Raw genomic sequence first — 113,138 nt, forward strand, 5'->3', positions numbered from 1 at the left:
GAAGCGCTACTTCCCCGACCGGATCGGCCTGGTGACGGCGCTGTATGCGACCGTGATGTCGCTGAGCACCCTGATTCCGCCTCTGGTCGCCGTGCCGGTGGCGGACGCCGCGGGCTGGCACGTCTCGGTGGGGATGTGGGCGCTGATGAGCGTGCTCGCCATCCTCCCGTGGTTGCGCATCGTCGTCACCCACCGGCCGGCGCATCCCGCTCATGACGTGGAGGTCGAGGAGGCCGACCATTCGATGGTGGCCCGGGTCTGGCGCTCGGGACTCGCCTGGGCGATGGCGGTGGTGTTCGCGGTCTCGAGCCTCAACGCCTACGCGATGTTCGCGTGGCTGCCGGAGATCGTCCACGACATCGCAGGGACTCCGCCCGCCGAGGCGGGCGCCCTCCTGTCGATCTACGCCGGCATGGGGATCCCCGCCGGGCTGCTGGTGCCGCTGCTCGCCGCTCGGATGCGCAACGTGGCCGTGCTCGTCTACGCCGGCGTCGCGTTCTTCCTCGCCGGCTACGCCGGACTGATCCTGGCTCCGGGCACGGCGACGTGGCTGTGGGTGTCGTTCGCGGGCCTCGGGCCGCTGCTCTTCCCGTTGACGCTCGTGCTGATCAACGTGCGCACCCGCACGCACGCGGGGTCGGTGGCGCTGAGCGGCTTCACCCAGGGGCTCGGCTACACGCTCGGGGCGCTGGGCCCGCTCGCGGTGGGCGTGCTGCACGAGCTGACCGGAGGCTGGACCGTGCCGCTGGTGGTACTGGCCGCGACCGCGCTCGCCGCCGCAGCGGCCGGGGCCGTGGTAGCGCGTCCGGTGCCGCTCGAAGACCGCTGAATCACTGGGTCTGCTCATTTGAGCGAACCATGCGCAAGCGTTGCACGCCGCCCTAAGCTGGTCGGGTGGCCCTGAACGATACTGACGAGATCCTCGCCGTCAAAGCCGCAGAGCTCTATTACGAGGCCGGCAAGACCCAGGACGAGATCGGCGTCGCCCTCAACGTCTCGCGCTGGAAGGTCGGGCGGTTGCTCGTAGCGGCGCGCGAGCACGGCTTCGTGCGCATCGAGATCGTGCACCCGAGTGCGCGCCGGTTCTCGCTGGAGCGCGAGCTGTGCGGGTTCTACGGGCTCGACGACGCCGTCGTCGTGCCGGCCGCCGAGTCCGACTCCGACGTGCAGGCGCGCGTCGCGCAGGCCGCAGCCGACTATCTGACCACGCTGCGGCCGGTGCCGCGCACGCTCGGTGTGAGCTGGGGACGCACGTTGCACGCCGTCGCCGCCCGGCTCCGCCCGGGCTGGGCCGTCGGTGTCAACCCGGTGCAGATCAACGGGAGCGTCTCCAGCACCCGCCAGGCGACCGCCGCTGCCGACACCGCCGTGGTGATCGCCCGCAAGGCGCAGGGCACCGCGACGCTCCTCCCGAGCCCGGCGATCTTCGAGCACGCGGCGACCCGTCGCGCCATCGAGGCCGACCGGTCGGTGCAGTCGGTCCTCGAACTGGCGCGCAGCGCCAACGCCTACCTCTTCAGCGCGGGAGTCGTCGACACCAGCTCGGTGCACGTCGACTCGGGCTACCTGTCGTCGGACGACGTCAGGGCGCTGGCCGACAAGGGCGCCGTGGGCGACGTCGTGGGCCGCTTCATCGACGGCGACGGCCAGGTCGCCGATCCCGAGCTCGACGGCCGCACACTCGGGCTCAGCCTCGACGAGCTCCGCAACGCCCGCACCTCCATCGCGGTCATCGCGGGGGAGGCCAAGCACCGCGTGGCCCACGCCGTGGTCGCCAGCGGGCTGTGCACGACGATCATCACCGACGAGTCGACGGCGAACGACCTCCTCGGCCGCACCGTGCCGAGTGAAAGGAACGAACTCACATGACCATCGAGACCACACCGCCCGTGCGCACGCTCGCGCCGGCGGCCCGCGCCGTGGAGGTGCTGGGCGGCGACCTCACCGAGGGGTCGCTCCGGCGCTACCTCGGCGGCATCCCCGGAGTCGACGCCGTCGGGCTGGAGCAGCGCGCCGCCGGGCTGGGCACCCGCTCCATCAAGACCACCAGCAAGGCCTGGGCGCTCGACAAGGTGATCGAGCTCATCGACCTCACGACGCTCGAGGGCGCCGACACCCCCGGCAAGGTCCGCTCGCTCGTCGCCAAGGCGCTCACGCCCGACCCGAGCGACCTCACCGCGCCGCGTCCTGCCGCCGTCTGCGTCTACGGCGACATGGTGCCGTACGCCGTGGAGGCGCTCGGCGCCGCGCACGCCGGCCGCGTCATGCGCGAGACAGGTCAGGCCGGCGGCATCAACGTCGCCGCCGTCGCGACCGCGTTCCCGAGCGGCCGTGCCTCCCTGCCGGTCAAGCTCGCCGACACGGCCGACGCTGTCGCAGCGGGTGCGGACGAGATCGACATGGTCATCGACCGCGGCGCGTTCCTCTCCGGGCGCTTCGGGCTCGTCTTCGACGAGATCGTCGCCGTCAAGGAGGCCTGCCGTCGCGACGACGGCAGCTACGCCCACCTCAAGGTGATCCTCGAGACCGGCGAGCTGAACACCTACGACAACGTCCGCCGGGCCTCCTGGCTGAGCATCCTCGCCGGCGCCGACTTCATCAAGACGTCCACCGGCAAGGTCTCGCCTGCCGCGACGCTGCCGGTCACCCTCCTGATGCTGGAGGTCGTTCGCGACTGGCACCGCCTCACCGGTGAGGAGATCGGAGTGAAGCCCGCCGGCGGCATCCGCTCCTCCAAGGACGCCATCAAGTACCTCGTCACCGTCGCCGAGACGGTCGGCGAGCGCTGGCTACAGCCGCACCTGTTCCGGTTCGGCGCGTCCAGCCTCCTGAACGACGTGCTGCTGCAGCGCCAGAAGCTGCGCACCGGCCACTACTCCGGCGCCGACTACGTGACGATCGACTGAGACGGACGACAACACCATGAGCTTTCTCGAGTACGCACCGGCCCCCGAGTCGCGCGCGATCCTGAACCTGCGCGACCAGTACGGCCTCTTCATCGACGGCGAGTTCGTCGACGGCCACGGCACGCCGTTCCAGACCATCTCCCCGGCGACGGAGGAGCGCATCGCGACCATCGCGACCGCCGACTCCGCCGACGTCGACCGTGCCGTCGCCGCCGCGCGCCGTGCCTACGACCGCGTCTGGTCGCGCATGAGCGGCAGCGACCGCGGCAAGTACCTGTTCCGCATCGCCCGGATCATCCAGGAGCGCGCTCGTGAGCTCGCCGTCGCCGAGAGCCTCGACAACGGCAAGCCGATCAAAGAGAGCCGCGACGTCGACGTGCCGCTCGTCGCCGCCTGGTTCTTCTACTATGCGGGCTGGGCCGACAAGCTCGAGCACGCCGGCCTCGGCCCCGCGCCGCGCGCCCTGGGCGTCGCCGCGCAGGTCATCCCGTGGAACTTCCCGCTGCTCATGCTGGCGTGGAAGATCGCCCCCGCACTCGCTGCGGGCAACACCGTCGTGCTCAAGCCGGCCGAGACCACGCCGCTGACAGCGCTGCTGTTCGCGGAGATCGTGCAGCAGGCCGACCTCCCCGCCGGCGTGGTCAACATCGTCACGGGCGCGGGCGAGACCGGGCGCGACCTGGTCGCGCACCCGGACGTGAACAAGGTCGCCTTCACCGGCTCGACCGCAGTGGGCCGCGAGATCGCACGCTCGGTCGCGGGCACCGAGAAGAAGCTGACACTGGAGCTCGGCGGCAAGGCGGCGAACATCGTCTTCGACGACGCCCCGATCGACCAGGCCGTCGAAGGCATCGTCAACGGCATCTTCTTCAACCAGGGTCACGTCTGCTGCGCCGGCAGCCGCCTGCTGGTGCAGGAGAGCATCCACGACGAGGTCGTCGACCGTCTCAAGCGCCGGCTCTCCACGCTGCGCCTCGGCGACCCCCTCGACAAGAACACCGACATCGGCGCGATCAACAGCGCCGAGCAGCTGCAGCGCATCCGCGAGCTCTCCGACATCGGAGAGGCGGAGGGCGCGGAGCGCTGGACCGCCGAGTGCGCCATCCCCGAGAACGGCTTCTGGTTCGCTCCGACGATCTTCGACAACGTGTCGACGAGCCACCGCATCGCGCGCGAGGAGATCTTCGGCCCCGTGCTCTCGGTGCTCACGTTCCGGACGCCCGCCGAGGCGATCGCGAAGGCGAACAACACGCCGTACGGCCTCTCGGCCGGCATCTGGACCGACAAGGGCAGCCGCATCCTGGCGGTGGCCGACAAGCTGCGGGCCGGCGTCGTCTGGGCCAACACGTTCAACCGCTTCGACCCGGCAAGCCCCTTCGGCGGCTACAAGGAGTCGGGCTACGGCCGCGAGGGCGGTCGCCACGGTCTGGGCGCCTACCTGGTGCCGGGCCGGTCGGTCCCCGCCGCGATCACCTCGGCGCGCACCTCCGCCGCTCGCACCTCCACCCGCACCTCCACCCGCAAGGGAGTCACGAAATGAGCCGACTGGCCGTGCCGAAGACCTACAAGCTCTACATCGGCGGCAAGTTCCCCCGCTCCGAGTCGGGTCGCACCTACGAGGTCGTCTCGACGAAGGGCGCGTTCCTGGCGAACGCCGCGAAGGCCTCCCGCAAGGACGCCCGCGACGCTGTCGTCTCCGCGCGCGCCGCGCTCTCCGGCTGGGCCGGCGCGACCGCGTACAACCGCGGTCAGGTGCTCTACCGCATCGCCGAGCTGATGGAGGGCCGCAGGGCTCAGTTCGTCGACGAGATCCAGAAGGCGGAGGGCGCTTCGGCCGCCACTGCCGGCGCGCAGGTGGACGAGGCGATCGATCGCTGGGTCTGGTACGCGGGCTGGGCCGACAAGTTCGCGCAGGTCGCCGGCAACGCCAACCCGGTTGCCGGTCCGTACTTCAACATCTCGGTTCCGGAGCCGACCGGCGTCGTCGCGATCGTCGCCCCGCAGGACTCCAGCCTCCTCGGCTTCGTGAGCGCGGTCGCGCCGGCCCTTGTCGCGGGCAACACGGTGGTCGTCGTGGCGAGCGAGCGCTTCCCGCTCTCGGCGATCAGCCTGAGCGAGGTGCTCGCGACGAGCGACGTGCCGGGAGGTGTCGTCAACATCCTCACCGGCTCGCCGGCCGAGATCGCTCCGTGGCTGGCCTCCCACGCCGACGTGAACGCACTCGACCTGGTCGGCGCGGGCGCCCTCGAGTGGGTCGACCTGCAGATCGCCGCAGCGGACACCCTCAAGCGCGTGCTCACCCCGGAGAACGGTCCGGACGCCGCGGCTCCGTCGCTCGACCGGATCGCGTTCTTCACCGAGATCAAGACCGTCTGGCACACCAAGTCGCTGCTTTAGAGTCACCTGTGGCTCCCTTCCCGCACCCCCTCATCTGAGGGAGGATGGGAAGATGAGCGACGGGTGGGGATCGGAACACGGGGTGCTCGCCCTGGTGGGCGACAGTCTGACGCAGGGCGGCGATTGGGCGGCGTGGCTGCCGGGTGAGGACGTCCGCAACCACGGAGTCGCCGGCGACACGACGGACGACGTCATCGCCCGGCTGAACGCCGTGATCGACGAGCAGCCCGCCACGGTCGCGCTGTTGATCGGCACCAACGACCTCGCCTGGCGGCGGTCGGCCGAGCACGTCGTGCGCAACATCGAGACGATCCTGGTGACCCTGCGCAAAGAGCTGCCGGAGGCGCGCATCCTCGTGCAGTCGGTGATGCCGCGCGGCCACGAGTTCGCCGACCAGATCCGCGACATCAACCGTCACCTCTGGCAGTTCGCCCCGACCGTGCACGCGGCGTGGCTCGACCTCTGGCCGGCGACTGCTTTGGAGGACGGCGAGTTGAACCCGGCGTTCACCGACGACCGCCTCCACCTGAACGACGAGGGGTACCGGGCGTGGCTGAACGAGCTCATCCCCGGCCTCGAACGCGCCAGGCAGCTGCCGCCGAACAGCCGGGCGATCCAGCTGCCCGACCTCGGCGGGGCGGCCTGACCTCCGGCCGCCGCGATCAGAGCGACCGCAGCAGCGCCTCGTAGAACCGGATGCCTCGCAGCCAGGTGGCGACGCGGATGCGTTCGTTCCTGGCGTGGAGGGTGCCGCGTTCCTCCGAGCTCATCTCGAAGGGCGTGAACCGGTAGACGGCGTCGCTGATCGTCGTGAAGTGCCGGCCGTCGCTGGCGCCGAGCATGATGTACGGCGTCACCACGGCGTCCGGGTGCACGGCTGCGACCGCCGCGGCGACGTGCTCCCACTGCGCGCCGGAGGTCGGCGACACGGGTGACGGCTCGTTGGCGTCGACGGCCTCGATCCGCACGCGCGGGTCGTGGACGGCGTTCTTCAGGTGCTCGAGGGTCTCCGCCACGCTCGAGCCGACGGCGATCCTTACGTTGACGACGGCCTCCGCCGTCTCGGGCAGAGCGTTCGCGGCCAGGCTGCCGCGCAACTGCGTGACGGCGGTGGTGGTGCGCACGATGGCGCGGGTCTCGTCGCTCAGCCGGGCGAACACCGCGCGCAGCACCGGCTGGAGGCGGCGCGCCCGTGAGAACACGAAGTGCAGGGGACCGTTCGCGTGCGCCCCGAGGGTCTCGACCATCCGCAGATTCGTCTCGGTCAGCCGGGCCGGGAACGGGTGCGCGTTCACCCGGGTGATGGCCCTGGCCAGGCGGACGGTGGCCGTCATCCGCGGGGGAGTCGACGCATGTCCGCCCTGCTGCTCGACCGTGAGCCGGATCGTGGTGATGCCCTTCTCGCTCACGTCGACGACCGCGATGGGCTTGTGGACGCCGGGGAACACCTTCTCGACGACCGCCCCGCCCTCGTCGACCACGATCGCCGGGCGGATGCCGCGGTCGTCGAGAGCGGCGACGATGGCGCGCGCGCCGGAGCCGACCGTCTCCTCGTCGTGGCCGAAAGACAGGTACACGTCGTTCTCGGGAGTGAAGCCGTCGGCGAGGAGGGCCTCCACGGCCTCCAGGATGGCGACGACCGCGCCCTTGTCGTCGAGCGTGCCGCGGGACCAGAGCAGGCGTTCGTCGCCGTGCCCGGTCAGCTCGGCGGCGAACGGCGGATGCTCCCAGCCCTCCGCGGTGGCGGGGACGACGTCGTAATGGGCGAGGAGGACCGCGGGGGCCGCGGCGGCGTCCCGACCACGCCACCGGTAGAGGAGGGCGTGCCCGCCGTCGCCGTGCTGCTCGCGCTCGAGCGCGGCGTGCAGCAGCGGATACAGGGTCGGGAGCGCGGACACGAAGTCGTCGAACGCGGCCCAGTCGGTCTCCTCGACCGCAGTGCGCGACATCGTGGGGAGGCGGAGCAGCGTGCGGAAGCGCTCGAGGGCGGCGGCGTCGGCGGCCTCCTCGGCGGCCGTCACTCTCCGGCCGCCCGGCGGAACGCGGACAGCGCGTCGTCGGTGAAGAGCACGAAGCGAACGAGCTCGACGGAGCCGACACCCGAGGACAGCACGGCGCGCACGGTGCTGACCGCGATGCGTGCGGCGTCGTCCATCGGCCAGCCGTAGACCCCGGCCGAGACCGCGGGGAACGCGACGGTGACTGCGCCGAGCTCGCGGGCGACCCGCAGGGACGAACGATAGGCGTTCTGGAGGTCGGGCGTGCGGTCCTCGTTCCGCGCCCAGACCGGCCCGACGGTGTGGATCACCCACCGGGCGGGGAGGTCGCCCGCGGTGGTCGCGACCGCCTGGCCGGTCGGGAGGCCGTCAGGCAGCGTCGTGGCGCGCAGCTCGCGGCAGGCGGCGAGGATCGTCGGACCGCCGCGCCGGTGGATGGCGCCGTCCACGCCGCCACCGCCGAGCAGCGAGCTGTTCGCCGCGTTGACGACGGCGTCGACGGCCTGTTCGGTGATGTCGCCTCGGACGATCTCGATCGGGTCCGACACGTCAGCCGCGGTTGTTCGAGAGCTCGTAGACCTTGAGGAGCTCGAGGATGGCGTCGTCGCGCTGGTCGCCGCCCTCCTCGAACATCGCCGAGACGTGGGTCTTGAGATGGTTCTCGACCAGGAGCTTGTTGAGCGAGCCGAGCGACTTCTGGATGGCGAGGGACTGGGTGATGATGTCCACGCAGTAGTCCTCGTTCTCGATCATCTTCTCGAGGCCGCGGAGCTGCCCCTCGAGGATGCGCGTGCGGTGGAGGGCCCGCTTCTTGATGTCTGCGATCACGGCACCAGGATACCGCTGCCCGACGATACCCCGGCGAGGTATCGGGAGACCTCCGTGTATTCACGACGATGCATAATGAGCGAACGTCATATACCGCGAAGTTCATGCAGACGTATCAGATCGGAGGGATCCGCGTCAGGATGCGCCACGGCGCGCCGCGAATACACCCCCTAACGGGGGGTGTGGGAGGACATACCGGCTGGTCTATCCTCCCTATAGGGGTTGAGAAATATTCGTTTTACAGGAAAGGCCCGACTTTGCTGAAGAACCTCAGCCCGCTGCTGTCTGGTGCGCTCTTGAGTGCGCTCGACTCTCTGAAAGATGGCGACACTCTTACCCTTGTCGGCAGCGGCTATCCCGAAGAATCACTGCAAGCGCCCATCGTCCTCCTGGGGGAGGACGTCACCACTGAAGCAGCCGCAGAGGCCATCCTCAGTGTGTTCCCGCTCGACACCGCTGACCCGTCGCCGATCGTCTTCCTGGACCTCGCCGGCGAGCCGTACGACGTCCCCGACGTCGCGTTCGCGGTCAACGGCATCGCCTCGGACGCGGAGCTCCGCCGAATCCCGATGGCACGGCTCGACCTCGAGCCGTTCGTCGAGCTGGCGTCTCACTCCGCCGTCATCGTCCGCGTGGGATCGGACGCGCCACCGTGCGCGTTCCTGTTCCGCCGGGGGATCCTCTGAGCCGTATCGCACGAACAGCCGTCCGCGCCCCCGGGAGAGCTCTCGTCCCGGGGGCGCGGACCGTTCACCTAGAGTTGTGAGGTGCCATACACCCCGCAGCCGCCCGCCTACAATCGCGCCGCCCTCGCGCCCGGACTCCTCGGCGCGCTCGCGCTGCTGTTCGGCCTGGGGTTCGCGGCCTGGTACGTGTGGGTGCAGTACGCGGTCTGCGTCCTCGCGCTGATCCTCTGCGTGTTCGCCTGGCAGGCCAAGCGGAGGTGGTGGCTGGTCGGGCTGATCCCGATCGCCGTGCTCTGGAACCCGATCTGGCCGATCCCCGGACTCGCTCCGGCACTCGCCGTGCTGAGCCTCGCCGCGGCCGCCGTCTTCGTCGTCGCGGGACTCACCATCAAGATTCCCGCCGACACACGCCGCTGAGGCGTCCGCATACGGTAAAATGACACCTGCACGGCCGTTCTGCGTCGTGCGCCCGGCGTTCGTCGATGCTCGGCCCGGACCACTCGGTTCCGTTCCCTGCCGCACCGCCGGCCCTCACGCTCTACGGCGTCGCGTCCTCTGCCAGCGCGCGGCGCCTCCACTGGAGGACCATGTCTCGATCGGGTCAGCGGACGTCGAATCAGCGCACGGCGAGTCGCCCGCAGCAGCGGCGCAACCGCCACGCCAACAACGACGGGCTCATCCCCGTGCTCGCGCGCAAGGTGCGCGAGGTGGAGGCCAAGGCGGCGGACGGCAAGAAGCTCGGTCCGACCAACCGCACCAAGTTCCAGGTGATCGCGTTCCTCATGCGCGAGGAGCGCGCTCGCGCCAAGGCCGACCCCGAGCTGAGCGATGCCTCCCGGGCCGAGCAGCTCAAGCGGCTCGACGGCATCGCGACGATCCTCGCCAAGACAGCGGCTCGTGACACCTCCCTCATCTCGCTGCTCGAGAGCGAGGCGCCCCCCACGGCCACCGCGCAGAAGATCCGGCGCGACTGGCTGCTGGAGTCGGGAACGGAGCTCAGCCCCGATGACCTCATCATCACGGTGGAGCGGCCTGCGGCGCCCGACAGCGTCATCCCGCCCGAGCTGGCCGAGAAGCAGGTCGTTCCCGCCTCGGTGAAGGCCCGGCAGCTCTCCAATCCCTTCCTCGCGCCCGACTTCAGCCGCGCCGCCACGGCCGCGCCGGCGCCGCGCCGGCGCCTCGACTCGTGGGAGCTGCTCGGACCGCTGTTCAAGTCGTTCGAGTACGGGGCGGGCGGCCAGGCCGCCAGCATGGAGCTGCCGCCCGCACCGCTGATCGACCGCTACTCGCCTCCGGGCCTCGAGCTCATGCACCACCAGTCCCGGTTCATCGAGAGCGTCCGGCAGGGACACCGCCGGTTCCTCCTCGCCGACGAGCCCGGTCTCGGCAAGACGGCGCAGTCGGTGCTCGGCGCGTCCGTCGCGAACGCTTATCCGCTGCTCGCCGTCGTGCCCAACGTCGTCAAGATGAACTGGGCGCGGGAGGTCGAGCGCTGGACCCCGCACCGCCGTGCGACCGTCATCCACGGCGACGGCGAAGGGCTCGACGCATTCGCCGATGTGGTCATCGTCAACTATGAGGTGCTCGACCGACACCTCTCCTGGCTCCGCACGCTCGGCTTCCAGGGCATGGTGGTCGACGAGGCGCACTTCATCAAGAACCTGCACTCGCAGCGCTCCCGCCTCGTGCTCGGGTTGGCGGAGGCGATCCGTGAGAAGGCGGCGGACCCGCTGCTCGTCGCGCTCACCGGTACGCCGCTCATCAACGACATCGACGACTTCAAGGCGATCTGGCAGTTCCTCGGCTGGATCGACGGCAACAAGCCGACCGCCGAGCTGATGGAGAGTCTGGAGGAGACCGGGCTCACTCCGGCCGACTTCGGCTTCTACGCCGCGGCCCGCGAGTCCGTCATCGACCTGGGCATCGTCCGCCGGCGCAAGGTCGACGTGGCCGCAGACCTCCCGAGCCGCCGGGTCGTCGACCTCCCCGTCGAGCTCGACGACGACCTCGGCCGCTCGATCAAGCAGGCCGAGAAGGAGCTGGCGGCCCGTCTGGTGGCCCGCTTCCACCGTGCGGCTGCCGCCGGCCGGCCCGACTCGTTCGACGGTGACGACGAGGCCCACCGCAAGCACCTCATCCGCCTGGTCGCCCAGTCGGAGCTCGAGGAGTCGAAGTCGGCCAGGACCGGCGACAACGTCTTCACCATGGTCCGCAAGATCGGTCAGGCGAAGGCCGGACTGGCCTCCGACTACGCCGCGCAGCTGGCGCGCTCGGTCGGCAAGGTGGTCTTCTTCGCGAAGCACATCGACGTGATGGATGCCGCGGAGGAGGCCTTCGCCGCCCGCGACCTCAAGACGATCTCGATCCGCGGCGACCAGTCGGCGCTGGCTCGGCAGAAGGAGATCGACGCGTTCAACAACGACCCGGAGGTCGCGGTCGCGGTGTGCTCGCTCACCGCGGCGGGCGTCGGGCTCAACCTCCAAGCGGCCTCCAACGTCGTGCTGGCGGAGCTGTCGTGGACGGCCGCCGAGCAGACGCAGGCGATCGACCGCGTGCATCGCATCGGCCAGGACGAGCCGGTCACGGCGTGGCGGATCATCGCGGCTCAGACGATCGACTCCAAGATCGCCGAGCTGATCGACTCCAAGCAGGGCCTGGCGGCCCGCGCGCTCGACGGCAGCGACGTCGAGATCGGCTCCGCCGACTCGGTGCAGCTGGAGGCCCTCATCAACCTGCTGGAGGACGCGCTCGACGCGTAAGCCGACGACTCAGGCGATCTCGGCGTCGTCGGGGTCGAGCGGGACGGGACGGTCGTCGTCCGGGACGATGCGGTCGTCCTCCTCGTCGTCGTCGACGGGGAGGTCGTCCGGGTCGTGGATGACGGGCTCCGGCTCGTAGTCGCCCTCCTGCGCCTCGACGAAGTCGTCGTCCTCCGGCGTGCGCTCGGTGTCGCTCATGCACAGAGGGTACCGCGCGCACCGCGGCCGCACGAGAGTGCAGGCGGCGCCCGATCGGGCGGGCGGTCAGTCCAGTTCGAACACGAAGTAGGCGCCGCGATCGTCGTGCCGGATGCGCGCGGATCCCGAGAATCCCTCGAAGCCGCCCGTGCCGGTCCCCGGCACGATGTACCCGAACGCCGACGGGTCGTCAGGATGCTGCAGTGCGCCGTGGTGCACCGTGAACGACCCGGAGCGCCCGTCGGTCAGCGTGCCCGTGATGCGCTCGGCGGCCAGGTAACCGCGCCCCGACTCCTCGGTGCCCGACGAGACGAAGTGCGCGATCGATTCGCCCACCAGGCCTTCGGTGTAGGCCTTGCGCATGACGACTGCTCCGAGCCAGTCGCCGGGGATGCCGGTCAACTCCTCAGGATCCCAGCCCGTGACGTCGAAACGGGCGGTGATGGTGGTCTCGTTCTCCATGCCAGGAGCCTACTGACCGTGCGACCGCGGCCTTCGTGATTTCGTGACTCGGCGGAAGTGGACTAGACAGGGGACATGGCGAAGCACCGTTCCCAGCTCGAGATCGAGCGCAAGTACGACGTCGACGCCGACCTTCCCACCCCTCCTCTCGTCGGCGTCGGGGCGGTGGCCGTCGAGAGCGAGCCGCACACCGCCGAGCTGGTAGCGACCTACCACGACACCGAGGACCTCCTGCTCGCCCGGCAGCGCATCGCGGTGCGCGCCCGGCGCGGAGGGTCCGACGAGGGCTGGCACGTCAAGCTGCCACCGGGGGAGGAGGGCAGGCCCGAACTGCACTGGCCGCTCGGCGACGGCGTGCATCCGCCCGCCGACCTGCTGGAGGTCATCGCCGACGAACTCGCCGGCAGCCGGCTGGTGCCCGTCGCCCGCGTGACGAACGTGCGCGACACGAGGGTGCTCACCGATGCGGCCGGGTTCGAGCTCGCCGAGCTGTGCGATGATCACGTCCGCAGCGAGAACCTCCGCACCGGCGCCACCGACGCCTGGCGCGAGTGGGAGGTCGAGCTGCTGAGCGGAGCGCCCGACTCGCGCGAACGGCGCACCGCCCTGCTCGACGGCATCGAGGCCGAGCTGCTGGCGGCCGGCGCGCGTTCGTCGGCGAGCAGTTCCAAGCTGCAGCGCGCCCTCGGCCTCTGACGGAGCTGTCTACTGGATTTTGGTGCTCCGGTATGCGTCGGGCATGATGCTCAGGGGTGCAATGCAGCACAGGGGCGTCAAACACGAGCAGACGGCGCGCACTGACAGGCACAGCAGCGCACCGAGGAACGGAGCAGCATGAAGATCGGCATCCTCACGAGCGGTGGCGACTGTCCCGGGCTGAACGCGGTCATCCGCGGGGCCGTCCTCAAGGGCGACCGCGTGTACGGCTCCGAATTCGCCGGGTTCCGGTACGGCTGGCGCGGTGTCGTCAACGGCGACATCATGCCGCTCGACCGGCACAGCGTCCGCGGGCTCTCGCGCCAGGGCGGCACGATCCTCGGCTCCAGCCGTACCAACCCCTTCGAGGGCGATAAGGGCGGCCCCGAGAACATCCAGCGGATGATGGACGAGAACGGCATCGACGCGATCATCGCGATCGGCGGCGAAGGCACGCTCACCGCGGCTCGCCGGCTTACCGACGCCGGCCTGAAGATCGTCGGCGTGCCGAAGACGATCGACAACGACCTCGCAGCGACCGACTACTCGTTCGGCTTCGACACCGCGGTCGAGATCGCCACCGAGGCGATCGACCGCCTGCGCACGACGGCCGAGTCGCACCAGCGCTGCATGGTCGTGGAGGTCATGGGCCGCCACGTCGGCTGGATCGCCCTGCACTCGGGCATGGCCGGCGGCGCCCACGCCATCCTCATCCCGGAGCAGCCGCAGTCGATCGAGCAGATCTGCGAGTGGGTCGAGTCGGTCCGCGACCGCGGCCGCGCCCCGGTCATCGTCGTCTCCGAGGGCTTCCACCTCGACACCATGGAGGAGGCGCACTCGCACAAGGGCCTCGACGCGTTCAACCGTCCGCGCCTCGGCGGCATCGGCGAGATGCTCGCCCCGATGATCGAGGAGCGCACCGGGATCGAGTCACGCGCATCCGTCCTCGGCCACATGCAGCGCGGCGGCGTGCCGAGCGCCTACGATCGCGTGCTCGCCACGCGCCTCGGCATGGCCGCAGTCGACGCCGCGTACGAGGGCCGCTGGGGCTCGATGGTGTCGCTGCGCGGCACCGACGTCGTCAACGTGTCGATCGCGGATGCGACCGGGGGCCTCAAGACGGTCCCGCCGGCGCGCTACGAGGAGGCCGCACTGCTCTTCGGCTGATCGTGCGGCATGGCAGCCCTTCGCTGAGAGGTCGGCCAGTGTCCCTGCCGTCGCCGACGCGGCAGGTCTAGGCTCCTGCGTACCAGTGGAAGGGAGCGGCCGTGCCCAGATTCATCCAGCTCGAGGAGTTCGGATCCCGGGACTACCTCCACCTCGTGGAGCGTGAGCGGCCCTGGCCCGGTCCCGGTCAGGTCCTCGTGCGGGTGATGGCGGCCGGCCTGAACCCCATGGACTACAAGGCCTATCGCAGCGAGAAGGCCGCCGCCCGCATGGGCGTCACGCTGCCGAGCGGGATGGGGCAGGACTTCGCCGGCTTCGTCGAGGAGGTCGGCGAGGGCGCCAGGCGCTTCCAGCCGGGTCAGGCCGTGCTCGGGACGGCCCCGTTCGCGTCGATCGCGGACTTCGTCGTCGTTCCGGAGGACGGCCAGATCATCGAGAAGCCCGACCCGCTGACCTTCGAGGTCGCCGGCTCGCTCGGCGTCGTCGGCCGCACGGCGATGGCCAGCGAGGCCTCCCTCGACCTGAACGAGAACGACACCGTGCTGGTGAGCGCAGCGGCCGGCGGCGTCGGTGTGCTGGCCGCGCAGCTGGCGGTGCACTGCGGCGCGACCGTCATCGGCACCGCAAGCGAGGACAACCACGAGTTCCTCGAGACGCTCGGCATCACGCCGGTGGCCTACGGCGAGGGGCTCGCCGAACGGGTGAGGGAGCTCCTCGACGACGGAGAGAGGGTGACGGCCGTGCTCGACAACCACGGCGCCGACACGATCGATGTGGCGATCGAACTGGGCGTCCCTCCCGAGCGGATCAACACGATCGCGGCGTTCGGCCCGTCCGCCCGGGGCGCCCGCACCGTGGGCGGCCGCACGGCCGGCAACGCCGAGCTCGCGGAGCTGGCCGACCTCCTCGCCCGCAACGAGATCATGCTGCCGATCGACTCCATCTTCCCGATCGAGCGCACTGCCGAAGCCTATGGGCGTCTGGAGGCCGGGCACGTGCGGGGCAAGATCGTGATCGTCACCGAGTGAGAGGATCCACCATGATCGACGAGGACATCGCACGCCTGCTCCGCGCGGCGGGGCTGCGCTGGCAGCCGGTGTCGGGCGACACCTTCGCCATCGACCGGCCGGGGATGACGGGCGAACGGTTCACCGTCAGCGAGATGACGATCGAGCCGCACCACTTCGACACCGGGACGATCCTCGGCTTCAACGGCACGACCGAGTGGGCGCTCGACTCCCTCGCGGTCGAGGACGCCCTGTGGATCCCGCGGGAGGATCAGCTGCGCGAACTGCTCGGCGGGTCGTTCCGTCACCTCGCCCGCACGCCGGACGGGTACCGGGTGACGCTGGAGCTCGACGGTGCCGAGCGATTCTTCGAGGAGGATGACGCGGCGACGGCGTACGCGCAGGCGCTGCTGTCGTTGATCGCTGCGGCGGTGGCGTAGCGGCTACAGGCTCCGCGTCAGCACGGACTCGTCGAGGTCCGCGACACGTCGGACCCCGGCGAGGCCCAGCGTGATGTCGAGCTCCGCGAGGACGTTCCTGAGCAGCTCGCGCACGCCCCGTTCGCCGGCGACCGCGAGCGCGTAGGCGTACGGCCGGCCGATCGCCACGGCGCGGGCGCCGAGCGCGAGCGCGATGAGCGCGTCGGCCCCGCCGCGGATCCCGCTGTCGAAGAGTACAGGGAGGCGGCCGGCGACCGCCTCCACGACTCCGGGCAGCGCATCGAGCGCCGCGACCTCGCCGTCGATCTGACGGCCGCCGTGCGTCGAGACCTGCACGGCGTTCACGCCCGCGTCGACCGCGCGCCGCGCGTCGTCGGGATGAAGCACGCCCTTCAGCACGATCGGCAGGCGCGTGCGCTCACGCAGGAAGGCCAGGTCGCTCCAGCCGAGGGAGGGGTCGGCGAAGACGTCAAGGAAGGTCTCGACGGCGGCGAGCGGCTCTCCCGAGCGGAGGTTCTCGCGCAGCTCGCCGGGGTGGTGGCGCAGGATGCTCGCGAACGACGCGACAGCGGCGGGCGTGATCGGCGTGCGCTCGCGGGGGGCGGCGGTGGAGATCCGCTCGCGCACGAGGCGGCCGAACACCGGGTCGCTGGTGTATTGGGCGATGCCGAGCCCGCGGCTGAAAGGGAGGTAGCCGAGGGCGAGGTCACGGGGCCTCCACCCCAGCACGTGGGTGTCGAGAGTCACCACGACCGCCTCGCAGCCGCTGGCCTCCGCCCGCGCCACCAGGCTGGCGACCAGGTCGCGCGACGAGCTCCAGTACAGCTGGAACCAGCGTGGGGCGCCGGGGCGGACGGCATCCATCGCGGCGGCGACGGCCTCCATCGGCGCAGAGGCCTGGTTGGAGATCGTGAACGGCACGCCCTGCGCCGCAGCGGCCCGCGCGGCCGCGAGGTCGCCGCCGCGGCGGGCGAGCTCGAGCACACCGATCGGTGCCAACAGCAGAGGAGAGGACAGGGTGCGGCCGAACAGTGTGGTCGAGAGGTCGCGCTCGGCGACGTCGCGCAGCACCCGGGGGACGATGCGTCGCCGGCCGAAGGCGGCCGTGTCGGCTGCGTCGGTGCGCTCCAGCCCGGCGGACCCGGCGATATACGCGTACGCGGCCCGCGACAGACGCCGGCGCGCAGCCCGCTCCAATTCGGGGAACGCGACAGGGAGGGTGGGGCGCCTGCCGGCCACTCCCGCACGGTAGACGGCGCTCTGCGCCGCGCGCCCGATGCTGGTTCCGATGCTCGTCGTGAGCGTGGTCGCGCTGCCGTCGTCAGCCGTCATGTGCCCATTCTGGTGGATGCCGGTGCGGTCGGCGGTCAGCGCTTCGGGCGTGGGCGCTTGCCCGACGACCTCTTCGCGGCCGCCGCCCGCCTGGCCTGCTTCGCGGCCCGCGCGGACTGCGTGGCCGCCAGCTTCGCGGCCTTGGCCGCTTTGGCGTCCTGCGCCGACTGCGCGGCCTGCGTGGCCGCGATCTCGGGGTTGCGGGAGCTGTGCGCCTTGCGGCCGCGCACGATGCCGATGAACTCGTCGACGAGGGGATGCTGGTCGTGGCGTGGCCAGGCGAGGCCCACCTGCGAGACCGGACCGTCCTCCAGCCGGATCGCCTCCACGTCCTTGCGGCGCAGCGCTTTGGCCACCGAGGCCGGCATCAGGGCGATGCCGTCACCCTCTGCCACGCTGCGCATGAGCGCCTCGGACGGCTCGCCCTCCACCCGGGGCTGGCCCTCCAGGTCGGCCAGTTGCAGCTTCTCCTCGAGCGTCAGGAGGTGCTCGTGGTTCATGACCACCACGACGTCCTCGGAGTAGAGCGGGATGAGGTGCCGGTCGTCGTCCGCCGGCGCGTCGCGGGCGAACACCATGTCGGCCTCCCCGGCCTCCAGCAGCGCGAGCGGGTCGGCGGACGGCCGCACCACCAGCTCGACGGTCGGCTGCCGTTCGGCGAAGACGCGCGTCCACTTGCCGATCGTGACGCCGAACGGGAACGCGAGGGTGAAGCGGGAGGCCATGCAGGCCAGGCTACCGAACGGCCGGATGGCCCGGCGGACGATACCCTTGAACCCATGAAGGACCAGACCATGAAGGCGGCCTCCGCGGCCAAGAAGCTCGGCATCCTGCTGTCGGCGGCTCCGGAGGAGTTCCGCGACCGTGAGATCAGCCGCAGCGAGTTCGACGAGCTGAACGCCAACCCGCCCGAGTGGCTGGTCACTCTGCGTGCTGACGGCCCCCACCCGCGCGACGTCGTCTCGCGCAAGCTGGGCGTGAGCAACTCCGGCCTGGCCCGTGGCGGGGTGACCGAGCCGTTGACGACGGCCGAGATCAAGGCGCTCCTCGCCGACCCGCCCGCGTGGCTGGTGGCCGAGCGGGCGACCCAGGCGCAGGTGCGCGCCGAGAACGCCCGCGTCAAGCAGCGCAACGCGGAGCGCGCGGCGCGCGGCTGAGCCCGCGGCTCAGGTCTCCGGCGCGCCCGTCGGTGCTCCGGATGCCGAGCCGGCGCCCCCGGCCTTCTTCACCGCCCGCGCCAGCACCTCCGGCCCGGTGACGAATGCGCGGCGCCACGGTGCGACCCCGTCGATCTCGACCTGCAGCGAGAAGCTGAGGATGGTGCGGATGAGCACGATGATCCCCAGCACGACCGCGTCGGTCAGGGTGGGGTTCGATGTGACCGTCTTGACCAGGTCGGCCGCGACCAGCAGCTCCAGCCCGAGCAGGATCACGCCGCCGAAGCTCTCCCGCAGCGTGCGGAAGGCCTCCTTGCCGCTGCGCCGGCGCACCCAGACGGTCAGCGAGATCGCGAGCGCCACGACGAAGCCGATCGCCAGCGCCGCGACGCCGGCGAACTCGAAGGCGACGCCGACCGCCTCGAAGATCGCGCGCGTGTCCATGCGGTCATGCTGCCACAGAGCGGGCCGAGCGGTGAGAGGGCGTGCCGGTCAGGCCACGTGCACGGCGGGCCGCCGCTTGACGTCCCTCTCGGCCTCCCGCAGCACCTCGCGCGTCACCGGCGCGACTTCGCCGACGCCCGTGATCAGGTAGCGGAACATGTTCGAGATCGGATTGCCCTCCGTCCACTCGAAGTAGACGGTCGGCACGACACCGGTGATGTCGCGGATCTCGAGCAGGACCGCGGCGATCGTGTTCGGCACGTTGCCGCTCTTCACCTGCAGCACCCGGTAGCCGTACTTGACGACGCCGTGCACGACCAGGTCCTCCTCGAAATCGGACGAGTCGGACCGCAGGACCTCCAGGAAGATGGTGCGCGAGCGCTGCGGGATGTGGCTGTACTTGCGCTCGTCCTTGTTCTTCTCCTCGTACTCCTTCGTCGAGTCGACGTCGGGCTCGTGCGAGATGATCCGGATCTCGCCCTCCTCGGCGTCCTCCAGGATGAAGTCCAGAGCCGTCACGTCGAAGGTCACGCTGGTGGCGCGCAGCTGGAACGACCGGCCGATGCGCGACACGATCGACACGACGAGGATGCCCAGGATGAACAGCGTCGCGATGCGGAGGCCGTCGGGGCGCTCGATGATGTTGTCGATCGTCGTGTAGACGAAGATCGCGGTGATGATCGCGAAGACCACCGTGCGCTTGGGCTGCTTCTTGCGCCAAGCGGAGAGGCTCACCGCCAGCGACGCCGAGGTGATCAGCACCAGCACGCCGGTCGCGTACGCGCCGCCCTGGGCGTCGACGTTGGCGTCGAACACCAGCGTGATGACGAAGGCGATCGCGGTGAAGACCAGCACGAGCGGACGCACGGCGCGCGCCCACTGCGGCGCCATCCCGTAGCGGGGGAGGTAGCGCGGCACCAGGTTGAGGAGGCCGGCCATCGCCGACGCCCCGGCGAACCACAGGATCAGGATGGTGCTGATGTCGTAGACCGTGCCGAACCCGTTGCCCAGGTACTCGTGCGCCAGGTAGGCGAGCGCGCGGCCGTTGGCGGCGCCTCCGGGCTGGAACTCCTTCTGCGGGATGAGGAGCGTCGTCGTGAAGCTCGACGTGATGAGGAAGACGCTCATGATGATCGCGGCGGTGGTCAGCAGCCGCCCCGCGCCGCGGATGCGCCCGACCGGGTAGTTCGGGTCGTCGTCGGGCTTGCCCTTGATCTGCGGCATGACCGCCACGCCGGTCTCGAAGCCGGAGAGGCCGAGCGCGAGCTTGGGGAACACCAGGAGGGCGACGCCGACGATGATCAGCGGGCTGCCGTTCTGCTGGAACAGCGCAGTCCACCAGTCGTCGATGGCGGTGGGGTGCTCGAAGACCTGCACGATGGAGGTCGTGACCACGACGACGTTCAGCGCCAGGTACACGGCCACGAGCACCACCGCGATGCCGATAGCCTCGCGGAAGCCCTTGAGGAACACCGCGCCCAGCGCCGTCAGCAGCACGAGCGTGATGATGACGTTGTTGCCGTGGAACCAGGACGGCGCGAACGGATTCTCGATCGCGTGCGCGGAGGCGTCGGCGGCCGAGAGCGTGATCGTGATCATGAAGTCGGTCGCGGCGAAGCCGAGGAGCACCAGGACGAAGAGCTTGCCGGCCCACCACGGCAGGAAGCGCTCCAGCATCGCGATCGAGCCGGAGCCCCGGAAGCTCTCCCTGGCGACCCTGCGGTACACCGGGAGGGCGCCGAGCAGGGTCAGCGCCACCAGCACCAGCGTCGCGAACGGGGAGATCAGGCCGGCGGCGAGCGCTGCGATCGCCGGCTGATAGCCGAGGGTCGAGAAGTAGTCGACTCCTGTGAGGCACATGACCTGCCACCACGAGTGCGTCCGCTCCGGATTGCGGCCGTGGGGACCCTGCTGGGTGCCCTTCTCGTCGATCATGCCGCGCAGCAGCCAGTGCTTGAAGCGGCTGCCGTGCAGGCTCGAGGGCTCGACCGGATGCGCCTGCCCGGGGATCGGGACGGGCTCCTTCGGCCGCACGCGCGAAGCGACGGGCCCGTCCTGAGCTGCAGGACCTCCGCCCTGCGCCTTGTCGCCAGAGGGGGAACTGCTCGACATCGGCTGCCCTTCGTTTGCCTTCGTGCTCACTGTACGTTCTGCACGCAGGCGCCCGGAAGACCTTCGGGAAGGTCCCCAGCGGCCTCCCCGCGATGCCTCGGTCAGTCTAGCGACACCGTCACCACGCCGACGGTTTGTAGTCCTTCAAGAAGACCCCCTGGAGGTCGTCGCCGGCCTCGCCGCGGACGATCGGGTCGTAGACGCGGGCGGCGCCGTCGACGAGGTCGAGCGGGGCGTGGAAACCCTCCTCGGCCAGTCGGACCTTCGTGTAGTGCGGGCGCTCGTCGGTGATCCAGCCGGTGTCGACGCTGGTCATCAGGATGTTGTCGGTTTCGAACAGCTCCTGCGCGCTCGTGCGGGTGAGCATGTTCAGCGCGGCCTTGGCCATGTTGGTGTGCGGGTGACCTGCGCCCTTGTAGCGGCGGCCGAAGACGCCCTCCATCGCCGACACGTTCACCACGTACGAGCGGTCGGCGGCGGCAAGGGAGGGGCGGAGCCGGTCGATGAGGATGAACGGCGCGGTCGTGTTGCAGAGCTGCACCTCCAGCAGCTCGAGCGGGTCGATGCTGCCGACTGCCTGCGTCCAGGTGTTGACGCGCTGCACATCGGGCACCAGTCCGCCTGCGTCGATCGCGGTGCCGTCGTGGTGGCGCTCCAGCGACGACGAGCCGGCGGCCATCGCGGCCGAGGCCAGGTCGTCGGCCGTCAGCGCGGCAGCGCCGACGAGCTCGGCGACCGTGCCGCGCACGTTCGCCGACGACAGCAGCGGGTGCGCGGCGACCGACGCCTGCAGCGCCTGCGGGTGCGGGTCGGCGGTGTGGCCGAACGTCTCGAGAGCGGGAAGCGGGCCGTCGGGCAGCGGGTGCGACTCGGCCTCGGCCAGCAGCGAGTACGCGCCGGGGGACCGGCGGACCGTCTGGGCGGCGTTGTTGATGAGCACGTGCAGCGGGCCGTGCGAAGCGACGGAGTCGGCCAGGCCGATCACCTGCGCCGGGTCGCGAAGGTCGATGCCGACGACGCGCAGCCGGTGCAGCCACTCGGAGGCGTCGGGCAGCTGCGAGAAGCGGCGCACCGCGTCGCGCGGGAAGCGCGTGGTGATGGTGAGGTCGGCCCCGTCGCGGAGCAGTCGCAGCGCGATGTGCATGCCGATCTTGGCGCGGCCTCCGGTGAGGAGCGCGCGCTTGCCGGTCAGGTCGGTGCGGGCGTTGCGCTTGGCGTGGCTGAACGCGGCGCAGGACGGGCAGAGCTGGTGGTAGAACCAGTCGACCTGCGTGTAGTGCTGCTTGCAGATGTAGCAGGCCTGCGAGTTGACGAGGGTGCCGGCCGTGGTCGCGCCCGTGGTGGGGGAGGTCAGGTCGCGGCCGCGCGTCTCGTCGTCGATGCGGTCGGGGGCGCCGGTGGCGGTGGCGGCGATCACGGCGCGGTCGGCGGCGAGCTCGGCCTCCCGCAGCTCGCGCCGCCTGGCCTGCTTCACGGCCTTGAACATGTGCGCGGTCGCCCGGCGCACCGAGACGAAGTCCGGGTGCTCCTGGTCGAGCTCGTGGAGCTGGGCGAGGACGCGGAGAGTCGTCGCGAGATCGTCGGGGTCGAGACTCGTGGAGGTTTCGGCTGGCACCGGATGATTGTACGGGCAGCGGATGACCGCCTGCTGAGGGGCTCAGACCTCCAGTTCGAGCCAGTCGAGGCCGCGGAGATCGAGGCACAGCCTGCTCGAGCGCTCGGTCGCCATGGCGATGACGTCGCCGCACACGGCGCAGCGGAGCACCATCCCGTGGTCGTCGGTGTACAGGTGCGCCTTGGCGATCACCGACACATCCCCGCAATGGGCGCACTTGCCGCGTGCCGAGGTGACGTCGACCGCGAACACCTCGGAGAGGAGCCCGGCGGCCGCGTTGCCGTCGAGGTAGTCCATGTCGGTCACTGTGCCCCTCCGATCCCGCCGTAGCGTTCCGTGCGGATGCGGTCCGGATCGTGCCCGGCGTCGACGAGCCACCCGGACACAGCCTCCACGAACGGGGTCGATCCGCACAGGTAGAACGTCGGGGGATCCGTGGCCGGCAGTACGAGCGAGCCTACGGCTTCGGCCGTCAGCCGGCCGGCGGCCACCGGCCAGTCCGGCGGCGCCTCCCGCGTGTACACGTAGTCGACGCGCAGCGGAGCGGTGCCCTCGCCGAGCGCCATCAGCTCGTCGCGGTAGTAGACCGACATCGGCGTGCGCGCCGAGTAGAGCAGTCGGAACGGCGCTGCGCTCCCGGCGGCCGCGTGCGCCCGCGCCATCGACATCAGCGGCACCACGCCCGAGCCGCCCGCGATCAGCTGCACGGGGCCAGTGTCTGCGGTGCGCCAGACGAACCAGCCTCCGACCGGACCGCGGACCTCCAGCTGGTCGCCCACCGCGAGCCCGTGCACGAGGTACGGCGACACCTCGCCGTCGGGCAGCTCCTCCACGGTCAGCTCGAACTCGTCCGGCGCCAGTCCTCCCGCGCCGGAGGCCGACGCGATCGAGTAGGAGCGCACGGCCTGGTACCCGTCGGGCGCGGTGAGGCGGATGTCCACGTGCTGGCCCGCCAGATGGCCCGCCAGCCCCGGGATGCGCAGCCGGATGGTGCGCGCCGTCGCCGTCTCTTCGTGCGCGGCCACGACATCGGCCACCCGCCACGCCGTCGTCACCAGTAGCGCTCTTCCTTCCAGGGGTCCCCGTACATGTTGTAGCCGTTCTGCTCCCAGAAGCCGGGCTGATCCTGCGGCAGCATCTCGAGACCGCTGACCCACTTGGCGCTCTTCCAGAAGTACAGGTGCGGCACGAGCAGGCGCGCGGGACCACCGTGCTCGGGCGGGAGGTCGGTGCCGTCGAAGGTGTGCGCCACCCAGGCCTTGCCGTCGAGCAGGTCTTTCAGCGGCACGTTCGTCGTGTAGCCGCCGTACGAGTGCGCCATCGTGTACTCGTAATCGGTGTCGACCTTCTCGAACAGTGTGTCGAGCGCGACGCCGCGCCACGACGTCCCGAGCTTCGACCAGCTGGTGACGCAGTGGATGTCGGTGCCGACGTCGTCCTGCGGCAGAGCGAGGAACTCGTCCCAGCTCCAGCGGTGCACGACGCCCTTCTCGGTCGTGATCGTGAACGCCCAGTCGTCTTTCGCGATGCGCGGCGTCGGCCCGGCGGACAGCACGGGGAAGCCCTCCGTGACGTACTGACCGGGTGGGAGGCGAGGGTCCTCGGAGCGTCGCCGGCCGAGGAAGCCGGACGAGATGATTCCCATGCGCGCAGCTTATTCCGGGGACCGACCGCTGGTCTACGGCCTCCGTCGGTCTACGCTGAAGTCATGACCGCCGTCAACCTCGGACTCCCGCGCAGCGCCCGCGCCGGCGCGGAGCCGCAGGTGGACGGCCGACCCGACGTGCCGGGCCTCGTCGACCGCTTCGGCCGGGTGGCTCGCGACCTGCGGGTGTCGGTCACCGAGAAGTGCTCGCTGCGCTGCACGTACTGCATGCCGGCCGAAGGCCTCCCGGCCATCCCGCGCGACGACCTCCTGACGCCGGCGGAGATCGCGCGTCTGGTCGGCATCGGCGTGCGCGACCTCGGCATCCGGGAGGTGCGCTTCACCGGAGGCGAGCCGCTGATGCGCGCGGACCTCGCCGAGATCATCGGGCTGTCGCACGCCGCGGCCCCTGGGATCGACATCAGCATCACCACCAACGGCATCGGGCTCGACCATCGGCTGCCCGCTCTGGTGGCCGCCGGGCTGAACCGCGTCAACATCTCGCTCGATACGGTGGACCGGGAGCACTTCGCCGCGCTCACCCGGCGCGACCGGCTTCCCGCCGTGTTCGCCGGGATCGCCGCGGCCCACGCTGCGGGACTCACTCCGCTCAAGCTGAACGCCGTGATGATGCGCCAGACCCTCGCCGGCGCCCCCGACCTCCTGGCCTGGGCGCTCGAGCACGGCTGCCGGCTGCGGTTCATCGAGCAGATGCCGCTGGACGCGGACCACACCTGGATGCGCGACAACATGGTCTCCGCGGAGGAACTGCTCGGCGTCCTCCGCACCCGCTTCGAGCTGCGGGAGGTCGGCCGCGACGATCCGTCGGCGCCCGCGGAGGAGTGGCTCGTCGACGGCGGCCCCGAGACGGTCGGCATCATCGCATCGGTGACGCGCTCGTTCTGCGCGGCCTGCGACCGCACCAGGATCACAGCGGAGGGCACGGTGCGCTCGTGCCTTTTCGGCGACGACGAGACGGACCTCCGGGGTCTGCTGCGCGCCGGCGCCGACGACGCCGAGATCGCGCGCTGGTGGCGCGGCGCGATGTGGAACAAGCAGTCGGGGCACGGGATGGAGCGCGCCGGGTTCGTGCCTCCCGTGCGGAGCATGGGAGCGATCGGTGGCTGAGACCGCTGTGCTGGTGCGCTACTTCGCGGCGGCCGAGGAGGCTGCAGGACGCGAGGAGGAGCGCCTGGCGTTGAGCGAGCCCACAGTGGCCGCGCTGCGCGAGGAGCTCGCGAACCGCTACGGCGACGCGATGCGGCTGGTGCTGCGGAACGGGTCGTTCCTGGTCGACGGCGTGGTCTCGCGCGATCCTGCCGCCGTGATCGGCGAACGGGTGGACGTGCTGCCGCCCTTCGCGGGAGGCTGATCCCCGGCGGTTCCCGTGCGCTAGGCTCCGGGTCAACAGGCTTCGGCGTGATCGGGGGAGGTCGCCATGAGCGCACACATGCAGGAGTTCGAGCGGGTCGATCGGCGGAGGGCTCGAGCGCGGCTGCTGACCGTGGCGGCGGTTCTCGCGGGGATCGCTGCGTGGGCGGTACTGCCGTTCGGGATCGTGCTGCTGACCCGCGGCGAGGCGGCGGGCTGGGCTCTCGTGGTCACGGGCGTGGTGCTGGTCGCGGCGTGCGCCGCCGCGATCGTGGCGGCGGTGCGGTCACGGGTGGTGCCGCAGAGCCTCCCGGGCAAAGCCAACCCGGTGTTCGACGAGCCGCAGCCGTCGAAGAATCCGGTCGGAGGCTACTCGACAGCGGGCATGCACCTCGGCTCCCATTGACCAGCGCGCTGCACCTTCGTCACGAATCCACGGTTTCGTGGCACGAATGTCGGGATTCGTGACGAATGTGGGCGGCGTCGCAGGCGTCACGCGGGGGAGATGCGCACCTCGGCGGGCGGCACGGTCAGCGTGACGCGCGCGCCGATCGTGAGGCGCAGCTCCGCGACGACGGCGGCGGGCACGAGCGCGGTGAGGCGGTCGGTGCGCACGCGCACGAGGTCGTCGCGCGGCTCGAGGGCTGTCACGACGGCGGCGATCCCCGCCGAGCCATCGACGGGCGTGCCCGCCTGCAGCGTCACCGATGACGGCCGCACCACTGCGGTGACGGCTCGGCCCTCCGGGATGGGAGCGGTCGGCGTCCCGCCGAGGGCGAGACCGGTGGGCGTCACCAGGCCGGTCGCCGTCCGCTCCCCGGTGAGGAGGCTGAGGCCGGTGAGCTCGGCCGTGAACGGGTGCCGCGGGTGCGTGAGGACCTCCCGCGCGGGGCCCTGCTCGACGACGCGCCCGCCATGCAGCACCGCGACGCGGTCGGCGAGCAGGTAGGCGTCGAGCGCGTCGTGCGTGACGACGATGGCGGTGCGCGCGGCGAGCACCTCGGCGAGCATCCCGCGGAGTTCTCCGGCGACGGCGACGTCGACGGACGCGAGCGGCTCGTCGAGGAGGATCAGGTCGGGTTCGGCGGCCAGTGCGCGGGCGATCGCCACCCGCTGGGCCTGGCCTCCCGAGAGGGCGTTCGGGCGACGGTCGGCCAGCGGGTGGACGCCGGTGCGGTCCAGCCACTGGTCGGCTCTCGCCCGGGCCTCCGCGCGAGACGCACCCGACGACCGCGGTGCGAACTCGACGTTCCTCCGCACGGTCAGGTGCGGGAACAGCAGAGCATCCTGCGCCAGCAACGCGATCGCCCGCCGGTGCGGCGGCAGCCACGTCGCCGGGAGGTCGAACAGGGTCTCGTCGGCCAGCGTCGCCCGGCCCTCGTCGGGCCGGACCAGCCCGGCCAGCACGCCGAGCACCGTCGACTTGCCCGCGCCGTTCGGGCCGAGCAGGGCCAGCGTCTCGCCGGAGGCCAGGCTCAGCTCCACGTCGACGTCGCGTTCGGCGACCTGCGCCGAGAGCCGCAGCGTCATGTCGTCCTCCGCCGCAACGGCTCGCCCGCGCCGTGCGCCACCGCGACCACGGCGATGGCGATGGCGATCAGCACCAGCGACAGCGCGATCGCGGCATCGGGATCGGTCTCCCGCTGAAGGTAGATCTCCAGCGGGAGGGTGCGGGTGGTGCCCTGGAGGCTGCCGGCGAAGGTCAGCGTCGCGCCGAACTCGCCGAGCGCGCGCGCGAACGACAGGATCGCGCCGGAGACGATGGCGGGAGCGACCAGCGGCAGCGTCACCCGGAACAACACGGACGACGGCCCGGCGCCGAGCGTGGCGGCGACCGCCTCGTAGCGCTCACCGGTCGTCCGCAGTGCGCCCTCCAGGCTGAGCACGAGGAACGGCAGCGCGACGAAGGTCTGCGCGATGATGACGGCCGGCGTCGAGAATGCGATCGGGATCGCGCCGTCGAGGAGGCCGCGCCGGCCGTACAGGGCCAGCAGCGCGATGCCGCCGACGACCGGCGGCAGCACCAACGGCAGCAGCACGATGGCGCGCACGAGCCCGCGCCCGCGGAACGGCACTCGGGCGAGCACGATCGCCATCGGGATGCCGAGCACGAGACAGCCCGCCGTCGCGGTCACCGAGGTGCGCAGGCTGAGCAGGAGCGCGTCGATCGACTCCTGCGAGGTGATGAGGGCGCCGAACTGCGCCCAGTTCACGCGCGTCACCATCGCGATGATCGGCAGCAGCACGAACAGTGCGCCGATCGCGGCGACGACGAGGACCCAGCCCGGGATGCCCGTCGCGGTGCCGCCCGCCGGGCGCCTCCGGGTCACGGCGTGCCGAAGCCGGCGGCCTCGAGCACCTTCTTCCCCTCCGGCCCCGTCACGAACGCGATGAACGCGGCGGCGCCCGTGGCGTTCGGTCCCTGCCTGATCGCGACGATCGGGTAGGTGTTGACGACGTCCTTCGCCTCCGGGAACGGGACGGAGTCGACGCTCTTGCCCGCGCCCTTGACGTCCGTGACGTAGACGACGCCGGCGTCGGCCTCCCCGGAGGACACCTTGCCGAGCACGTCGGTCACCGACGACTCCTGGCTGACCGGTGTCAGGGTCACGCCGGTGTTCGCCTCGACCTTGGCGGTCGCCGCCCCGCATGGCACCTGCGGCGCGCAGACGACCGTCTTGACGCCCGCCTTGGCGAGGTCGGCCCACGACGTGATGTGCGCCGGATTGCCCGGCGGCACGGCGATCGCCAGCACATTCGTCGCGAAGTCGACGGGGTCGCCGCCGGTCACGCCTGCGCCGACGGCCTTCTTCATGTTGTTCTCGTCCGCCGAGGCGAAGACGTCGGCGGGCGCGCCTCCGTTCAGCTGGGTGACCAGGTCGGAGGAGCCGGCGAAGCTGAATGTGACCGTGCTTCCGGGGTTCACCTTCTCGAACTCCCGGCCGAGTTCGGTGAAGGTCTTGGTGAGAGAGGCCGCGGCGAAGACGGTGATCGTGCCCGTGATCGCATGTTTAGTGGGCGTCTGCGTCGCAGGCGCCGACGCTGTCGCGGAGCATCCGGTCGCGGCGAGCAGCACGGCCGCGAGTGCTGTTCCGGCGATCGCGAGCCTGCTGCGCGTCCTCATTCCGATGATCGTCATCCCGATGCTCCTCATTCCTTGATCGTCGCGGTCTCGACGATGACGTTGGTGGCTTTGACCACGGCGACGGCGACGGAGCCCAGCTCCAGGCCGAGCTCGCGCACGGCTTCGCTGCTGATCAGCGAGACGACGCGGTGGGGCCCGCACTGCAGTTCGACCTGTGCCATCACCTTGTCCATGACGATGTCGGTGACGATCCCGACGAACCGGTTGCGGGCGGAGCGGCCGACGTTGGACGGGTCCGGTGGCAGCACGGCGTTCTGCTTGGCGATCCTGGCGAGCTCCAGACCGTCGACGACGGTGCGTCCGCCCTCGTCCTTCTCACTCACGAGCATGCCGGCGTCGATCCAGCGACGCACGGTGTCGTCGCTCACTCCGAGGAACACGGCGGCGTCCTTGACCCGTATCTGCGGCATGAACAGAACTCTAGACCCGCAGACGCGGCAGATCGAGTCGATCGTTCAGAGCCCGACCCACTCCGACTCGCCGTCGGAGAAGTGCTGCCTCTTCCAGATCGGCACGCGTGACTTGATCAATTCCACGAGCTCGGCGCAGGCGGCGAAGGCCTCGGCACGGTGGGGAGCGGCGACGGACGCGATGAGGGCCAGGTCGCCGATGGTGAGCGAGCCGACCCGGTGCACGGCGGCGACACGGAGGCCGGTGCGCGCGGCGACCTCCTCGCAGCAGGCGCTCAGGAAGTCGTTCGCCTCCGGATGGGCGCGATAGTCGAGGGAGACGACGGACCGGCCGCCGTCGTGATCGCGCACGATGCCCTGGAACGAGACCACGGCGCCGGCGTCTCGACGCCACACGAACTCGTCCAGCGTGGTCGGGTCGAGGGGGCGGTCCGAGACGTCCGCGAACACGTCGCTCATCGCACCGCCCCGTCGTGGTCGCCGCCGTGCAGCTGGTCGAGGAGGTGTGCGAGCACGGGCTCGAGCACGGCCAGTCCATCGGCCACGCCGCCGCGCGAACCGGGAAGGTTCACGACCAGGGTCGTGCCGGCGACGCCGGCGCGGCCCCGGCTCAGCGCGGCGAGCGGGGTGGAGGCCGCGCCGCGCGTACGCAAGGCGTCGGCCAGCCCGGGGAGGTCGCGGTCGAGCACCGCGGCGGTGGCCTCCGGCGTGCGGTCGTCGGGGGACACCCCGGTGCCGCCGGTCGTGAGCACGACACCCGGCCGCTCGGCGACCGCGGCGCGCAGGGCGGGGGCGATGTCGGCGTCGGCGACGACCCGCACCTCGGGCTGGAGGCCCTGGCCGGCGAGCCAGTCCGCGATAACCGGGCCGGTCGTGTCGACCGCCTCTCCGGCCGCCGCGCGAGTGGAGGCCACGAGCACGACGGCGGCGTCGGGTCGCGGCGCTGCCGGCACGGCCGGCGCAGCGGGCTCTGCAGCCGAGACCTCCGCAGCCTCGCCCGGCCGTCGCCAGTCGCCGCGCTTGCCGCCGCTCTTGGCGACCAGCCGCACGTCGGTCATGCTGGCCGCAGGGTCGACGGCCTTCACCATGTCGTGCAGGGTCAGGCCCGCGACGGCGACGGCGGTCAGCGCCTCCATCTCGACGCCGGTGCGGCCGTGGGTGCGGGCTACGGCCTCCACCGCGATCGTGCCCGCCGCCTCGTCGAGGGCGAAGTCGACCCGCACCGAGGTGAGCGGAAGCGGGTGGCAGAGCGGGATGAGGTCGCTCGTGCGCTTGGCGCCGGTGATTCCGGCGATCCGCGCGGTCGAGAGCACGTCGGCCTTGGGCAGGCCGTCGGCCGCGACGAGCCGCACCACCTCTGGCGTGGTCACGAAGCGGCCGCGGGCGACGGCCTCCCGATCGGTCTCGGGTTTCGCGCCGACGTCGACCATGCGAGCGCGGCCGTCGGCGTCCAGGTGGGTGAGCTCGCTCATAGGGTCCAGACTGTCACGTCCGCGCCGGCCGCCACGGCCTCCGCGTCGGCGGGCAGGTCGATCAGCACGTCGGCGTTCGCCATCGCGGCGACCAGGTGCGAGCTCGGGCCCGACACCGGGGAGACGCCGTCGGCGCCGACACGCCCACGCAGGAACTGGCGCTTGCCGGGCACGGAGCGTACGGCCTCCGTCAACGGCGCCCGGCGCAGCGGCAGCTCGGGCAGGCCCGCGGCCTCCCGCAGCGGTGCGCGCAGGAAGACGGCGAACGACACCTGGGTGCTGACCGGATTGCCGGGGAAGCACAGCACCGGAATGCCGTCGACGACCGCCGTCGCCTGGGGGCCGCCCGGTTGCATCGCGACCGTCGTGACCTCGGCGCCGCGGGGGAGGAGCACCTCGCGGACGACCTCGTAGGCGCCCTTCGAGATGCCTCCGGAGGTCACCACGAGGTCGCTGGCCGCGACCGCGGCGTCGAAGACCCGTGCGAACGCCTCCGGGTCGTCGTCGCTGCTCGCCCGCAGCGAGACCACCGCGCCGGCCTCCTCGACGAGAGCCGCGAGCGCGACGCCGTTCGCGTCGAAGACCTGACCGAAGCGCACGCTGTCGCCCGGAGCGGCGAGCTCGGAGCCGGTGGTAAGGACGGCGACGCGCAGCCGCGCCCGCACAGTGACGGCCGTGACGCCCGCTGCGGCCAGCGCGGCCAGATGCCGCGGCGCGAGGCGCGTGCCAGCCCGTACGAGCACTTCGCCGCGGCGCAGGTCGCTGCCGCGTTCGCGCACGTACTCTCCGCGCTTCCGCGGCCGGCGGATCTCGACGACGGCGCCCTCGAGGTCGTCGTCCCTGCCCAGCACCAGCTCGGTGTCCTCCACGGGCACGATCGCGTCGGCGCCGCTCGGGACGGGGGCTCCTGTCATGATCCGGATGGCCGTGCCGGCGGCCAGGACGAGCGGCACCTCGTGCCCGGCGGGCACGTCGCCGGTGACCTCCAGCGCGACAGGGACGTGGGCGACGTCGGCCGCGCGAACGGCGAAGCCGTCCATCTGCGAGTTACGGAACAGCGGCAGGTCGACCTCCGAGTGGACGTCCGACGCCGCGACCCGGCCGGCTGCCTCGGCCAGCGGCACCGCCTCCACGTCGGGTTCCGCGGTCAGCGGCGCCAGGAGGCGGGTGACGTGTTCGACATGCTCCTCGACGCTGCGCGGTGGGGTCATGGGTTCAGTATCCCGCGATGGTCAGTAGCGCGGGAGGGCGGGGTCGATCTCGCGCGACCAGGCGTCCAGCCCTCCGGCGAGGACGACGCCGGGCACCCCGACGGCGTCGAGCGCGCGGCGGGCGGTCTCGGCGCGCACGCCGTGGTGGCAGACGATGACGAGGGGGTCGTCGCTCAACCGCTCCGCGACCCCCGCGGCGTCGCGGATGACGACGTCGAGCGGCACCAGCAGCGAGCCGGGAAGCTCGGCGATGTCGGCCTCCCACGGCTCGCGCACGTCGAGCAGGGTGTGCGGCTGCCCGGCGGCCAGGCGGGTGGCCAGCTCGGCTGCCGAGATGGAGGTCGCCGAGCTCAAGGTGGCCGAGCCGAAGGTCGCCGAAGTCGTGACCTCGGGCTCGGCGGCGATCCCACAGAACAGGTCGTAGTCGATCAACTCGGTGACCGGCTCCGCTTCGGGGTCGGCGGCGTACTCCAGCTCGCGGAACGTCCCGCGCAGCGCGTCGTGCACGATCACCCGGCCGAGCAGGAGGTCGCCCTCCCCGGTCACGACCTTGATCGCCTCGCTCGCCATCAGCGACCCGATCACCCCGCAGACGCTCGGGAGCACGCCGGCCTCCGCGCAGCTCGGCACCGTGCCGGGCTCGGGAGGCTGCGGGAAGAGGTCGCGGTAGTGCGGTCCGCGCCCGGCCCAGCTGAGGCCCGCCTGCCCGCCGAACCGGTGCACCGCGCCCCACACCACGGGCAGACCGGAGAGCAGGGCCGCGTCGTCCACCAGATAGCGCGTGGGGAAGTTGTCGCTGCCGTCGAGGACGAGGTCGAACCCGCTCAGGATGCGTTCGGCGTTCGCCGACGTGAGCCGCTCGGGGAACACCCGCACGGCGATCCCGGAGTCGATCGCCCGGATCGCGTCGGCCGCCGACGCCGTCTTCGGCCGGCCGAGGTCGCGCTCCCCGTGGATCGTCTGCCGGGGGAGGTTGCTCGCCTCCACGCTGTCGTCGTCGACGATCCCGATCGTGCCGAAGCCGGCGCCCGCCAGCAGCGGGAGCACTGCCGAGCCGAGGCCGCCGGCTCCCACGACGAGCACCCGGGCGGCGCGTAGGCGGCGCTGCGCGGTCTCGCCGAAGCCGGGGAGCTGCTCGGTGCGGGCATAGCGTGCACGGAGCTCCGACGGGAGCGCGGGGCCGGGCGCCACCAGGGCGGGCGGACGATCGGGGGAGGCCATGGATCTAGTCAAGCACCGACCGCTAGGTGACGGTCACGCTGATCGTGTGCAGGCCGGTCGCGCCGTCGGGCACGACGTCCTGCACCTTGGAGGTCTGCACGGTTCCGTGCGCGTCGGTGGCCCTGACCTTGATGGTGTGCGAGCCGGGCGTCGCGTGCCACGCGTACTTCCACTGCCGCCAGGTGTCGACCGAGATCGCGTCCGCGAGCGTCGCCGGCTGCCAGGCGCCTCCGTCGATCTGCACCTGCACGGCGCTGACGCCCACATGCTGCGACCAGGCGACACCGGCCACGGCGACCGTGCCCGCCTTCACCTGCCGGCCGTCGCCGGGCACGTCGATGCGCGACTCCAGCTTGACGGGCCCGCGCTCCGACCAGCCGCGGTCGGTCCAGTACGACGTGGCCTTGTCGTACCGGGTCACCTCCAGCTCGACCACCCACTTGGTCGCCGAGACGTACCCGTACAGGCCGGGCACGACCATCCGCACCGGATAGCCGTGCTCGAGCGGGAGCGGCTGGCCGTTCATCCCGACGGCCAGGATCGCGTTGCGCTCGTCGGTCAGCGCCTCCAGCGGCGTGCCGGCCGTCCAGCCGTCCTGACTGCGCGAGAGCACCATGTCGGCGTCGGCCGACGGCTTGGCCCGCGCGAGCAGATGCCGGATCGGATAGCCGAGCCAGAGCGCGTTGCTGATCAAGTCGCCGCCGACCTCGTTGGAGACGCAGGTGAGGGTCGTGATCGACTCCTCCAGCGGCAGGGCGAGCAGCTCGGCGAAGGTCAGCTCCACCTCCTCCTCCACCATCCCTGTGATCCTCAGCTTCCAGTCCTGCGGCTGGATGCCGGGGATCTGCAGCGCGGTGTCGATGCGGTAGAAGTCGGCGTTCGGGGTGATGAGCGGCGACAGCCCCGCGACGTCGAACGAGGCGCCGGCCGGCACCGCGGGCGCCGCGACGGCGGCCTTCGGAAGATGGAAGGCGGCGCGCGCCGCGGCGGCAGCGCGGTACCCGCCCGCGATCACCTGGCCGACGATCGCCGCGAGGATGCCGCCGAGGGCGGTGCCGGTGGTCGCCGCGACGAACCGGCGCCGGGTGACGGCGCCGTCCGGTGCGATCCGGGTCGGCTCCGTGCCGCGCAGGAGGCCGATCAGCCAGCCGAGGAAGAGGATGCCGACCAGGGCGGCCAGCGCCGACGGCAGCACGTCGACGATGCTGCCTCCGGCGCGGGTGATCGCGGCGAATGCGCCGAGGACCCCGCCCACGCCGATCAGCACGCGGCCGAGGGGAGGCCGGCGCAGTTCGACCCAGCCGGCCAGGCCGCCGCCCACCACCAGGGCGACCGTCAGCGAGACGATGAGGAACGCCTTGTCGCCCGTGCCGAACACCCCGATGACGGCGTTCTTGAGCCACGCGGGCGTGAGGTCGATCAGCAGCGAGCCGACGACCAGGATCGGGCTGCCGTCCTGCACACCGACGGCACTGACGATCTCCGCCGCTCCGACGCCGGCGGCCACGCTCGCGGCTCCCGCCGCAGCGGCCCGCCAGAACGCTCTCATGGGGGAAGGATACGCATGCGATCCGGTGGATACGCCGAGCGTTCCTGGAGGCTGTGACAGGCTTGGGCACTATGGCCTCCCTGCGCGTCGACGACCTCCCCGGCTGGACCGGCCCCGGCTCCGTCGGGGAGGACGCCGTCTACGAGGCGTTCGTGGCCTGGGCCGAGGGCACGGGGATCACCCTCTACCCCGCTCAGGACGAGTCGCTCATCGAGATCGCGGGAGGCTCCAACCTGATCCTCTCCACGCCCACCGGCACGGGCAAATCGTTGGTCGCCGTCGGCGCGCACTTCGCCGCGCTGGCCCGCGGTGACCGCAGCTTTTACACGGCGCCGATCAAGGCGCTCGTCTCCGAGAAGTTCTTCGCCCTCGTCGATGTCTTCGGCGCGGAGAACGTCGGGATGATGACCGGGGACTCCTCGGTCAACGCCGACGCGGCGATCATCTGCTGCACCGCGGAGATCCTCGCCAACCTCGCCCTGCGGCAGGGGGAGGACACGCCCGTCGGCCAGGTCGTCATGGACGAGTTCCACTTCTACTCCGACCCGGACCGCGGCTGGGCCTGGCAGGTGCCGCTGCTGCTGCTGTCGCGCGCGCAGTTCGTGCTCATGTCGGCCACGCTCGGCGACGTGACGGCGCTGGCCGCCGACCTGAGCCGCCGCACCGGCCGCGAGACCGCGACCGTCACCGGCGTCGAGCGCCCGGTGCCGCTGCACTACTACTACGAGCTGACGCCCGTCCACGACACGGTGGAGGACCTCCTGCACACCGGGCAGGCGCCGATCTACATCGTGCACTTCTCGCAGCTCGCCGCCCTCGAGCGCGCCCAGTCGCTCTCCAGCGCCAAGATCGCCACCCGGGAGCAGCGCGACGCGATCGCCGACGCGATCGGCGGGTTCCGGTTCACGACCTCGTTCGGCCGCACGCTCTCGCGACTGCTGCGCCAGGGCATCGGCGTGCACCACGCGGGGATGCTGCCCAAGTACCGCCGGCTCGTCGAGCAGCTGGCCCAGCGCGGGATGCTGCGCGTGATCTGCGGCACCGACACCCTCGGTGTCGGTATCAACGTGCCGATCCGCACGGTGCTGCTGACGGCCCTCACCAAGTTCGACGGCACCCGGATGCGGCAGCTCAACGCCCGCGAGTTCCACCAGATCGCCGGCCGGGCAGGCCGTGCGGGCTACGACACGGCGGGGACCGTCGTCGTGCAGGCGCCCGAGCACGAGAGCGAGAACGCCAAAGCGCTCGAGAAGGCCGGCGACGACCCCAAGAAGCGCCGCAAGATCGTGCGCAAGAAGGCGCCGGAGGGGTTCGTCTCCTGGGGCGAGCCGTCCTTCCGCAAGCTCGTGGAGGCCGAGCCCGAGACCCTGACGTCGTCGATGCAGATCACCAGCGCGATGCTGATCAACGTGATCGGCCGCGGCGGCGACGTGTTCGGGCACGTCCGCGACCTGGTGTTCGACAACCACGAGCCGTGGAAGCGCCAGCTCGCCCTCGCACGTCGCGCCCTCGGCCTCTACCGCTCGCTCGTGACCGCCGGAGTCGTGGAGGTCGTCGACGGCGAGATCCGGCTCACGGTCGACCTCCAGCCCAACTTCGCCCTCAACCAGCCGCTCTCGCCGTTCGCGCTCGCCGCCTTCGAGCTGTTCGACGTCGAGTCGCCCACCTACGCGCTCGACATCGTCTCGGTGGTGGAGGCCACCCTCGACGACCCGAGGCCGGTCCTGTCCGCGCAGCAGTTCCAGGCACGCGGCGAGGCTGTAGCGGCCATGAAGGCCGAGGGCATCGAGTACGACGAGCGCATGGAGGCGCTCGAATCGGTCACGCACCCCAAGCCGCACGAGGAGCTGCTCAACGAGGCGTTCGCCACCTACGCCTCCAGCCAGCCCTGGGTCGCCGACTTCGAGCTGAGCCCCAAGGCGGTCGTCCGCGACCTCTACGAGCGGGCCATGACGTTCGGCGAGTTCATCGCGTTCTACAAGCTCGCGCGGTCGGAGGGCGTCGTGCTGCGCTACCTCTCCGACGCCTACCGCGCCCTGAACCAGACCGTTCCGCTCGACCTCCGCACTGAGGAGCTGCGCGACATCGTCGAGTGGATCGGCGAGCTGGTGCGGCAGGTCGACTCCAGCCTCCTCGACGAGTGGGAGGAGCTCGTGCACCCCGACGCCGCGAAGCACGCCGCCGAGACGGGCGAGCTCGCGCCTCCCGCGCCCCGCACGGTCACGGCCAACCGCCGGGCGTTCTTCGTGCTGGTGCGCAACGAGCTGTTCCGCCGGGTACAGCTCGCGGCCCTCGACCGCGTGCAGGAGCTCGGCGTGCTCGAGAACGAGGCGGCGGCGCTCGCCGACGCGACGGCGGCGTCGTTCACCGAACTGCAGTGGGACGAGGCCCTGGAGGCCTATTACGCCGAGCACGACGAGATCCTCACCGACGCGTCGGCCCGCTCGGCCGCGATGATCGTCGTCGACGAGGGCCCGGCCGAGTCGGAGGGCCTCTGGCGGGTGCGCCAGATCATCGCCGATCCGGCGGGGGACCACGACTGGGGGATCGCCGCGGAGGTGCTGCTGGCCGATTCCGCGCGGGCGGGCGCCGCCGTCATCCGGGTAACGGGTGTGGACCGACTGTGACGGTTTGACGCACGCGAGACGCGCGTGCGAGCATCTACACGGTCGCTTCACGGCACCAGGCACTCCGCATGAACCTCCGGTGAACTCTTGCCGGCCGTCCGTCTCCACACGCGAAAGAAACCGGTGGATCTCACCCTCATCATCGTGCTGGTCATCGCGCTGGCCCTCTTCTTCGATTTCACCAACGGGTTCCACGACACGGCGAACGCGATGGCGACCCCGATCGCGACCGGGGCCATGCGCCCGAAGGTCGCCGTCGCGCTGGCCGCGGTGCTGAACCTGGTCGGTGCGTTCCTCTCCACGGAGGTGGCGAAGACCATCTCCGGCGGCATCATCAACGAAGGCCCGGGCGGCGTCCTCATCTCGCCGCAGCTGATCTTCGCCGGCCTGGTGGGCGCCATCGTCTGGAACATGGTCACCTGGCTCTACGGCCTCCCCTCGTCGTCCAGCCACGCCCTCTTCGGCGGCCTCATCGGCGCCGCGATCGTCGGGGCGGGGCTCGGCTCGGTGAACTTCCTGGTCGTCCTCGAGAAGGTCGTGCTGCCTGCGGTGATCGCGCCGTTCACGGCCGGTGTCGTCGCCTACGCGGCCACCAAGCTCGCCTACGCCATCACGCGGCGCTACGACGGCCGTCCCGACGGGCGGGGAGGCTTCCGCTACGGCCAGATCTTCTCGTCGTCCTTGGTCGCCCTCGCCCACGGCACGAACGACGCGCAGAAGACGATGGGCGTCATCACGCTGCTGCTGATCTCCGCGAACCTGCTCCCGGCCGGCAGCGGTCCGCCCTTCTGGGTCGTGGTCTCGTGCGCGCTCGCGATCGCGATCGGCACCTACTCCGGCGGCTGGCGGATCATCCGCACGCTCGGCCGCGGTCTCACCGAGGTGAAGCCGGCGCAGGGCTTCGCCGCAGAGACCAGCACGGCCGCCACCATCCTGGCCTCCAGCCACCTCGGCTTCGCCCTCTCCACCACCCAGGTCGCCTCCGGCTCGGTGATCGGCTCCGGTCTCGGCCGCCGCGGGTCGTCGGTCCGCTGGGGCACGGCGGGCCGCATCGCCATCGGCTGGGTGCTCACCCTCCCGTCGGCGGGGATCGTCGGCGCCGTCGCGGCCCTGATCGCGACGCTCGGCCCGGTGGGCATCGCCATCGACACGATCGTCGGCGTCGCTGTCGTCACGTTCATCTTCTGGCGGTCGCGCCGCAACCAGGTGTCCAGCGAGAACGCGGTGGCGCCCGTGCAGGGCCGGAGCGACGTCGCCGCCTCCGGACGCGTCGTGAAGATCAAGAAGGTCAAGCCGCTCAAGAAGGAGCGCGGCCGGAGGGAGTCCGCATGAGCGCGTTCCTGTCGTTCGTCGTGGTGTTCGCGGCCTCCATCATCGGCGCCTGCGTCATCGTGGGCTTCTACTCGCTCGGCACCCGGCTGCTGGCCGTCGCCGGCCGCGCTCTGTTCGTCGAGCCGGCCGAGTTCACCGACGCGATCACCGTGATCACGCCGGAGGAGGCCGCGAAGGCGCAGAAGAAGGCCGAGAAAGCGCGTCGCAAGAACCCGCTCAGCGACGGACAGAAGCGCGCGGCCCTGGCCGGCGCGTACGCCTGCTTCGTGCTCTGCGGCGCCGGCGTGCTCTACGGCCTGTACCTGATCATCCCGTACTTCCACCAGTGAGCTGAGCCGCTCGGCGGCTCGGATCGCCTCAGGCGGTGCCGCGGACTCGCGCGATGCCGTTCATCACGTGGTAGACGACGATCGCGGCGATGGCGCCGAGCGCGATGCCGTTGAACGTCAGCTGCCCGAGGTTCAGCGTGAAGTCGCCGATGCCGATGATCAGCGCGGTCGCCGCGGTGAACTGGTTGACCGGCTTCGAGAAGTCGACCTTGTTGTCGAGCCAGATCTTCACGCCGATGATGCCGATCAGGCCGTACAGCGCCGTCGTGACCCCGCCCAGCACGCCGGCCGGGATCGTGTTGATCACCGCGCCGACCTTGGGGGACAGGCCGAGCAGCACCGCGACGATGCCGGCCACCCAGTACGCCGCCGTGGAGTAGACGCGCGTCGCGGCCATCACGCCGATGTTCTCGCCGTACGTGGTCGTTCCCGAGCCTCCGAAGAAGCCGGCGATCGTGGTCGCGAGACCGTCGGCGAAGAGCGCCCGTCCCGTGAGCTTGTTGACCGAGGGGTCGGTCAGCTGGGCGACGCCGCGGATGTGGCCGACGTTCTCGGCGATCAGCACGAGCACGACCGGGAGGAAGGCGGGCAGGATGCCCCACGTCGCGGCGGGGGCGGTGAACGGGTTCGCCGGCAGGGTGAAGTGCGGGAGGCCGATCCACGGCGCGGCTGCGACCTTGCTGAAGTCCACCTGGCCGACGATCACCGCGAACACGTAGCCGACGACGACGCCCAGGAAGATCGACAGCCTCCCGAGCATCCCGCGGAACAGCACCGTGCACAGGATCACGGCCGCCAGCGTCACGAGGGCGGTGACCGGCGCCTGCATGAAGTTGTTCTTGGCCGCGGGGGCGAGGTTGAAGCCGATCAGCGCCACGATCGCGCCGGCGACGATCGGAGGCATCAGCCCGTCGATCCACTTGGTGCCGGTCGCGACGACGATCAGACCGACGATCGCGAGCAGGAGGCCGGTGACGACGATGCCGAACAGGGCCGACGGCATGCCGTGCGCCTTCGTCGCCGCCACGATCGGCACGATGAACGCGAACGACGAGCCCAGGTAGCTGGGGAGCCGGTTGCGCGTGATCAGCAGGAAGAGCATCGTGCCGACGCCGGAGAACAGCAGCGTCGTGCTCGGTGGGAACCCGGTGAGCAGCGGCACGAGGAAGGTCGCTCCGAACATCGCGACGACGTGCTGGGCGCCGAGCCCGATCGTGCGCGGCCAGGTCAGCCGCTCGCCGGGCAGCACGATCTCGTGCGCCCCGACCTTCTTGCCGTCTCCGTGCAGCTTCCAGGGCAGAGCCATGCGTGTCCTTATCGTGTCGGGAGGGGAATTAGGCTGGTACGGCGCTGTGACATCGCTCCGAATGCGCCACGAGCCAAACCTCATCGATACTACGGGAGACCACCATTTCCGCTTCGACTTCCACACCCACGCCGACGGCCAAGGGCCGTCTGGACCGGTTCTTCGAGATCACGTCCCGCGGCACCACTTGGGCGACGGAGATCCGCGGCGGCCTGCTCACGTTCGTGACGATGGCCTACATCGTCATCCTCAACCCGATCATCCTGAGCTCGACGCCCGACGTGACGGGCCACTCGCTCGGTTTCGAGCAGGTCGGCGCCGTCACCGCCCTGAGCGCCGGCGTCATGACCGTGCTCTTCGGCCTGGTCGCCCGGCTGCCGTTCGCGTTCGCGGCCGGCCTCGGCATCAACTCGTTCCTCGCGGTGAACGTCGTCAAGGTGCTCACCTGGCAGGAGGCGATGGGCCTCGTCGTCATCAACGGCCTGATCATCGTCCTGCTCGCCGCCACCGGCCTCCGTCGCCTCATCTTCAACGCGGTCCCGCCGCAGCTGAAGACGGCCATCACCGTCGGCATCGGTCTCTTCATCGCCTTCATCGGCTTCGTCGACAGCGGGTTCGTGCGCAGCACAAAGGCGGCCTCGCCTCCCGTTCAGCTGGGGGAGGCCGGATCCATCGCCACGCTTCCGACGCTGGTGTTCCTCATCGCCCTGGTGATCATGGGCGTGCTGATGGCGCGCAAGGTGAAGGGCGCCCTGCTCATCGGCATCGTCGCGGCGACCGTCGTCGCCATCATCATCGAGGCGATCTTCCACCTCGGCTCGTCGGCGAAGAACCCGGAGGGGTGGAACCTCTCCGTGCCGCAGCTGCCGACGTCGTTCGTCTCCGTGCCGAATCTCAGCCTCGTCGGCCAGTTCGACCTCTTCGGATCGTTCGCCCGCATCGGCGGACTCGCGGCAATCATGCTCGTCTTCACGCTCGTGTTCACCAACTTCTTCGACGCGATGGGCTCGATGACCGGCCTCGCGCGCAGCGCCGGTCTCGCGAATGAAGACGGAACCTTCCCGCGGCTGCAGTCCGCGCTCATCGTGGAGGGTGTGGGCGCCGTGGTCGGCGGTGGCACCTCGGCCTCGTCCAACACCGTGTTCGTCGAGTCGGCCTCCGGCATCGGCGAGGGCGCGAAGACCGGCTTCGCGAGCGTCGTCACCGGTGTGCTGTTCCTGCTCGCCATGTTCTTCACGCCGCTGACGAGCGTCGTCCCGAGCGAGGTCGCCGCAGCGGCGCTGGTGATCGTCGGCGCGCTGATGGTTGTGCAGATCCGCCACATCGACTTCCACGAGTTCTCCAGCACCCTGCCCGTCTTCCTGACGATCATCGTCATGCCGCTGACCTACTCGATCGCGAACGGCATCGGCGTGGGCTTCATCTCGTGGGTGCTGATCCGCTCGCTGTCGGGCAAGGCCCGCGAGATCAGCCCGCTGCTCTGGATCGTCGCGGCCGGCTTCCTGGTCTACTTCGCGCGCGGTCCGATCGAGACGCTTCTCCCGCACTGAGCCGGCTCCCCGGGTAACCCCTGAGCACAACCGGGGGTTACCCGGATGTGCTCGGGGCGACGGCATCGCTTGACTGGATGCATGACGACAACCAGTCCCAACCCCTACACGACCGCACCGGCCCGCACGCTCAGCATCACCAGCTTCGCGCTCGGACTGGCGTCGATCGTCTTCAGCTGGACCTTCCTCGCACCCATCGCCGGTCTCGTCCTCGGGATCCTCGCCCTCGGCCGCGAGCCGCAGGGCCGCACCTTCGCCATCTGGGGGATCGTGCTCAACGCGGTCATGCTCGCCGGCATCCTGATCGGCCTGCTGATCGCCGTGGTCGGCTTCGGCGTGGGGCTCGCGTTCCTGCCGGTCCACTGGGGCGTCTCGCACCTCTGATCGAAGGCTCCTGCGCGGCCTGCGAGAATGGAGGGATGGAACCGTCCCCTCTCGTCCGGCCGCGCAGCTTCGTCATCCGAGGCAGGAAGACGGAAGCCCAGGCGCGGGCCATCGATGAGCACTGGGGCGCGTTCGGCATCGACTTCGACGGCTCGCCGCTCGACCTCGACACGATCTTCGGGCGTTCGGCGCCGCGCGTGGTCGAGATCGGCTTCGGCAACGGAGAGAACCTCCTCACCCTCGCCGCGCGCCATCCGGAACGCGACTTCGTCGGGATCGAGGTGCACGGCGCGGGCGTCGGCCGTGTGCTCGCCGCTGCGCACGAGCAGGGGCTCACGAACATCCGGGTCGTGCGCCACGACGCGGTGGAGGTGTTCGAGCGGGGGCTCGGCGCCGACAGCGTGGACGAGGTCCTGATCTTCTTCCCCGACCCGTGGCCGAAGGCGCGCCACCACCGCAGGCGGCTCGTGCAGCCCGACGTCGTGCGGCTTCTCGTCGGCGCGTTGAAGCCGACCGGTGTGCTTCGGCTCGCGACCGACTGGGAGCCCTACGCCGAGCACATGATCGACGTCCTCGACGCCGAGCCCGCCCTGGTCAACGTCGCGGGTGCCGGCGGGTTCATCCCGCGACCGGACGAACGACCTGTGACCAAGTTCGAGCGCCGCGGCGAGCGGCTCGGGCACGAGATCTTCGACCTGGAGTACCGCCCGCGCGGTTGAGCGACGCTCCCGTGTGATGATGGGCGCATGACCTCCGAGTCCACGCTCCCCGTCGCCACCGGCAGCGACGCCTCCGCCCAGCAGGCCACCGGCATCCCGCAGACCGTCGCCGCCCTCCGCGCCGCCTTCGATGCCGGCCGCACCAAGCCGCTGCGGTGGAGGCTGGCACAGCTCGACGGTCTCCGCCGCATGCTCACCGAGCGCGCAGCCGAGTTCGAGGACGCCCTCCTGGAGGACCTCGCCAAGAACCCGACGGAGTCGCAGATCGCCGAGCTGGGCTTCGTCGTGGGCGAGATCGACCACATGCGGCGCAACCTGCGGCGCTGGCTGCGACCGCGTCGCGTCGCGGTCCCCGGCGCGCTCATGCCGGCCAGGGCGCAGGTCGTGCTGGAGCCGGTCGGCGTCGTGCTCGTGATCGCCCCGTGGAACTACCCCGTGCAGCTTCTGCTCGCTCCACTCGTCGGTGCGCTGGCCGCGGGCAATGCTGTCGTCCTCAAGCCGAGCGAGCTGGCGCCGGCGACCTCCGCAGCCATGGCTCGGCTCGTGCCCCAGTACCTCGACCCGACGGCGGTGGCCGTCGTGGAAGGCGCCGTCGACGAGACCACCGCGCTGCTCGCCGAGCGCTGGGACCACATCTTCTTCACGGGCAACGGCCGGGTCGGTCGCATCGTCGCCGCCGCGGCGGCCGAGCACCTCACTCCGGTCACTCTGGAGCTGGGCGGCAAGTCGCCCGTCTACGTGGACGACTCGGTCGACCTCGCGGCCGCGGCCAGGCGGATCGCCTGGGGCAAGTTCATGAACGCCGGCCAGACCTGCGTCGCTCCCGACTACATCCTGGCCTCCCGCACGGTGGCCGGCCGGCTCGCCGACGAGCTGTCCACCGCGTTGCGCGCGCTCTACGGGGACGACCCCGCGCAGAGCCCGGACTACGGGAGGATCGTCAACGAGCGGCAGTTCGATCGGCTGTCCGGCCTGCTGGGCGCGGGGCGCACCGCGGTCGGCGGAGAATCCGACGCGGCCTCCCGGTACCTCGCGCCGACCGTGCTCATCGACGTGCCGCGCGACTCCGCGGTGATGGGCGAGGAGATCTTCGGCCCGGTGCTGCCGATCGTGACGGTCGACGGCCTCGACGACGCGATCGCGTTCATCCGGAGCGGCGACAAGCCGCTCGCGCTGTACCTGTTCAGCGAGCGACGGGAGGTGCGCAGGCGTTTCCTCACCGACACCAGCTCCGGCGCGGTCGGCTTCGGCGTGCCCGCGGCGCATCTCGCCGTCGGCGGCCTCCCGTTCGGCGGCGTCGGCGAGAGCGGCTCCGGCGCGTACCACGGGCGCCGTTCGCTGGAGACGTTCAGTCACGAGAAGGCCGTGCTGTCGAAGCCGCTCGCACCCGACACATTGCAGCTGATCTACCCTCCGTACACCGAGGCGAAGGACCGCTTCGCGCGCGGTCTGCTGCGCAAACTGGGCTGAGCGCGGCCGCTCTCGACAGCGTGTCGAACATCGTCCGGGATCCCGGACGATGTGTCCATCTCGCGTGCAGTCACCAGGGGTAGGCTCGGCACTGCCGGGCGCCACGAACGGCCGGCGGACCCCCGAAAAGCCAACGCACAACGAGAGGCAATGGAGCCAAGCGTGGATTCCACAGCAACGATGGACGAACCGAAGACTCACCCGATCCCCGTCATCGACACCACCAACGGCGTCGCCGTCGTGGACGCGTCCGAGAACGTGTCCGACGTGCCGACCCCGAGCGCGGAGGGGCGCCCGACCCGCGTGGAGACCGACTCGCTCGGCAGCCGCGAGATCCCCGCCGACGCGTACTGGGGAGTGCACACCTCGCGCGCCCTCGAGAACTTCCCGATCGCCAAGCGGCCCATCTCGGTCTACCCGGATCTCATCGTCGCTCTGGCCGCCGTCAAGCAGGCCGCCGCGCGCGCCAACCTCGAGATCGGCGTGCTGGAGCAGCACAAGGCCGATCTCATCGACCGCGCCTGCCAGCTCATCATCGACGGCAAGTTCCACGACCAGTTCGTGGTCGGCGTCATGCAGGGCGGGGCCGGTACCTCGACGAACATGAACGCGAACGAGGTCATCGCCAACATCGCGCTCGAACTCGACGGCCGCCCCAAGGGCGACTACGCCCGCATCAGCCCGATCGACGACGTCAACCGCAGCCAGAGCACCAACGACACGTACCCGACCGCGATCAAGATCGGCCTCACCTTCGCACTCGGGCACCTGCTCGACGAGCTGGCCCTCCTGCGCGACTCCTTCGCCGCCAAAGGTCGCGAGTTCCGCCACATCCTCAAGGTCGGCCGCACCCAGCTGCAGGACGCCGTGCCGATGACCCTCGGCCAGGAGTTCCACGGCTTCGCCACCACCCTCACCGAGGACCACGCCCGGCTCACCGAGACCAAGTGGCTGCTGGCCGAGATCAACCTCGGCGCGACGGCGATCGGTACGGGCATCACCGCCGACCCGGGCTACGCCGCCGCAGCCGTGCGCCACCTCAACCTGATCACCGGGCTCAACCTCGAGACGGCGCCCGACCTGATCGAGTCGACCAGCGACGCGGGCGCCTTCATGTCGTTCTCCGGGTCGCTCAAGCGCAGCGCCATCAAGCTGTCGAAGATCTGCAACGACCTCCGCCTGCTGTCGTCCGGTCCGCAGGCGGGTCTCGGCGAGATCAACCTCCCGCCGCGCCAGGCCGGCTCCAGCATCATGCCGGGCAAGGTCAACCCCGTCATCCCGGAGGTCGTGAACCAGGTCGCGTTCTCGGTCGCCGGAGCCGACGTCACGGTCACGATGGCTGCCGAGGGCGGGCAGCTGCAGCTGAACGCCTTCGAGCCCGTGATCGCACACTCGCTGCTGCAGAGCATCACGTGGATGGCGCAGGCGTTCCACACGCTTCGGGTCAACTGCGTCGACGGCATCACCGCCAACGAGGAGCGCCTCGGCGCCATGGTGGGCTCGTCGGTCGGCGTGATCACCGCGCTCACGCCGCACATCGGCTACGCCGCCGCGGCCGCGCTGGCGAAGTCGGCGCTGCTGACCGGACACAACGTCGCCGACCTGGTCGTGGAGGCCAAGCTGATGAGCCGCGACGAGGTCACCCGACTGCTGTCGCCCGCGCGCCTGAGCGGACTGGAGGCGATCACCACCTCCATCCCGATCGTCGAGGCCGAGGCCATCGAGAAGGCCGAGAAGGAACGCGCCGCGCGCCCCGAATAGCCCGCAGCGTCTCCGCCACCTCCGCCGAGGGGCACGTCGTTGTCGCTTTCGCCCGCGAAAAGCGACAACCACGTGCCCCTCGACGCTCGAAGGGCCGACGCTCGAAGGGCGTTGCTCAGCGGGACTCGGACTCCCGGAAGAGGGCGATCATGTCGCGCGCGAGCTGGTTCGGCGCCGTCTCGCACGGGCTGTGCCCCGTGCGGTAGACCGCCAGGCGCGCGCGCAGAGCGGTCGCGTTCGCGGCGTGCAGGTGCGTCGGCCACAGGTCGTGGTCGCCGGTCGCCACCAGCACGGGGAGGCCGATGGCGGCGACCCGGGCGCGCACGTCCGGCACGTGCTTCATCAGACCGACGATGTCGTCGACGCTGGAACGGCGCGTGAGCGCGAACCGTGACCGCACGAACGCCAGGCGCGTCGGCCCGACCTTGTTCTTGTTGGTGACGATGCCCCAGATCATCAGGCCGGCGCCCTGGCGTCCGTTCAGGAACCAGCTCAGCCAGCCGATGACCCGTACGCCGCGGAACGCCTGTCCCGGCTCCGGCGGCGAGGTGAGCAGAGTCAGGGTGAGGAACAGCTCGGGGTGGTCGACGAGCGCGAGCTCGGCGAGGATCCCGGCGAAGGAGTAGCCGAGCACGTGCGCCGGCGCGCCGTCGCGCAGGAACGCCACGAAGTCGGCGACGAGCAGGTCGTAGGTGTACCGGCCTCCCGCTGCCGGGCCCGCCTGAGCGGACTCGTACTGCCCGGCGAGATCGTAGCTCTGCACGTAGTAGCCCGCGGCCACGAGGATCGGCGCGAGGAGGTAGAAGTCCTCCTTCGATCCCGTCGCGCCCGGCACCAGCACGACGCGGGGATCGGCCGGGTCGCCGAGCGACACCACGGCGAGCTCGCCGCTGGGCGCCCGGAAGCGCGAGAAGGTCGCACCGACGGGTGCGATCGACCAGTCGATGTCGGGGAGGACGGCGTCGAGGCGCGACGCCTCGTCGCCTCCGCCCGCGACCCCGGGGCGCTTCTCGCCGATCGACATGCATTCACGCTAGCCGACGGATCCGCCCGGCGTCGGCGATCCGGCGGAATGTGACCGACGGGTCAGGTCACGCGGCAGTACGTCGTGAGGTAGCCGATGCCGCCGATCGACACCGTGACCGTTGAGCGGTCGCGGAGGAACACCGGGGGAGTGCGGGAGTATCCCGCGCCTCCCGGGCTGCCGGTGGAGATCAGCGTGCCCGGCTGGATGGTCGCCGACCGCGACAGGAACTCGATGATCTCGGCGACCGAGCGCACCATGTCGGCGGTGGAGGCGTCTTGCAGGATGGCGCCGTCGACGTTCGTCGTGAGCCACAGGTCCTGCGGGTCGGCGATCTCGTCGGCCGTGACCACCACCGGGCCGTTGGGGGTGAACCCGTCGAACGACTTGCACCGCGACCACTGCGCCTCAGAGAACTGGAGGTCGCGCGCGGTGATGTCGTTGACGACGGTGTAGCCCCACACGTAGTCGAGGGCGTCGCGCACCGAGACGTTGCGCGCCGGCTTGCCGATGATGACGCCGAGCTCGGCCTCGTAGTCGACCTGGGTGGTGAGGTCCTCCGGCCACGCGGTCGTGCCTCCATGCCCGGCGAGGGAGTTCGGCCACAGCGAGAACACCGTCGCCGCCTTCTCGCTGCGCAGCTTGAGCTCGGAGGCGTGCGCCGCGTAGTTCGCGCCGATCGCGATGACCTGCGGAGGGCGCAGCACGGCCGACGCGTGACGCAGCTCGTGAACGGGCACGAGCGGCGTGCCCGTCGTCACCGCTTCGTCGACGATCGCGCGGATCTCGGCGAGGGCTTCGTCGCCGCGCTCGATGAGCTCTTGGAGGTCGCGGGGAGGTTCGGCCAGGAACTCGTCGAGGAAGAGGGCCCCGTCTCCGATGACGGCGGCCAGGCGGGGCGGCGAGTCCGAGGTGGTGCTGAGGTGCGAGAATCTCACACTGTCCAACCTATCGGTCGAACGGGTGAGGACACGAACTGCGCGGTCGGGCGAAACGCGCAGAACCCCGCGGTCACGCCATGGCGCCCGGGGCGTCCTCGGTGTGCTCCTCCTGCCAGCGGCGGCGCGCGGCTCTGCGTCGCCACGGCGTCTCCTCCGGCAGGTGCATCCGCAGTGTGCCGAATGCCCAGCGGATGCGCCGCCCGAACCCCCGCCAGGTCGAGAAGGGGCGCGCGGAGATGCCCACCAGGAGCCGCTCGTCGTAGCGCACGACCACGCCGGGGTCGAGGTGGATGGCGAGGTCGAGGTCGTCGTGCACCTCGCGCAGCCCGCTGTGCACGTGGCCGCGCACGTCGCGCCAGACCTCCCGGCGCATCGCGAAGTTGGAGCCGAAGATCGGCGGGTGCCCGAGCCAGATCTCCATCGACCAGAAGTAGCCGCCGATGTAGAGCAGCTGGCCCAGCCCGGCCACGAACGTGTTGCCGTCGTAGAACACGCCCGGTCCGGTGAGCACGCCGATCGCCGGGGCGTCGACGAACTCGGCCTCGATGTGCAGCAGCCAGTCGACCGGCGGGCGGGAGTCGGCGTCGAGGCGCGCGATGATGTCGCCGGTGGCCGCGTCGTATCCCGTGGCGGAGGCGGGGAAGATGCCGCGGACGGGCTGCTGGAGCACCCGGGCGCCTCCCGCGACGGCGACGGCGGCCGTGTCGTCGGTGCTGCCGTTGTCGACGACGATGATCTCGTCGGCCGGCCGGAGCTGCGCCGCCAGGTCGGCGAGGCACCGCTGCAGCATCCCGGCATCGTCGAGTGCGGGGATCACGACGGTGATCGAGGGCACGAGAACGCTCTCCCTCCGCGACCGGTTCTTCGATTGTGTTGCGTTCGTGATCCTACGCTGCGCGCGGACCCGGAGCCACGCGCGCGGCCGCGCGTGCCGCTTTGGCCTCCTGCTGCGCCGCGTGGGCGCTCTGCCACAGATGCATCCCCGCGTAGCTGCGCCACGGCGACCAGCTCGCGCCGCGCGCGGCCAGCAGTTTGGGGTCGTCCGGCAGCCCCAGGCGGGCGGCGCCCTGCCGCAGGGCGAGGTCGCCGGTCAGCAGCACGTCCGGGCTCCCCAGCACGCGCAAGGCGACGTAACCGGCCGTCCAGGCCCCGATGCCCGGGAGCGCCAGCAGCCGTTCCTCCAGCTCGGCGCGCGATTCGCCCACGTCGATTACGAGGGAGCCGTCGGCGAGCGCCGTCGCCGCGCCGACGATCGCATCGATGCGCTTGCCCGGCCCGCGGAGCACGTCGCGACCGTGTTCGGCGATGGCCGTGGAGGTCGGGAAGAGCCGGGTGAACCCGCCGACCGACACCGGCTCGCCGAGCGCCTCCGTGAGTCGTGCGAGCGCGGTGCGCGCCGCGGGCACCGAGATCTGCTGCCCGATGAGAGCGCGGAACAGGATCTCCTCCGGATCGACCGCTCCCGGCACCCGGATGCCGGGAGTCGCAGCGACGGACGCCGCCAGCGCCGGGTCCGCGGCGAGTGCCGTGTCGATCGCCTCCGCGTCGGCGTCGAGGTCGAGGAGCCGCCGGACCCGCGCCACCAGCGGCGCGAGGTCCGCCATGTCGGAGAGGTCGGCCTCGCACTCGACGGCGGGCGCGTCGGCGTCGCCGGAGAGCGTCAGGCGCAGGGCGGCCGGCCCGTGCGGGAGGCGCAGCGCCCGGCTGTAGGAGGGGAGGGCGCCATCGGCGTCCGATGTGCCGCCCACGGCCGCCTCCATCCCCGCGATGGCCCTCGCGCCGAGGAACGCGAGCACCCGGGCACCGTCGAAGGGCGCGCGGGCCGGCAGGCGCAGGCGGAGGGAGGACGCGTTCGCAGCGCCGGGTGTCAGCGGCCCGTGCGCGATGCCGGGGCGCCGCCGGGCGGAGGCCCGGATCGCACCGGGGGCGACGTGGTAGACGTCGGCCATCGTCTCGTTGAACTGCCGCACGCTCGAGAAGCCGGCGGCGAAGGCCACATCGGTGATCGGCATATCGGTGCCGGCCAGGAGGAGCCGTGCGGTCTGGGCGCGGTGGGCGCGCGCCAGAGCGAGCGGGCCGGCGCCGAGCTCGGACGTGAGCACCCGGCCGAGGTGGCGAGGGGTGTAGCCGAGCCGGTGCGCGAGCCCCGGCACGCCCTCCCGCTCCACCGTGCCGTCGGCGATGAGCCGCATGGCGCGGGCGGCCAGGTCGTCGCGGACGTTCCATTCCGGCGAGCCGGGAACGGCGTCGGGGAGGCAGCGCTTGCAGGCGCGCAGGCCGGCCTCGTGGGCGGCCGCGGCCGTCAGGTAGAACGTGACGTTGTCCGCCTTCGGCGTCACGGCCGGGCAGCTGGGCCGGCAGTAGATGCCGGTCGAGTGCACGCCGGTGATGAACTGGCCGTCGAAGCGGGAGTCGCGGGCGCTCATCGCCCGGTAGCGCTGGGCGAAGACGGGGTCGGCCAGCCGTTCCTCCGAGGTGCGGCGTTCCTCCGCGGTGCGCCTGCGCTGGGTCGACCGTCGGCTCCCTGCCTCCGTCGACCTCTGCTGCGGGCGTCCCGTGGTGTTCGTCATTCCTCCAGCGTGCCACCGCCCACCGACAAACCGATAGCGGAAATCGGACATCACCGCGACGGCGCCGATCGGGGCCGAGGCGGCCCGGCCGTTAGCATGACAGCGTGGATGTCATCGACTGGCTCAGGGCGGCGCTCGGCACGGATGCGGACGACGGCGTGCTCACCACCGACCCCGAGCTCCTCGACGCCGCGCGCGGCGATCGCTCCGGCTGGGTGGCCGAGGGCCGGCCGCTCGCGATCGTGAACGCCCGAACGGTGGAGCACGTCCAGGCGACGATGCGCGCGGCCTCCGAGTTCCGGGTCCCGGTCGTGCCGCGCGGTGCGGGCACCGGGCTCGCCGGCGGGGCCAACGGCTCGGCCGGTTCGATCGTGCTGAGCGTTGCGGGCATGGACCGCATCCTCGAGATCTCGACGGAGGACGAGCTCGCCGTGCTCGAGCCCGGCGTGGTCAACGACGACCTCAATGCGGCGCTCGAGCCGTTCGGGCTGTTCTTCGCCCCCGACCCCGCCAGCAAGGCGATCTCGACGGTCGGCGGCAACATCGCCACCAACGCGGGCGGCCTCCTGTGCGCCAAGTACGGAGTGACCAGGGAGGCCGTGCTCGGTCTCGACGTGGTGCTCGCCGACGGGCGGTTCATCCGCACCGGCCACCGCACGGTCAAAGGGGTGACCGGGTACGACCTCACGTCGTTGTTCGTCGGCTCGGAGGGAACCTTGGGCGTCATCGTCGGGGCGACGGTCCGCGTGCTCCCGCGTCCGCAGGGGGAGCCGACCACTCTCGGAGCCCTGTTCGCGGATGTGAAGGCCGCCTCCGATGCCGCCGTGCGGGTGACGGCGGCGCACCTGCGGCCTGCGGTCATGGAGCTGCTCGACGCTCCCGCTCTGGAGCGGATCTCCGCCTACCTCGGCGAGCAGACCATCCGGGACGCCTTCGGCGGGGCGCGAGGTGCGGCCTACCTGCTGGTGCAGTTCGACGGACCGACGGCCGCCGTCGACGCCGCGTCCGCTGCCACGCTCATCGCGGAGACGGGCGGAACCGTGCGCGTCGCCGCAGACGCGGACGAGGGGGAGCGGTTGCTCGCGATCCGTCGCGCGTTCCATCCGGCTCTGGCAGCGACCGGGACTGTGCTGATCGAGGACGTCGCGGTGCCGCGCTCGCGCATGCCCGAGATGTTCGCGGCGATCGAGAGCATCTCCGAGCGCCACGGCATCCCGATCCCGACGGTCGCGCACGCCGGCGACGGCAACCTCCACCCCAACTTCGTCGCCCCTGGCGACGAGATCGGCCCGGAGATCTGGGAGGCCGCGGGCGAGCTGTTCCGCACGGCGGTCGCCCTGGGCGGAACGCTCACGGGCGAGCACGGCGTCGGTGTCCTGAAGCGCCGCTGGCTGGCGGAGGAGCTCGGCCCCGACTCCTACGAGCTGCAGGTGAAGCTCAAGTCGGTCTTCGACCCCCTCGGCATCCTCAACCCCGGCAAGGTCTTCGGCTAGGCGCACATTCGTGACGAATGCCGACTTTCGTGCCGCCGAACGCAACATTCGTGACGAATGTCGGGACCTTGCCGTTTAAAGACTCGACGCCCGGTGGTGCGGCGATGCCTGCAACGCTCCCGGGCCGTCGAGTTATGCGTATAGCCTGACGCAGGCGGGCGGGAAACGCAAGGCTTTTGACGCAAGCCGCTCGCACCGCTTGGATGGTCTCATGGCAGAGAACACCAACGAGAAGCCCGAAGTCGACGCCCCGGAGGGCCCGGCTCCCACGACGCTCGAGATCGTGGACATCGTCGAGGGCTCCGGCCCGGAGGCGACCCCCGGTTCCAAGGTCGACGTGCACTACCTGGGCGTCGAGTACGAGTCCGGCGAGGAGTTCGACTCCTCTTGGAGCCGCGGGCAGTCCATCAACTTCCCGCTCAACAACCTGATCAAGGGCTGGCAGGACGGCATCCCCGGCATGAAGGTCGGCGGCCGTCGCAAGCTCACCGTTCCTCCGGCGCTCGCCTACGGCCCGGCCGGCGGCGGTCACCCGCTCTCGGGCAAGACCCTCATCTTCGTGATCGATCTGCTCGGCGTCAGCTGAGCTCGCCTCGCGAACGCGAAGGGCACGCATCCGTTTCGGGTGCGTGCCCTTCGGCGTTGTGGCGCTGTCAGAGCGCCGGCGGCCGCATGTGGGTCGGGATGGCGATCCGGTTCCAGATGTTGATCGTGCCGATCGCGAGGATGAGGTCGGCGAACCCCTGCTCGCCGAACTCGGCGACCGAACGCGTGTAGAGCTCGTCGCTCACGCCGCCTTGGTGGATGAGCGTGACCGCCTCCGTGAGCTCCAGCGCGGTGCGCTCGCGGGGCGTGAACCACGGCGACTCCCGCCAGGCGCTGACGGCGAACACCTTGCGGAGCGGGTAGCCGCCGTCGGTGAGGTCGACGGAGTGCATGTCGACGCAGTAGGTGCAGCCGTTGATCTGGGAGGCGCGGAGTTTGATCAGGTCGCCGAGCGGTTCTTCGACGGCCTTCGCGACGTAGCCGTCGAGGTTGATGACCTTGCGGTAGCCCTCGGCGACGACGGAGGAGATCTGAACGCGTTCGGTGGTCTGTTCGGTGGTCTGGGTCTGTTCTGCGGTGTCGGTCATGGCTCCACCGTAGGAGTGGCGATTGGTTGGATGTAAGCTCCAATTCGATCGATTCGTATCAGTCCATTCCGGCGAGCGGGGAGGTGCGCAACGGAGATCCACGTCCCCATCGACGGCAGGGGCGACCGCGCAGAGCGCGTCTACCGCCACCTGCGCGACGCTGTGCTCGACGGCCGGCTGCGCCGCGGCGAGCGGCTGCCCGCCACGCGGGAGCTGGCGGAGCGGCTCGGCGTCTCGCGCAGCACGGTCTCGACCGCCTACGAGCGGTTAACCGCGGAGGGCTACCTGGTGGCGCGCGTCGGGTCCGGCACTTTCGTCGCCCTTCCGGCCTCCGTCGCGGCGGCGGCCTCGTCGCGCGGCGCCGGCGCCGGCCGGGCCGGATCGGGCGGCCGCGCCCTGCCGGCGCCCGCGTGGCGCGACCTCGCCGACCCGCTCTGGGTGGAGCCGCGCCCCATCGCCTACGACTTCAGTGTCGGCTCGCCGGATCCCGCGCTGTTCTCGCACGACGCCTGGCGACGGAGCGTGGCCGCAGCGCTCCGCGGTCCCGCGCTGCGCCGTGCTCACTACGCCGACCCGTCCGGGCTCGAGCGTCTCCGCGCCGGCATCGCCCGCCACCTCGGTCTCTCGCGGTCGGTGGCGGCGACTGTGGACGAGGTCGTGGTGACCAGTGGCGCGCAGCAGGCGTTCGACCTGCTCGGCCGCACCCTGCTGAGGCCGGGTGACACGGTGGCGGTGGAGGATCCCGGCTATCCGCCCGTCCGGCAGCTGCTGGAGCTGCTCGGCGCGCGCGTCGTCCCGGTCCCGGTGGACGAGCACGGCCTGCGGGTCGACCTCCTGCCGTCAGCCCGGATGGTCTACGTGACCCCGTCGCACCAGTTCCCGCTCGGGGGAGTGCTGTCGCTGGAGCGCCGCACGGCGCTGCTCGACTGGGCGCGCCGGCACGACGCGGTCGTCATCGAGGACGACTACGACAGCGAGTTCCGCTTCGGCGCCCGCGCACTCGACCCGTTGCAGCGCCTCGACGGGGAGGGACGCGTCGTCTACGTCGGGACCTTCTCCAAGACCATGCTGCCGGGCCTCCGGCTCGGGTTCGTGGTCGCGCCGCCGTCGCTCGTCCCCGCACTGCGGAGCGCGAAGCGGCTGACCGACTGGCACAACGACGTCGTGACCCAGACGGCGATGGCGAGCCTGCTCGACTCCGGCGCGTTCGCCGCGCACGTGCGGAGGGCGAGCCGCGTCTACGAGGAGCGGCACGCGCTGATCGGGCGGGAGGCCGCTGCGCTGCTGCGGGGGAGGCTCGAGGCGGTGCCGTCGGCGGCCGGCCTCCACCTCGCCCTGGTGCCGGGAGCCGACGTGTCCTTCGATTCCGCACGCGTGGCCGAGGCCGCCGCGACCGCGGGGGTCGCCGTGCAGCCGCTGCCGCGCTTCGCCGTGACCGCGGGCTGGGAGGGCCTCCTGCTGGGGTTCGGCTCGATCGCCGCCGAGGACATCCCCGACGGCATGCGTCTGCTGGCGGAGGCGGCCGGCCGCACCCACGCGTGGTGACGGCCGGCCGCTGCGCCTTGCCAGATCGCCGACGACGTCAGCTCGCCGACGACGTCAGATCGCCGACCAGCCGCCGTCCGAGGCGAGCACCACGCCCGAGATGTTGGCCGAGTCGTCGCTCAGCAGCCAGGTGATCGCCGCGGCCAGCTTCTCCGGCTCGGCCACCGGAGGCACGTTGGTCTGCATGATCGGGCCGAGGCGCTCGCCGGCCAGCTGCGACTTGAACGCTCCGTCGACGTTCGTGAGGACGCCGCCGGGCGCGACGGCGTTGGTGCGGACGCCGTTCGGGGCGTAGAAGACGCTGGTGCTCTTGGTGAGTCCGATGACCGCGTGCTTGGAGGCCGTGTACGCCGCACCCGCCGCCGAGCCGCGGAGGCCGGCCTCGGACGACACGTTGACGATCGAGCCGCTGCCGGCCTCCACCATCAGCGGGAGCACGGCGCGGCTCAGGCGCATGATCGCCGTGACGTTGACCAGGAACACCCGGTCCCAGGTGGCGTCGTCGACCTCGGCGGCCGGGAGGAAGCCGTCCATGATGCCGGCGATGTTCGCGAGCGCGTCGACGCGCCCGCCCGCGGCTTCGAGGACCGAGGCGATCGTCTCCTCGCTGGAGACGTCGCCGGCGACCGTGACGATGTCGAGCCCCGGGTTCTCCTCGACGAGGGCGGTGAGACGCTCGGCGGAGATGTCGCTGCCGACCACACGCGCGCCCTCGGAGGCGAGGCGCAGCGCGGTCGCCTTGCCGATGCCGGAGCCCGCTCCGGTGACGATCGCGGTCTTGCCGGCGAAGCGGCCGGTTCCATTGCTGCTCATACTGCTGTACTCCTTGACTGTCGATGTCGTCGTCGGCGCTCGAACAAGCGTCGATGTATTTATAGCACTGAGTGCCACAATGGAGACCATGAGTTCGCTGGAAGCCGAAACCGCCCCGCGCCGACGCGGCCGCCCCGCCGACGTCGACCCCGACCGGGTCGCCCTGCTGGCGCTCCGTCACTTCGCCGAGCACGGCTACGACGCGACCACCATGGACGAGATCGCGGCGGTCGCCGGGATCGGTCGGCGCACCCTCTTCCGGTACTTCCCGTCCAAGCCCGACCTCGTCTGGGGCGGGTTGGAGCCGGTGGTCGGGCGCATGCGCGCGGTGCTGGAGGCCGCGACGCCGGACGAGTCGGCGCGCGACGTGATCGCCCGCGCCATGACCGCGTCGCTCGACCTCGATGCCGAGCACATCGAGGCGACCCGCCTCCGGCTGCGGCTGATGGCCTCCGACCCTGCGCTGATCGGATTCGGCGTCACCCGGCTCGGCGCGAACCACGACATCCTGGCCGAGTTCATCGCCGACCGGCTCGGTGTGGAGGCCGACGGCCTGCGCGCCCAGGTCATGGCGGACGCGATCAGCTCGGCGAACTTCTCGGCCCTGCTGTGGTGGGCCGTGCGCGGCGCCGACGACGACCCGGCGGCGACCGCCGTGGCCGCACTCGACGACGTGTTGCGAGGGCTGCCCGACTGAGCGGGCGCCGCCCGCGACGACGCGGGTGAAGACCCGTCTCTCTGGTAGACTCTTCAGGTTGCCGTCAAACGGCCGCGGACAAAGAGAGCCCAGGCACAAGGCCCCGGGCACCGCGCAACGAGTGAAAGGGGATCCCTCTATGGCACTGGATGCAGAGACCAAGAAGGCGATCATCGACGAGTACGCTACCCACCCCGGTGACACCGGATCCCCCGAGGTTCAGGTCGCCATCCTGACCAAGCGGATCAAGGACCTCACCGAGCACCTCAAGGAGCACAAGCACGACCACCACTCGCGTCGTGGCCTGCTCCTCCTGGTCGGTCAGCGTCGCCGCCTGCTCGGCTACCTGTCCGACATCGACATCAACCGCTACCGCGCCCTCATCGAGCGCCTGGGGCTGCGTCGATAAAAGACAGCGTCGATAAAGACAGCGTCGACAACGACGATCGTCGATCGATAACGCGATCTTCTTGCGAACGGGCCGTCACCTTCGGGTGGCGGCCCGTTCCGCGTCTCCGGCGGGTCAGCTCGCGGCCGCCGCCGACCGCTTCGCCGCCACGGACCGGTCGACCAGCGTCGCTGCGACGAGGGCGGCAGCGACCAGAGCGATCACAACGGTGACGCCCGCGAGCCCGATCACGGGGGAGGCCAGTGGCGCGGCGAGCACCAGCAGCACCGCGATCCCCGTCTTCAGCGGCCGGATGACGACCTCCGGCACCAGCGGCGCGTGCAGCACGTACAGCATGATCAGGAACACCACCACCGGCACCGCGACGGCGTACTCGACGGCGACGTCCGAGACGTGGGCGTGCGCCGCGCCGCGCTGCACGGCGACCTCCAGTCCGGCGCCGAGCGCGGCGAGCGACGCGAACACGAAGTAGTGGCCGTAACCCCAGTAGAACGATCTGTTGCGGTTCGACTGGAGGCCCTCCGCCGCCGGCTCGAGGAAGTACAGCCACCACAGCGCGAACAGCAGCACGAGCCCGGCCGCCGCGATGACGACCAGCGCGGGGGAGACGCCGTGGGCCGCGAGACCGCTCTGCACGCCGATCGCCGACGCCGAGACCGACTCGCCGAGCACGATGATCGTGAACAACCCGTAGCGTTCGGCGATGTGGTGCGGGTGCCAGGAGGTCATCCCCGGCCGCTCCGCCCACACCGGCACCACCAGCTCCAGGAGGGCGGCGAGCAGGAACGTCCACAGCTTCCACTCGACGGGGAGGAAACCCCAGGCGATCCAGAGCACCTGCACGGCGGCGATCCCCACCGCGTACCGGGTCGCGGTCGCGCGACCGTCGGGATGTTCGATCGCCGCCCGCACCCATTGCGCGACCATCGCGAGCCGCATGATGACGTAGCCGATGATGATGGCGGTGAAATCCGCGAGCTCGAACGCGGCGGGGACGCCGGCCGCGAGCACCAGGACGCCGCCCATCTGCAAGAGCGTCATGAGTCGGTACGGCACGTCGTCGGTGTCGTACGCCGAGGCGAACCAGGTGAAGTTCATCCACGCCCACCAGATGGCGAAGAACACCATGAGATAAGGGCCGAGCTTCTCCAGGAGGTGTCCCTGCTCGCTCGCGCGGGCGAGCTGAGCCGACACCTGGGCGATCGCGACGACGAACGTGAGATCGAAGAGCAGCTCCAGCGGACTGGAGACGCGGTGCTCCTCATCGGTCGAGCGCCCGGACATCGGGACGCGGAAGGCGATGCTCATGTGCGCAAGCATAGGAGGATGCGCCATCGTCTCCTCCTCGCGGTCATCGGGCTCTACCTGCTGGCGGTCGCCTGGATCACGCTGAACCCGTCTCCCGGCGACCCCAAGCGCAACGCGTTCCTGGAGGGGCTGCTCGCGGCGTTCGCGGCCACGCCCGCGCTCGCGTGGATCGACTACGACGTCGTCGAGTTCACGGCGAACGTTCTGCTGTTCGTGCCGATGGGCGTGCTGCTCGCCCTGCTGCTCGGCCGCGGCCGGCGCTGGCTCGCCCTCTCGCTCGGCGTGGCGGCCTCGCTGACGATCGAGTTCATCCAGCTCTTCGAGCCCGCGCGGGTCAGCGACGCCAGGGACATCGTCGCCAACAGCCTGGGTGCGATCATCGGGATCGGCCTGGTGGTAGTGGCATCCCGCCCACGGCCGAGCGCCGCCTGAGTACCGTGGACACCGTGCGCACGATCGTGAAGGACCGCCCGGACGCGCCCGCCCTCTTCTTCGAGGCCGAGGCCGCGGGCCTCCGGTGGCTCGCCGCAGCCGAGCGTGACGGAGGCGCCAGGATCGTCCGTGTCGCGGACGTCGGCCCCGGGCGGATCGAGCTCGAGCACATCGACGCGAGCCGCCCGACCGCGGCCGCCGCGCGAGCCTTCGGCGCCGCGCTCGCCGCCACCCACGCCGCGGGGGCCGCCGCGTTCGGCGCCCCGCCCGACGGCTGGAGCGGCCCGCTCTTCATCGGCCGTCGCCCGCTCCCGGTCGCCCACGAATCGACCTGGGGCCGCTTCTACGCGCGCGACCGCGTCCGGCCCTACCTCGACCCGGCCGAAGCGGCCGGCAACCTGACCCCGCTGCAGCGCCGCGACGTGGAGGCCGCCCTCGGCCGCGTGGAGGCCGGCGACTTCGATGACGACGAGCCTCCCGCGCGCCTGCACGGCGACCTCTGGAACGGCAACGTGCTGTGGTCGCCGGAGGGTGCCGTCCTCATCGACCCGGCGGCGCACGGAGGCCACCGCGAGACCGACCTCGCGATGCTCGACTTATTCGGCGCGCCCTTCCTCGACGACATCCTCGAAGCCTACGACGACGTCCGCCCCCTCCGCATCGGCTGGCGGGATCGCGTCCCGCTGCACCAGCTGCATCCGCTCGCGGTGCACGCCGCCGGCCACGGCCCGTCCTACGGGGCGGCGCTCGCCGAGGCGGCGCGGGCGACGCTCGCGCTCTGATCCGGCGATTCCCGGCGTCTCCACCGGCATCACTGATAGGATTCCGATGGTCGGCCGAACGCCGACTGGTGGAGCAGGCTGGCAGGAGCTGGTCCTCGGTGGTGGTATCCGGATGCGTCGCACGGTGTTTATCGAGCGTGACGTAACCGTGTATTTCTACTGATGGCCAGACGGGCTCAGCCCACGCACCCGCATGGGATGCCGCGTACACGGACAGCCGTGTCGAACTGCCTGCTCGCTCCTAGGCCCGCGCTGCGCACTCCGCGCACGAGGGCAATGTGGAGTCGCGCCCAGACGGGGCTGCGACGTTAAACAAAGGAGAAAGACCTCTTGGAAGGTCCCGAAATCAAATTCGCCGAAGCCGTTCTCGACAACGGACGCTTCGGCACCCGCACCGTCCGGTTCGAGACCGGACGCCTCGCCCAGCAGGCGCAGGGCGCCGTCGCCGCCTACCTCGACGAGGAGACCATGCTGCTGAGCGCGACGAGCGCCAGCAAGCACCCGAAGGACAACTTCGACTTCTTCCCGCTGACCGTCGACGTCGAGGAGCGCTCGTACGCCGCCGGCAAGATCCCCGGTTCGTTCTTCCGTCGTGAGGGCCGCCCCTCGACCGAGGCCATCCTGGTCTGCCGCCTGATCGACCGCCCGCTGCGCCCGTCGTTCGTCGACGGCCTCCGCAACGAGGTCCAGATCGTCATCACCGTCCTCAGCATCGCGCCGGAGGAGTTCTACGACGCTCTGGCCATCAACGCCGCGAGCGCCTCCACCCAGATCTCCGGTCTGCCCTTCTCCGGCCCGATCGCAGGCGTGCGCCTCGCGCTCATGCCGGGCAACGGCCAGCACGAAGACCAGTGGATCGCGTTCCCGAAGGCCTCGCAGCTCGAGGAGGCCGTGTTCGACCTCGTCGTCGCCGGCCGCGTCCTCACCAACGAAGACGGCTCGGAGGGCGACGTCGCGATCATGATGGTCGAGGCCGAGGCCACCGAGGGCAGCTGGAACCTCATCCAGGCCGGTGCCGTCAAGCCGAGCGAGGAGGTCGTCGCCCAGGGTCTGGAGGCGGCCAAGCCGTTCATCCGCCAGCTGGTCGCCGCGCAGACCGTGCTCGCCTCGCAGTCCGCGAAGGCGATCGCCGACTACCCCGTGTTCCTGCCGTACTCGAAGGAGACCTACGACAACGTCGCCGGCCTCGCCTACGACGAGCTGGTGAACGTCTACCAGATCGCCGACAAGGTCGAGCGCCAGAACGCCGACGACGCCCTCAAGGAGCGCGTCAAGGTCGCCCTCACCGAGAAGGTGGAGGCCGGTGTGCTCGACGCGGAGGTGCTCTCGCAGTTCTCCGCGGCGTACAAGTCGGTGTCCAAGGTGGTCATGCGCGGCCGTGTGCTGCGCGAGGGCATCCGCATCGACGGCCGTGGCCTGACCGACATCCGCCCGCTCGACGCCGAGGTGCAGGTCATCCCGCGCGTCCACGGTTCGGCGATCTTCCAGCGCGGCGAGACTCAGATCCTGGGTGTCACCACGCTGAACATGCTCAAGATGGAGCAGCAGATCGACTCGCTGTCGCCGGTCACCAAGAAGCGCTACCTGCACCACTACAACTTCCCGCCCTACTCGACCGGTGAGACCGGCCGTGTCGGTTCGCCGAAGCGTCGCGAGATCGGGCACGGCTTCCTGGCCGAGCGCGCGCTCGTGCCGGTGCTGCCCAGCCGCGAGGAGTTCCCCTACGCGATCCGTCAGGTGTCCGAGGCGCTCAGCTCCAACGGGTCCACCTCGATGGGCTCGGTCTGCGCCTCCACCCTGTCGCTGCTGAACGCCGGTGTGCCGCTGCGCGCCCCGGTCGCCGGCATCGCCATGGGCCTGATCTCCGACGTCGTCGACGGTGAGACCCGCTACGCGGCGCTGACCGACATCCTGGGCGCGGAGGACGCGCTCGGCGACATGGACTTCAAGGTCGCCGGCACCAGCGAGTTCGTCACCGCGATCCAGCTCGACACCAAGCTCGACGGCATCCCGTCGTCGGTGCTCGCCGGCGCGCTCAAGCAGGCCAAGGATGCTCGTACGACCATCCTCAGCGTGCTGAACGCCGCGATCGACAGCCCGGACGAGATGGCCCCGACCGCGCCGCGCGTGATCTCGGTGCAGATCCCGGTCGACAAGATCGGCGAGCTGATCGGCCCGAAGGGCAAGACGATCAACGCGATCCAGGACGAGACCGGCGCCGACATCTCCATCGAGGAGGACGGCACCGTCTACATCGGCGCTACCGACGGCCCGTCGGCCGAGGCGGCCCGCGCCCAGGTCAACGCGATCGCGAACCCGACGAACCCGGAGGTCGGCGAGCAGTTCCTCGGAACCGTCGTCAAGATCGCCGCGTTCGGTGCGTTCGTCTCGCTGCTGCCCGGCAAGGACGGCCTGCTGCACATCTCCGAGGTGCGCAAGCTCGCCGGTGGCAAGCGCGTCGAGAACGTGGAGGACGTGCTCGGCGTCGGCCAGAAGATCCTGGTCGAGATCACCAAGATCGACGACCGCGGAAAGCTGTCGCTCGCGCCGGTGCTCGCCGACGAGGCGGACACCCAGGGCCGCGACGCGGCGTCCGAGGGCCCGACCGAGCCCGCCGAGGGCGCTCCGGCGCCCGTCGAGAGCTGAGCTCCCGCCCCGCACGCGAAGGCCGCGCCGACACTGTCGGCGCGGCCTTCGCCGTTCCTGCGGGTCAGTCGCGGGTGAGCAGCGGCCGCAGGCGGTATGGGATGAGCTCGCCCATGTCGAGGGAGGTCTCCGCCCGCACGACGCCGTCGGTCGACTGGATGGCGCCGGTGATCCGGAACAGGTCCTCCGCGTCGGTGCAGACGACCCGCAGCAGCAGATCGGACTGCCCGGAGAGGCCGTGGGCCTGCACGATCTCGGGGATGCCGGCGAGGTGCTCGACGATCTCGGCGAGCTTCTGCTGCTGCACGTGCACGGTCACGAACGCCGCGAGCGGATAGCCGGCGGCGGTTGCCGAGATGCGGCGCTCGAACGACAGGAAGGCGCCGCTGCGCTCCAGTTCGGCGACCCGCGCCTGCACGGTGTTGCGGCTGAGGCCGAGGCGATCGGCGAGGGAGACATTGGTCGACCGCGGGTCGTCGGCGAGGGCGACGAGGATACGTCGGTCGGTGCTGTCGAACGTGCGCATAGTGTGAAAGCTAGCACCTCCTCGATCGCGCCGATAGTGCACTCTGCACGGTCGACACGCCGTTGGTTGTGCGTGGTGAACGGGGAGCGTAGCCTTTCAAGCAATTCCGGCAAGGAGGCCGGAAGCCGGTCGTGCGCGCCACAAGCGGGCGGCCCGGACGCGAGAGTGAAGGTTGCGTGAACCGTGACGATCGACAATCAGCCCGACACCAGACTGGACGACGTCCACCTTCCGGCAGGCGCGGACACCGTCCGTCTGCTGACTCCTGAGGGCGAGCGCGTCAGCGACGTCCGCTTCGACGCCTGGGTCTCCGACATCGGACCCGAACAGCTCCTCGGCCTCTACGAGGACATGGTCGTCATCCGCCGCATCGATGCTGAGGCGACCGCCCTGCAGCGTCAGGGCGAGCTCGGCCTGTGGCCGCCGCTGCTCGGTCAGGAGGCCTCCCAGATCGGCTCCGGCCGTGCCCTCCGCCGCGACGACTTCGTCTTCTCCAGCTACCGCGAGCACGGCGTGGCGTACTGCCGCGGCGCCGGCCTCGTCGACCTGCTGCGTGTCTGGCGCGGCACGGCCCAGAGCGGGTGGAACCCGTACGACATCAACATGGCGACCCCGCAGGTCATCATCGGCGCGCAGACCCTGCACGCCACCGGATACGCCATCGGCATCCAGGCCGACGGCACCGACGCCGCCTCGATCGCGTACTTCGGCGACGGCGCGACCTCCGAGGGCGATGTCAACGAGGCGCTCATCTTCGCCGCGACCTACGCCGCCCCGGTCATCTTCTTCTGCCAGAACAACCAGTACGCGATCTCCGAGCCCGTCGGCCTCCAGGCGCAGCGCCCGATCGCCGAGCGCGCCCCGGGCTTCGGCGTCCCGAGCGTGCGCGTCGACGGCAACGACGTGCTCGCGGTCATGGCCGTGACGCGGTCCGCCCTCGACCGCGCCCGCAGCGGAGGCGGCCCGACCTTCATCGAGGCCGTCACCTACCGCATGGGGCCGCACACGACCGCCGACGACCCGAGCCGGTACCGCGACCCCGCCGAGCTCGACGAGTGGCGCAGTAAAGACCCGATCACCCGCCTGGAGGCGCACCTCGCCTCCGCGGGGATGCTGACTCCCGAGCGTCTCACCGCGATCCAGGAGCACGCCGACGCGGTCGCCTCCGAGATGCGGAAGGGTGTCGTCTCCCTCCAGGATCCCGACCCGATGACGGTCTTCGACAACGTCTACGCCGAGCCGCATACCGGGCTCGCCCGGGAGCGGGACCACTATTCGCGCTACCTGCGCACGTTCGTGGGCGGTGACCGATGACAGCGCTCACCATGGTCAAGGCCATCAACGCCGGCCTCCGTCGCTCGCTGGCCGACGACGACAGGGTCGTGCTGATGGGGGAGGACATCGGCACCCTCGGCGGCGTGTTCCGCGTGACGGACGGCCTCCAGACCGAGTTCGGACCCCGTCGCGTCATGGACTCGCCGCTCGCCGAGTCGGGCATCCTGGGCACCGCCGTCGGGATGGCGTACCGCGGACTGCGACCGGTCGTCGAGATCCAGTTCGACGGCTTCGTCTACCCCGCCTTCGACCAGATCGTCAGTCAGGTCGCCCGCATGCACTACCGCACGGCGGGCGCCGTCCGCATGCCGATCACCATCCGCGTGCCGTTCGCGGGCGGCATCGGCGCGGCGGAGCACCACTCCGATTCGCCCGAGGCGTACTTCGCGCACACCGCGGGCCTGCGCGTCGTGAGCCCGTCGACGCCGCAGGACGCGTACACGCTCATCCAGCAGGCGATCGCCTCCGACGACCCCGTGTTGTTCTTCGAGCCGAAGCGCCGCTACCACGCGAAGGGCGACGTCGATGAGCAGGCTCCGCTGCAGGACGCCCGCCCGATGGGAACCGCACGGGTCGTCGCCCCCGGCAACGATGTCACGCTGGTGACCTACGGCGGCCTGGTGCAGCTGGCGACCGACGCCTCCCTGGCCGCGGCCGACGAGGGCGTGTCGGTGGAGGTCATCGACCTCCGGTCACTGTCTCCGCTCGACCTCGACACCGTGGCCGCCTCCGTGCGCAAGACCGGGCGTCTCGTCGTCACGCACGAGGCCGCGCTCTCCGGAGGACTGGGCGCCGAGATCTCGGCGTCGATCACCGAGCGCTGCTTCTACCACCTCGAGCACGCGCCCGTCCGGGTCACCGGCCACGACATCCCGTACCCGGCGGCGAAGCTGGAGGCCGCGCACCTGCCCGACCTCGACCGCATCCTCGACGGCATCGACCGCGCGATGGACCGCCCGAACTCGCTCAGCGGGGTGGAGGACTGATGGCGGTCAAGGACTTCGCCCTCCCGGATCTCGGTGAAGGGCTGACCGAGTCGGAGCTCGTGAGCTGGCACGTCGCCGTGGGCGACACCGTCCACCTGAACCAGATCATCGCCGAGGTGGAGACCGCCAAAGCGCTCGTCGAGCTGCCCGCGCCGTACGCGGGCACGGTGTCGCGGCTGTACGTCGAGCCGGGCGTGACCGTCACGGTGGGGGAGCCTCTGGTCGCTTTCGAAGTGGCAGGCGCGCCCGGTAGCGATCCGGCTCCCGAGGAGGCCGGAGCGGCCTCCGCCGGTGCCCAGGACGACGCTCGGGAGCCGATGCTCGTCGGCTACGGCGCCCGACCCGACGCCAAGGGCAGGCCGGCACGCCGGGCTCGACCGGGCATCGTCTCGGCTGTCGCGGCGGAGGCTGTCGTGGCACCCGCTCCCGAACCCGCCGCGCCAGCCGCGGCGGCGCCGGCGATCGAGGTGCAGGAACGTCCGCGCGCGACCCCGCCCGTCCGCAAGCTGGCCCGTGAGCGCGGCATCGACCTCGCCGCGGTCACCGGTACGGGCGATCGCGGTCTCGTCACGCGCGCCGACCTCGACGCGTACCAGGCGTCGACCTCCACGACCACCGCACCGACCGCACCGACCGCACCGGCTGCGCCCGCCGCCGGACGCGAGGCACCCGACGAGGTCCGCATCCCGATCCGCGGCGTGCGCAAGGCGACGGCCGAGGCGATGGTCCGCAGCGCGTTCGGTGCACCGCAGGCCACCGTCTTCCTGACGGTCGACGTGACTCCGACGACCGAGCTCATCGAGCGGCTCCGGGCACGGCCCAACCTCGCGGAGGCACGGCCAGGCCTGCTCGCGGTGATCGCCAAGGCGCTCTGTCTGGCCGCCCGTCGCACGCCAGAGGTCAACTCGCGCTGGGACGACGCGGCTCAGGAGATCGTGCAACCCCGGGCCATCCACCTCGGCATCGCCGCGGCGACGCCGCGAGGCCTGATGGTGCCGATCGTCCGTGACGCCGACCGGCTCTCGCTCGCCGAACTCTCGGGCGCCATCCGCGAGCTCGCCACCACCGCACGGTCGGGCAAGACACCGCCGGCCGCTCTCACCGGCGGGACGATCACCATCACCAACGTCGGCGTCTTCGGCGTGGATGCGGGCACGCCGATCCTGACGCCGGGGGAGGCGGCCATCCTCGCCGTCGGCGCCGTGCGCCGCCAGCCCTGGGAGCACCAGGGCGGGATCGCCCTGCGCGACGTGCTGACGCTGGCCGTCACGTTCGACCACCGCATCGTCGATGGCGAGCAGGGCTCACGCTTCCTCGCCGACGTCGGCCGGATCCTGGCCGACCCCGCGTCGGTCCTCACCCTCGTCTGAGAGTCGCGACCACCCCGAGGGGCACGTTGTCGTCGCTTTTCGCGCCGAAAAGCGACAACGACGTGCCCCTCGGCGCTGCGGTCAGGCGTGGAGGTCGGCGTTCAGCTCGACGCCCGTGCCGGAGCGGCGGAGGACCTCCACGGCGCCGGTGAGCGAGTTGCGGCGGAACAGCAGGCCGGGCACGCCGGAGAGCTCGACGGCCTTCACCGTCTGCGGGCGCCCGTCGGCGGTCGGCGGGGAGTCGACCACGACGACCTTGGTTCCCGCCGTCACGTAGAGGCCGGCCTCCACGACGGTGTCGTCGCCGATCGAGATGCCGATGCCGGAGTTCGCGCCGAGCAGCGCGCGCTCGCCGATCGCGACGCGCTGCGTGCCGCCGCCCGAGAGCGTTCCCATGATGGAGGCGCCGCCGCCGACGTCGGAGCCGTCGCCGACGACGACGCCCTGCGAGATGCGGCCCTCGACCATCGACGAGCCGAGCGTCCCCGCGTTGAAGTTGACGAAGCCCTCGTGCATCACGGTGGTGCCGGGAGCGAGATGGGCGCCGAGCCGCACGCGTGAGGCGTCGGCGATGCGCACGCGGTCGGGCGTCACATAGTCGAGCAGACGCGGGAACTTGTCGATGCCGGTCACGTGGATTCCGGCACGCTGCAGTCGCGGTCGCAGCCGCTCGAGGTCGGCCGGGAGGACGGGGCCGGCGTTGGTCCAGGCCACGATCGGCAGGTGGGCGAAGATGCCGTCGAGGTTCACCGTGTTCGGGCGGGCTAGGAGGTGCGACAGCAGGTGGAGGCGCAGGTAGGCGTCCGGGGTGGAGGCCGGGGCGGCGTCGAGCTCGATCTCGACGGTCACGATGTCGATGCGCACATTGCGGCGCGCGTCGTCGCCGGCGAGCTCCTCGAGGTCGGCGGGCGCGATCCAGCGCTCGCGCCCGGCCGGGATGCGGCCGAGCTTCGGCTCGGGGAACCAGGTGTCGAGCACCGTCCCGTCCGCGGCGATCGTCGCCAGGCCGTAGCCCCACGCGGAGCGGGCGTCCACGGACGCGACGGACTCGTCAGGAAAGTCGGATGGCATAGCCCCTAGATTAGTAGGGTGCCTCTCGACCTCACCGCCACGTCCATCGACCTCACGCGACAGATCTGCGACATCGAGTCGGTCTCGGGCGACGAGCGGACGCTCGCCGACGCCATCGTCGAGGCGCTCTCGCCGCTGCCGCACCTCGAGATCATCCGCGACGGCGACACCGTCGTGGCGCGCACGAACCTGGGGCGCGAGCGCCGCGCGCTGATCGCCGGCCACATCGACACCGTCCCGCTCAACGGCAACCTGCCGACCCGCTTCGAGGACGAGGGCGGCGTCCGCTATCTCTGGGGCCGCGGCACCGTCGACATGAAGGCCGGCGTCGCCGTGCAGCTCAAGCTCGCTGCCGAGCTGACCGACCCCGCGATCGACGTGACGTGGATGTGGTACGACCACGAGGAGGTCAACGCCGAGCTCAACGGTCTCGGCCGGCTCGCCCGCAACCGTCCCGACCTCTTCGTCGGCGACTTCGCCATCCTCGGTGAGCCGAGCAACGGCGTCGTCGAGGGCGGCTGCAACGGCAACCTGCGGGTGGAGGTCCGGGCCTACGGCCTGCGCGCGCACTCCGCCCGCGGCTGGGTGGGCGACAACGCCATCCACAAGATCGCGCCGGTCCTCGACCTCCTCGCGGGCTACACCGCACGCGAAGTGGAGGTCGACGGGCTCGTGTACCGCGAGGGCCTCAACGCCGTCGGCATCTCGGGCGGAGTCGCGGGCAACATCATCCCCGACGAGGCCATGGTGCACGTCAACTACCGGTTCGCGCCCTCCCGCAGCTCGGAGGAGGCCATCGCCTACATGCACGAGCTGTTCGACGGCTACGAGATCACCGTGGTCGACCGGGCGGACGGCGCGCGGCCGGGGCTCGACGCCCCGCTGGCGCAGGAGTTCGTCGCCGCGGTCGGCGGCGTCGCGAAGCCCAAGTACGGCTGGACCGACGTGGCGCGGTTCAGCGCCCTCGGCATCCCCGCTGTCAACTACGGCCCCGGCGACCCGCTCAAGGCGCACGCCGACGACGAGCGCGTCGACGTGGAGCAGATCGTCTCGGTGGAGGCGGGCCTCCGTGCCTGGCTCAGCGGTCCCGGCGCCCGCTGAGGCCGAGGAGGCCGTGGCCCCTCCCGCCGCACCCTGGTGGTCGCGGTGGTGGGTGCGGGTCCTCGCGATCTTCCTCGCCAGCCGGGTCGTCACCACCGTCATCCTGCTGATCTTCGCGGCGAACCAGGGCAAGAACCCGTGGACGGGCGCGCACCCCGACTACTTCTCGTACGCGACCATCTGGGACGGCCTCTGGTACAACATCGTCGCCGGCTGGGGGTATCCCGCTTCGCTGCCGGTGGCCGACGGTCACGTCACCGAGAACGCGTGGGCCTTCCTGCCGGGCTATCCGTGGCTGGTCGACGCGGTCATGTTCGTCACCCGGCTGCCGTGGTCGCCGGCGGCCGTGCTCGTCTCGCTCGCGTGCGCTGCGGGAGCGGCCCTGGTGTTCTACCGGCTGCTGCTGCGCGTCGGGCTCGGCTCGTCGACCAGCCTGTTCGCCGTCGTGCTGTTCTGCGTCGCGCCGGTCTCACCGCTGTTCCAGGTCGCCTATGCCGAGTCGCTCTACCTCCTGCTGCTGGCGACCGCGCTGCTCCTGCTGGTTGAACGACGCTACGGCTGGCTGTTCCCGGTCGTCCTGGTGATGGCGTTCACCCGCCCGAGCGGGCTCGCGTTCGCGCTGGCCGTCGGCCTCCACGTGATCTATCGCTGGGTGCGCCGGAGGCGCGAGCCGTTCCCGATCCGGGAGCAGGCACTGAGCGCGGGCCTCGCGGTGTTCAGCGCGGTCGCGGGCCTGGCGTGGCCGGCGATCGCGGCCGTTGCCACCGGCTCGGCGACCGCGTACACCGACACCGAGCTGGCCTGGCGCGCGCCGTACATCGGGTACACGCACCTGGTGCCGTTCACGCCGTGGTTCCAGGGCGCCGACTGGTGGGCGAGCGTGATGCTGGGCATCCCCGGCTGGGTCGGTGTCGTCGCCATGCTGCTGATCGTGGCGGTCTTCGCGGTGCTGCTCTTCTCGCCTCCCGTGCGCCGCCTGGGCGTCGACCTGCGGTTCTGGATCGCCGCCTACTCGCTCTACGTGCTCGCCGTGTTCTTCCCGCAGTCGAGCACCTTCCGGATCCTGATGCCGCTGTTCCCGCTGCTGGGTGTCGTCGCGCTGCCGAAGAGCCGCGTGTACCGGGTCGCGGTCGTCGTGCTCTGCCTGCTGCTGCAGGTGGGCTGGATCGCGATCTGCTGGGGGGTGGACGGCGCCGACTGGTCGCCGCCGTGATCCACACGTAGGTCACGCTCGCGCGCGGCCCATTGCGCGGTGGGGTAGACGGGCGATTTCCCCCGCTCGCCCCGGATGTCGGATAATGGAGGAGACATCCACGAAAGGGGAGCTGCATGGCGGCCATGAAGCCGAGGACCGGGGACGGGCCGATGGAGGCTGTGAAGGAGGGACGGCTCATCATCGTGCGGGTGCCGCTCGAAGGTGGGGGACGCCTGGTCGTCTCCGTCAATGACGCGGAGGCAAAGGAGCTCCACGACGCTCTCGCGAGTGTCGTGAGCGCCTCCTGAGGATCGACCCGAACAGAAGAGGCCCCGATGCCGGGGCCTCTTCTTCGTGTCTGAGCCCCTCTACGGCGTCAGCTTGGTGATCTGCAGCAGCCCGTCCGCCGCGGGGGACAGCGCGCTGATGACGGCGCCGGAGGCCGCGGTCTCGGTGATGAGGGTGCGGTAGCCCGTCGCGAGCGGGTCACGAGCGGCCGGATCGGCCACCCTGCCCCGCCAGAGGGCACGGGCCACGAGCACGGTGCCCCCGGGGCGCACCAGTCGGAGGCCGTGCTCGACGTACTCGATCACCGACTGCGGGTCGGCGTCGACGAAGACGATGTCGTACGAGTTCTCGTTCATCCGGGGGAGCACGTCGAGCGCCCGTCCGGTGATGAGCCGCACCCGGTTGGCCGAGATCCCGGCCTCGGTGAAGAACGTTCGCGCATGCTGCTGGTGGTCGACCTCGACGTCGATGCTGGTCAGCTGGGCCTGCGTGCCCCCGGTGAGGAGCCACAGGCCGGAGACACCGACACCGGTGCCGATCTCGACGATGTTCTCAGCGGCCGTCGCCGCGACCACGACGGCCACCTGCGCGCCCGTGCTCGGGGCGATGGGCTCGACGCCCAGCTCGAGGGACTGCTGGCGAGCCCGCGTGATGACCTCGCTCTCGACGATGACGTCGTCGGCGAATCTCCAGTTCGAGTCCTTGTCTGACACTGTTCTCCCGTCGGGTGGCTCCCGACCCAGAATAGGCCCACGTAATCCAGCATTCGTGCAGCCGCGCGCGATACTCTGTATGTGTGTTCGGCCTGACTCCGGAGAAACTCCTCATTATCGCGGTTATCGCCGCGTTCCTCATCGGTCCCGAGCGCCTGCCGCAGTACGCGGCCAAGTTCAGCCAGTTCATCCGTTCGATGCGCGACTTCGCCAATGGCGCGAAAGAACGTATGAAAGAAGAGATGGGCCCCGACTTCGACGACGTCGACTGGAAGAAGCTCGATCCCCGGCAGTACGACCCGCGCCGGATCGTGCGCGAAGCCCTGATGGACGACACGCCGGCCCCGTCGGCGATCAAGCCGGTGACCCAGTCGGCGTACGCGCAGCGCAAGGGCGCCCTCCCCGCCGGGTCGGTGCCGCCCTTCGACGCGGAATCCACCTGAGCGCGGCAGAACACGCCTGATCGGCCCGGGTCGCGCCCCGATACGCCTGTGCATCCAATACGATGCGGGAATGATCGCAACGCAGCAGTCGCTGACCCGGTCGACTGTCGCCCGTTACGCCGTCGGATCGCTCGGCACCGGAGGCTTCGCGACGCTCCCCGGGCTGGTCCTCGTCTACTACCTGACCGAGTCGCTGGGGGTCGCAGCGTTCGTCGCCGGTGCCGTCGTGACGGTCGCGAAGGTCTGGGACGTCATCATCGATCCGGTGATCGGCGCCCGGAGCGACCGGATGCTGGCCGCGCGCGGATCGCGCCGCCCGATGATGCTGGTGGGAGCCGTCGCGTTGCCGGTGTTCTTCCTGCTGACCTTCGCGGTTCCTCCCGGGACGCCGACGGCGCTGTCGGCGCTCTGGGTCTTCCTGGCCTTCGTCGTCACGGCGACGGCGTTCAGTCTGTTCCAGGTGCCGTACATCGCCCTCCCCGCTGAACTGGCCGCGGGCTACGACGAGCGCACGCGGCTGCTGACCTGGCGGGTGGTCGTGCTGACGTTCGCGATCCTGCTGTTCGGGGCCGGTGGGCCCGCGCTCCGCCAGCTCGGCGGCGGATCGGGGTTCTTCGCGTACTTCGTCATGGCGCTCGTGGCGGGGCTCGTGATCGGGGCGGGCATGTTCGTCTCCGCGTTCGTCGCTCCGCGCCAGCAGCCCGCCGCCGTGCTTCCTCCTCGCGACAGCGTGCTGGTCACCCTCCGCACCAACTACGCGGCCGGGATCGGCGCCCTCCGCGACAGCCAGCCGTTCCGCGCACTCCTGCTGACGTTCCTCCTGCAGGGGCTCGCCACCGGGATGATGCTGACGGGTGCGAACTACGTCGCGACCTGGGTGCTGCACTCCGAAGACGCCGTGACGCTGCTCTTCCTCGCCCTGATCGGTCCGGCTCTCGTCATCACGCCGGTGTGGGGGATCGTGGCGCGCCGGATCGGCAAGGAGCGCGGGTTCCGGATCGCGAGCGTGCTCTTCGGGGTCGCCGCGCTGTCCATGGTGCTGCTGATCTGGTTCCCCGGCGCGTGGGTCTATGCATCGGTGGCCCTCGCCGGCGCCGCCTACGCCGGGATGCAGTCCCTCCCGATGTCGATGCTGCCCGACGTCATCTCGCACGACGCGCGCAGCAAGGGGCCGGGCCGCGCCGGGACGTTCGGCGGCATGTGGACCGCGGGGGAGACGACCGGCATGGCCCTCGGGGCGGCGGCGTTCACCACGGTCATCGGCATCGCCGGTTACATCTCGGGCGCAGCGGACCCCTCGGCGGCGACGGCGGGCGTCAGCCAGCCGGCGAGCGCGGTCGCGGGCATCGTGCTGGCGTTCAGCCTCATCCCGGCGGCCATCGTCGCCGTCAGTCTCGTGCCGCTCGTCCGTTACCGGCTCCGGAAGGGAGACGTCGATGAGGTCCTTTGACGGCAACGCGATCCTCGCCCGGCTGTCGGCACTGCGCGCCGCCGACGCGCCGACCCACGGCGGCCACGTGCTCAGCTACGTGTACGACTCCGGTGTCGCCGAGCTCGACGAGCTGGCCGCGGCGGCCGTCCGCCTCGTGCAGCCGGTCAACGGGCTCGATCCCACCACCTTCACGTCGGTCGCCGTCATGGAGCGCGAGGTGCTCGGCTTCGCCCGGGAGCTCCTCCACGGCGGAGACGAGGTCGTCGGCTCGGTGACCTCCGGCGGCACCGAGTCGTGCCTCCTGGCCGTCAAGACCGCCCGCGAGGCCTGGCGCGCGGCGGGCGGCACCGGCCGGCCCCGGATCCTGGCTCCGGTGACCGTGCACGCGGCCTTCCACAAGGCGGCGGAGTACTTCGGCCTCGACCTCGATCTCGTGCCCGTCGACGCGCGCACCGGCCGGCTGGAGGCCCGCCGGCTGATCGAGCGGCTCGGGCCGGATGTCGCGCTGGCCGTCGTCTCCGCTCCGTCGTACCCGTACGGCTCCCTCGACCCGGTGGAGGAGGTGGCGGCGGCCTGCGACGAGGCCGGCGTCGACCTCCACGTCGACGGGTGCATCGGCGGGTGGATCCTGCCGTTCTGGCGGGAGGCCGACGGGTCGGCGCTGCCCGCGTGGGACTTCCGGGTCGCCGGTGTCACCAGCGTCTCCGCCGACCTCCACAAGTTCGGCTACGCGCCCAAGGGCGCGAGCGTGCTCCTGCAGCGCGGTCGCGACCGGCAGCGGCTGCAGTACTTCGCGACGACCGGCTGGCCCGGCTACCCGGTCGTGAACCCGACCCTGCTCGGGTCGAAATCGGCGGGCGCGCTCGCAGCGTCGTGGGCGATCATCCAAGCCCTCGGGGCCCGCGGTTTCGCCGAGCTCGCCGACGCGTGCCTGCACGCGACGCGGGCGCTGGCCGACATCGTCGGCGACATCGAGGGGCTGCGCGTCGTCGGCTCTCCCACGGGGCCGCTGCTGGCGGTGGCGACGGACGACGAACTGCCTGCCGACCGCCGCGTCGACCCGCACCAGTGGGCCGACCGGGCGCGATTGCGCGGATGGCACCTGCAGCTGCAGCCGGGGCTGACCCAGTCGGACGGCACCAGACTGCCTGCGACGACCCATCTGACGATCACGCCGGTCACCAAGGACCGGATCGACGAGCTGGAGGCCGTTCTGCGGGCCTCGGCGGACGACGTGCGCGGCACGCCGCCCGTCGACGCGGAGGCGGCGCTGGCCGCCCTTCCGCCGCTCTCCGGCGCGCCGCTCGACTCGGACACCGCTGCCGGCATCCTGCGGGCGGTGGGGATCGCGGGCGACGCTCCGGGCCTCCCCAACGACCAGGCGCCGTTGCTCGCCCTGATCGAGGCGCTGCCGCGCCCGGTCACCGAGCGCCTCCTCATCGAGCTCCTCGCCCGCATCGTCGAGCCCTCCTGATCGGCGCGGGCTGACCCGCATGGGCTGACCCGCACGGAGCGGCGGCTCGCGCGCTCAGCGGGTCGAGAGCGGGAGCTTGCGGCCGGGGAGGTCGCGCGGGCGCACGGCGAGCCCCGCCGCCACGGCGCGGATGGCGACGGCGGCAGGATCCTGCGGATCGGTGACCACGATGGGCGCACCCGCGTCGCCGCCGGCGCGCAACGGCACGCTGAGCGGCACGCTCGCGAGCAGCGGCACCGGCGCCTCCTGCCCGGCGCTCAGGCGTCGTGCGACCTCCGCACCGCCGCCGGAGCCGAACAGCTCCAGCACGCTGCCGTCGGGCTGCACCAGTCCCGCCATGTTCTCGACGACACCGACGATGCGCTGGCCGGTCTGCCGCGCGACCACGCCGCTGCGCTCCGCGACGTCGGCCGCCGCCGGCTGCGGGGTGGTCACGACGAGCACCTCGGCCTGCGGAAGCAGCTGCCCGACCGAGATCGCGACATCGCCGGTCCCCGGCGGCAGGTCGAGCAGCAGCACATCGAGATCGCCGAAGAAGACGTCGCCGAGGAACTGCTGGATGGTCCGGTGCAGCATCGGGCCGCGCCAGGCGACAGCGGCGGAGGCCGAGTCGACGAACATCCCGATCGAGATCACCTTCACGCCGTACGCCACCGGAGGCAGGATCATGTCGTCCACACGGGTGGGCCGCACCGCGACGCCGTCGGCGTCGGTCAGGCCGAGGAGGCCCGGCACCGAGAAGCCGTGCACGTCGGCGTCCACGACACCGACCCGCAAGCCGCGCTCGGCGAGGGCGACGGCGAGGTTCGCGGTGATCGTGGACTTGCCGACGCCGCCCTTGCCGCTGGTGACGGCGTAGATGCGCGTCAGCGAGTCCGGCGCGAACTGTGGTGTTCGGGAGGCGCGCCCTCCGCGCAGCTTCTCGGTGAGCGCCGCGCGCTCGGCGGGCGACATGACCGAGACGTCGACGGTCACGTTTGTTACGCCGGCCACGGCGGAGGTGGCCGCACGCACGTCGCGCTCGATGGCGTCGGCCGCAGGGCAGCCGACGATCGTGAGCTTCACCCGCACCGTCGCGTGGCCGGTGGGGTCGACCTCCACGCCGCCGATCATGTCGAGCTCGGTGACGGGTTTGCGGATCTCGGGGTCGAGCACGCCGCCCAGCGCCCGGCGGACGAGCTCCGCCAGGTCGGAGCCGGCGAGGTCGGGTTCAGGCACGCGCGCGTCCGCCCTCGCCCGTGCCGATCGGGCCGGGCTCGCCTTTCTCGAGGTCCTCCAGCAGGGCGCGCAGCTCGGCGCGGATGAAGTCTTTGGTGGCCATGTCCTTGACCGCCAGGCGCAGCGCGACGACCTCCCTCGCGAGGTACTCGGTGTCGGCGAGGTTGCGCTCCGCACGCTGGCGGTCCTGCTCGATCTGCACGCGGTCGCGGTCGTCCTGCCGGTTCTGCGCGAGCAGGATCAGCGGGGCGGCGTACGAGGCCTGCAGCGACAGCACCAGCGTGAGGGCGATGAATCCGAGTGCGGCCGAGTCGAACCGCCACGCGTTTGGGGCGAGCGTGTTCCACAGCATCCAGGCCGCCACGAAGATGGTCAGCCCCAGGACGAACCAGGGTGTGCCCATGCCGCGTGCGATCCACTCCGTGAACCGGCCGAACCGGTCGCTCTGCTCGACCGGGTCGCGCCGGGGGAGCACCGATGTGCGGAGGCCCTTCGGGGCGTCCAGGCTCGCGTCCTGCCTACCTCGTGCCACTTCCGCCCCTCCTTCCGTTCACGATGCGGATACTGCCGGTCTCGTCGGACGGCGCCTTCACGGGCTCGTCCTCGTCTTGACTTCGCCAGTCGTCGGGGAGCAGATAGTCGAGGATGTCGTCGATGGTCACCACCCCGACGAGCCGATGCTTCTCGTCCACCACCGGGACCGAGACGAGGTTGTAGCTGGCCAGGATGCGCGACACCTCGGCCGCGGAGGTGTCGGCGGTCACCGGCTCCAGGCTGGGGTCGAGGAGCGTGCCGAGGCGCACGTGCGGCGGGTAGCGCAGCATCCGCTGGAAGTGCACGATGCCGAGGAACCGTCCGGTGGGCGCCTCGTACGGCGGCAGTGTGACGCACACCGCGGCGCCGAGCGCGGGGGCGAGCTCGTGCCGGCGGATCAGCGCGAGCCCCTCCGCGACGGTGGCGTCGGCCGAGACGATGATCGGCTCGGTGGTCATGAGGCCGCCCGCGGTCTCCGGCGCGTAGGTCAGCAGCATGCGGACGTCGTCCGCCTCCTCCGGCTCCATCAGCTCCAGGAGGTGCTCGCCGCGCTCGTCGGAGAGCTGGGCGATCAGGTCGGCGGCGTCGTCGGGCTGCATCTGATCGAGCACGTCGGCAGCGCGGTCGTCGTCGAGCTGGGAGAGGATCTGCACCTGTTCGCTCTCGGGCATCTCCTCCAGCACGTCGGCCAGGCGGTCGTCGGGGAGCTCCTCGGCGACCTCCAGCATGCGCTGCTGCGGGAGGTCGAGCAGGGTGTTCGCGAGGTCGGCTGGCTTGAGCTCCGAGTAGGTCGCGATCAGCTGCTCGGCGGACTGCGCCTCGCCGCGGGCCTGCTTCTCGCGCACCTCGTTCCAGGTCGCGAAGGTGGTCGGGCCCTTGCCGAACGGGGAGGAGCCGGTCTTCGGGCGGCGCACGAAGAGCTGGCTGACCGCCCACTCGCCGGTGTCGGACTCCTCGATCGCGACATCCTCGATGGTCGCCTCGCCCGTGCCGTCGGTGAAGACGACCTTGCGGCCGAGCAGCTCGGCGATGACCCGCACCTCGCCGCCGCGCTGCTCGAATCGGCGCACGTTGATCAGGCCGTTGGTGATGATCTGCCCACTCGAGATGCTGGTCACTCGACCGATCGAGAGGAACACGCGCCGCTTGCCCGGGATCTCCACGATGAGACCCACGACGCTGGGCGGATCGTCCTTGCGGTACACCACCAAGACGTCGCGGACGCGTCCGACCCGGTCGCCGACCGGATCGAACACGCTGGTGCCGGCCAGTCGGGCGACGAAGATGCGGGTGCTCACGACTAATAACTTAAGCCCTTCCGGCCGGGCGGACGGTGAGGATGGGACAATGAAGCATGACCACTCCCAGCCCGCTCGGCGGACGAAACCGGATGCTCTTCCCGACCATGCCCCGGGGAGAGGTCGTGGCCACGTATGAGACCTACCTCGACGCGCAGCAGGCCGTAGACGTCCTGGCCCGCGCCGACTTCCCCGTCGACAAGGTGTCGATCGTCGGCAGCGACCTCAAGAGCGTGGAGCGCGTGACCGGAAAGCTGACCTGGGGCCGCGTGGCGCTGGCGGGTGCGGCCTCGGGAGCCTGGCTCGGCATCTTCTTCGGCCTCCTGCTGCTCATCTTCTCGCCGACCGTGAGCTACGCCTTCGTGATCGCGGCGGTGCTCATCGGCGCCGGATTCGGCATGCTGTTCGGCGTCGTGTCCTACGCGATCAACCGCCGCCGACGCGACTACACATCGGTGATGCAGGTGATCGCCACGAGCTACTCGGTGCTGGTCGACCCCGATCTCGTCAACCGGGCGCGCAACCTCCTCGGCGGCGAACCCGACATCGCCCCGGCGCCGGGAGGCTGGACGCAGCCGCAGCACCCGTCCGACCCGCCGCCCGCTCCGAGCGCGGGCGACGACGGCCTCCCGCCGGCGCCGCCCGCCTGAGTCGTCCGGAGGGTGGCGCACGCGGGGTGCTCGGGCGCAAGATGTCGATGAGGACAGCATGGAAGCCGAGAACCCGAGAACCGTGGCGCCCGCCTCGGAGGCCGCACTGCGCGCGCAGTTCGACACCCTCGCCGCGATGGCCGAGGACCTGGCGGGCCACTTCGCGCCCGGACCGCTGCTGGAGCGCATCCTGCGCCACACCCTCGAGCTGCTCGACTGCGACAGCGGCTCGATCTGCACCGTCGACGAGGCCTCCGGCACGTACCGCAAAGACGTCGACCTCGGTGTCGGCTGCCAGTCCGGCACGACGTTCCCACTTGATGAGGGCGTGACCGGGGAGGTCGTGCGCGCACGCTCCACGGTCCTGTTCGACGAGTACGGGCAGGTGCGCGGAGGCCACATCCAGGGAGCCGATCGCGACCTCCTGCACGCGACGATCGGGGTCCCGATCCGCTGGAACGACGCCATCATCGGCGCCGTCGTGGTCTTCAGCCGGGAGGCCGGGCGACGTTTCACCTCGGAGGAGGCCTCCCTGGTGGAGCGCTTCGCGGCGCACGCGGGCATCGCGATCACCAATGCCCGCCTGCACGCCATCGCGGCCGAGCGGTCGCAGGAGGCCGCGGTCGCCAGCGAGCGGGAGCGCGTGGTCCGCGACGTCCACGACACCGTCGGGCGCGGCCTCGCCGATATCCTCCTCCGGCTCGACGAGGCGGAGCGGCGCCTCGCGGTGGGGGAGCCCGCCGGTGAGGCGCTCGCCCAGGCTCGGCGTGCGGCCCGCTCCGCGCTGAGCGAGACTCAGCGCACCGTGCTCGGTCTCGGGCCCGAGCAGCTCGACGGCCGTTCGCTCAGCGAGGCGATCGCCCTCGAGCTGGCGTGGGCGGAGTCGGCCGCTGGGCTCAGCACCCGGCTGGTCGTCGTCGGCGAGCCCGGCGCGCTCGCGCCGGAGACGGTCCGGCAGCTGTTCCGGATCGTACAGGAGTCGCTCACCAACGTGGTCGAGCACGCGTCGGCGCATCGCGTGCGCGTCGGGCTCGTCTACGGCGAGCGCGAGGTCACGGCGCTCATCGAGGACGACGGCCGCGGATTCGACGTCACGGGCCTCAGCCGTCCGCCGAACCGACCGCTGCGCGGCCTGGGCCTGCAGGGGCTCGCCGCCCGCGCCGAGCACCTCGGCGGCAGCGTGCACGTCGAGTCCACGCCGCAGTGGGGCACGCGGGTGCGGGCCGAGCTGCCCGTCGCCGCGCTGTCGCCCGAGCCCGACCGGTCGCGGTGGCGGCTGCTGATCGTGCACCCCATCCCACTGATCCGTTCGGGGCTGGTGCGCTCGCTCGCGCTGGCCGAGCCCGACATCCAGGTGGTCGCGGAGGTCGGCGACGCCGAGGCGGCGATGGAGGCGTTCGATCTGCTGCGGCCCGACGTCGTCCTCTCCGCTCTCGATCTGCCGCACGTCGACGGTACGCAGTTGACCTCCCACCTGCGCGCGGTGGACGACGAGGTGCGGGTGGTGCTGCTGATCGGGTCGATCGCCGATGACCGGCTGATCGGTGCGGCGGGCGTCGGAGCCGCCGGCTTCGTCGAGCTGAGCGCCGAGCCCGCGTCGATCGCGCGCGCGGTCGTCGCGGCGGCGCGGGGCGACCTCCTGCTCAGCCCCGAGATCCTGAGCCGATTCTCGATCTCGCTCACGGGCGGCCCCGAGCCGCTGACCGCCCGCGAGCGGGAGGTGCGCACTCTCGTCGAGCAAGGGATCACCGACAAGGCCATCGCGGCCGAGCTGCACCTCTCGGTGAAGACTGTCGAGAAGCATGTCGGAGCGCTGCTGCGCAAGACGGGTGCGGCGAACCGCACCGCGCTGGCCGGGCTCGCCTCCGGCCGCCGCTGAATCGCGGTCGCGGGCTGCAGGTCGCCGCTGCCCGGGCGGGGAATCCCTACCCGGCGGATGGGGGATCCTCCCGTGTCGCGGCGGGACCGCGGCAGCCTAGCCTCCAAGTGGACGAGGAGGTCGGTCATGCCCGTGGTATCCCTGAAGGAGATCGTCGACAGGGCGTTCGAGGGCCGCTACGGCGTCCCCGCGATCAACATCGTGAACGACCTGACGCTGGAGGCCGTGCTGGCCGGAGCGGTCGAAGCGCACTCGCCGGTGATCGTGCAGACCTCGGTGAAGACGGTCAAGTCGATCGGCTCCGACGTCCTCTTCGCGATGTGGGAGGCCATGACCGCCGGCATCGAGGTGCCGGTCACCCTGCACCTCGACCACTGCCCGGAGCGCGCGGTCATCACCGAGTGCCTCGACCGCGGCTGGAACTCGGTGCTGTTCGACGCCTCCACCCTCACGGTCGAGGAGAACCAGCGCCAGACGGTCGAGGTGGTCGCCGAGGCCCGCAGGCACGGTGCGCACGTCGAGGGCGAGATCGAGGCGATCAAGGGCGTGGAGGACGGAATCGGCGCCGACACCGAACCGCGCAGGCAGAGCCTGGAGACCGCCGTCACCTTCATCCGCGAGACCGGCGTCGACGTCTTCGCGCCGTCGATCGGCAACGCGCACGGCGTGTACTCGGCGACCCCCGAGCTTGATTTCGAGCGGGTGACCGAACTGGTGGAGGCGACCGGCGTGCCGATCGCCCTGCACGGCGGCAGCGGGATGACGGACGCGCAGTTCCACGACCTGATCTCGCGCGGCTGCGCCAAGGTGAACATCTCCACGGCCCTCAAGATCGAGTTCATGAAATCGAGCCTGGCGTTCCTCAAGGGCGCGGAGGCCGCGGACAAGTGGGACCCGCCCTCACTGTTCCGCGACGTTCGTGGGCACATCGTCGACCTGACGACGGGGCTCGCCGCGACGTTCGGCAGCGCGGGCAAGGCGTGGTGAGCCGATGCCCGCGCTGATCTTCGACTGCGACGGCGTGCTCGCAGACACCGAGCGCAACGGGCACCTGCCGGCGTTCAACCAGACCTTCGCCGAGTTCGGGGTGCCGGTGCACTGGAGCGACGACGACTACCGGCAGAAGGTCCTGATCGGGGGAGGCAAGGAACGGATGGCCAGCACCCTCACGCCCGAGTTCGTCGCCGCGAACGGCCTCCCGGCCGACGAGGAAGGGCAGCGCGCTCTGCTCGCCGAGTGGCACAAGCGCAAGACGGCCATCTACACCGACCTGGTGGCGACGGGGGCCCTTCCGGGGCGACCGGGCATCGCCCGGATCGTGCAGGAGGCCGCGGACGCGGGCTGGACGCTGGCCGTGGCCTCCACCTCGGCCGAGCCATCGGTGCGCGCGGTGCTCGTGCACGCGGTCGGCGATACCCTCGCCGAACGGTTCTCGGTGTTCGCGGGCGACATCGTCGCGCACAAGAAGCCGGCGCCCGACATCTACCTGCTGGCTCTCGAGCGCCTCGGAATCGGGCCAGACGACGCAGTCGTGGTGGAGGACAGCGGCAACGGCGTGCGGTCTGCGATCGACGCGGGGCTGCGAACGCTCGTGACCGTGAGCGCCTACACCACCGAGGAGGACTTCAGCGGAGCCTCCCTCGTCGTGTCGTCGCTGGGCGATGCCGACGAACCCGCCGAGGTGCTCGCCGCACCGGTCGGCGTGAAGCCGGGACCGCTGGTGGAACTCTCGGACATCGCGGCGGTCCTCGACCGTCCGCGCCCCTGATCGGACGCACACGCAAGGAGTGGACATGACCCAGAGCTTCGATGACGTCGAGTTCGTCGTGCGCACGATCGCGCAGACAGCCGTCGACAACGAGAAGGCGTTCGGCGACCTCGACTCGGTCGTCGGGGACGGCGACTTCGGTTTCTCGCTCGCCCGGGGCTTCGAGATCGTCCTGGCGGACTGGGACGGTTACGACCGCAGTGACATCGGCACCTTTCTGCAGAAGGTCGCCATGGCGATCACCAGCCGCATCGGCGGAACGTCCGGGCCGATCTGGGGCACGGCGTTCCTGCGCGCTGCGACGGTCTCCAAAGGCAAAGACACGCTGACGGGCGAGGAGGCGGTCGCGATGCTGCGCGCGGCGATCGAGGGCATCAAAGCCCGCGGGAACGCCGATGTCGGCGACAAGACCCTCCTCGACGCCCTCGTCCCGATGACCGACACCATCGAGTCCGGCGTGCAGGCCGGCACCGACAGCGACGACATCGTCGCGGCGGCCGCCGTGTCCGCCCGGGAGGCCGCCGACGCGACCGTGACCATGCAGGCCATGCGCGGTCGCGCTGCCTACACAGGCGAGCGCAGCATCGGCTCGCCCGATCCGGGGGCCGTCGCGGTCGCGGTCATCCTCGAACGACTCGCACCCGCGTGGCCCGACCGGCCGCGCGGGTGAACCGGCCGGACCCGGCACGCACGTTCCACGAACCCACACCCGAAGGAGCAGTTCCCCATGAAGAAGTTCGTCAACGATCCGCTGAAGTACGTCCCCGACATGCTGAAGGGCATCGCGCTCGCCAATCCGGACACGCTGCGCTATGTGCCGGAGTACAACCTGATCATGCGGGCGGACGCCCCGCGCGACGACAAGGTCTCGATCGTCCAGGGCTCCGGTTCCGGTCACGAGCCGGCGCACGTCCTCACTGTCGGCAAGGGGATGCTCGACGGCGCCTGCCCGGGAGACGTGTTCGCCGCGCCGCCGATGGACTACGTGTACGAGACCACCAAACTGCTCGCCTCGCCGAAAGGCGTGCTGCTGCTGGTGAACAACTACACGGGCGACAAGATGGCGTTCGACATGGCCCAGGAGATGAGCCTCGCGGACGGCGTGAACGTCCGGACACTCTTCATCGACGACGATGTCGCCGTCCAGGACTCCACGTACACGGTCGGCCGCCGCGGCGTCGCAGGCAACTTCTTCGTGATGAAGGCGGTCGGCGCGGCGTCCGAGGCCGGGGCCGATCTCGACGAGGTCGTCCGGATCGGCGAGAAGGTCAACTCGGTCACCCGGACGATGGGCCTCGCGCTCACCGCGTGCACGCCGCCGGCGAAAGGATCGCCGCTGTTCGAGCTCGGCGACGACGAGATCGAGATCGGCGTCGGCATCCACGGCGAGCCCGGTCGGAGGCGCGCGAAGATCGAGCCCTCGGATGCGCTCGTCGACATCCTGCTCGACCCGGTGGTGGCCGACCTGCCGTTCGAGCGCGGCGACCGGGTCGCGCTCATGGTCAACGGCCTCGGCGGTACGCCGATCAGCGAGCTCTACATCGCGTACGGCCACGCGCACGAGCAGCTCGCGGCGAAGGGCATCACCGTCGGCCGCAGCTACGTGGGGGAGTACTGCACCTCGCTCGACATGGCGGGTGCATCGATCACGCTCGTCCGTCTCGACGACGAGATCGAGAGCCTCCTCGCCGCGCCCGCCGAGATCGGTCTCCGCATCTTCTGAGCGGCTCGAAGGGCACGTCGTTGTCGCTTCCCGCGTCGAGAAGCGAAAACGACGTGCCCTTCGGCGTCAGCTCAGGCGGCGGACCCAGGCCTCCACGTCGTCCGCAGTGCGGGGGAGGGCGATCGAGAGGTTCTCGGCGCCGTCGGCCGTGACGAGGATGTTGTCCTCGATGCGCACGCCGATGCCGCGGAAGCGCTCCGGCACCGTCAGGTCGTCGGGCTGGAAGTACAGCCCGGGCTCGATGGTGAAGACCATGCCGGGCTCGAGCACGCCGTCGAGGTACAGCTCGCGCCGGGCCTGCGCGCAGTCGTGCACGTCGAGCCCGAGGTGGTGGCTGGTGCCGTGCACCATGTACCGCCGGTGGTGCTGGTTGTCGACCTGCAGCGCCTCTTCGGCGGTCACCGGCAGCAGCCCCCACTCGGCCGTCCGGCGAGCGATGACGGCCATCGCCGTCGCGTGGATCTCGCGGAACCGGATGCCGGGACGCACGATGGCGAACGCGGCGTCGGCGGCCTCCCTCACCGTCTCGTAGACCAGCCGCTGGGTCTCGGTGAAGGTGCCGTCGATGGGGAAGGTCCGGGTGATGTCGGCGGTGTAGTAGCTGTCGACCTCCACTCCCGCGTCGAGCAGGATGAGGTCGCCCGGCACCACGGGACCGTCGTTGCGCGTCCAGTGCAGGATGCAGGCGTGCGGGCCACTCGCGGCGATGGTGTCGTAGCCGACCGCGTTGCCGTCCGCGCGGGCGCGGCCGTTGAAGACGCCCTCCACGAGCCGCTCGCCGCGCGGGTGCGCGACGATGCGGGGGAGGTCGCCGATCACGTCGTCGAAGCCGGCGGCGGTCGCCGCGATGGCCGCCCGCAGCTCCGCGACCTCGAAGGCGTCCTTGACCAGGCGCAGCTCGGACAGGTCGCGGGCGAGCGCGTCGTCGTCCCCGTGGTCCTCCGGGTCGAGGTCGGCACCCGCCTCGGCGGCGAGGACCAAGCGCGTCGCATCGACCCGGTCGGTCAGCTCGGGGTCGGCCTCGCGCAGCACGAGAGTGGAGGCGTCGACCGCGTCGAGGACGGCCTCCACGTCGGCGATGCCGCGGGTCGGCAGGCCGAGGTCGCCGGCGACCTGCGCGAGCGACGGGCGGGGCCCGATCCAGAACTCGCCGATCTCGGGGTTGGCGTAGAACTCGTCGGAGTCGCGCCCAGCGCGCTCCCGGAAGTAGAGGGTCGCCTCGTGGCCCGACCCCGTCGGCTCGAGCACCAGCACGCTGCCCGGCTCGGAGTCGGAGCCCCAGCCGGTCAGGTGCGCGAATGCCGAGTGCGCCCGGAACGGGAAGTCGGTGTCGTTGGAACGCTGCTTGAGCCGCCCAGCGGGGATGATCAGCCGACGCCCCGGGTACAGCTCCGACACGCGGGCGCGGCGCGCAGCGGCGTAGGAGGCCTGCTCGCGGGCGCCGGGGATGACCTCCGGCCGCTCCGCCCAGTTGCTGCCGATGTACTCGCGGAACGCATCGGAACCCGGCGTTGTCGACCGGTTCGAGGTCGCGCGCGGGGCGTCCTGCTCGGTGGGGGCGGGTGCGGTGGTGTTCTCGGACGACATGCCCACCATTCTTCCACTCCTAGGATGGAGGGCATGGCTGCGCAGCGACGGTTCCGCGGGCCCGTCGACCTCCACACGCACTCGAGCGTGTCGGACGGCACGGAGACCCCCGCCGAGCTCGTGCGCGCCGCCGCCGTTGCCGGGCTGGGCACGGTCGCCCTGACCGACCACGACTCGACGGCCGGGTGGGCGGCTGCCGCCGCCGCGGGCGCCGAGGTCGGAGTGACGGTGATTCCGGGGATGGAATTGTCGACCCGCGTCGAGTTCGCCAGCGTCCACATGCTCGGCTACCTCTTCGACCCCGCGAACGACGCGCTCGTCGCCGAGACGCTGCGCATCCGCGAGGGCCGCATGCGTCGCGCGGAGGACATGGTGCGCCGCATCGCGGAGGACTACGACGTCACCTGGGACGACGTGCTCGCCCAGGCCACCGAGGGCGCGACGGTCGGCCGTCCGCACATCGCCGACGCGCTCGTGGCCCGCGGTCTGGCGGAAGACCGCAGCGCGGCGTTCGCGGGCATCCTGCACTGGCGCAGCGGGTACTTCCAGCCGCATTACGCCCCCGACCCGATGACCGGGGTCCGTCTGATCCGCGGCGCGGGCGGCGTGCCCGTGCTGGCGCACCCCGCGACGAGCAGCCGCGGCGTCATCCCGGAGCAGCGCCTCCGGAGGCTGGTGGAGGCCGGCCTGTTCGGGCTCGAGCTCGACCACCGCGAGAACCGGCCGGAGGGCGTGGCCGAGTTGCGCCGCTACGCCGAGAAGTACGGCCTCGCGATCACCGGCTCCAGCGACTACCACGGCGCCGGCAAGCCGAACCGTTTGGGGGAGAACACGACGGATCCCGCCGTCGTCGACCGCATGATCGAAGAAGCGACAGGCGCGGCGCCCTTCTACGGATGAGCGGAACCTGCCGTTAGCCTGGTCCGCGGGGATCGGGAAGCGAGGTTCGAGTGGCTCGGCGAGTCTGGATGTCTTCGATCGCGGTCGCGGCGCTGATCTGCGCCCTCACCGTGGCCGGCGGCGCGGCACCCGCGAACGCGGACAACTACCCCTCCTGGAACGACGTGGCGGCGGCGAAGGCCAACGCCGCGGCGGCGCAAGCGGAGGTGGACCGGATCAACGGTCTCCTGACCTCCCTGCAGACCGCTGCCAATGCCGCGGGCGACCTGGCCGTCAAGCGCCTCGGCGAGTACGGGCAGGCGGAGGCCGCGTTGAAGTCGGCGACGGAGAAGGCGCAGGACATCGCCCAGCAGGCCCAGGCAGCCGCAGCGAAGGCCGATCAGCTCCGTGCGCAGAGCGGCAAGTTCGCGGCGCAGCTGACGCGCTCGGGGACCTCCGACGTGTCGATCCGGCTGTTCCTGGGCGGTGCAGGGTCGCCGAGCGCGTCCGCGACGGCCGCCTCCCGTCCCTCGCTGCTTTATCAGCTCGGCGCGGTGTCCAAGCTCGCCGACCAGGCCTCCAGCCTGTTCGCCCAGGCAGCGGCGCAGAAGAACGCCGCCGCCGCGCTCAGCGAGCAGGCGAATGCGGCGCAGAAGATCCGCGACCAGCTCGACAAGGACGCGCAGAAGGCGCTGCAGGTCGCCACCGCGGCCAAGGCGGCGGCCGATGCGCAGCTCGCCGACCAGAAGCAGCACGCGAACACCTTGTACGCGCAGCTGGCGTCGTTGCAGAACACCGAGGCGTCGGTGGAGCAGCAGTACGCCGCGGGTGTCGCCGCCGCCGAGGCTGCGAAGCAGGCGGCCAACAGCGGTGGAGGCTCCGACGGCTTCGCGCCTCCGCCCGGGATGAACGTCGACCCGGCGGCGGCGCAGGCCTACGCCTCCAGTCGCCTCGGCGCGTTCGGCTGGGGGCAGGACCAGATGGGCTGCCTCATCAAGCTGTGGAACCACGAGTCGGGCTGGCGCGCGGACGCGTACAACAGCTCGAGCGGCGCCTACGGCATCCCGCAGTCGCTGCCGGCGAGCAAGATGGCCTCAGCAGGCTCCGACTGGATGACCAACCAGAACACGCAGGTGAACTGGGGACTCGACTACATCAACCGCGCCTACGGCTCGCCCTGCGCCGCGTGGAACTTCGAGATGAGCCACGACCCCAACTGGTACTGATCGTCTGGTACTGATCGTCGCGGGAGCGGACGGACAGGACACGCCGCCTGCCCTGGAGGGCAGACGGCGTGTAGGTCAGATCGTTCGGAGGTCAGCTCGCGGGCGTCGCGGTCGAGCCGCCCCGCGAACGACGGCGGCGCCGGCGCGGCGCGCTGTTGCCGTCGTGGTGCTGCGAACCGCCGCCATCGTGGGTGCCCGTGGCCGGAGCCTTCTGCTCGCCGTCGGGAGCCGTGCTGACCGCGGCCGCCTCGCCGCCGGACGCCGCGCCCGTGCGGGTGCGACGGCGGTTGCGCGAGCGGCCCTCGCCCTGGTTGGCCGGGCCGGTCGAGCCGCGACGGGCGCCGTCCTGATTCTCGGGAGCCTTGACCGCGGGGGTCGACTTGAGTCGGCCCTTCGCGCCCTCCGGGATGCCGAGGTCGCTGTACAGGTGCGGCGACGACGAGTAGGTCTCGGTCGGCTCGGGCTGGCCGAACTCGAGGGCGCGGTTGATGAGCGCCCACTTGTGGAGGTCTTCCCAGTCGACGAAGGTGACCGCGACACCCGTCTTGCCCGCACGGCCGGTGCGGCCGGCGCGGTGCAGGTACGTCTTCTCGTCGTCCGGGATGGTGTGGTTGATGACGTGGGTGACGTCATCGACGTCGATGCCGCGCGCGGCGACGTCCGTGGCGATCAGCACGTCTTTCTTGCCGGCCTTGAACGCGGCCATGGCGCGCTCGCGCTGCTCCTGGTTGAGGTCGCCGTGCACGGCGGCGGTGTTGAAGCCGCGGTCGCCGAGCTCCTCCACGAGCTTGGCCGCCGCCCGCTTGGTGCGCGTGAAGATCACGGTCTTGCCGCGGCCCTCGGCCTGGAGGATGCGCGCCACCACCTCGTCCTTGTCGAGCGAGTGGGCGCGGTAGATGAGGTGCTTGATGTTGGCCTGGACCTGGCCCTCGTCGGGGTCGGTCGCGCGGATGTGGATCGGTCGCGTCATGAACCGGCGCGCCAGCGCCACGATCGGGCCGGGCATCGTCGCCGAGAAGAGCATCGTGTGACGGGTCGCCGGGGTCTGCGCGAACAGCTTCTCGATGTCGGAGAGGAAGCCGAGGTCGAGCATCTTGTCGGCCTCGTCGAGCACCATCTCGCGGACGTTGGAGAGGTTGAGGAGGCGCTGCCCTGCGAGGTCGAGCAGACGGCCGGGAGTGCCGACCACGATCTGCGCGCCCGCCTTGAGCTGGGCGACCTGCCCCTCGTACGCCTTGCCGCCGTAGATGGCGGTGACGGTGGTGGGGCGGTTGGAGGCGGCTTGCTCGAGGTCTTCGTAGACCTGGACGGCGAGCTCGCGGGTGGGGACCACGACGAGCGCCTGGACGCCGGGGGCCGGGTCGAGCCCGAGCCGCTGGATGATCGGGAGGCCGAAGCCGAAGGTCTTGCCGGTTCCCGTCTTGGCCTGACCGATGATGTCCTGGCCGTCGAGGGCGAGCGGGATGGTCTGCGTCTGGATGGGGAACGGCTCGACGATGCCCTTGCTTGCGAGGGCGTCCACCATGTCCTGGTCGATATTGAGTTCGGAGAAAGTCACGTAAATAAGGCCTGTCGGTCGAAAAGTGGGTCCACGCCCTGTCTCTCTTCTCAGGCGCAGGGCCGTCGATCCTGCGCCGACGGCACCACAAGCTTAGTGGACCTCCCCGTTACACTGCTGTACGTGTCAACGTGGTTCACCAGACGCCGACCCGCGGTCGAGCTTCCCCGCCTCGCTCCGCGCGCTCCGCGGCCGCCGTCCGTGCGCGTCGACCTGCACGAGGTGATGCCCGACCTCCTGCCCTACCTGGGCCAGGCGGCCTACCTGCAGCTGGAGCAGTTCCAGACCCTCTCGAGGGTCGCAGCGGACACCGACGCGCCGGGGGCCAAAAGCACGGACGCGCTGCGTGCGAAGGAGGCCGTCGCGGTCGCCGCGGGCCTGGCGCTGTCGAAGCACCAGGGCATCGTGGCCGAGATCCGTCGCCGCGGCGACGAGCCCTCCGCGGTCATGCGCCCGTTCGCCGACGAGATCGAGGGCTTCCGCGCGCTGCTGATCGGCGCCGACTGGCGGGAGACCCTGCTCGCCGCGCTGATGACGGGCGGCCTCCTCGACGACTTCTTCATCCGCTTGGCGGCCGGCCTGCCCGGCGACGTCGGGCCGCGTGTGGCCCAGCTGCTCGGTGCGGACTCGGGGCAGGAGGGCCTCCTGGAGGTGCTGCGCCGCGAGATCGAGGCCGACCCGCAGCTCGGATCGCGGCTGGCCATGTGGGGCCGCCGGCTGGTGGGCGACACCCTGCTGGTTGCGCGCTCGGCCCTCCACCTGTCGGGCAATCGCGTGGCGGACGACGAGCGCATCGAGCCGATCTTCACCGAGCTGATCGCCGCGCACACGCGCCGCATGGACGCGCTGGGCTTGACCGCCTGACCGCCTGACCGCCTGACCGCCTGGCCGCGGTCAACGGAGGAATTGCGGCCGATATCGGCGCGGATCTCCTCCGTTGCCCACGCATCGAGCGCGCTCGCGGGCGGATCTCCTCCGCTCGCGACGCAGGCCCGCGCGCGTCAGCGGGCGACGGCGCCCTTGGCGAGCGTGTGCAGCAGCCTGTCGTCGTGGTTCGTGCGCACGCGCCCGATGACCAGGTCGGCGATCACGACGATCGCCGCGGTGCCGAGGAGGGTGATCCACCAGATCCAGCCGCCGTTCCACTTGAGACCGGCCCAGGTGAGGGCGACCCAGAGGACGCACGCGGCGCTCACCCCGAGGGCCGGGATCAGCACCGAGCCGTGTGTGTGACGGTGGGGCAGGAGGTACCGGGCGCCGAGGCCGAGGATAGCGCCGGCGAGCGCGATGAAGAGCAGTTCCACGGTCGGGAATCTAGCCGACGAAGCCGATACGGCGCGACTCCTCGGTGCCGACCTCGACGTACGCGATGCCGGCGGTCGGGACGATGTAGACGCGGCCCTTGTCGTCGGAGAGCTTGAGGATGCCGGTGCCGCTGGTGAGACCGGCCTGGATCTGCTCGGTGAGCTCCTCGGCCGACTGGGTCGACTCGAAGCTGAGCTCGCGGGGGGCGTTGACGATTCCGATGCGGATCTCCACGGGATTGTGCCTTTCGAATCAGACCGGCGGTTGCGAGTTCAGACTACGGCACACGGCTCGCGGGGCTCGGTCGCGTTCTCTGTCGGCGGACGCCGATACCGTGAAGGACATGACAGCCCGAGGTTTCCGACCGCGCATCGACGATGCCGACCGGGTCCTCGCTCTCGACCCGGCTCAGCGGGAGGTCCTCGAGCTCCCCGACGGAGTGTCGGCCGCGGTGCTCGGCGCGCCGGGCACCGGCAAGACCTCCGTCCTCGTGGAGGCGATCGCCGAGCGCGTGCACGAACGCGGCTATGCGGCCTCAGAGGTCCTGGCGCTGAGCGCATCGCGGGCCTCCGCCACGGCGCTGCGCGACCGCATCGCGCTCCGACTGGGCGTGCCGACGCCCGGCCCGCTGGCCCGCACAGCCACGTCGCTCGCGTTCCAGCTGGTCGGCGCGCAGGCGAAGCGGCACGGCTGGGAGCCGCCGCGGCTGCTGACCGGCGGCGATCAGGACCAGATCATCGCCGAGCTGCTGAACGGCCACCTCGAAGACGGCACGGGGCCGGTCTGGCCGGCGTCGCTCGGCCCGGAGGTCCGCATCCTGCGCGGCTTCCGCACCGAGCTGCGCGAGCTGATCGGCCGTTGCGCGGAGCGTGGCGTCTCGCCGGCGCGGCTGGCCGAGCTCGGCGCCGTGACCGGTCGCGACGAGTGGAGGGCGGCCTCCCGGTTCATCGCCGAGTACCAGACGGTGCTCGACAGCTTCCGCGGCGGTTACGTCGACTCCGCCGAGCTGATCGCCTCCGCCGTGCCGGTCGTGCGCGAGGGCAGCTCGCTCGACGGGTTGAGGGCGCTGTTCGTCGACGACCTCCAGGAGGCCACGGTCGCCACGATCGCGCTGCTGCGGGCCGTCGCCGCCCGCGGCATCGCGGTGATCGCGTTCGGCGACCCCGACGTCGCCTCCACCACCTTCCGCGGGGCCGAGGTGTCCGCCCTCGGCCAGCTCGGCACGCGCCTCGGCGTGCCCGTCACCCGCGTCGTGCTGGGCACTGCCCATCGGCAGACCCCCGTGCTGCGCGAGCTGACCTCCCGCGTCACCGACCGCATCGGCGCCGCGGCGGCAGGTGTGCACCGGGTCGCGGCGCCTGCTCGGCAGCCCGCGGAGGACGCAGGGCCCGAGGTCGTCGTCGTGCGGGCGTCGTCCGCTCCCGCCGAGGCGGCCCGGCTGGCCCGCCTGCTGCGCGAGCGCCGGCTCATCGACGGAGTGCCGTGGAGCAGCATGGCCGTCGTCGTGCGATCGGGCGCGCACATCCCCGGCCTTGCCCGATCGCTCGCCGTCGCCGAGGTGCCGACGACCACCAGCATCGCGGGCCGGCCGCTGCGCGACGACTACGCGGCCCGCCAGCTCGTCACGATCGCGGGTGTCGCACTGGGCGCCGAGCCGCTGACTCCGGAGGTCGCGACCGAGCTTCTGCTCGGCCCGTTCGGCGGCCTCGACGCGGTCAGCCTGCGGCGCCTGCGCCTCGCGCTGCGCCAGGAGGAGCTCGCCGGCGACGGCAACCGGCCGGGCGACGACCTCCTGGTCGAGGCGCTCGCGGCCCCTGCTCACTTCGCGACCATCGACTCGTCGCCCGCCCGTCGTGCGACGCGGCTCGCCGAGACGCTGCGCGGCTGCCGCGAGAAGGCCGCGGCCGGAGCGACGATCGAGGAACTGCTCTGGCACGCCTGGGAGCGCAGCGGCCTCGCCGCCCGCTGGCTGGAGCAGTCGGAGCGATCGGGCATCGTCGCCGACGAGGCCGACCGGCACCTCGACGGCGTCGTGGCGCTGTTCACCGCCGCCCGCCGCTTCGTCGAGAGGTCGCCCGAGCGTCCCGCCGCCGACTTCGTGGTCGAACTGCTCGGCGCCGAGGTGCCGGAGGATACGCTCGCGGCTCGCACAACCGGCGACGCGGTCCTCGTCTGCACGCCCAGTGCCACGGTCGGGCGCGAGTTCGAGGTGGTCGCGGTCGCCGGCCTCCAAGAGAGCGTGTGGCCCAATCTCCGGCTGCGCGGTTCGCTCCTGCACCCGCAGGAGCTCGACGACGCCCTCGCCGGACGCGCGCCGGAGACCGCCGACGAGCGTGCGGAGGTGCTGAGCGACGAGCTGCGGATGTTCGCCCTCGCCGTCTCCCGCGCGCGCCGCCAGGTGCTGCTGACCGCCACCGCCAACGACGACGAGCAGCCGTCGCCGTTCCTGCGGCTGGCCGCCGAGCTCGCCGTCGACGACGACGACCCGGGCATCCATCCGCTCTCGCTGCGCGGCATGGTCGGCCGGTTGCGAGGCCGTCTGGTCACGACCGGGTCGCCCGACGCCGCCGACGCCCTGGCGCGCCTGGCGGAGGCCGGTGTCGAGGGCGCCGACCCCGCCGACTGGTACGGGCTCGTGGAGCCGTCGACGACCGAGCCGCTGGTCGACCTGGACGACCCCGAGGCGGTGGTGAAAGTGTCCCCATCGCGTCTCGGCACGTTCGAGAAGTCGCCGCTGGTGTGGTTCGTCGACGAGATGGCCGCGTCGCCGAGCGGGCTCGCGGCCGGCATCGGCACCGTGGTGCACGCCGTGCTGGAGGAGGCGACAGCGGCGGGCGACGACCACGTCGAGACGGACGTGGACGCGCTGTGGGCCGGTATCGAGCGCCGTTGGACCCAGCTGCAGTTCGAGTCGCCGTGGATCGAGGAGCGCGAGCGCCGCCGCACCCGCGGGCTGGTCGCGGGCGTCTCGGAGTATCTGCGCGACTTCCGGCGCGCGGGGGGCCGGCTGCTCGGCTCCGAGGGCGCCTTCGAGCTCGACCTGGGGCGGGCCCGGATCAGCGGCAAGATCGACCGGGTCGAGGAGACGCCGGACGGCGCTGTCGTGATCGTCGACTTGAAGACGGGCCGCAGCGTTCCGACCGCCGCCGAGACGGCCTCCCACGCCCAGCTCGGCGCGTATCAGCTCGCGTTGGAGCACGGCGCGGTGGAGGCCGGGGAACGGCCTCCGGGAGGCGCGAAGCTGCTCTTCGTGGCCAAGGGTGTGCGTGGCAAGGCATACCGCGAGGTCGTGCAGGACCGCGTCGACGAAGAGGCGCTGCGACGTCTGGAGGAGCGGGTGGCCGCCGCCGCCGAGGGGATGGCCGGCGCGACCTTCGCCGGAGTCGTCGACCTCGGCGACCGGGACCCGCACGCCGCGTACGGGTATCGCATCCATCTGGTTCCGGCGGTCAGCGCGTGAGGGGTCTGCAGAAGTGAACGACGACGGACTCCTCGACCTCGCCGACGAGCAGCCGGGGCTCGACCTCGTCGAGCTGGCGTTCGCCTCGGCCTCCGCCGAGACAGTGCCCTCCCGTCCGGCACGCCGGCTGAGCGCCGCCGAGATCGCCGAGGCTCTGGGCCTCCCGCGCCCCACACCGCAGCAGGAGGCGGTGATCGAGGCCCCGCTCGCGCCGGCGATCGTCGTCGCGGGAGCAGGCAGCGGCAAGACCGAGACGATGGCGAACCGGGTGGTCTGGCTGCTCGCAAACGGGCTCGTACGGGTGCCGGAGATCCTCGGGTTGACGTTCACGCGCAAGGCCGCGGGCGAGCTCGCCGAGCGCGTGCGGCGCCGGATCGAGCAGCTGGCCGCCTCCGGGCTCACCGACGTGGTCTTCGATCCGTTCGATGCCCCCGAGATCGCCACCTACAACGCCTTCGCCAACGCGATCTTCCGCGAGAACGCGCTGCTCATCGGGCGTGAGCCGGAGTCGGCGGTGCTCAGCGAGGCGTCGGCCTGGCAGCTGGCGCGCCGCACGGTCGTCGCCAGCTCGGACGACCGGCTGGTCGAGCTCGACAAGAGCGTCGACGCGGTCACCACCGCCGTGCTCGAGCTCAGCAGGGCGCTGAGCGAGAACGTGGCCGACGCGCACGACGTGCACCGCATGGTCGAGGGCTTCGGGCGGCTGCTGGAGCTCCCGACCGGCAGCGGCCGGGTGAAAGACGCCTACGCCTCGGTGCGCACGGCCGTCGCCGCGGTGGGGTCGCTGCCTCCGCTGCTCGACCTCGCCGAGCGGTTCGCCGACGAGAAGCGTCGCCGCGGCTTCGTCGAGTATTCGGACCAGGTCGCGCTCGCCCTGTCGGTCTGCGAGCGGATCCAGTCGGTGGTCGAGGACTACCGCCGCCGGTACCGCGTCGTGCTCCTCGACGAGTACCAGGACACATCGGTGGTGCAGACCAGACTCCTCGCCGCGCTGTTCGCGGGGGAGGCCGTGATGGCGGTCGGCGACCCGCACCAGTCGATCTACGGCTGGCGCGGCGCGAGCGCCGCCAACCTCGGCCGGTTCCCGATGGACTTCGCCGGGAGCAGAGATGGCGCGGCGTCGTACGCGCTGAGCACCAGCTGGCGCAATCCGACGCGCGTGCTCGACGCGGCGAACACGCTCGTCGCGCCGCTCTCGGCCGGATCGCCGGTGCACGTCGAGCTGCTTCAGCCTCGCCCCGGCGCGATGGCGGGAGAGCTCGATCACGTGTTCGAGCAGACCGTGGAGGACGAGGCGGCGGCGATCGCGGAATGGCTGCGCGCGCGGCTGGCCCAGCGGGATCGCACCGGGCTGCCGCCGTCCGCCGCCCTGCTCTGCCGGTCGATCAAGAAGATCGACGCGTTCACGGGCGCGCTCGCGGAGCGGGGCGTTCCGTACCATGTGCTCGGTCTCGGCGGCCTCCTGGAGCAGCCGGTGGTCGCCGACCTGGTGTCCGCGTTGCGGGTCATGCACGACCCGACGGCCGGCTCCGAACTGATCCGGCTGCTGACCGGGGCCCGCTGGCGCGTAGGCTCGCGCGACATCGCGGCCCTGCGCCGCGTCGCGAGTTGGCTCGCGGCTCGCGATCATCGCTTCCAGACCCTCGACCCGGAGGTCCGCGAACGGTTGCGCGGCTCGGTGGTGGCGGAGGAGTCGGCCTCGCTGGTCGACGCCCTTGACTTCGTGGTGGAGGCGCCGGACGGCCATGGTCAGCTCTCGGCGTTCAGCGCCGTCGGGCTGGAGCGCCTCCGCGCGGCCGGGCGGCAGCTCGACCAGTTGCGCTCGCGCGCAGGGCTCGACCTCCTCGACCTGGTCACGCTCGTGCAGCAGGAGCTGCGGCTCGACATCGAGGTCGCGGCCAACGAGTCGGCGCAGCTCGGACAGGCCTCCCTCGACGCCTTCGCGGAGCAGGTGGCCTCGTACCTCGCCAGCGACGACAGGGCGACGCTGGGCTCCTTCCTCGCGTGGCTGGCCGAGGCCGAGCAGCGCGACAACCTCGCGCCCCGCAGCGAGGACGCCGAGCCGGGCACCGTGCAGATCCTCACGATCCACGGTGCGAAAGGGCTGGAGTGGGACGCCGTGGCGGTGCCGCGACTGGTCGACGGCGAGCTGCCGGGGCCGCCGCAGAGCAAACGCGGCTGGCTGGCGTTCGGCCAGCTGCCCAACGAGTTCCGAGGCGACTCGGCCGAGCTGCCTGTGCTGCCGTGGCGCACCGCGGAAGACCAGAAGCAGGTCGACGAGGCGATCTCCGCCTTCGAGGCCGCCAACGTGAGCAGACACCTCGACGAGCAGCGCCGCCTGATCTACGTGGCCGTCACGCGGGCGCGCGAGAGCCTCCTGCTGAGCGGCTCGTACTGGTCGACCCAATCGCGTCCGCGCGGCCCGGGGGCGTACTTGCTCGAGTTGCAGCAGGCAGGGCTGCTGCCCGCTGACGCGTTCCCGTCCTGCGACGAACCGGACGAGAACCCGCTCGCGCCCGAGTCGCGCACGGTGCTGTGGCCGCTCGACCCGCTGGGGCCGCGGCGCAACCGGGTGGAGGCCGCGGCCGCTGCCGTCACGGCCGCCCGGGAGCGCGGCCCGGGCGATGGCGGCGTCTACGCCCTCGACGTCGACTTGCTGCTGGCCGAGCGCGCGCGCCGCGAGGCCGAGGACGGGCTCGTCGAGCTGCCGACGCGCATCCCGGCGTCGCGGTTCAAGGACTTCGTGAGCGATCCGGCCGGCGTGGCCGCGCAGTTGCGGCGACCGATGCCCGAACGGCCCTATCGGCAGACCCGGCTCGGCACGCTGTTCCACCGCTGGGTCGAGGAGCGCTACGGCGTCCCCGGCGGCGCATCGGATGAGCTCGACTCGGCCGCGACCGAGCTGGACGATCCGGCAGGCGAGCTGCTCGGCGCCGAGGCGCTGGCAGAGCTGCAGGCCACGTTCGCGGCGAGCGAGTGGGCGGCGAAGGCGCCACAGGAGGTCGAGCTGGAGATCCACGTGACTCTGGCCGGTCAGGTCGTGGTGTGCAAGCTCGACGCCGTGTACGCGGTGGAGGACGACGCGGAGCACGATGTGCAGATCGTGGACTGGAAGACCGGCAAGGCGCCCCGCGACGACGGCGATCTGGAGCGCAAGCAGCTGCAGCTCGCGCTGTACCGTCTGGCGTACGCCCGCCACACGGGGATCGACCCCGCCCGGATCGACGCCGTCTTCTACTTCGTCGCCGACGACCGCGTCATCCGCCCGCGCCGTCTGTACTCGGAGGCCGAGCTCGCCGACCTGTGGTCGGCCGCCACCCGCTGACGCCCGCCACGCTCACGTCGACAGCGAGGGACGGGGTCAGCCGGCCTGGGAGTCGTCGTCGACCGGGCGCATGCCTCCCGGGCGGACGGAGGCGCGATCGCCGGGAGTGCGGTCGAGCATGGCCTCCACATCGTCGATCGCCATGATCGGGCCGGTCGCGGTCGACAGCGGCGTGACGGCGTTGCTGTGGACACGGTCCACGAGTCCGTCGAGCATCTGCACAGCGTCGTCGACGATGCTCTGGTCGCGCAGCTCGCGACCGTGCAGCAGCCAGCGGGCGACCTCCAGCTCGGCGTACAGCATTGCGCGCTGGGTGAACTGGCGGTCGGTGGCGACCTGACGGGTGGAGGCGTACGCGATGAGTGCGCCGTCGGTGGCTTCGGGGTTCATCGCCAGCAGCCAGTGCAGGTCACGTGCCGGGTCGCCGACGCGCAATGCGGACCAGCCGAGGACGGCGCCGACCGTCTCGCCGTCGACGAGGAACGAGTCCGCCGTCAGCGCGCCGTTGATGACGGTCGGCTGGAACTGCCAGATCGAGTGGTCCGCGACCGCGTCGCGCCAGCGATCGCGCAGCGCTGCCGGAAGCTTGCCGGTCGAGGCCGCCGACTCGATGAGCGCCGCAGTCGACGACAGGCACTCGGCGGCAGACAGCACGGGGAGGCCGGCTTCGCCGACGAAGCTCGTGGGGAGCGTGTGGATGGCCGCGATGGCGTGGCCGATCGAGCCGGCCAGTCCGTCGCCCGGAGGGACGTCCTCGACCGTGATGTGCTCGCCGGGGAGGAAGTCGTAGACGATCGCGCGGGTGCCGCCGACCGGCGTCTGGCCGAGGTAGGTGGGCACGTCGAACGGCAGCCGGCTGCGGATGCCGGTCGTGAGCGCGCGCAGGGCGACCAGGTCGGAGCTCTGCTCCGTCTCCGCCGCCTGCGTGAGCGGGACTCGCACGATGCGGGCGCTTCCGTCCGGCGTGGTGAGCACGGCGGAGTCGAACTCGCCGGCTCCGTCGGCGGAGTGGCGCCGGGCACCGGTGACGGTGAGGTCGGGCACGGCCGAGCTGGCCAGCGCGGCTAGAGTGAGAGGGGATCTGGCCATGGACCTAGGCTAAATGGACTTCCGCGCGTGGGCAGTTCCGCCACGCCTTGCACCTCCGCTCCGTCCCCGAAGGGATCTCGATGTCGTCCGCTCCGACGTCCGCGCTGCCGCTCGCCGCGCTCCCGCTCTCGCGCCACGCGATCGATCGTGATCACGCCGCACGTTCCCGGCCCGCGCTGTTCGATGAGCTGTGGGAGGAGCCGACGACCCGCGTCCTCGCCCTGTGGAAGGGCCGCGCTCTCCTGACGCCGGAGAGCGTGCCCGCCGCGACGCCGTCGGCCGACGGCTGGAGCGCGCCGGACGCCGGCCCCGCCGCCCTCGACCTCCTGCCGGTGGAGCGTGTGACCGCTGCTCTGCTGCGCGTCTACCTCGGGCGCACGCTGGTCGACGTGCCGGGGGAGCCCGCCGGGTCCGCGATCGTGCTCGAAGTGCTCACCGACGCCGCCGCAGCCGAGCTCGAGCCGGACGAGGCGCGCTGGGGCAACCTCCGGACCGTGGCCACGGCCCTCAGCGACCGCGACGCCGGACTGTTCACCGAGGCCCTCGCGATCGCGAACTGGCACGCTTCGCACACGCACTGCCCGCGCTGCGGGACGCCGACCGTCGTCGAGCAGGCGGGCTGGGTGCGGCGCTGCTTCGAAGACGGCTCCGAGGTCTTCCCGCGCACCGATCCCGCGGTGATCGTCACGGTGCTCGACACCGACGACCGGCTGCTGCTCGGTTCGAACGCGATGTGGGAGCACTCCCGCTACTCGCTGCTCGCCGGTTTCGTGGAGCCGGGGGAGTCCTTCGAATCCGCCGTCGAGCGCGAGATCTTCGAGGAGGCCGGCGTGAGGGTCGTCGACGCACGGTACAAGGGCTCGCAGCCGTGGCCGTTCCCGGCCTCCGTGATGGTCGGGATGTCCGCCCGTCTCGCCGACGACCAGCCCGCCGCCGCGCTCACGCCCGACGGCGAGGAGATCCTCGACCTGCGCTGGTTCAGCAGGGACGAGCTGTGGGAGGCGCGGGAGCAGGTCATCCTGCCCGGCCGGTCGTCGATCGCGCGCGCCCTCATCGAAGACTGGTACGGCGGATCGCTCGACGAGCCTCCGGTCGCTCCGTGAGCGCTGACCGCCCCGCGAGCGCCGACCCGGGCGCTTTCGGCCCCGAGGCGCTGCTCGCCGGCCTCGACGCCCAGCAGCGGGTGGCCGCGGAGGCGCTCTTCGGCCCGGTGTGCGTGCTCGCCGGCGCCGGCACGGGCAAGACGCGGGCGATCACGCACCGGATCGCCTATGGCGTCGCCTCCGGAGCCTTCACACCGAATCGGGTGATGGCGCTGACGTTCACCAACCGCGCCGCCGCCGAGCTGCGCGGGCGGCTCCGACAGCTCGGGGCGGGAGGCGTCTCAGCGCGGACGTTCCACTCGGCCGCGCTGGCGCAGCTCAACTATTTCTGGCCGCAGGTCGTCGGAGGCCAGCTCCCGAGCGTGCTCGACGGCAAGGGGCGTGTGCTCGGCCACGCCGCAGAGAAGCTCGGACTGCGGGTGGACACCGCGACCCTGCGCGACGTCGCGGCCGAGATCGAGTGGCGCAAGGTCTCCAGCCTCGGCCTGGACGAGTACGCCGCCGCGCTGGCCTCCCGCCCGCTGCCGGGTGCGCTCACGGCGGAGAAGCTCGTCGACCTCCACCGCACCTACGAGGAGCTCAAGGACGAGCGCAAGCAGATCGACTTCGAGGATGTCCTGCTCGTGTGCGCCGGCATGATCGAAGCCGAGCCGTCGGTCGCGATGCAGGTGCGCGAGCAGTACCGCTATTTCGTCGTCGACGAGTACCAGGACGTCTCTCCGCTGCAGCATCAGCTCCTCGGGCTCTGGCTCGGCACGCGGCGCGATCTGTGCGTGGTGGGCGACGCGAGCCAGACGATCTACTCCTTCGCGGGGGCGCGCAGCGAGTACCTGCTCGACTTCGAGCGCGAGCACCCCGGCTCGACTGTCGTGCGACTCGAGCAGAACTATCGATCCGCCCCACCGGTCATCGACACCGCGAACCGGCTGATGCGCGGGCGCTCCGGGGCGCTCACGTTGCACGCAGTCCACGAGACCCGACCCGGCGACGAGGTGCCGGCTCCCGAGGCCTTCGAGGACGACCGCGCCGAGGCGCGTGCAGTCGCCGAGCGGATCGCCCAGGAGCTCGCCGCCGGCGCCAAGTCCGAGAGCATCGCGGTGCTCTATCGCGTCAACGTGCAGGCCGCGGCTCTCGAGCAGGCCCTCGGCGACCTCGGCATCAGCTACCAGCTGCGCGGCTCGAAGCGCTTCTTCGACCTCCCGGAGGTGCGCCAGGCGGTCATGACCCTGCGCGCGGCGAGCGTGGCGGCGACGGCCGAGCCGCTGTTCAAGTCGGTGAGCGACGTGCTGCGCACGCTCGGCTGGTCCGTGCGGCCTCCGGAGGGTCGGGGCGCCGTGCGGGAGCGCTGGGAGTCGCTCAACGCGATCATGGGCCTGGTCGACGAGATGCCGGAGGGCGCGACCTTCCGACGGTTCACCGACGAGCTTCTGGCGCGCCAGGCGGGCCAGCACGAGCCGACGCTGTCGGCCGTCACGCTCGCGACCCTGCACGCGGCCAAGGGCCTCGAGTGGGACTCGGTGTATCTCGTGGGCCTTTCGGAGGGCCTCGTGCCGATCAGCTTTGCGACCACGTTCGAGCAGGTCGACGAGGAGCGCCGGCTGCTCTACGTCGGCATCACGCGCGCACGGCATCGGCTGCGGCTGAGCTGGGCGCAGCGCGGCAACCAGCCCGGTCGGCCGATCTCGCGCCAGCCGTCGCGGTTCCTCGCCGAGCTGGTGGCTCCGCGCGCGTCGACCCGGGTGGCAACGCCAGGGGAGTGAGGCACCCGCACTCAGGATGCGGCTCGTAGCCGAACTCCGTCCACCTGGCGGTCCCGGTGTCGTAGCGGGAGGCCGTCGCCGTGCGGGGCGCCGTACCTGCCCGCCGCGCGGCCCGAGGCGTCGGCGGACGATCGCCGAGGGCTGCGAGCACGGCAGCGGCCGCTGCGGAGGCCACGGCCCCGCACACCAGTTCCGATTCGCCCGGCGCTGGGCGGGTGTGCAGTTGTGCGGCGAGGGCAGGCCACGCCGGGTCCGCGTCGCGGCGGTGCAGGTCGAGGCAGCGCAGGCACGCCGTCTCGCCGGGCCGGACCAACGGGCCGACGGTGGCGCCCGCATCGCCGAAGACGACGGCGAGGTGCGGGATGTCGCGGCGCAGCCAGCGCTGGTGACGGTGCGGCGCCACCGCGAACGACGCGACCACGATCGCCGCTGCCGCGTCGTCCACCGCCGGATCGTCGGCCGAGAGCCCGCTGCGCGCGTCGACTCCGGCCTCCCGCAGCAGCGCGAGGATGCGCGCCGCCGTCGGGCCGGCACCGTCGAGCACGACGATCGCCTCGCGCGGACCCGCAGGAGGATCGCCACCGCCCTGTGCCAGAACCGGCGCCAGCCGCGCGAGCAGCGCGTCGGCGGCGGCGGGGTCGGCGCCCGCACTGCGCGCGATGAGCCGGAGGGCGCCGATCGCGACGCCTCCGGCGAGTGCGGAGACCATCCGTTCGCCGGCGGCATCGAGCGGATCGAGCACGAGGCGTGGACGCTCCACGCCGAACTGGAGTGCGTGCGGAGAGCGCCACACGCGGGGGATCGCGGGATCGAGCTGGTAGACCATCCGGCCATCTTGCCGGGCGCACGGCAGCCGTTCGGCGTTATCCACAGACGCGGGCGATCGGGGCCCTTCGTCCACAGGCGACCGGGGAGGCAGGGCCTCGGTCAGTCCTCGGTCAGTCCTCGGTCGGTCGCTCTCCGTCGCCCCGGAGCAGGTCTTCGAGCGCCTGGTCGAACTCGTCGCGCTCCGGCTCCTGTCCGGAGGCCGCGGCGGTGAGCCGGGCCACGAGCGCGGACGGGTCGTCGAGATCGGCCGCCTGGGGGAGGAGGTCGGGGTGCGACCACAGGTGATCGCGGGCCTCCTGGCCGACGGCGTCGGTGACGGCCTGCCACATCGCCGCGGCGTCGCGAAGGCGCCGGGGACGCAGCTCGAGCCCGACGAGCGAGGCGAACGCCGACTCCGCCGGACCGCCTGCGGCGCGGCGACGCCGCACCGTCTCGGCGATCGCGTCGGCCTTGGGGAGCAGCCCGGTTGCTCCTGCGGTGACGACGTCGACCCAGCCTTCGACGAGCGCGAGCACGGTCTCCAGGCGCCCGAGCGCCTCCTGCTGCTCCTCCGTCTTGGGTGGGATGAGGGCGCCGGACACCATGGCCTCGCGCAGCTCCTCCGGGTTGGCCGGGTCGAAGCTCTCGGCGAGGGACTCCAGGCGGTCGGTGTCGATCGTGATGCCGCGCGCGAACGCGGTGATCTGAGTGATGAGCTGGAGGCGCAGCCACTTCGCGTACCGGAACAGTCGTGCGTGCGCGAGCTCACGGACCGCGAGGTAGAGCTGGACCTGGTCGAGCGGGATGTCGAGCCCGTCGCCGAACTCGGCCACGTTCTGGGGGATGAGCGCCGCCGCGCCGTCCGCGAGCAGCGGGATGCCGATGTCGCCGCCGGAGACGACCTCCTTCGACAGCTGGCCGACGACCTGTCCCAGCTGCATGGCGAACAGCGCGCCGCCGACCGAACGCATGACCTGGCCGGCGTTCTGGATCATGCCCTGCATCTCCTCCGGCGCCTGCTCGGTGAGAACCCGGGTGAGCGCGTCGGAGATGCTGAGCGCGACCGGCTCGGCCAGCTGCGTCCACAGCGGCATGGTCTGGCGCGCCCATTCGGCCCGCCCGATCAGCTCGGGCGGCGTCGACAACCCGGCGACCGTGGTGGCCTGGTCGAGCCAGAGCGCGGCGACGTTGAACGCCTGGTCGAGGGTCGAGCGCTCGGCGGGGGTGACCGCGTGCGCGCCCTCACCGGCGAGCGTGCGCGCCTGCTGCGACGCCAGGTCCCAGTTGATGCCGCCTCCGGGGTTCATGAGGGCGTTCTGCAGCTGGCCGAGCAGCTGCTGGATGGCGGCGGGATCGTTCGGGAGGCCCGCGGCGCCGGCGAGCTGGCTCGGGTCGATCGAGGAGTCGCCCGACAGGAACTCGCGGAGCATGTCCCGGAACTCGTCGTCCGGTTCCTTGTTCGGATCGTCGGCCATGGTTCGCCCCTCGTCTCGAATGGTTCCGCCGTTGATTACGGCTTTCCAGGCTTGGGATCTACGCTAGCCCGTGATCGTCGTGAGCCGGGTGAGAATCGGCTCGGGCTGCGCCGTGTGCTGTGCGCCCGTGGCGAACACGACCGAAGGGACTGCACGTGACGCTGTTCACCGACGACCACTCCGAGCCGCCGGCCGACCGCGAGCGGGTGGCTCCCTCCCGTCGGGTGATCGTCGGCTGGGTCGCGATCGGTGTCGCCGTGGTGCTCGCGCTCGTCCTGGCGCTCGTTCCCGCACCGTTCGTGATCGAGCAGCCGGGCCCGGTCTACAACACGCTCGGCACCGACCAGGCGGTCGGGTCGGAGCCGTCAGGCGACGCCAAGCAGCTGATCACCATCCCCAGCCAGACGACCTATCCCACGTCGGGCTCGCTCGACCTGCTGACGGTGTCGGTCGTGGGAAACCCCGACCAGCGCCCGACCTGGTTCGACATCATCAGCGCCTGGTTCGACCCGAGCCGCGCGGTGCAGCCGATCGACGCGGTCTTCCCCCCAGGCACGACGACCGAGCAGTCCAACGCCGCCAACGCCGCCCTCATGGTCGACTCGCAGCAAGACGCGATCGCCGCGGCGCTCAACGAGCTGGGGTACAAGTTCCCGCAGAACGTCGAGGTCAAGCAGCTCATCCCGAACTCGCCGGCGGCGAAGGTCCTGAAGACGGGCGACGAGATCACGAGCGTGAACGGCACGTCCGTCACCAGCATCGCCGAGCTCCGCAAGGCCGTGTCGGCGAACGGCACGGGCAAGGCGGCCGAGCTCGGGATCGTGCGCGACGGCGCCGCCTCGACCGTCGCGATCACTCCCGAGGAGACGCAGGGCCAGGTCGTCCTCGGCATCGGCGCGGGGATGGACTACAAGTTCCCGTTCGACGTGAACATCCAGCTGAACAATGTCGGAGGCCCGAGCGCCGGGCAGATGTTCGCCCTCGGGATCATCGACAAGCTGACCCCCGACAAGCTCAACGGCGGCAAGAAGGTCGCCGGAACCGGGACCATCGACAACGCCGGGACGATCGGCCCCATCGGCGGGATCCGCCAGAAGATGTTCGCCGCCCGCGACACGGGAGGCGCCGGCTACTTCCTCGCACCCGCCTCGAACTGCGACGAGGTCACGGGCCACATCCCGTCGGGCCTCCACGTCTTCGCCGTCAAGACGCTCGCCGACTCGCTCGCGGTGCTGAAGGCCGTGAGCGACGGGGCGAGCACGTCCGGCCTCCCGACCTGCCCCGCGTCCTGAGGCGACGGCCGCTCCGACCTCCCGCCGCCGTTCACTCCGCGTTCGCCGTCCTCACCGCCGGGCCGCAGCAATCTCCAAGCGACGGCCACCTAGGATGGTTCTCTGAGTCACCCCACGGAGAGCAAGAGGGCCACACGTGAGTTCAACCGCTGCAGTTCGACCCCCGGGACGCCGCCGGGCGGCCATCTGGATCACGCTGGGCGTGATCGTGGCGCTGGTGATCCTGTTCTTCGTCTTCGCGGGGCTCTACGCCGACGTGCTCTGGTACCAACAGCTCGGGTTCCTCAACGTGCTCACCACCCAGTGGCTGGCCGGCGCCGCCATGTTCTTCATCGGGTTCTTCGCGATGGCCCTCCCGCTGTGGCTGTCCATCCAGCTCGCCTACCGGCTGCGACCCGTGTACGCCAAGCTGAACACGCAGCTCGACCGCTACCAGCAGGTGATCGAGCCGCTGCGCCGGCTCGCGATGTACGGCATCCCCATCGTGTTCGGCATCTTCGCCGGCGTCTCGTCGGCGAGTCGCTGGCAGGCGGCCGCGATGTGGCTGAACGGCACGTCGTTCGGCAAGTCCGACCCGCTGTTCCACCTCGACATCGGCTTCTATGTGTTCGCGCTGCCGTTCTACCGCAGCGCCGTGGCCTTCGCCTCGGCCGTCGTGCTCATCTCGCTGCTGGCGACGCTCGCCACCTGCTACCTCTACGGCTCCATCCGCTTCAGCGGCCGCGAGGTGCGCATCTCCCGCGCCGCGCGCGTCCAGATCGCGGTCATCGCCGCCCTCTACCTGCTGCTGCAGGGCATCAGCATCTGGCTCGACCGCTACGCCGCGGTGACCGACTCCAACGTCAACGACATGATCAACGGCGCCGCGTACACCGACGTGAACGCGTCCATCCCGGGCAGGGCTGTGCTGGCGGGAGCGGCGATCTTCGTCGCCATCCTCTTCGTCCTCACCGCTTTCACCGGTCGCTGGCGCTTCCCGGTGGTCGGCACCGCGCTGCTCATCGTGGCGGCGCTGGTGGTCGGCGCGATCTACCCGTGGATCGTCCAGCGCTTCCAGGTCGACCCCAGCCAGAAGACGCTCGAGACGCCCTACATCCAGAATTCGATCAACGCGACACGCGATGCCTACGGGCTCAGCAACATCCAGGTCATCCCGTACGACGCGACGACGGACGCCCAGGCCGGCGCCCTGCGTCAGGACGCCCAGACGACCGCGCAGATCCGCATCATGGACCCCGCGGTGATCAGCCCGTCGTTCCAGCAGCTGCAGCAGTTCCGGCAGTACTACTCGTTCCCGCGCAACCTCAACGTCGACCGCTACGCGATCAACGGCAATGAGCAGGACGCCGTGGTCTCGGTGCGTGAGCTCAACCAGTCGGGCCTCACGAGCCGCAGCTGGTTCAACGACACCATCGTGTACACGCACGGCTACGGGATGGTCGCCGCGTACGGCAACCAGCGCTCCAGCGACGGTCAGCCCGTGTTCATGGAGTCGGGCATCCCCACTACAGGCACGCTCGGCAGCTACGAGCCCCGGGTGTACTTCGGGCAGCAGTCGCCGACCTACTCGATCGTCGGCGCTCCGAAGGGGACCAAGTCCGTCGAGCTCGACTACCCCGGAGGCAGCGACAACGCGCAGCAGACCTATACGACGTTCTCGGGCAACGGCGGACCGAAGCTCGACAACGTCTTCAAGCGCCTGGTCTACGCGCTGAAGTTCCAGGACGAGCAGATCGTCCTGTCCGACGCGGTCAACAGCGACTCTCAGATCCTCTACGACCGCGACCCGATCAAGCGCGTCCAGAAGGTGGCTCCCTACCTGACGCTCGACTCGCAGGCCTACCCGGCGGTGATCGACGGCCGCATCAAGTGGGTCATCGACGGCTACACGACGAGCGACCAGTACCCGTACTCGCACGTCGGGAGCCTGACCGACTCGATCGCCGACACCGAGACGCCGAAGCCGGCCTACGCCTTCGACAACATCAACTACATCCGCAACTCGGTCAAGGCGACCGTCGACGCCTACGACGGTTCCGTCAAGCTGTACGCCTGGGACGCGAAGGACCCGGTGCTGAAGACCTGGGAGAAGGTCTTCCCGACCACGGTCAAGCCGATCAGCGACATGAGCGCGCAGTTGCTGAGCCACGTGCGCTACCCGTCCGATCTGTTCAAAGTGCAGCGCGCGGTGCTCGGCCAGTACCACGTCACCGACGCCGGGTCGTTCTACTCGCGCGACGACGCCTGGACGACGCCGAACGACCCGACTTCGTCGCCGTCGGATCCGACGCTGCAGCCTCCGTACTATCTGACGCTGCAGATGCCCGGACAGCAGAAGCCCGCGTTCTCGCTGTACACGACATTCATCCCACAGGCGTCGACGGAGTCCAGCAGGTCCGTCCTCAAGGGGTACCTCGCGGTGGACGCCGACGCCGGCTCGACGAAGGGCAAAGTCTCTTCCGGCTACGGCAAGCTCAGACTCCTGTCCCTGCCGTCCAGCGACAACATACCCGGGCCCGGTCAGGTGCAGAACACCTTCAACTCCGACCCCACGGTGTCTCAGGAGCTGAACCTGTTGAGACAGGGTAAGACCGACGTGATCAACGGCAACCTGCTGACGTTGCCGGTCGGCGGCGGCCTGCTCTATGTGCAGCCCGTCTATGTGAAGTCGACAGGTGAGACCAGCTATCCGATCCTGCAGAAGGTGCTGGTCGCATTCGGCGACAAGATCGCCTTCGAGGACACGCTCGATCAGGCGCTGGACTCGCTGTTCGGCGGCGACTCCGGAGCGAGCGCCGGGGACAACAACGTCCCGACGACCGGGGGAGGCTCGACCGGCGGAACCGGAACGGGCAGCGGCACCGGAACAGGCAGTGGCACCGGGTCGGGTACGGGTTCGACCTCCGGCCAGAACAACCCGGCGCTGCAGCAGGCTCTCCAGCAGGCCAAGCAGGCGCTCTCCGACCGCGAGGCCGCGCTCAAGGCCGGGGACTGGGCGGCGTATGGCGCCGCGGACGCCCGCCTGCAGCAGGCGCTCCAGGCCGCGATCGCCGCGGAGGGGACCGGCTCGACCTCCGGCTCGAAATAGCCGCCGGTCACAGCTGCCACGCGCAACGCAGAGCGGCCCGCACCGATCGGTGCGGGCCGCTCTGCGTATGTTCAGGCGTCGTACAAAGTCGGGACATCGGAGTCTGCGGGTTCTCGAATCGCCACGAGTTTCCGGGTGAAAACCCTTGCGCAAACTTTGATTGTCTACTTTACTAACAAACATGCTCGTCCATGAAGCGCGCCGCTCCGGATCCTCCGATCCCCGTCCTGCCGGGGCGGATGGGCCCCTGGTGCCCGGCCGCGCCCTGCGCCCGCGCACCAAGGTGCTTCCCGAGCACGCCCGCAACCACAATCGGTCGCTCGTGCTGCAGTCGCTCTACCGCGACGGCCAGGCGAGCCGTGCCGACCTGGCGAGGGAGACGGGTCTCACACGCGTCACCATCTCGGACCTCGTCGGCGAGCTGATCGCCGAAGGACTCGTGATCGAACTCGGCCAGCGCGAGGGCGCCCGTCCGGGCAAGCCGGCCGTCCTCCTGGACGTCAACCGCTCGGCCAGCCAGATCATCGGTGTGGACCTCAGCGAGCACGCCGTCTTCCGGGGTGCCGTCCTCGACATGGACGGCCAGGTGCTGCGGTCCTCGGAGGTGCCCCTCGCCGGGAGCCGCGGCGAGGCTGCCACAGCGAAAGTGCTTGCGCTGGTGGACGAGCTCGTGCAGGCCGCGACGGCGCCGATCCTCGGGATCGGGATCGGGTCTCCCGGCATCGTGGACGCGTCCGGCACGGTCGTCGCCGCACCCAACCTGGGCTGGGCCGACGAACCGCTGCAACACACGCTCGCCGAGCGCACCGGGCTTCCCGTGTTCGTCGCGAACGACGCCAACGTCGCGGTGCTGGCCGAGCACGGTTTCGCCGACGCGCACGGCGACATGATGCTCGTCAAGGTCGGCCACGGTGTCGGCTCCGGGCTGCTGGTCGCGGGCGCACTGGTCTTCGGTAGCCGATTCGCCGCGGGCGAGATCGGCCAGGTGATGGTCGGGACGGACGACGGGTCGGAGGGACCGTACGATCGCGAGAAGTGCCTCGAAGCGTGGCTCGCAGTGCCACGGCTCGAGTCCAAGGTCGCCGCGGAAGCCCTCGCCGGCCGCCCGGTCGAACCGGTGCTCCGCGAGGCGGGGCAGCGGCTCGGCGTCGCCCTCGCGCCCATCGTCGGCGCCTTGAACCTCTCGGAGGTCGTGCTGAGCGGCCCGGAGGAGCTGCTGGCCGGCGTGCTGCTCGATGCGCTGGGCGCCACGCTCCGCAACCGCACGATGGCCGGCTTCCACTCGGACGTGACGCTGCGCATGACCAGCCAGGGGAGGGACATCGTGCTGCGCGGGTGCGTGATCATGGTGCTCTCCGCCCAGCTCGGGGTGTCCTGATGACCCTGGTCGCCGAACCGGTCGTCCGCGAGCGCGCTGCGGCGCGGCCGTTCCGCTTCGGCCCGGGAGTGCTCGGCCGGCTGAGCGCCTTCCGAGGTCGGTGCACGGTGGTGCGTCTCGCGAGCGCGAGCAACGAACGACTTCGTGTGCCGCGCTGGTACACGCTCGCGGAGGCGTGGGCCGAGCCGGGGACGGCCGCGGCCGCGCAGTGGTCGCGCAATCCCGTGATCGATGTCGACCCGTCGGATGCTCCCGATCTGGTGCTCGCGACCGGGACCCCGGTCGTCGTCATCGGCGCGGACATCGCGACGGCGCCCTGGCAACGTGCCGTCGTCGAAGCGGTGCGGGCGTCGTGCGCCCGCGTGCTGGTGGTGGAGGTGGCGGCCTCGCCGGCCTCCGTCCCGATGCACCTCCACGGCTACGCGGACATCGAGACGTTCGGTCACGACCGCGACCGCGGCGCGCAACTGCTCGCGCTGCTCAGCGCGCCCAGCTGACGCCGAGCGTCGACTGGAGGGCGTACTGCGCTGCGCCGCGGAAGGGTTGCTCCAGCGCGGTCTTCGCGTAGCGGAAGCTGAGCGGCATCGCCGCCCTGACCGGGTGCCGGGCGGCCTCCGCCCGCACGTGCCCGATGAAGTCGGCCCCGAGTTTCGGCGCGGCGCCGCCGAGGACGATGTTGGGCACGTCGAGCGCGGCGCCGACCATGAGCAGGGCGCGTGCGAGCGCCCGTGCGCCGGCGGCGATCCGCTCGCGCGAGTCGGGGAGGGCTGCGAGCGCGGCGACGTCCACGGCCTCCAGGTCGGCGCCGTGGGGGAGGCCGAGCAGGCTGGTGACGGAGACGACCTCCTCGAGGCAGCCGCGGTTGCCGCACGCGCAGACCGGCGCGTCGTCGCCGAACAGCACAGGGACGTGGCCGATCTCGCCCGCGCGGTGGGAGGCGCCGGCCAGCACGACGCCGTCGACGATCACCGCCGCACCCACGCCCGTGCTGAGCGAGACGAACAGCTGGTTGGCTCCGAACTCGTCGGAAAGCGAGTAATCGGCGATCGCTTCGGCGTCGGCATCGTTGACGAGACGCACCGGCGCGGACACGATGCCGGCGAGCTCCCGTCCCAGGTCGACGTCGATCCAGCCGAGCTGGACGCTCTCGCGGATCAGATCGCCGTCGGCGATGCCCGGCACCTGGATGCCGACGGCCGCCACTCGTGCCGTCGTGGCACCCGCCAGTCTGCGGACGACCGTGCGGACATCGTCGAGCGTCGCGGTGGCCGTCGTGCGATGCGCCACCGTCGTCACGACGTCGCCGAGGAGGTCGACGACCGCTCCACGCACGAGCCCTGGCTGCACGATCACCGACAGCAGGACGTTATGCTCCGCGTCGACGCGCAGGGTCGTCGCGCGCTTGCCGCCGGTGCTCTCGGCCAGGCGCCCCTCGATGACGAGACCGTCGGCGATGAGGCCGGCGAGCAGGGACGAAACCGTGGCGGAGGTCAGGCCCGTGCGGCGGGCGATGGCGGCGCGTGTGGCGAGGCCGTCGCCCGAGAGCACCAGCTGGAGCGCTGTGGTCAGGTTGCGCTCGCGCACGGCGGACTGCGTCGCCTTACCGTGTTCGTCTGCCACAGTCCTCCTCGAGACCCCCGGTTTACGACCCTAGCGAATGCGGCGCATGATGGACCGCATGGGACATGGCCTCATCCTCGTCGATGTACAGCGGAACATGCTGGAGGGTCCGGGCGCGGTCTCGGGAGCCTCGGAGTTCCGCGAGCTGCTCTCCGGCCTGCTCGACGCCGCCAGGGACGCCGACGCGGCGATCATCCACGTGAAGAACGACGGCACGGCCGGCGATCCGGACGAACCGGGAACGCCCGGCTGGGAGCTCGTGTTCACGCCGTTGCCGGGGGAGCCCATCGTCCGCAAGGACGCACCGAACGCGTTCGAGTCCAACCCCGCCCTCGCCGACGTGCTGCGGGCGATGGGCGTCGACACCGTCGTGGTGGCCGGGCTGCAGAGCGAGTACTGCGTGCAGGCCACCGCGGTCGGGGCGCTTGAACGCGGCTTCGACGTCATCGTTCCCGCCGGCGCCCACACGACCTATGACGACGGAGAGCCGGCGGCCGACATCGTCGAGCGCGTCACGCTCGAGCTCGTGGCGGCCGGCGTGGAGGTGCTGGAGCTCGACGAGGTGGTTTTCGACTAGAGCTTCGCCTGTTGCGTCGAATTCGAAATCGTATATTATTACCGGCGTCGGAGCGCCGCTCCGGACAACGATGTCGAACCTCTGGGAGTACACAACGATGAGCACATCCCCCTTCACCCCCACCGGCAGCATCCGATCGCACACGGACCGCCGTCGCGTCGTCTTCGCCACAGTCATCGGAACCACCGTGGAGTGGTATGACTTCTTCATCTACGCCTCAGCGGCCGGACTCGTCTTCGGACAGCTGTTCTTCGCTCCTGCCGGACCGCAGTTCGCGACGGTCCTGTCGTTCCTGACCGTCGGCGTGAGCTTCCTGTTCCGCCCGCTCGGGGCGTTCCTCGCCGGGCACTTCGGCGACCGCTACGGTCGGCGCCAGGTCCTCGTCGTGACCCTCATCCTGATGGGGCTCGCCACCGCGCTCGTCGGGTTGCTCCCCACGTACGAGGCGATCGGGATCGCCGCGCCGGTCCTGCTGATCCTGTTGCGGGTTCTCCAGGGCATCTCGGCGGGAGGCGAGTGGGGCGGCGCCGTGCTGATGGCCGTCGAGCACGCTCCGACCGCTCGGCGCGGGCTGTTCGGCGCCTCCCCGCAGATCGGCGTGCCGCTCGGCCTGCTTCTCGCGTCAGGCACCATGGCGCTGATGACCGTGATCGCACCGGGGGACGCCTTCCTGGCGTGGGGCTGGCGGGTGCCGTTCCTCCTCTCTGTCGTGCTGATCGTGATCGGCTACTGGGTGCGGCGCCGGGTCGAGGAGAGCCCGGTCTTCACCGAGATCGCGGAGCGTCGCGAGCGCACCCGCATGCCGATCGTGCAGGTGTTCCGCAAGCACGCGCTGCTCGTGATCGTCGCCGCTCTCGTTTTCGCCGGCAACAACGCCGTGGGCTACATGACCACCGGCGGGTACATCCAGAACTACTCGACCGATCCGGAGGGGCCGCTCAAGCTGGAGCGCGGACCGGTCCTCTGGGCGGTCGCCGCCTCCGCCATCACCTGGCTGGCCGCGACCTGGTTCGCCGGTTGGCTGAGCGACCGCATCGGGCGCCGCACCACCTACATCGCGGGGTGGATCCTGCAGCTCGCCGGCGTCTTCGCGCTGTTCCCGCTGGTCAACACGGGCAACGTGGTGCTGCTGTTCCTGGGTCTCGCCATCCTCACCGTCGGTCTCGGGTTCACCTACGGCCCGCAGGCGGCGCTGTACTCGGAGCTGTTCCCGGCGTCCATCCGCTTCTCGGGGGTCTCGATCTCATACGCGATCGGCGCGATCCTCGGAGGCGCGTTCGCCCCGACCATCGCTACGGCGCTCGTGCAGGCGACGGGCACGACGCTCTCCGTGACCTGGTATCTCGCCGGAATGACTCTGATCGGCCTGCTCGCCACACTGGTGCTGCGCGACCGGACCGGCATCGCGCTCGGCCCGGACAACGAAGCGGAGCAGGCGGTCAGCCCGATCCGCGGGCTGTCCGGACGCCCGGCGGGCGAGGGCGCGACCGCGCGAGGCTGACCTGAGGCCGGCCGGCGCGGCGCCGGCCGGCCTCACTCCACCAGCGCGCCGAGCCGCTCACCCTCCAGCGCCTCGCGGATGCTGAGCGAGTAGATACGCGAGAAGCCGGGCCTGGCGGGGTCGCCGGTGATGTAGGCGACCGACTCGACATGCTCCTCGAAGGCGTTGACCTTGTCGCGCGGGGCGCCGACGACGAGCTGGAAGCCCAGCCCGCGGAACGCCGCCAGCGCACGCCCCGTGTACTCGTTGTCGGCCTTGACGAAGCCTTCGTCGAGCACGATGGGTGCGTAGGTCGGGATGGCGTCGCTGCCGTCGCCGAGCCGGTAGCGCAGCGCCGCACCGAGAACGAACGCGATGAGCTCCTGCCCTTCGCCTCCCGACTTGCCCGCCACGCCCTCGTGGACGATCTGCGTGCCGTCGGCGCGCGTCTCGATCGCGCGGAACTGGTAGTGCTCACGCGCGTCGAGGACGCGTCGGCGCCAGGCCTCACCGGCGCGGGAGCGCTCCTCCAACCGAGACAGGTCACGGCGGAGGTCGAGGAAGTCGCGCTCGATCGCGGCGGCGTCCCTCCGGTCGGCGGTCGCCGAGCCCGCCGCACCCGCGGTGTGCTTGCGCAGCGTGCGGGTGAACTCGTGGAGGTCGCTGTTCGAGACCGGACGCGGCTCGATGTCGAGCGTCGACCCTTCCCGGAACTCGATGCCGCGCAGCGCGTTCGAGATCGGGCGCACGCCACGGCGGATGGCGTGGCCGTCCTCCTCGATCTGGGTGAGCAGGGCGCGCAGGCTGTCGCCCATGCTCGCGCCCGCCTTGACGAGCCAGTCGGCCTTCGAGCGCGGGAGGTCGTCGTCGACGAGGCCGCGGTGGATGGCGAGCACCGCAGGCAGACTGTCGATGCCGGCGTCGATCTCGGCCGACGGGTCGAGATCGCGATAGCGCTCGAAGGTCACCACCAGCAGCTCCGAGAGGTGCTCGACGTTCTGCTGGTGCGTATCGATCTGGTCGCGCAGCACGGCGAGCGCCTCGACATAGCGGCGGTCGACGTCGGAGGACTGCTTGGGAGCCGCGAACGGAAGGGTGCCGAGCAGCAGCCGCTCCTCCGGCGTCAACGGGCTGTTCCGCTCCAGCGCGTCGGCCACGCTGTCCTCGATGTCGTTGAGGTCGGCATGCTCGGACTCGAGTTCTTCCAGCCGCGCCTGCAGAGCGGCTCCGCGCTTGGCGGCGTCGAGGCGTTCGCGGTCGTAGCGGTCCGCCTCCTCCTGCAGCGCCGTCGCCTCCGGGTGCTCGACGGAGACCCGGTCGAGCTGCTCAGTGAGCTCCGCGACGCGCGACTCGTGGGGTGCGAGCTCGATCGCCTCCCACTGGATCGCTCGCAGGGCGGCGAGCGCCTCGGCGCGCGTCCGTGCATCGCTGTGCGCGGCCTCCGCACTGTCGGACGCGGCGCGGGCCGCGCCCAGCTCGGTCTCCAGGTCGGCCAGACGGGCCGCCAGCTCCTCGATGCGCGGAGTGTTGTCCAGCCCGATCCAGGAGGCGCTGCTGCGGTCGTCCTTGATCACGCGGCCGCGGGAGGCGGACCGCATCCCCGATCGGGTCACCGCGGCGGAGACAC

Annotated in this window: 105 protein-coding genes (2 of these 105 running past the window's edge); 61 read left to right on the forward strand and 44 right to left on the reverse strand. The window is 71.2% G+C overall.

Going from position 1 to position 113,138, the window contains the following annotated elements; translation table 11 throughout:
• The 6 genes from ASF88_RS13410 to ASF88_RS13435 all read left to right on the forward strand — a co-directional run.
• Nucleotides 1-829 carry the 3' portion of an MFS transporter gene (locus ASF88_RS13410; protein ID WP_082518959.1) on the forward strand. Its footprint begins 386 nt before the window's first position, so only the last 829 of its 1,215 coding nucleotides appear in the window; its start codon lies off the left edge, out of view; its stop codon occupies nt 827-829.
• A gap of 65 nt (nt 830-894) precedes the next feature.
• On the forward strand, nt 895-1,869 hold the full coding sequence (locus tag ASF88_RS13415) for a sugar-binding transcriptional regulator (RefSeq protein WP_082518960.1): 975 nt from the start codon (nt 895-897) through the stop codon (nt 1,867-1,869).
• Nucleotides 1,866-2,906 (forward strand): deoxyribose-phosphate aldolase, encoded by a 1,041-nt coding sequence (gene deoC / locus ASF88_RS13420; protein ID WP_055919260.1) that lies wholly within the window; start codon nt 1,866-1,868, stop codon nt 2,904-2,906. Before ASF88_RS13415 ends, deoC begins: the two co-directional genes overlap by 4 nt.
• A 16-nt stretch (nt 2,907-2,922) precedes the next feature.
• Nucleotides 2,923-4,446 carry an aldehyde dehydrogenase family protein gene (locus ASF88_RS13425; protein ID WP_055919262.1) on the forward strand — a complete coding sequence of 508 codons (1,524 nt, stop codon included), beginning with the start codon at nt 2,923-2,925 and terminating at the stop codon, nt 4,444-4,446.
• The gene (locus ASF88_RS13430) at nt 4,443-5,303 is read left to right on the forward strand and encodes an aldehyde dehydrogenase family protein (RefSeq protein WP_055919269.1); all 861 of its coding nucleotides are present in this window, start codon (nt 4,443-4,445) and stop codon (nt 5,301-5,303) included. The genes ASF88_RS13425 and ASF88_RS13430 overlap by 4 nt, the downstream gene beginning before the upstream one ends.
• A 52-nt stretch (nt 5,304-5,355) precedes the next feature.
• Complete coding sequence (locus ASF88_RS13435) at nt 5,356-5,949, forward strand: SGNH/GDSL hydrolase family protein (protein ID WP_055919272.1); 594 nt, start codon at nt 5,356-5,358, stop codon at nt 5,947-5,949.
• A 16-nt stretch (nt 5,950-5,965) separates the two neighbouring features.
• Here ASF88_RS13435 and ASF88_RS13440 read toward each other — a convergent pair whose 3' ends face one another.
• The 3 genes from ASF88_RS13440 to ASF88_RS13450 are packed head-to-tail and all read right to left on the reverse strand — an operon-like array spanning nt 5,966 to nt 8,128.
• Nucleotides 5,966-7,324 (reverse strand): M20/M25/M40 family metallo-hydrolase, encoded by a 1,359-nt coding sequence (locus tag ASF88_RS13440; RefSeq protein WP_235493443.1) that lies wholly within the window; start codon nt 7,322-7,324, stop codon nt 5,966-5,968.
• Nucleotides 7,321-7,848, reverse strand: a complete 528-nt coding sequence (locus tag ASF88_RS13445; RefSeq protein WP_055919273.1) for an O-acetyl-ADP-ribose deacetylase — start codon at nt 7,846-7,848, stop codon at nt 7,321-7,323. Before ASF88_RS13445 ends, ASF88_RS13440 begins: the two co-directional genes overlap by 4 nt.
• 1 nt (nt 7,849) lies before the next feature.
• Nucleotides 7,850-8,128 carry a metal-sensitive transcriptional regulator gene (locus ASF88_RS13450; RefSeq protein WP_055919275.1) on the reverse strand — a complete coding sequence of 93 codons (279 nt, stop codon included), beginning with the start codon at nt 8,126-8,128 and terminating at the stop codon, nt 7,850-7,852.
• Nucleotides 8,129-8,385: 257 nt separating this feature from the next.
• Here ASF88_RS13450 and ASF88_RS13455 point away from each other — a divergent pair, with 257 nt between their 5' ends.
• From ASF88_RS13455 to ASF88_RS13465, 3 genes are all read left to right on the forward strand, one after another.
• Nucleotides 8,386-8,814, forward strand: coding sequence for an RbsD/FucU domain-containing protein (locus ASF88_RS13455; protein WP_055919278.1), 429 nt, complete (start codon nt 8,386-8,388; stop codon nt 8,812-8,814).
• A gap of 81 nt (nt 8,815-8,895) precedes the next feature.
• A complete protein-coding gene (locus ASF88_RS13460; RefSeq protein ID WP_055919280.1) occupies nt 8,896-9,231 on the forward strand; it encodes a DUF6804 family protein in 336 nt (111 codons plus the stop codon).
• 170 nt (nt 9,232-9,401) lie between these two features.
• Complete coding sequence (locus ASF88_RS13465; RefSeq protein WP_055919283.1) at nt 9,402-11,573, forward strand: DEAD/DEAH box helicase; 2,172 nt, start codon at nt 9,402-9,404, stop codon at nt 11,571-11,573.
• A 9-nt stretch (nt 11,574-11,582) separates the two neighbouring features.
• Here the strand turns inward: ASF88_RS13465 and ASF88_RS13470 are convergent, their stop codons facing one another.
• A complete protein-coding gene (locus ASF88_RS13470) occupies nt 11,583-11,771 on the reverse strand; it encodes a hypothetical protein (RefSeq protein WP_055919286.1) in 189 nt (62 codons plus the stop codon).
• Nucleotides 11,772-11,837: 66 nt separating this feature from the next.
• Nucleotides 11,838-12,233 carry a DUF3224 domain-containing protein gene (locus ASF88_RS13475; protein WP_055919288.1) on the reverse strand — a complete coding sequence of 132 codons (396 nt, stop codon included), beginning with the start codon at nt 12,231-12,233 and terminating at the stop codon, nt 11,838-11,840.
• A 75-nt stretch (nt 12,234-12,308) separates the two neighbouring features.
• Here ASF88_RS13475 and ASF88_RS13480 point away from each other — a divergent pair, with 75 nt between their 5' ends.
• From ASF88_RS13480 to ASF88_RS13495, 4 genes are all read left to right on the forward strand, one after another.
• Nucleotides 12,309-12,929 (forward strand): CYTH domain-containing protein, encoded by a 621-nt coding sequence (locus ASF88_RS13480; protein WP_055919292.1) that lies wholly within the window; start codon nt 12,309-12,311, stop codon nt 12,927-12,929.
• A 138-nt stretch (nt 12,930-13,067) separates the two neighbouring features.
• Nucleotides 13,068-14,096, forward strand: a complete 1,029-nt coding sequence (locus ASF88_RS13485) for a 6-phosphofructokinase (protein ID WP_055919295.1) — start codon at nt 13,068-13,070, stop codon at nt 14,094-14,096.
• Between the two features lie 101 nt (nt 14,097-14,197).
• Entirely contained in the window at nt 14,198-15,124 is a 927-nt protein-coding gene (locus ASF88_RS13490) for an NADP-dependent oxidoreductase (RefSeq protein WP_055919297.1), read from the forward strand.
• Between the two features lie 11 nt (nt 15,125-15,135).
• Entirely contained in the window at nt 15,136-15,543 is a 408-nt protein-coding gene (locus tag ASF88_RS13495; RefSeq protein ID WP_055919300.1) for a hypothetical protein, read from the forward strand.
• Between the two features lie 3 nt (nt 15,544-15,546).
• Here ASF88_RS13495 and ASF88_RS13500 read toward each other — a convergent pair whose 3' ends face one another.
• Both ASF88_RS13500 and ASF88_RS13505 read right to left on the reverse strand, forming a co-directional pair.
• Entirely contained in the window at nt 15,547-16,875 is a 1,329-nt protein-coding gene (locus tag ASF88_RS13500; RefSeq protein WP_055919303.1) for an alpha-hydroxy-acid oxidizing protein, read from the reverse strand.
• A 35-nt stretch (nt 16,876-16,910) separates the two neighbouring features.
• Nucleotides 16,911-17,600 carry a LysR family substrate-binding domain-containing protein gene (locus ASF88_RS13505; RefSeq protein WP_082518961.1) on the reverse strand — a complete coding sequence of 230 codons (690 nt, stop codon included), beginning with the start codon at nt 17,598-17,600 and terminating at the stop codon, nt 16,911-16,913.
• 54 nt (nt 17,601-17,654) lie between these two features.
• On the opposite strand from ASF88_RS13505, the gene ASF88_RS13510 reads away from it, so the two are divergent.
• Entirely contained in the window at nt 17,655-18,032 is a 378-nt protein-coding gene (locus ASF88_RS13510; protein ID WP_055919306.1) for a DUF5997 family protein, read from the forward strand.
• A 9-nt stretch (nt 18,033-18,041) separates the two neighbouring features.
• Here ASF88_RS13510 and ASF88_RS13515 read toward each other — a convergent pair whose 3' ends face one another.
• The 6 genes from ASF88_RS13515 to ASF88_RS13540 form a co-directional block, all read right to left on the reverse strand.
• Nucleotides 18,042-18,476 carry a DUF1622 domain-containing protein gene (locus tag ASF88_RS13515; RefSeq protein WP_055919309.1) on the reverse strand — a complete coding sequence of 145 codons (435 nt, stop codon included), beginning with the start codon at nt 18,474-18,476 and terminating at the stop codon, nt 18,042-18,044.
• 48 nt (nt 18,477-18,524) lie between these two features.
• A complete protein-coding gene (locus ASF88_RS13520; RefSeq protein ID WP_235493489.1) occupies nt 18,525-20,411 on the reverse strand; it encodes an amino acid transporter in 1,887 nt (628 codons plus the stop codon).
• 295 nt (nt 20,412-20,706) lie between these two features.
• Nucleotides 20,707-22,203 carry an SDR family NAD(P)-dependent oxidoreductase gene (locus tag ASF88_RS13525; RefSeq protein WP_055919311.1) on the reverse strand — a complete coding sequence of 499 codons (1,497 nt, stop codon included), beginning with the start codon at nt 22,201-22,203 and terminating at the stop codon, nt 20,707-20,709.
• Nucleotides 22,204-22,245: 42 nt separating this feature from the next.
• The gene (locus tag ASF88_RS13530; RefSeq protein ID WP_235493491.1) at nt 22,246-22,500 is read right to left on the reverse strand and encodes a DUF6510 family protein; all 255 of its coding nucleotides are present in this window, start codon (nt 22,498-22,500) and stop codon (nt 22,246-22,248) included.
• Between the two features lie 5 nt (nt 22,501-22,505).
• A complete protein-coding gene (locus tag ASF88_RS13535; RefSeq protein ID WP_235493444.1) occupies nt 22,506-23,258 on the reverse strand; it encodes a ferredoxin reductase in 753 nt (250 codons plus the stop codon).
• Nucleotides 23,255-23,848, reverse strand: a complete 594-nt coding sequence (locus ASF88_RS13540; protein ID WP_200935280.1) for a sulfite oxidase-like oxidoreductase — start codon at nt 23,846-23,848, stop codon at nt 23,255-23,257. The genes ASF88_RS13535 and ASF88_RS13540 overlap by 4 nt, the downstream gene beginning before the upstream one ends.
• A gap of 63 nt (nt 23,849-23,911) precedes the next feature.
• Here ASF88_RS13540 and moaA point away from each other — a divergent pair, with 63 nt between their 5' ends.
• From moaA to ASF88_RS13555, 3 genes are all read left to right on the forward strand, one after another.
• Nucleotides 23,912-24,976 carry a GTP 3',8-cyclase MoaA gene (moaA, locus tag ASF88_RS13545; protein ID WP_055919317.1) on the forward strand — a complete coding sequence of 355 codons (1,065 nt, stop codon included), beginning with the start codon at nt 23,912-23,914 and terminating at the stop codon, nt 24,974-24,976.
• Nucleotides 24,969-25,220 (forward strand): MoaD/ThiS family protein, encoded by a 252-nt coding sequence (locus tag ASF88_RS13550; protein WP_055919320.1) that lies wholly within the window; start codon nt 24,969-24,971, stop codon nt 25,218-25,220. The genes moaA and ASF88_RS13550 overlap by 8 nt, the downstream gene beginning before the upstream one ends.
• A gap of 66 nt (nt 25,221-25,286) precedes the next feature.
• Nucleotides 25,287-25,625, forward strand: coding sequence for a hypothetical protein (locus tag ASF88_RS13555; protein WP_157498348.1), 339 nt, complete (start codon nt 25,287-25,289; stop codon nt 25,623-25,625).
• A gap of 86 nt (nt 25,626-25,711) precedes the next feature.
• On the opposite strand, the gene ASF88_RS13560 is transcribed toward ASF88_RS13555, so the two are convergent.
• Genes ASF88_RS13560 through ASF88_RS13600 form a run of 9 tightly spaced genes read right to left on the reverse strand, consistent with a single transcriptional unit; the run spans nt 25,712 to nt 34,227 of the window.
• Entirely contained in the window at nt 25,712-26,749 is a 1,038-nt protein-coding gene (locus ASF88_RS13560; RefSeq protein ID WP_055919327.1) for a sulfate/molybdate ABC transporter ATP-binding protein, read from the reverse strand.
• Complete coding sequence (locus ASF88_RS13565; protein WP_055919330.1) at nt 26,746-27,549, reverse strand: ABC transporter permease; 804 nt, start codon at nt 27,547-27,549, stop codon at nt 26,746-26,748. The genes ASF88_RS13560 and ASF88_RS13565 overlap by 4 nt, the downstream gene beginning before the upstream one ends.
• On the reverse strand, nt 27,546-28,358 hold the full coding sequence (gene modA / locus ASF88_RS13570) for a molybdate ABC transporter substrate-binding protein (protein WP_235493445.1): 813 nt from the start codon (nt 28,356-28,358) through the stop codon (nt 27,546-27,548). Before modA ends, ASF88_RS13565 begins: the two co-directional genes overlap by 4 nt.
• Before the next feature lie 11 nt (nt 28,359-28,369).
• On the reverse strand, nt 28,370-28,774 hold the full coding sequence (locus tag ASF88_RS13575) for a TOBE domain-containing protein (protein WP_055919332.1): 405 nt from the start codon (nt 28,772-28,774) through the stop codon (nt 28,370-28,372).
• A 45-nt stretch (nt 28,775-28,819) separates the two neighbouring features.
• On the reverse strand, nt 28,820-29,233 hold the full coding sequence (locus ASF88_RS13580; RefSeq protein ID WP_055919334.1) for a molybdenum cofactor biosynthesis protein MoaE: 414 nt from the start codon (nt 29,231-29,233) through the stop codon (nt 28,820-28,822).
• Complete coding sequence (gene moaCB / locus ASF88_RS13585) at nt 29,230-30,246, reverse strand: bifunctional molybdenum cofactor biosynthesis protein MoaC/MoaB (protein ID WP_055919337.1); 1,017 nt, start codon at nt 30,244-30,246, stop codon at nt 29,230-29,232. The genes ASF88_RS13580 and moaCB overlap by 4 nt, the downstream gene beginning before the upstream one ends.
• The gene (locus ASF88_RS13590) at nt 30,243-31,457 is read right to left on the reverse strand and encodes a molybdopterin molybdotransferase MoeA (RefSeq protein WP_055919340.1); all 1,215 of its coding nucleotides are present in this window, start codon (nt 31,455-31,457) and stop codon (nt 30,243-30,245) included. Before ASF88_RS13590 ends, moaCB begins: the two co-directional genes overlap by 4 nt.
• A gap of 21 nt (nt 31,458-31,478) precedes the next feature.
• The gene (locus tag ASF88_RS13595) at nt 31,479-32,678 is read right to left on the reverse strand and encodes a ThiF family adenylyltransferase (protein WP_055919344.1); all 1,200 of its coding nucleotides are present in this window, start codon (nt 32,676-32,678) and stop codon (nt 31,479-31,481) included.
• 22 nt (nt 32,679-32,700) lie between these two features.
• The gene (locus ASF88_RS13600) at nt 32,701-34,227 is read right to left on the reverse strand and encodes a molybdopterin-dependent oxidoreductase (RefSeq protein ID WP_055919347.1); all 1,527 of its coding nucleotides are present in this window, start codon (nt 34,225-34,227) and stop codon (nt 32,701-32,703) included.
• 71 nt (nt 34,228-34,298) lie between these two features.
• Here ASF88_RS13600 and ASF88_RS13605 point away from each other — a divergent pair, with 71 nt between their 5' ends.
• The 3 genes from ASF88_RS13605 (at nt 34,299) to ASF88_RS13615 (ending at nt 38,515) form a co-directional block, all read left to right on the forward strand.
• Nucleotides 34,299-36,854, forward strand: coding sequence for a DEAD/DEAH box helicase (locus ASF88_RS13605; RefSeq protein ID WP_055919349.1), 2,556 nt, complete (start codon nt 34,299-34,301; stop codon nt 36,852-36,854).
• Between the two features lie 123 nt (nt 36,855-36,977).
• The gene (locus tag ASF88_RS13610) at nt 36,978-38,186 is read left to right on the forward strand and encodes an inorganic phosphate transporter (protein ID WP_055919351.1); all 1,209 of its coding nucleotides are present in this window, start codon (nt 36,978-36,980) and stop codon (nt 38,184-38,186) included.
• Nucleotides 38,183-38,515, forward strand: a complete 333-nt coding sequence (locus tag ASF88_RS13615) for a hypothetical protein (protein WP_055919354.1) — start codon at nt 38,183-38,185, stop codon at nt 38,513-38,515. Before ASF88_RS13610 ends, ASF88_RS13615 begins: the two co-directional genes overlap by 4 nt.
• Nucleotides 38,516-38,543: 28 nt before the next feature.
• Here ASF88_RS13615 and ASF88_RS13620 read toward each other — a convergent pair whose 3' ends face one another.
• Complete coding sequence (locus ASF88_RS13620; RefSeq protein WP_055919357.1) at nt 38,544-39,821, reverse strand: uracil-xanthine permease family protein; 1,278 nt, start codon at nt 39,819-39,821, stop codon at nt 38,544-38,546.
• Between the two features lie 149 nt (nt 39,822-39,970).
• On the opposite strand from ASF88_RS13620, the gene ASF88_RS13625 reads away from it, so the two are divergent.
• The 5 genes from ASF88_RS13625 to ASF88_RS13645 all read left to right on the forward strand — a co-directional run bounded on the left by ASF88_RS13625 (nt 39,971) and on the right by ASF88_RS13645 (nt 45,705).
• A complete protein-coding gene (locus ASF88_RS13625) occupies nt 39,971-41,371 on the forward strand; it encodes an NCS2 family permease (RefSeq protein ID WP_442915033.1) in 1,401 nt (466 codons plus the stop codon).
• Between the two features lie 81 nt (nt 41,372-41,452).
• Nucleotides 41,453-41,755 carry a hypothetical protein gene (locus ASF88_RS13630; RefSeq protein WP_055919362.1) on the forward strand — a complete coding sequence of 101 codons (303 nt, stop codon included), beginning with the start codon at nt 41,453-41,455 and terminating at the stop codon, nt 41,753-41,755.
• A gap of 35 nt (nt 41,756-41,790) precedes the next feature.
• Nucleotides 41,791-42,474 (forward strand): tRNA (guanosine(46)-N7)-methyltransferase TrmB, encoded by a 684-nt coding sequence (gene trmB / locus ASF88_RS13635; RefSeq protein ID WP_055919365.1) that lies wholly within the window; start codon nt 41,791-41,793, stop codon nt 42,472-42,474.
• 27 nt (nt 42,475-42,501) lie between these two features.
• Nucleotides 42,502-43,944: an aldehyde dehydrogenase family protein gene (locus ASF88_RS13640; protein WP_082518962.1), complete on the forward strand. Its 1,443-nt coding sequence runs from the start codon at nt 42,502-42,504 to the stop codon at nt 43,942-43,944.
• Between the two features lie 180 nt (nt 43,945-44,124).
• Nucleotides 44,125-45,705 carry an aspartate ammonia-lyase gene (locus ASF88_RS13645; protein ID WP_055919368.1) on the forward strand — a complete coding sequence of 527 codons (1,581 nt, stop codon included), beginning with the start codon at nt 44,125-44,127 and terminating at the stop codon, nt 45,703-45,705.
• A gap of 115 nt (nt 45,706-45,820) precedes the next feature.
• Here the strand turns inward: ASF88_RS13645 and ASF88_RS13650 are convergent, their stop codons facing one another.
• The 4 genes from ASF88_RS13650 to ASF88_RS13665 all read right to left on the reverse strand — a co-directional run bounded on the left by ASF88_RS13650 (nt 45,821) and on the right by ASF88_RS13665 (nt 50,096).
• Nucleotides 45,821-46,729 (reverse strand): alpha/beta fold hydrolase, encoded by a 909-nt coding sequence (locus ASF88_RS13650; protein ID WP_055919371.1) that lies wholly within the window; start codon nt 46,727-46,729, stop codon nt 45,821-45,823.
• Between the two features lie 62 nt (nt 46,730-46,791).
• On the reverse strand, nt 46,792-47,667 hold the full coding sequence (locus tag ASF88_RS13655; RefSeq protein ID WP_055919374.1) for a fumarylacetoacetate hydrolase family protein: 876 nt from the start codon (nt 47,665-47,667) through the stop codon (nt 46,792-46,794).
• 73 nt (nt 47,668-47,740) lie between these two features.
• Nucleotides 47,741-48,505: a glycosyltransferase gene (locus ASF88_RS13660; RefSeq protein ID WP_055919377.1), complete on the reverse strand. Its 765-nt coding sequence runs from the start codon at nt 48,503-48,505 to the stop codon at nt 47,741-47,743.
• Nucleotides 48,506-48,557: 52 nt separating this feature from the next.
• Complete coding sequence (locus ASF88_RS13665) at nt 48,558-50,096, reverse strand: AlkA N-terminal domain-containing protein (protein WP_235493494.1); 1,539 nt, start codon at nt 50,094-50,096, stop codon at nt 48,558-48,560.
• A 248-nt stretch (nt 50,097-50,344) separates the two neighbouring features.
• Between ASF88_RS13665 and ASF88_RS13670 the strand changes: the two genes are divergently transcribed.
• Entirely contained in the window at nt 50,345-51,733 is a 1,389-nt protein-coding gene (locus ASF88_RS13670) for an FAD-binding oxidoreductase (RefSeq protein WP_055919380.1), read from the forward strand.
• Between the two features lie 211 nt (nt 51,734-51,944).
• Complete coding sequence (locus tag ASF88_RS13675; protein ID WP_055919382.1) at nt 51,945-52,319, forward strand: FKBP-type peptidyl-prolyl cis-trans isomerase; 375 nt, start codon at nt 51,945-51,947, stop codon at nt 52,317-52,319.
• Between the two features lie 67 nt (nt 52,320-52,386).
• On the opposite strand, the gene ASF88_RS13680 is transcribed toward ASF88_RS13675, so the two are convergent.
• Nucleotides 52,387-52,866, reverse strand: coding sequence for a carboxymuconolactone decarboxylase family protein (locus ASF88_RS13680; protein ID WP_055919385.1), 480 nt, complete (start codon nt 52,864-52,866; stop codon nt 52,387-52,389).
• A gap of 108 nt (nt 52,867-52,974) precedes the next feature.
• Here ASF88_RS13680 and pdxR point away from each other — a divergent pair, with 108 nt between their 5' ends.
• Nucleotides 52,975-54,411, forward strand: a complete 1,437-nt coding sequence (gene pdxR / locus ASF88_RS13685; protein ID WP_055919388.1) for a MocR-like pyridoxine biosynthesis transcription factor PdxR — start codon at nt 52,975-52,977, stop codon at nt 54,409-54,411.
• Between the two features lie 54 nt (nt 54,412-54,465).
• On the opposite strand, the gene ASF88_RS13690 is transcribed toward pdxR, so the two are convergent.
• The gene (locus ASF88_RS13690) at nt 54,466-55,224 is read right to left on the reverse strand and encodes an SDR family NAD(P)-dependent oxidoreductase (RefSeq protein WP_055919391.1); all 759 of its coding nucleotides are present in this window, start codon (nt 55,222-55,224) and stop codon (nt 54,466-54,468) included.
• Between the two features lie 88 nt (nt 55,225-55,312).
• Here ASF88_RS13690 and ASF88_RS13695 point away from each other — a divergent pair, with 88 nt between their 5' ends.
• Nucleotides 55,313-55,921 carry a TetR family transcriptional regulator gene (locus tag ASF88_RS13695; RefSeq protein ID WP_055920472.1) on the forward strand — a complete coding sequence of 203 codons (609 nt, stop codon included), beginning with the start codon at nt 55,313-55,315 and terminating at the stop codon, nt 55,919-55,921.
• A 139-nt stretch (nt 55,922-56,060) separates the two neighbouring features.
• Complete coding sequence (rpsO, locus tag ASF88_RS13700) at nt 56,061-56,330, forward strand: 30S ribosomal protein S15 (protein ID WP_055919394.1); 270 nt, start codon at nt 56,061-56,063, stop codon at nt 56,328-56,330.
• A 114-nt stretch (nt 56,331-56,444) separates the two neighbouring features.
• On the opposite strand, the gene ASF88_RS13705 is transcribed toward rpsO, so the two are convergent.
• Nucleotides 56,445-57,638, reverse strand: coding sequence for a low temperature requirement protein A (locus ASF88_RS13705; protein WP_235493447.1), 1,194 nt, complete (start codon nt 57,636-57,638; stop codon nt 56,445-56,447).
• A gap of 18 nt (nt 57,639-57,656) precedes the next feature.
• On the opposite strand from ASF88_RS13705, the gene ASF88_RS13710 reads away from it, so the two are divergent.
• The 3 genes from ASF88_RS13710 (at nt 57,657) to ASF88_RS13720 (ending at nt 61,498) form a co-directional block, all read left to right on the forward strand.
• Nucleotides 57,657-58,070 (forward strand): VanZ family protein, encoded by a 414-nt coding sequence (locus ASF88_RS13710; RefSeq protein WP_082518965.1) that lies wholly within the window; start codon nt 57,657-57,659, stop codon nt 58,068-58,070.
• A 23-nt stretch (nt 58,071-58,093) separates the two neighbouring features.
• Nucleotides 58,094-58,852 carry a fructosamine kinase family protein gene (locus ASF88_RS13715; protein ID WP_055920478.1) on the forward strand — a complete coding sequence of 253 codons (759 nt, stop codon included), beginning with the start codon at nt 58,094-58,096 and terminating at the stop codon, nt 58,850-58,852.
• Between the two features lie 330 nt (nt 58,853-59,182).
• Complete coding sequence (locus ASF88_RS13720; RefSeq protein ID WP_055919400.1) at nt 59,183-61,498, forward strand: polyribonucleotide nucleotidyltransferase; 2,316 nt, start codon at nt 59,183-59,185, stop codon at nt 61,496-61,498.
• Nucleotides 61,499-61,562: 64 nt separating this feature from the next.
• On the opposite strand, the gene ASF88_RS13725 is transcribed toward ASF88_RS13720, so the two are convergent.
• Nucleotides 61,563-62,024 (reverse strand): Lrp/AsnC family transcriptional regulator, encoded by a 462-nt coding sequence (locus ASF88_RS13725; protein ID WP_055919403.1) that lies wholly within the window; start codon nt 62,022-62,024, stop codon nt 61,563-61,565.
• A 189-nt stretch (nt 62,025-62,213) separates the two neighbouring features.
• On the opposite strand from ASF88_RS13725, the gene pdhA reads away from it, so the two are divergent.
• The 3 genes from pdhA to ASF88_RS13740 are packed head-to-tail and all read left to right on the forward strand — an operon-like array spanning nt 62,214 to nt 65,715.
• Complete coding sequence (pdhA, locus tag ASF88_RS13730) at nt 62,214-63,338, forward strand: pyruvate dehydrogenase (acetyl-transferring) E1 component subunit alpha (protein WP_055920481.1); 1,125 nt, start codon at nt 62,214-62,216, stop codon at nt 63,336-63,338.
• Complete coding sequence (locus ASF88_RS13735; protein ID WP_055919406.1) at nt 63,335-64,345, forward strand: alpha-ketoacid dehydrogenase subunit beta; 1,011 nt, start codon at nt 63,335-63,337, stop codon at nt 64,343-64,345. The genes pdhA and ASF88_RS13735 overlap by 4 nt, the downstream gene beginning before the upstream one ends.
• The gene (locus tag ASF88_RS13740) at nt 64,345-65,715 is read left to right on the forward strand and encodes a dihydrolipoamide acetyltransferase family protein (protein ID WP_055919409.1); all 1,371 of its coding nucleotides are present in this window, start codon (nt 64,345-64,347) and stop codon (nt 65,713-65,715) included. Before ASF88_RS13735 ends, ASF88_RS13740 begins: the two co-directional genes overlap by 1 nt.
• Nucleotides 65,716-65,796: 81 nt before the next feature.
• Here ASF88_RS13740 and dapD read toward each other — a convergent pair whose 3' ends face one another.
• Nucleotides 65,797-66,786 (reverse strand): 2,3,4,5-tetrahydropyridine-2,6-dicarboxylate N-succinyltransferase, encoded by a 990-nt coding sequence (gene dapD / locus ASF88_RS13745; RefSeq protein ID WP_055919412.1) that lies wholly within the window; start codon nt 66,784-66,786, stop codon nt 65,797-65,799.
• An 18-nt stretch (nt 66,787-66,804) separates the two neighbouring features.
• Between dapD and dapE the strand changes: the two genes are divergently transcribed.
• The 3 genes from dapE to ASF88_RS20145 all read left to right on the forward strand — a co-directional run bounded on the left by dapE (nt 66,805) and on the right by ASF88_RS20145 (nt 69,390).
• The gene (gene dapE / locus ASF88_RS13750) at nt 66,805-67,887 is read left to right on the forward strand and encodes a succinyl-diaminopimelate desuccinylase (protein ID WP_055919414.1); all 1,083 of its coding nucleotides are present in this window, start codon (nt 66,805-66,807) and stop codon (nt 67,885-67,887) included.
• Nucleotides 67,856-69,100, forward strand: coding sequence for a hypothetical protein (locus ASF88_RS13755; protein ID WP_055919416.1), 1,245 nt, complete (start codon nt 67,856-67,858; stop codon nt 69,098-69,100). The genes dapE and ASF88_RS13755 overlap by 32 nt, the downstream gene beginning before the upstream one ends.
• Nucleotides 69,101-69,216: 116 nt before the next feature.
• A complete protein-coding gene (locus tag ASF88_RS20145) occupies nt 69,217-69,390 on the forward strand; it encodes a DUF3117 domain-containing protein (RefSeq protein ID WP_021764147.1) in 174 nt (57 codons plus the stop codon).
• A 60-nt stretch (nt 69,391-69,450) separates the two neighbouring features.
• On the opposite strand, the gene ASF88_RS13760 is transcribed toward ASF88_RS20145, so the two are convergent.
• Nucleotides 69,451-70,083: an O-methyltransferase gene (locus ASF88_RS13760; protein ID WP_055919419.1), complete on the reverse strand. Its 633-nt coding sequence runs from the start codon at nt 70,081-70,083 to the stop codon at nt 69,451-69,453.
• 83 nt (nt 70,084-70,166) lie between these two features.
• Between ASF88_RS13760 and ASF88_RS13765 the strand changes: the two genes are divergently transcribed.
• The 3 genes from ASF88_RS13765 to ASF88_RS13775 all read left to right on the forward strand — a co-directional run bounded on the left by ASF88_RS13765 (nt 70,167) and on the right by ASF88_RS13775 (nt 73,432).
• Nucleotides 70,167-70,526 carry a hypothetical protein gene (locus ASF88_RS13765; RefSeq protein ID WP_055919421.1) on the forward strand — a complete coding sequence of 120 codons (360 nt, stop codon included), beginning with the start codon at nt 70,167-70,169 and terminating at the stop codon, nt 70,524-70,526.
• A gap of 70 nt (nt 70,527-70,596) precedes the next feature.
• Complete coding sequence (locus tag ASF88_RS13770) at nt 70,597-71,976, forward strand: MFS transporter (RefSeq protein ID WP_055919424.1); 1,380 nt, start codon at nt 70,597-70,599, stop codon at nt 71,974-71,976.
• Nucleotides 71,963-73,432: a pyridoxal phosphate-dependent decarboxylase family protein gene (locus ASF88_RS13775; protein WP_055919427.1), complete on the forward strand. Its 1,470-nt coding sequence runs from the start codon at nt 71,963-71,965 to the stop codon at nt 73,430-73,432. The genes ASF88_RS13770 and ASF88_RS13775 overlap by 14 nt, the downstream gene beginning before the upstream one ends.
• A gap of 54 nt (nt 73,433-73,486) precedes the next feature.
• On the opposite strand, the gene ASF88_RS13780 is transcribed toward ASF88_RS13775, so the two are convergent.
• Genes ASF88_RS13780 through ASF88_RS13790 form a run of 3 tightly spaced genes read right to left on the reverse strand, consistent with a single transcriptional unit; the run spans nt 73,487 to nt 76,482 of the window.
• Nucleotides 73,487-74,650: an Mrp/NBP35 family ATP-binding protein gene (locus ASF88_RS13780; RefSeq protein WP_055919430.1), complete on the reverse strand. Its 1,164-nt coding sequence runs from the start codon at nt 74,648-74,650 to the stop codon at nt 73,487-73,489.
• The gene (locus tag ASF88_RS13785; protein ID WP_055919433.1) at nt 74,643-75,182 is read right to left on the reverse strand and encodes a DUF1003 domain-containing protein; all 540 of its coding nucleotides are present in this window, start codon (nt 75,180-75,182) and stop codon (nt 74,643-74,645) included. The genes ASF88_RS13780 and ASF88_RS13785 overlap by 8 nt, the downstream gene beginning before the upstream one ends.
• Entirely contained in the window at nt 75,169-76,482 is a 1,314-nt protein-coding gene (locus ASF88_RS13790) for a magnesium transporter MgtE N-terminal domain-containing protein (protein WP_235493448.1), read from the reverse strand. Before ASF88_RS13790 ends, ASF88_RS13785 begins: the two co-directional genes overlap by 14 nt.
• A gap of 56 nt (nt 76,483-76,538) precedes the next feature.
• Between ASF88_RS13790 and ASF88_RS13795 the strand changes: the two genes are divergently transcribed.
• The 6 genes from ASF88_RS13795 to dhaK all read left to right on the forward strand — a co-directional run bounded on the left by ASF88_RS13795 (nt 76,539) and on the right by dhaK (nt 82,502).
• Complete coding sequence (locus ASF88_RS13795) at nt 76,539-77,132, forward strand: general stress protein (protein WP_055919438.1); 594 nt, start codon at nt 76,539-76,541, stop codon at nt 77,130-77,132.
• A gap of 58 nt (nt 77,133-77,190) precedes the next feature.
• Entirely contained in the window at nt 77,191-79,011 is a 1,821-nt protein-coding gene (locus tag ASF88_RS13800; RefSeq protein ID WP_055919441.1) for a hybrid sensor histidine kinase/response regulator, read from the forward strand.
• Between the two features lie 126 nt (nt 79,012-79,137).
• The gene (locus tag ASF88_RS13805) at nt 79,138-79,998 is read left to right on the forward strand and encodes a class II fructose-bisphosphate aldolase (RefSeq protein WP_055919444.1); all 861 of its coding nucleotides are present in this window, start codon (nt 79,138-79,140) and stop codon (nt 79,996-79,998) included.
• Between the two features lie 4 nt (nt 79,999-80,002).
• On the forward strand, nt 80,003-80,779 hold the full coding sequence (locus ASF88_RS13810; RefSeq protein WP_055919447.1) for an HAD-IA family hydrolase: 777 nt from the start codon (nt 80,003-80,005) through the stop codon (nt 80,777-80,779).
• Nucleotides 80,780-80,804: 25 nt separating this feature from the next.
• A complete protein-coding gene (gene dhaL, locus ASF88_RS13815; RefSeq protein WP_055919450.1) occupies nt 80,805-81,449 on the forward strand; it encodes a dihydroxyacetone kinase subunit DhaL in 645 nt (214 codons plus the stop codon).
• Nucleotides 81,450-81,506: 57 nt separating this feature from the next.
• On the forward strand, nt 81,507-82,502 hold the full coding sequence (dhaK, locus tag ASF88_RS13820; RefSeq protein WP_055919453.1) for a dihydroxyacetone kinase subunit DhaK: 996 nt from the start codon (nt 81,507-81,509) through the stop codon (nt 82,500-82,502).
• A gap of 66 nt (nt 82,503-82,568) precedes the next feature.
• Here the strand turns inward: dhaK and ASF88_RS13825 are convergent, their stop codons facing one another.
• Nucleotides 82,569-84,089, reverse strand: coding sequence for an aminopeptidase P family protein (locus tag ASF88_RS13825; protein WP_235493449.1), 1,521 nt, complete (start codon nt 84,087-84,089; stop codon nt 82,569-82,571).
• 33 nt (nt 84,090-84,122) lie between these two features.
• On the opposite strand from ASF88_RS13825, the gene ASF88_RS13830 reads away from it, so the two are divergent.
• Both ASF88_RS13830 and ASF88_RS13835 read left to right on the forward strand, forming a co-directional pair.
• Nucleotides 84,123-84,989: a PHP domain-containing protein gene (locus ASF88_RS13830; RefSeq protein WP_055919459.1), complete on the forward strand. Its 867-nt coding sequence runs from the start codon at nt 84,123-84,125 to the stop codon at nt 84,987-84,989.
• A gap of 68 nt (nt 84,990-85,057) precedes the next feature.
• Nucleotides 85,058-86,194, forward strand: coding sequence for a hypothetical protein (locus tag ASF88_RS13835; protein ID WP_055919463.1), 1,137 nt, complete (start codon nt 85,058-85,060; stop codon nt 86,192-86,194).
• A 91-nt stretch (nt 86,195-86,285) separates the two neighbouring features.
• On the opposite strand, the gene ASF88_RS13840 is transcribed toward ASF88_RS13835, so the two are convergent.
• Complete coding sequence (locus ASF88_RS13840; RefSeq protein WP_200935304.1) at nt 86,286-87,719, reverse strand: DEAD/DEAH box helicase; 1,434 nt, start codon at nt 87,717-87,719, stop codon at nt 86,286-86,288.
• 156 nt (nt 87,720-87,875) lie between these two features.
• Between ASF88_RS13840 and ASF88_RS13845 the strand changes: the two genes are divergently transcribed.
• Nucleotides 87,876-88,616, forward strand: coding sequence for a ferritin-like fold-containing protein (locus tag ASF88_RS13845; protein ID WP_055920483.1), 741 nt, complete (start codon nt 87,876-87,878; stop codon nt 88,614-88,616).
• Between the two features lie 137 nt (nt 88,617-88,753).
• Here ASF88_RS13845 and ASF88_RS13850 read toward each other — a convergent pair whose 3' ends face one another.
• On the reverse strand, nt 88,754-89,056 hold the full coding sequence (locus ASF88_RS13850) for a hypothetical protein (RefSeq protein WP_055919469.1): 303 nt from the start codon (nt 89,054-89,056) through the stop codon (nt 88,754-88,756).
• A 10-nt stretch (nt 89,057-89,066) separates the two neighbouring features.
• Nucleotides 89,067-89,291 carry a DUF3107 domain-containing protein gene (locus tag ASF88_RS13855; protein ID WP_055919472.1) on the reverse strand — a complete coding sequence of 75 codons (225 nt, stop codon included), beginning with the start codon at nt 89,289-89,291 and terminating at the stop codon, nt 89,067-89,069.
• Nucleotides 89,292-89,400: 109 nt separating this feature from the next.
• On the opposite strand from ASF88_RS13855, the gene ASF88_RS13860 reads away from it, so the two are divergent.
• Nucleotides 89,401-92,517 (forward strand): ATP-dependent helicase, encoded by a 3,117-nt coding sequence (locus ASF88_RS13860; RefSeq protein WP_055919475.1) that lies wholly within the window; start codon nt 89,401-89,403, stop codon nt 92,515-92,517.
• A 13-nt stretch (nt 92,518-92,530) separates the two neighbouring features.
• Nucleotides 92,531-95,842: an ATP-dependent DNA helicase gene (locus tag ASF88_RS13865; RefSeq protein WP_157498349.1), complete on the forward strand. Its 3,312-nt coding sequence runs from the start codon at nt 92,531-92,533 to the stop codon at nt 95,840-95,842.
• 36 nt (nt 95,843-95,878) lie between these two features.
• On the opposite strand, the gene ASF88_RS13870 is transcribed toward ASF88_RS13865, so the two are convergent.
• Nucleotides 95,879-96,931, reverse strand: a complete 1,053-nt coding sequence (locus ASF88_RS13870) for a phosphotransferase (protein WP_055919478.1) — start codon at nt 96,929-96,931, stop codon at nt 95,879-95,881.
• Between the two features lie 80 nt (nt 96,932-97,011).
• Here ASF88_RS13870 and nudC point away from each other — a divergent pair, with 80 nt between their 5' ends.
• Nucleotides 97,012-98,034, forward strand: a complete 1,023-nt coding sequence (gene nudC / locus ASF88_RS13875) for an NAD(+) diphosphatase (RefSeq protein ID WP_055919481.1) — start codon at nt 97,012-97,014, stop codon at nt 98,032-98,034.
• Nucleotides 98,031-99,794, forward strand: a complete 1,764-nt coding sequence (locus tag ASF88_RS13880) for an ATP-dependent helicase (RefSeq protein WP_055919484.1) — start codon at nt 98,031-98,033, stop codon at nt 99,792-99,794. Before nudC ends, ASF88_RS13880 begins: the two co-directional genes overlap by 4 nt.
• 938 nt (nt 99,795-100,732) lie before the next feature.
• Here ASF88_RS13880 and ASF88_RS13885 read toward each other — a convergent pair.
• On the reverse strand, nt 100,733-102,076 hold the full coding sequence (locus ASF88_RS13885) for a zinc-dependent metalloprotease (protein ID WP_055919488.1): 1,344 nt from the start codon (nt 102,074-102,076) through the stop codon (nt 100,733-100,735).
• Between the two features lie 155 nt (nt 102,077-102,231).
• Here ASF88_RS13885 and ASF88_RS13890 point away from each other — a divergent pair, with 155 nt between their 5' ends.
• The 4 genes from ASF88_RS13890 to ASF88_RS13905 all read left to right on the forward strand — a co-directional run bounded on the left by ASF88_RS13890 (nt 102,232) and on the right by ASF88_RS13905 (nt 108,331).
• Nucleotides 102,232-103,368: a YlbL family protein gene (locus ASF88_RS13890; RefSeq protein WP_055919491.1), complete on the forward strand. Its 1,137-nt coding sequence runs from the start codon at nt 102,232-102,234 to the stop codon at nt 103,366-103,368.
• Nucleotides 103,369-103,504: 136 nt separating this feature from the next.
• Nucleotides 103,505-106,456, forward strand: coding sequence for a UPF0182 family membrane protein (locus ASF88_RS13895; protein ID WP_200935281.1), 2,952 nt, complete (start codon nt 103,505-103,507; stop codon nt 106,454-106,456).
• A 181-nt stretch (nt 106,457-106,637) separates the two neighbouring features.
• The gene (locus ASF88_RS13900; protein WP_082518967.1) at nt 106,638-107,834 is read left to right on the forward strand and encodes an ROK family transcriptional regulator; all 1,197 of its coding nucleotides are present in this window, start codon (nt 106,638-106,640) and stop codon (nt 107,832-107,834) included.
• On the forward strand, nt 107,834-108,331 hold the full coding sequence (locus ASF88_RS13905) for a hypothetical protein (protein WP_055919497.1): 498 nt from the start codon (nt 107,834-107,836) through the stop codon (nt 108,329-108,331). Before ASF88_RS13900 ends, ASF88_RS13905 begins: the two co-directional genes overlap by 1 nt.
• On the opposite strand, the gene ASF88_RS13910 is transcribed toward ASF88_RS13905, so the two are convergent.
• Nucleotides 108,315-109,454, reverse strand: a complete 1,140-nt coding sequence (locus ASF88_RS13910; protein ID WP_055919500.1) for an ROK family transcriptional regulator — start codon at nt 109,452-109,454, stop codon at nt 108,315-108,317. The two genes, ASF88_RS13905 and ASF88_RS13910, sit on opposite strands and share 17 nt — an antisense overlap.
• Nucleotides 109,455-109,512: 58 nt before the next feature.
• Here ASF88_RS13910 and ASF88_RS13915 point away from each other — a divergent pair, with 58 nt between their 5' ends.
• A complete protein-coding gene (locus ASF88_RS13915) occupies nt 109,513-110,031 on the forward strand; it encodes an isochorismatase family protein (RefSeq protein WP_055920492.1) in 519 nt (172 codons plus the stop codon).
• A 97-nt stretch (nt 110,032-110,128) separates the two neighbouring features.
• Complete coding sequence (locus ASF88_RS13920) at nt 110,129-111,532, forward strand: MFS transporter (RefSeq protein ID WP_055920496.1); 1,404 nt, start codon at nt 110,129-110,131, stop codon at nt 111,530-111,532.
• A 32-nt stretch (nt 111,533-111,564) separates the two neighbouring features.
• Here the strand turns inward: ASF88_RS13920 and ASF88_RS13925 are convergent, their stop codons facing one another.
• On the reverse strand, nt 111,565-113,138 hold the final stretch of the coding sequence (locus tag ASF88_RS13925; protein WP_055919503.1) for an ATP-binding protein. It continues 1,843 nt past the right edge of the window; the window shows 1,574 of its 3,417 coding nt (coding positions 1,844-3,417); the start codon falls outside the window, past its right edge; it ends in the stop codon at nt 111,565-111,567.

The sequence above is a fragment of the Leifsonia sp. Leaf336 genome (assembly GCF_001423695.1).
In the GTDB taxonomy this organism is placed as follows: Bacteria; Actinomycetota; Actinomycetes; order Actinomycetales; family Microbacteriaceae; genus Leifsonia.

What these genes read in the sequence shown, in the direction of transcription:
- rpsO (WP_055919394.1), top strand. Translation starts at nt 56,061, where the DNA reads ATGGCACTGGATGCAGAGACCAAGAAGGCGATCATCGACGAGTACGCT.
- ASF88_RS13905 (WP_055919497.1), top strand. Translation starts at nt 107,834, where the DNA reads ATGACCCTGGTCGCCGAACCGGTCGTCCGCGAGCGCGCTGCGGCGCGG.
- ASF88_RS13540 (WP_200935280.1), bottom strand. Translation starts at nt 23,848, where the DNA reads ATGGGAATCATCTCGTCCGGCTTCCTCGGCCGGCGACGCTCCGAGGAC.
- ASF88_RS13425 (WP_055919262.1), top strand. Translation starts at nt 2,923, where the DNA reads ATGAGCTTTCTCGAGTACGCACCGGCCCCCGAGTCGCGCGCGATCCTG.
- ASF88_RS13680 (WP_055919385.1), bottom strand. Translation starts at nt 52,866, where the DNA reads ATGACCGACACCGCAGAACAGACCCAGACCACCGAACAGACCACCGAA.
- ASF88_RS13630 (WP_055919362.1), top strand. Translation starts at nt 41,453, where the DNA reads ATGACGACAACCAGTCCCAACCCCTACACGACCGCACCGGCCCGCACG.
- ASF88_RS20145 (WP_021764147.1), top strand. Translation starts at nt 69,217, where the DNA reads ATGGCGGCCATGAAGCCGAGGACCGGGGACGGGCCGATGGAGGCTGTG.
- ASF88_RS13645 (WP_055919368.1), top strand. Translation starts at nt 44,125, where the DNA reads ATGGACGAACCGAAGACTCACCCGATCCCCGTCATCGACACCACCAAC.
- ASF88_RS13705 (WP_235493447.1), bottom strand. Translation starts at nt 57,638, where the DNA reads ATGAGCATCGCCTTCCGCGTCCCGATGTCCGGGCGCTCGACCGATGAG.
- ASF88_RS13560 (WP_055919327.1), bottom strand. Translation starts at nt 26,749, where the DNA reads ATGACGCTGCGGCTCTCGGCGCAGGTCGCCGAACGCGACGTCGACGTG.
- ASF88_RS13690 (WP_055919391.1), bottom strand. Translation starts at nt 55,224, where the DNA reads ATGAGCAGCAATGGAACCGGCCGCTTCGCCGGCAAGACCGCGATCGTC.
- ASF88_RS13825 (WP_235493449.1), bottom strand. Translation starts at nt 84,089, where the DNA reads ATGTCGTCCGAGAACACCACCGCACCCGCCCCCACCGAGCAGGACGCC.
- ASF88_RS13520 (WP_235493489.1), bottom strand. Translation starts at nt 20,411, where the DNA reads ATGATCGACGAGAAGGGCACCCAGCAGGGTCCCCACGGCCGCAATCCG.
- ASF88_RS13480 (WP_055919292.1), top strand. Translation starts at nt 12,309, where the DNA reads ATGGCGAAGCACCGTTCCCAGCTCGAGATCGAGCGCAAGTACGACGTC.
- ASF88_RS13725 (WP_055919403.1), bottom strand. Translation starts at nt 62,024, where the DNA reads ATGCGCACGTTCGACAGCACCGACCGACGTATCCTCGTCGCCCTCGCC.
- ASF88_RS13795 (WP_055919438.1), top strand. Translation starts at nt 76,539, where the DNA reads ATGACCACTCCCAGCCCGCTCGGCGGACGAAACCGGATGCTCTTCCCG.
- ASF88_RS13860 (WP_055919475.1), top strand. Translation starts at nt 89,401, where the DNA reads ATGACAGCCCGAGGTTTCCGACCGCGCATCGACGATGCCGACCGGGTC.
- ASF88_RS13530 (WP_235493491.1), bottom strand. Translation starts at nt 22,500, where the DNA reads ATGGACTACCTCGACGGCAACGCGGCCGCCGGGCTCCTCTCCGAGGTG.
- ASF88_RS13580 (WP_055919334.1), bottom strand. Translation starts at nt 29,233, where the DNA reads ATGAGCGACGTGTTCGCGGACGTCTCGGACCGCCCCCTCGACCCGACC.
- ASF88_RS13475 (WP_055919288.1), bottom strand. Translation starts at nt 12,233, where the DNA reads ATGGAGAACGAGACCACCATCACCGCCCGTTTCGACGTCACGGGCTGG.
- ASF88_RS13435 (WP_055919272.1), top strand. Translation starts at nt 5,356, where the DNA reads ATGAGCGACGGGTGGGGATCGGAACACGGGGTGCTCGCCCTGGTGGGC.
- ASF88_RS13575 (WP_055919332.1), bottom strand. Translation starts at nt 28,774, where the DNA reads ATGCCGCAGATACGGGTCAAGGACGCCGCCGTGTTCCTCGGAGTGAGC.
- ASF88_RS13710 (WP_082518965.1), top strand. Translation starts at nt 57,657, where the DNA reads ATGCGCCATCGTCTCCTCCTCGCGGTCATCGGGCTCTACCTGCTGGCG.
- ASF88_RS13770 (WP_055919424.1), top strand. Translation starts at nt 70,597, where the DNA reads ATGATCGCAACGCAGCAGTCGCTGACCCGGTCGACTGTCGCCCGTTAC.
- moaCB (WP_055919337.1), bottom strand. Translation starts at nt 30,246, where the DNA reads ATGAGCGAGCTCACCCACCTGGACGCCGACGGCCGCGCTCGCATGGTC.
- moaA (WP_055919317.1), top strand. Translation starts at nt 23,912, where the DNA reads ATGACCGCCGTCAACCTCGGACTCCCGCGCAGCGCCCGCGCCGGCGCG.
- dhaL (WP_055919450.1), top strand. Translation starts at nt 80,805, where the DNA reads ATGACCCAGAGCTTCGATGACGTCGAGTTCGTCGTGCGCACGATCGCG.
- ASF88_RS13605 (WP_055919349.1), top strand. Translation starts at nt 34,299, where the DNA reads ATGGCCTCCCTGCGCGTCGACGACCTCCCCGGCTGGACCGGCCCCGGC.
- ASF88_RS13555 (WP_157498348.1), top strand. Translation starts at nt 25,287, where the DNA reads ATGAGCGCACACATGCAGGAGTTCGAGCGGGTCGATCGGCGGAGGGCT.
- ASF88_RS13920 (WP_055920496.1), top strand. Translation starts at nt 110,129, where the DNA reads ATGAGCACATCCCCCTTCACCCCCACCGGCAGCATCCGATCGCACACG.
- ASF88_RS13515 (WP_055919309.1), bottom strand. Translation starts at nt 18,476, where the DNA reads ATGGACACGCGCGCGATCTTCGAGGCGGTCGGCGTCGCCTTCGAGTTC.
- ASF88_RS13505 (WP_082518961.1), bottom strand. Translation starts at nt 17,600, where the DNA reads ATGGCCTCCCGCTTCACCCTCGCGTTCCCGTTCGGCGTCACGATCGGC.
- ASF88_RS13510 (WP_055919306.1), top strand. Translation starts at nt 17,655, where the DNA reads ATGAAGGACCAGACCATGAAGGCGGCCTCCGCGGCCAAGAAGCTCGGC.
- ASF88_RS13620 (WP_055919357.1), bottom strand. Translation starts at nt 39,821, where the DNA reads ATGGCTCTGCCCTGGAAGCTGCACGGAGACGGCAAGAAGGTCGGGGCG.
- ASF88_RS13830 (WP_055919459.1), top strand. Translation starts at nt 84,123, where the DNA reads ATGGCTGCGCAGCGACGGTTCCGCGGGCCCGTCGACCTCCACACGCAC.
- ASF88_RS13805 (WP_055919444.1), top strand. Translation starts at nt 79,138, where the DNA reads ATGCCCGTGGTATCCCTGAAGGAGATCGTCGACAGGGCGTTCGAGGGC.
- ASF88_RS13495 (WP_055919300.1), top strand. Translation starts at nt 15,136, where the DNA reads ATGATCGACGAGGACATCGCACGCCTGCTCCGCGCGGCGGGGCTGCGC.
- ASF88_RS13835 (WP_055919463.1), top strand. Translation starts at nt 85,058, where the DNA reads ATGTCTTCGATCGCGGTCGCGGCGCTGATCTGCGCCCTCACCGTGGCC.
- modA (WP_235493445.1), bottom strand. Translation starts at nt 28,358, where the DNA reads ATGACGATCATCGGAATGAGGACGCGCAGCAGGCTCGCGATCGCCGGA.
- ASF88_RS13870 (WP_055919478.1), bottom strand. Translation starts at nt 96,931, where the DNA reads ATGGCCAGATCCCCTCTCACTCTAGCCGCGCTGGCCAGCTCGGCCGTG.
- ASF88_RS13900 (WP_082518967.1), top strand. Translation starts at nt 106,638, where the DNA reads ATGCTCGTCCATGAAGCGCGCCGCTCCGGATCCTCCGATCCCCGTCCT.
- dapD (WP_055919412.1), bottom strand. Translation starts at nt 66,786, where the DNA reads ATGCCATCCGACTTTCCTGACGAGTCCGTCGCGTCCGTGGACGCCCGC.
- ASF88_RS13465 (WP_055919283.1), top strand. Translation starts at nt 9,402, where the DNA reads ATGTCTCGATCGGGTCAGCGGACGTCGAATCAGCGCACGGCGAGTCGC.
- ASF88_RS13695 (WP_055920472.1), top strand. Translation starts at nt 55,313, where the DNA reads ATGAGTTCGCTGGAAGCCGAAACCGCCCCGCGCCGACGCGGCCGCCCC.
- ASF88_RS13640 (WP_082518962.1), top strand. Translation starts at nt 42,502, where the DNA reads ATGACCTCCGAGTCCACGCTCCCCGTCGCCACCGGCAGCGACGCCTCC.
- ASF88_RS13615 (WP_055919354.1), top strand. Translation starts at nt 38,183, where the DNA reads ATGAGCGCGTTCCTGTCGTTCGTCGTGGTGTTCGCGGCCTCCATCATC.
- ASF88_RS13675 (WP_055919382.1), top strand. Translation starts at nt 51,945, where the DNA reads ATGGCAGAGAACACCAACGAGAAGCCCGAAGTCGACGCCCCGGAGGGC.
- ASF88_RS13800 (WP_055919441.1), top strand. Translation starts at nt 77,191, where the DNA reads ATGGAAGCCGAGAACCCGAGAACCGTGGCGCCCGCCTCGGAGGCCGCA.
- ASF88_RS13470 (WP_055919286.1), bottom strand. Translation starts at nt 11,771, where the DNA reads ATGAGCGACACCGAGCGCACGCCGGAGGACGACGACTTCGTCGAGGCG.
- ASF88_RS13600 (WP_055919347.1), bottom strand. Translation starts at nt 34,227, where the DNA reads ATGAGAGCGTTCTGGCGGGCCGCTGCGGCGGGAGCCGCGAGCGTGGCC.
- deoC (WP_055919260.1), top strand. Translation starts at nt 1,866, where the DNA reads ATGACCATCGAGACCACACCGCCCGTGCGCACGCTCGCGCCGGCGGCC.
- ASF88_RS13840 (WP_200935304.1), bottom strand. Translation starts at nt 87,719, where the DNA reads ATGGTGGACGCCCTCGCAAGCAAGGGCATCGTCGAGCCGTTCCCCATC.
- ASF88_RS13430 (WP_055919269.1), top strand. Translation starts at nt 4,443, where the DNA reads ATGAGCCGACTGGCCGTGCCGAAGACCTACAAGCTCTACATCGGCGGC.
- ASF88_RS13590 (WP_055919340.1), bottom strand. Translation starts at nt 31,457, where the DNA reads ATGACCCCACCGCGCAGCGTCGAGGAGCATGTCGAACACGTCACCCGC.
- nudC (WP_055919481.1), top strand. Translation starts at nt 97,012, where the DNA reads ATGTCGTCCGCTCCGACGTCCGCGCTGCCGCTCGCCGCGCTCCCGCTC.
- dhaK (WP_055919453.1), top strand. Translation starts at nt 81,507, where the DNA reads ATGAAGAAGTTCGTCAACGATCCGCTGAAGTACGTCCCCGACATGCTG.
- ASF88_RS13885 (WP_055919488.1), bottom strand. Translation starts at nt 102,076, where the DNA reads ATGGCCGACGATCCGAACAAGGAACCGGACGACGAGTTCCGGGACATG.
- ASF88_RS13810 (WP_055919447.1), top strand. Translation starts at nt 80,003, where the DNA reads ATGCCCGCGCTGATCTTCGACTGCGACGGCGTGCTCGCAGACACCGAG.
- ASF88_RS13650 (WP_055919371.1), bottom strand. Translation starts at nt 46,729, where the DNA reads ATGTCGATCGGCGAGAAGCGCCCCGGGGTCGCGGGCGGAGGCGACGAG.
- ASF88_RS13500 (WP_055919303.1), bottom strand. Translation starts at nt 16,875, where the DNA reads ATGACGGCTGACGACGGCAGCGCGACCACGCTCACGACGAGCATCGGA.
- ASF88_RS13740 (WP_055919409.1), top strand. Translation starts at nt 64,345, where the DNA reads ATGGCGGTCAAGGACTTCGCCCTCCCGGATCTCGGTGAAGGGCTGACC.
- ASF88_RS13595 (WP_055919344.1), bottom strand. Translation starts at nt 32,678, where the DNA reads ATGGCCTCCCCCGATCGTCCGCCCGCCCTGGTGGCGCCCGGCCCCGCG.
- ASF88_RS13665 (WP_235493494.1), bottom strand. Translation starts at nt 50,096, where the DNA reads ATGAGCGCCCGCGACTCCCGCTTCGACGGCCAGTTCATCACCGGCGTG.
- ASF88_RS13735 (WP_055919406.1), top strand. Translation starts at nt 63,335, where the DNA reads ATGACAGCGCTCACCATGGTCAAGGCCATCAACGCCGGCCTCCGTCGC.
- ASF88_RS13485 (WP_055919295.1), top strand. Translation starts at nt 13,068, where the DNA reads ATGAAGATCGGCATCCTCACGAGCGGTGGCGACTGTCCCGGGCTGAAC.
- ASF88_RS13915 (WP_055920492.1), top strand. Translation starts at nt 109,513, where the DNA reads ATGGGACATGGCCTCATCCTCGTCGATGTACAGCGGAACATGCTGGAG.
- ASF88_RS13775 (WP_055919427.1), top strand. Translation starts at nt 71,963, where the DNA reads ATGAGGTCCTTTGACGGCAACGCGATCCTCGCCCGGCTGTCGGCACTG.
- trmB (WP_055919365.1), top strand. Translation starts at nt 41,791, where the DNA reads ATGGAACCGTCCCCTCTCGTCCGGCCGCGCAGCTTCGTCATCCGAGGC.